The 115,343-nt window shown below is 38.1% G+C and carries 96 protein-coding genes, 3 tRNA genes, 1 other RNA gene and 3 pseudogenes (2 of these 103 only partly in view); 33 read left to right on the top strand and 70 right to left on the bottom strand.

What is annotated here, in order from left to right; translation table 11 throughout:
• The 30 genes and pseudogenes from QE404_RS01380 to QE404_RS01235 form a co-directional block, all read right to left on the bottom strand.
• On the bottom strand, window positions 1–251 hold the beginning of the coding sequence (locus tag QE404_RS01380; protein WP_307445629.1) for a glycosyltransferase. The gene continues 766 nt to the left of window position 1, outside the view; only the first 251 of its 1,017 coding nucleotides appear in the window; its start codon is at window positions 249–251; its stop codon lies off the left edge, out of view.
• Window positions 244–1,230 carry a glycosyltransferase family 4 protein gene (locus QE404_RS01375; RefSeq protein ID WP_307445626.1) on the bottom strand — a complete coding sequence of 329 codons (987 nt, stop codon included), beginning with the start codon at window positions 1,228–1,230 and terminating at the stop codon, window positions 244–246. The genes QE404_RS01380 and QE404_RS01375 overlap by 8 nt, the downstream gene beginning before the upstream one ends.
• Window position 1,231: 1 nt before the next feature.
• Window positions 1,232–2,210: pseudogene (locus QE404_RS19320) on the bottom strand (EpsG family protein).
• Window positions 2,211–2,344: 134 nt separating this feature from the next.
• Window positions 2,345–3,340 (bottom strand): CgeB family protein, encoded by a 996-nt coding sequence (locus QE404_RS01365; RefSeq protein ID WP_307445621.1) that lies wholly within the window; start codon window positions 3,338–3,340, stop codon window positions 2,345–2,347.
• Between the two features lies 1 nt (window position 3,341).
• Complete coding sequence (locus tag QE404_RS01360; RefSeq protein WP_307445620.1) at window positions 3,342–4,325, bottom strand: glycosyltransferase; 984 nt, start codon at window positions 4,323–4,325, stop codon at window positions 3,342–3,344.
• Window positions 4,325–5,233, bottom strand: coding sequence for a glycosyltransferase family 2 protein (locus tag QE404_RS01355; RefSeq protein WP_307445617.1), 909 nt, complete (start codon window positions 5,231–5,233; stop codon window positions 4,325–4,327). The genes QE404_RS01360 and QE404_RS01355 overlap by 1 nt, the downstream gene beginning before the upstream one ends.
• Before the next feature lie 32 nt (window positions 5,234–5,265).
• Window positions 5,266–6,744: an oligosaccharide flippase family protein gene (locus QE404_RS01350; protein ID WP_307445614.1), complete on the bottom strand. Its 1,479-nt coding sequence runs from the start codon at window positions 6,742–6,744 to the stop codon at window positions 5,266–5,268.
• A 3-nt stretch (window positions 6,745–6,747) separates the two neighbouring features.
• Entirely contained in the window at window positions 6,748–7,668 is a 921-nt protein-coding gene (locus tag QE404_RS01345; RefSeq protein ID WP_307445613.1) for a hypothetical protein, read from the bottom strand.
• A 20-nt stretch (window positions 7,669–7,688) separates the two neighbouring features.
• Complete coding sequence (locus QE404_RS01340) at window positions 7,689–8,792, bottom strand: DegT/DnrJ/EryC1/StrS family aminotransferase (protein ID WP_307445610.1); 1,104 nt, start codon at window positions 8,790–8,792, stop codon at window positions 7,689–7,691.
• 5 nt (window positions 8,793–8,797) lie between these two features.
• The gene (locus tag QE404_RS01335) at window positions 8,798–9,283 is read right to left on the bottom strand and encodes an acyltransferase (RefSeq protein WP_307445608.1); all 486 of its coding nucleotides are present in this window, start codon (window positions 9,281–9,283) and stop codon (window positions 8,798–8,800) included.
• Complete coding sequence (locus tag QE404_RS01330) at window positions 9,276–9,494, bottom strand: WxcM-like domain-containing protein (RefSeq protein WP_307453659.1); 219 nt, start codon at window positions 9,492–9,494, stop codon at window positions 9,276–9,278. The genes QE404_RS01335 and QE404_RS01330 overlap by 8 nt, the downstream gene beginning before the upstream one ends.
• A complete protein-coding gene (locus QE404_RS01325) occupies window positions 9,457–9,693 on the bottom strand; it encodes a WxcM-like domain-containing protein (RefSeq protein WP_307453656.1) in 237 nt (78 codons plus the stop codon). The genes QE404_RS01330 and QE404_RS01325 overlap by 38 nt, the downstream gene beginning before the upstream one ends.
• Window positions 9,683–10,087 carry a sugar 3,4-ketoisomerase gene (locus QE404_RS01320; RefSeq protein WP_307445602.1) on the bottom strand — a complete coding sequence of 135 codons (405 nt, stop codon included), beginning with the start codon at window positions 10,085–10,087 and terminating at the stop codon, window positions 9,683–9,685. The genes QE404_RS01325 and QE404_RS01320 overlap by 11 nt, the downstream gene beginning before the upstream one ends.
• 1 nt (window position 10,088) lies before the next feature.
• Entirely contained in the window at window positions 10,089–11,162 is a 1,074-nt protein-coding gene (gene gmd, locus QE404_RS01315; protein ID WP_307445597.1) for a GDP-mannose 4,6-dehydratase, read from the bottom strand.
• A 60-nt stretch (window positions 11,163–11,222) separates the two neighbouring features.
• The gene (locus QE404_RS01310; RefSeq protein ID WP_307453312.1) at window positions 11,223–12,176 is read right to left on the bottom strand and encodes a GDP-L-fucose synthase family protein; all 954 of its coding nucleotides are present in this window, start codon (window positions 12,174–12,176) and stop codon (window positions 11,223–11,225) included.
• 18 nt (window positions 12,177–12,194) lie between these two features.
• Window positions 12,195–13,187, bottom strand: a complete 993-nt coding sequence (locus QE404_RS01305) for a mannose-1-phosphate guanylyltransferase (RefSeq protein ID WP_307445596.1) — start codon at window positions 13,185–13,187, stop codon at window positions 12,195–12,197.
• Between the two features lie 78 nt (window positions 13,188–13,265).
• Window positions 13,266–14,570: a nucleotide sugar dehydrogenase gene (locus QE404_RS01300; RefSeq protein WP_307445594.1), complete on the bottom strand. Its 1,305-nt coding sequence runs from the start codon at window positions 14,568–14,570 to the stop codon at window positions 13,266–13,268.
• 87 nt (window positions 14,571–14,657) lie between these two features.
• Window positions 14,658–17,024: a GumC family protein gene (locus QE404_RS01295; protein ID WP_307445591.1), complete on the bottom strand. Its 2,367-nt coding sequence runs from the start codon at window positions 17,022–17,024 to the stop codon at window positions 14,658–14,660.
• 24 nt (window positions 17,025–17,048) lie between these two features.
• Window positions 17,049–17,876 carry a polysaccharide biosynthesis/export family protein gene (locus QE404_RS01290; RefSeq protein WP_307453654.1) on the bottom strand — a complete coding sequence of 276 codons (828 nt, stop codon included), beginning with the start codon at window positions 17,874–17,876 and terminating at the stop codon, window positions 17,049–17,051.
• A gap of 216 nt (window positions 17,877–18,092) precedes the next feature.
• On the bottom strand, window positions 18,093–20,057 hold the full coding sequence (locus QE404_RS01285) for a UDP-N-acetylglucosamine 4,6-dehydratase family protein (protein WP_307445585.1): 1,965 nt from the start codon (window positions 20,055–20,057) through the stop codon (window positions 18,093–18,095).
• A gap of 208 nt (window positions 20,058–20,265) precedes the next feature.
• Window positions 20,266–20,502, bottom strand: a complete 237-nt coding sequence (locus tag QE404_RS01280) for a hypothetical protein (RefSeq protein ID WP_307445582.1) — start codon at window positions 20,500–20,502, stop codon at window positions 20,266–20,268.
• A gap of 7 nt (window positions 20,503–20,509) precedes the next feature.
• Window positions 20,510–23,875: a T9SS type A sorting domain-containing protein gene (locus QE404_RS01275; protein ID WP_307445578.1), complete on the bottom strand. Its 3,366-nt coding sequence runs from the start codon at window positions 23,873–23,875 to the stop codon at window positions 20,510–20,512.
• 145 nt (window positions 23,876–24,020) lie between these two features.
• A complete protein-coding gene (locus QE404_RS01270; RefSeq protein WP_307453310.1) occupies window positions 24,021–24,482 on the bottom strand; it encodes a regulatory protein RecX in 462 nt (153 codons plus the stop codon).
• A 62-nt stretch (window positions 24,483–24,544) separates the two neighbouring features.
• Window positions 24,545–25,810, bottom strand: a complete 1,266-nt coding sequence (gene glyA, locus QE404_RS01265) for a serine hydroxymethyltransferase (RefSeq protein ID WP_307445575.1) — start codon at window positions 25,808–25,810, stop codon at window positions 24,545–24,547.
• Window positions 25,811–25,914: 104 nt separating this feature from the next.
• Window positions 25,915–26,820 (bottom strand): NAD(P)/FAD-dependent oxidoreductase, encoded by a 906-nt coding sequence (locus QE404_RS01260; protein WP_307445573.1) that lies wholly within the window; start codon window positions 26,818–26,820, stop codon window positions 25,915–25,917.
• Between the two features lie 175 nt (window positions 26,821–26,995).
• On the bottom strand, window positions 26,996–28,525 hold the full coding sequence (locus QE404_RS01255; RefSeq protein ID WP_307445570.1) for a glycosyltransferase family 39 protein: 1,530 nt from the start codon (window positions 28,523–28,525) through the stop codon (window positions 26,996–26,998).
• A 134-nt stretch (window positions 28,526–28,659) separates the two neighbouring features.
• Window positions 28,660–29,853, bottom strand: coding sequence for an efflux RND transporter periplasmic adaptor subunit (locus QE404_RS01250; RefSeq protein ID WP_307445567.1), 1,194 nt, complete (start codon window positions 29,851–29,853; stop codon window positions 28,660–28,662).
• A gap of 38 nt (window positions 29,854–29,891) precedes the next feature.
• Window positions 29,892–31,163: an ABC transporter permease gene (locus tag QE404_RS01245; RefSeq protein WP_307445564.1), complete on the bottom strand. Its 1,272-nt coding sequence runs from the start codon at window positions 31,161–31,163 to the stop codon at window positions 29,892–29,894.
• Between the two features lie 25 nt (window positions 31,164–31,188).
• The gene (locus QE404_RS01240; protein WP_307445563.1) at window positions 31,189–32,418 is read right to left on the bottom strand and encodes an ABC transporter permease; all 1,230 of its coding nucleotides are present in this window, start codon (window positions 32,416–32,418) and stop codon (window positions 31,189–31,191) included.
• Window positions 32,419–32,499: 81 nt separating this feature from the next.
• Window positions 32,500–33,189: an ABC transporter ATP-binding protein gene (locus QE404_RS01235; RefSeq protein WP_307445560.1), complete on the bottom strand. Its 690-nt coding sequence runs from the start codon at window positions 33,187–33,189 to the stop codon at window positions 32,500–32,502.
• A gap of 421 nt (window positions 33,190–33,610) precedes the next feature.
• On the opposite strand from QE404_RS01235, the gene QE404_RS01230 reads away from it, so the two are divergent.
• Together QE404_RS01230 and QE404_RS01225 are read left to right on the top strand one after the other, a co-directional pair.
• On the top strand, window positions 33,611–34,585 hold the full coding sequence (locus QE404_RS01230; protein WP_307445558.1) for a ribonucleotide-diphosphate reductase subunit beta: 975 nt from the start codon (window positions 33,611–33,613) through the stop codon (window positions 34,583–34,585).
• Window positions 34,586–34,809: 224 nt separating this feature from the next.
• Window positions 34,810–36,477, top strand: coding sequence for a ribonucleoside-diphosphate reductase subunit alpha (locus QE404_RS01225; protein ID WP_307453308.1), 1,668 nt, complete (start codon window positions 34,810–34,812; stop codon window positions 36,475–36,477).
• 235 nt (window positions 36,478–36,712) lie between these two features.
• On the opposite strand, the gene QE404_RS01220 is transcribed toward QE404_RS01225, so the two are convergent.
• On the bottom strand, window positions 36,713–39,898 hold the full coding sequence (locus QE404_RS01220; RefSeq protein WP_307445557.1) for a TonB-dependent receptor: 3,186 nt from the start codon (window positions 39,896–39,898) through the stop codon (window positions 36,713–36,715).
• A gap of 186 nt (window positions 39,899–40,084) precedes the next feature.
• On the opposite strand from QE404_RS01220, the gene QE404_RS01215 reads away from it, so the two are divergent.
• Window positions 40,085–40,972 carry a DUF72 domain-containing protein gene (locus QE404_RS01215; RefSeq protein WP_307445555.1) on the top strand — a complete coding sequence of 296 codons (888 nt, stop codon included), beginning with the start codon at window positions 40,085–40,087 and terminating at the stop codon, window positions 40,970–40,972.
• Between the two features lie 180 nt (window positions 40,973–41,152).
• Window positions 41,153–41,377, top strand: a complete 225-nt coding sequence (locus QE404_RS01210; protein WP_307445553.1) for a hypothetical protein — start codon at window positions 41,153–41,155, stop codon at window positions 41,375–41,377.
• A gap of 88 nt (window positions 41,378–41,465) precedes the next feature.
• Here QE404_RS01210 and QE404_RS01205 read toward each other — a convergent pair whose 3' ends face one another.
• The 6 genes and pseudogenes from QE404_RS01205 to QE404_RS01180 form a co-directional block, all read right to left on the bottom strand.
• Complete coding sequence (locus tag QE404_RS01205; RefSeq protein ID WP_307453653.1) at window positions 41,466–41,984, bottom strand: hypothetical protein; 519 nt, start codon at window positions 41,982–41,984, stop codon at window positions 41,466–41,468.
• A gap of 36 nt (window positions 41,985–42,020) precedes the next feature.
• Window positions 42,021–42,668 (bottom strand): HD domain-containing protein, encoded by a 648-nt coding sequence (locus QE404_RS01200; protein WP_307445549.1) that lies wholly within the window; start codon window positions 42,666–42,668, stop codon window positions 42,021–42,023.
• Window positions 42,649–43,506, bottom strand: a complete 858-nt coding sequence (locus tag QE404_RS01195; protein ID WP_307445546.1) for an alpha/beta hydrolase family protein — start codon at window positions 43,504–43,506, stop codon at window positions 42,649–42,651. Before QE404_RS01195 ends, QE404_RS01200 begins: the two co-directional genes overlap by 20 nt.
• Window positions 43,507–43,597: 91 nt before the next feature.
• The gene (locus QE404_RS01190) at window positions 43,598–44,485 is read right to left on the bottom strand and encodes a ribokinase (RefSeq protein ID WP_307445543.1); all 888 of its coding nucleotides are present in this window, start codon (window positions 44,483–44,485) and stop codon (window positions 43,598–43,600) included.
• A 70-nt stretch (window positions 44,486–44,555) separates the two neighbouring features.
• Window positions 44,556–45,191, bottom strand: a complete 636-nt coding sequence (locus QE404_RS01185) for a DUF4241 domain-containing protein (RefSeq protein WP_307445541.1) — start codon at window positions 45,189–45,191, stop codon at window positions 44,556–44,558.
• Window positions 45,192–45,439: 248 nt separating this feature from the next.
• Window positions 45,440–48,062, bottom strand: a pseudogene (locus QE404_RS01180) (valine--tRNA ligase).
• 128 nt (window positions 48,063–48,190) lie between these two features.
• Between QE404_RS01180 and QE404_RS01175 the strand changes: the two are divergent.
• Both QE404_RS01175 and QE404_RS01170 read left to right on the top strand, forming a co-directional pair.
• A complete protein-coding gene (locus QE404_RS01175) occupies window positions 48,191–48,667 on the top strand; it encodes a DUF1573 domain-containing protein (RefSeq protein WP_307445535.1) in 477 nt (158 codons plus the stop codon).
• Window positions 48,668–48,795: 128 nt separating this feature from the next.
• Window positions 48,796–49,665, top strand: a complete 870-nt coding sequence (locus QE404_RS01170) for a polyphosphate kinase 2 family protein (protein ID WP_307445533.1) — start codon at window positions 48,796–48,798, stop codon at window positions 49,663–49,665.
• Between the two features lie 51 nt (window positions 49,666–49,716).
• Here the strand turns inward: QE404_RS01170 and rnpB are convergent.
• An RNA gene (gene rnpB, locus QE404_RS01165) (RNase P RNA component class A) lies at window positions 49,717–50,037 on the bottom strand.
• Window positions 50,038–50,216: 179 nt separating this feature from the next.
• Here rnpB and QE404_RS01160 point away from each other — a divergent pair.
• From QE404_RS01160 to QE404_RS01150, 3 genes are all read left to right on the top strand, one after another.
• Window positions 50,217–50,708 carry an RNA polymerase sigma factor gene (locus tag QE404_RS01160; RefSeq protein WP_100076810.1) on the top strand — a complete coding sequence of 164 codons (492 nt, stop codon included), beginning with the start codon at window positions 50,217–50,219 and terminating at the stop codon, window positions 50,706–50,708.
• Complete coding sequence (locus QE404_RS01155; RefSeq protein ID WP_307445530.1) at window positions 50,701–51,378, top strand: beta-carotene 15,15'-monooxygenase; 678 nt, start codon at window positions 50,701–50,703, stop codon at window positions 51,376–51,378. Before QE404_RS01160 ends, QE404_RS01155 begins: the two co-directional genes overlap by 8 nt.
• A gap of 342 nt (window positions 51,379–51,720) precedes the next feature.
• The gene (locus tag QE404_RS01150; protein ID WP_307445528.1) at window positions 51,721–53,184 is read left to right on the top strand and encodes an alpha-amylase; all 1,464 of its coding nucleotides are present in this window, start codon (window positions 51,721–51,723) and stop codon (window positions 53,182–53,184) included.
• A gap of 113 nt (window positions 53,185–53,297) precedes the next feature.
• Here the strand turns inward: QE404_RS01150 and QE404_RS01145 are convergent, their stop codons facing one another.
• Window positions 53,298–53,996, bottom strand: a complete 699-nt coding sequence (locus QE404_RS01145) for a hypothetical protein (protein WP_307445525.1) — start codon at window positions 53,994–53,996, stop codon at window positions 53,298–53,300.
• Between the two features lie 86 nt (window positions 53,997–54,082).
• On the bottom strand, window positions 54,083–55,732 hold the full coding sequence (locus QE404_RS01140) for a helix-turn-helix domain-containing protein (RefSeq protein WP_307445522.1): 1,650 nt from the start codon (window positions 55,730–55,732) through the stop codon (window positions 54,083–54,085).
• Window positions 55,733–56,098: 366 nt separating this feature from the next.
• Here QE404_RS01140 and QE404_RS01135 point away from each other — a divergent pair, with 366 nt between their 5' ends.
• The 5 genes from QE404_RS01135 to QE404_RS01115 all read left to right on the top strand — a co-directional run bounded on the left by QE404_RS01135 (window position 56,099) and on the right by QE404_RS01115 (window position 59,046).
• Entirely contained in the window at window positions 56,099–56,335 is a 237-nt protein-coding gene (locus QE404_RS01135; RefSeq protein ID WP_307445519.1) for a hypothetical protein, read from the top strand.
• 93 nt (window positions 56,336–56,428) lie between these two features.
• Complete coding sequence (locus tag QE404_RS01130; protein ID WP_307445517.1) at window positions 56,429–56,722, top strand: hypothetical protein; 294 nt, start codon at window positions 56,429–56,431, stop codon at window positions 56,720–56,722.
• 68 nt (window positions 56,723–56,790) lie between these two features.
• Window positions 56,791–57,306 carry a hypothetical protein gene (locus QE404_RS01125; protein ID WP_307445515.1) on the top strand — a complete coding sequence of 172 codons (516 nt, stop codon included), beginning with the start codon at window positions 56,791–56,793 and terminating at the stop codon, window positions 57,304–57,306.
• Window positions 57,303–58,235, top strand: coding sequence for a hypothetical protein (locus QE404_RS01120; RefSeq protein ID WP_307445513.1), 933 nt, complete (start codon window positions 57,303–57,305; stop codon window positions 58,233–58,235). The genes QE404_RS01125 and QE404_RS01120 overlap by 4 nt, the downstream gene beginning before the upstream one ends.
• Window positions 58,177–59,046, top strand: coding sequence for a GLPGLI family protein (locus tag QE404_RS01115; RefSeq protein ID WP_307445510.1), 870 nt, complete (start codon window positions 58,177–58,179; stop codon window positions 59,044–59,046). The genes QE404_RS01120 and QE404_RS01115 overlap by 59 nt, the downstream gene beginning before the upstream one ends.
• 159 nt (window positions 59,047–59,205) lie before the next feature.
• Here QE404_RS01115 and QE404_RS01110 read toward each other — a convergent pair whose 3' ends face one another.
• Genes QE404_RS01110 through QE404_RS01100 form a run of 3 tightly spaced genes read right to left on the bottom strand, consistent with a single transcriptional unit; the run spans window position 59,206 to window position 64,936 of the window.
• Window positions 59,206–60,648, bottom strand: coding sequence for an efflux transporter outer membrane subunit (locus QE404_RS01110; RefSeq protein WP_307445508.1), 1,443 nt, complete (start codon window positions 60,646–60,648; stop codon window positions 59,206–59,208).
• Window positions 60,635–63,829 carry an efflux RND transporter permease subunit gene (locus QE404_RS01105; protein ID WP_307445506.1) on the bottom strand — a complete coding sequence of 1,065 codons (3,195 nt, stop codon included), beginning with the start codon at window positions 63,827–63,829 and terminating at the stop codon, window positions 60,635–60,637. The genes QE404_RS01110 and QE404_RS01105 overlap by 14 nt, the downstream gene beginning before the upstream one ends.
• Before the next feature lie 24 nt (window positions 63,830–63,853).
• Window positions 63,854–64,936: an efflux RND transporter periplasmic adaptor subunit gene (locus QE404_RS01100; protein WP_307445505.1), complete on the bottom strand. Its 1,083-nt coding sequence runs from the start codon at window positions 64,934–64,936 to the stop codon at window positions 63,854–63,856.
• A 1,025-nt stretch (window positions 64,937–65,961) separates the two neighbouring features.
• On the opposite strand from QE404_RS01100, the gene QE404_RS01095 reads away from it, so the two are divergent.
• A complete protein-coding gene (locus QE404_RS01095; RefSeq protein ID WP_307445503.1) occupies window positions 65,962–66,333 on the top strand; it encodes a hypothetical protein in 372 nt (123 codons plus the stop codon).
• 57 nt (window positions 66,334–66,390) lie between these two features.
• Here QE404_RS01095 and QE404_RS01090 read toward each other — a convergent pair whose 3' ends face one another.
• The 9 genes from QE404_RS01090 to QE404_RS01050 all read right to left on the bottom strand — a co-directional run bounded on the left by QE404_RS01090 (window position 66,391) and on the right by QE404_RS01050 (window position 76,913).
• Window positions 66,391–66,645 carry a SemiSWEET transporter gene (locus QE404_RS01090; protein ID WP_307445501.1) on the bottom strand — a complete coding sequence of 85 codons (255 nt, stop codon included), beginning with the start codon at window positions 66,643–66,645 and terminating at the stop codon, window positions 66,391–66,393.
• A gap of 75 nt (window positions 66,646–66,720) precedes the next feature.
• A complete protein-coding gene (locus QE404_RS01085; protein WP_307445498.1) occupies window positions 66,721–67,758 on the bottom strand; it encodes an NAD(P)/FAD-dependent oxidoreductase in 1,038 nt (345 codons plus the stop codon).
• 55 nt (window positions 67,759–67,813) lie between these two features.
• Window positions 67,814–68,752 (bottom strand): type IX secretion system ring protein PorN/GldN, encoded by a 939-nt coding sequence (gene porN / locus QE404_RS01080; RefSeq protein ID WP_307445496.1) that lies wholly within the window; start codon window positions 68,750–68,752, stop codon window positions 67,814–67,816.
• A gap of 20 nt (window positions 68,753–68,772) precedes the next feature.
• Entirely contained in the window at window positions 68,773–70,362 is a 1,590-nt protein-coding gene (gene porM, locus QE404_RS01075; RefSeq protein WP_307445493.1) for a type IX secretion system motor protein PorM/GldM, read from the bottom strand.
• A 51-nt stretch (window positions 70,363–70,413) separates the two neighbouring features.
• Window positions 70,414–71,106, bottom strand: a complete 693-nt coding sequence (gene porL, locus QE404_RS01070; RefSeq protein WP_307445491.1) for a type IX secretion system motor protein PorL/GldL — start codon at window positions 71,104–71,106, stop codon at window positions 70,414–70,416.
• A gap of 67 nt (window positions 71,107–71,173) precedes the next feature.
• Complete coding sequence (porK, locus tag QE404_RS01065; RefSeq protein ID WP_307445488.1) at window positions 71,174–72,589, bottom strand: type IX secretion system lipoprotein PorK/GldK; 1,416 nt, start codon at window positions 72,587–72,589, stop codon at window positions 71,174–71,176.
• A 108-nt stretch (window positions 72,590–72,697) separates the two neighbouring features.
• Window positions 72,698–74,551 (bottom strand): glutamine--fructose-6-phosphate transaminase (isomerizing), encoded by a 1,854-nt coding sequence (gene glmS, locus QE404_RS01060; RefSeq protein WP_307445485.1) that lies wholly within the window; start codon window positions 74,549–74,551, stop codon window positions 72,698–72,700.
• 31 nt (window positions 74,552–74,582) lie between these two features.
• The gene (locus QE404_RS01055; protein ID WP_307445482.1) at window positions 74,583–76,130 is read right to left on the bottom strand and encodes a DUF4270 family protein; all 1,548 of its coding nucleotides are present in this window, start codon (window positions 76,128–76,130) and stop codon (window positions 74,583–74,585) included.
• A gap of 12 nt (window positions 76,131–76,142) precedes the next feature.
• On the bottom strand, window positions 76,143–76,913 hold the full coding sequence (locus tag QE404_RS01050; RefSeq protein WP_307445479.1) for a glycogen/starch synthase: 771 nt from the start codon (window positions 76,911–76,913) through the stop codon (window positions 76,143–76,145).
• A 169-nt stretch (window positions 76,914–77,082) separates the two neighbouring features.
• On the opposite strand from QE404_RS01050, the gene panC reads away from it, so the two are divergent.
• On the top strand, window positions 77,083–77,931 hold the full coding sequence (gene panC / locus QE404_RS01045; protein ID WP_307445476.1) for a pantoate--beta-alanine ligase: 849 nt from the start codon (window positions 77,083–77,085) through the stop codon (window positions 77,929–77,931).
• Window positions 77,932–78,021: 90 nt separating this feature from the next.
• Here the strand turns inward: panC and QE404_RS01040 are convergent.
• From QE404_RS01040 to QE404_RS01030, 3 genes are all read right to left on the bottom strand, one after another.
• Window positions 78,022–78,094: transfer RNA gene (locus QE404_RS01040), tRNA-Lys, on the bottom strand.
• Window positions 78,095–78,164: 70 nt separating this feature from the next.
• A tRNA-Leu gene (locus QE404_RS01035) sits at window positions 78,165–78,247 on the bottom strand.
• A 35-nt stretch (window positions 78,248–78,282) separates the two neighbouring features.
• Window positions 78,283–78,355, bottom strand: a tRNA-Lys gene (locus QE404_RS01030).
• A 116-nt stretch (window positions 78,356–78,471) separates the two neighbouring features.
• Here QE404_RS01030 and QE404_RS01025 point away from each other — a divergent pair.
• The gene (locus QE404_RS01025; protein ID WP_307445473.1) at window positions 78,472–78,987 is read left to right on the top strand and encodes a shikimate kinase; all 516 of its coding nucleotides are present in this window, start codon (window positions 78,472–78,474) and stop codon (window positions 78,985–78,987) included.
• A 4-nt stretch (window positions 78,988–78,991) separates the two neighbouring features.
• Here QE404_RS01025 and QE404_RS01020 read toward each other — a convergent pair whose 3' ends face one another.
• Window positions 78,992–79,429: an RNA-binding S4 domain-containing protein gene (locus QE404_RS01020; RefSeq protein WP_307445469.1), complete on the bottom strand. Its 438-nt coding sequence runs from the start codon at window positions 79,427–79,429 to the stop codon at window positions 78,992–78,994.
• A gap of 54 nt (window positions 79,430–79,483) precedes the next feature.
• Between QE404_RS01020 and QE404_RS01015 the strand changes: the two genes are divergently transcribed.
• A complete protein-coding gene (locus QE404_RS01015; RefSeq protein WP_307445468.1) occupies window positions 79,484–80,233 on the top strand; it encodes a hypothetical protein in 750 nt (249 codons plus the stop codon).
• Between the two features lie 43 nt (window positions 80,234–80,276).
• On the opposite strand, the gene QE404_RS01010 is transcribed toward QE404_RS01015, so the two are convergent.
• The 5 genes from QE404_RS01010 to QE404_RS00990 all read right to left on the bottom strand — a co-directional run bounded on the left by QE404_RS01010 (window position 80,277) and on the right by QE404_RS00990 (window position 85,625).
• Window positions 80,277–81,794: an FMN-binding glutamate synthase family protein gene (locus QE404_RS01010; RefSeq protein WP_307445465.1), complete on the bottom strand. Its 1,518-nt coding sequence runs from the start codon at window positions 81,792–81,794 to the stop codon at window positions 80,277–80,279.
• 119 nt (window positions 81,795–81,913) lie between these two features.
• Window positions 81,914–82,204, bottom strand: a complete 291-nt coding sequence (locus QE404_RS01005; RefSeq protein WP_307445463.1) for a DUF3861 domain-containing protein — start codon at window positions 82,202–82,204, stop codon at window positions 81,914–81,916.
• Between the two features lie 329 nt (window positions 82,205–82,533).
• On the bottom strand, window positions 82,534–83,880 hold the full coding sequence (gene mtaB, locus QE404_RS01000; RefSeq protein WP_307445460.1) for a tRNA (N(6)-L-threonylcarbamoyladenosine(37)-C(2))-methylthiotransferase MtaB: 1,347 nt from the start codon (window positions 83,878–83,880) through the stop codon (window positions 82,534–82,536).
• Window positions 83,881–84,007: 127 nt separating this feature from the next.
• The gene (locus QE404_RS00995) at window positions 84,008–84,610 is read right to left on the bottom strand and encodes a DUF1572 family protein (RefSeq protein WP_307445457.1); all 603 of its coding nucleotides are present in this window, start codon (window positions 84,608–84,610) and stop codon (window positions 84,008–84,010) included.
• A gap of 217 nt (window positions 84,611–84,827) precedes the next feature.
• Window positions 84,828–85,625: a hypothetical protein gene (locus tag QE404_RS00990; RefSeq protein WP_307445454.1), complete on the bottom strand. Its 798-nt coding sequence runs from the start codon at window positions 85,623–85,625 to the stop codon at window positions 84,828–84,830.
• A gap of 199 nt (window positions 85,626–85,824) precedes the next feature.
• Between QE404_RS00990 and glgP the strand changes: the two genes are divergently transcribed.
• Complete coding sequence (glgP, locus tag QE404_RS00985) at window positions 85,825–87,492, top strand: alpha-glucan family phosphorylase (RefSeq protein ID WP_307445453.1); 1,668 nt, start codon at window positions 85,825–85,827, stop codon at window positions 87,490–87,492.
• 418 nt (window positions 87,493–87,910) lie between these two features.
• The gene (locus tag QE404_RS00980; RefSeq protein WP_307445450.1) at window positions 87,911–88,213 is read left to right on the top strand and encodes a hypothetical protein; all 303 of its coding nucleotides are present in this window, start codon (window positions 87,911–87,913) and stop codon (window positions 88,211–88,213) included.
• A gap of 297 nt (window positions 88,214–88,510) precedes the next feature.
• Here the strand turns inward: QE404_RS00980 and QE404_RS00975 are convergent, their stop codons facing one another.
• Window positions 88,511–88,705, bottom strand: a complete 195-nt coding sequence (locus tag QE404_RS00975) for a DUF6496 domain-containing protein (protein ID WP_307445447.1) — start codon at window positions 88,703–88,705, stop codon at window positions 88,511–88,513.
• Window positions 88,706–88,716: 11 nt separating this feature from the next.
• Window positions 88,717–89,190, bottom strand: coding sequence for a hypothetical protein (locus QE404_RS00970; RefSeq protein WP_307445445.1), 474 nt, complete (start codon window positions 89,188–89,190; stop codon window positions 88,717–88,719).
• Window positions 89,191–89,395: 205 nt separating this feature from the next.
• Between QE404_RS00970 and QE404_RS00965 the strand changes: the two genes are divergently transcribed.
• From QE404_RS00965 to recG, 9 genes are all read left to right on the top strand, one after another.
• Window positions 89,396–90,577 carry a hypothetical protein gene (locus tag QE404_RS00965; RefSeq protein WP_307445442.1) on the top strand — a complete coding sequence of 394 codons (1,182 nt, stop codon included), beginning with the start codon at window positions 89,396–89,398 and terminating at the stop codon, window positions 90,575–90,577.
• An 11-nt stretch (window positions 90,578–90,588) separates the two neighbouring features.
• Window positions 90,589–91,977: a hypothetical protein gene (locus QE404_RS00960; RefSeq protein WP_307445440.1), complete on the top strand. Its 1,389-nt coding sequence runs from the start codon at window positions 90,589–90,591 to the stop codon at window positions 91,975–91,977.
• A gap of 87 nt (window positions 91,978–92,064) precedes the next feature.
• Entirely contained in the window at window positions 92,065–94,194 is a 2,130-nt protein-coding gene (locus QE404_RS00955) for a S9 family peptidase (RefSeq protein ID WP_307445438.1), read from the top strand.
• 197 nt (window positions 94,195–94,391) lie between these two features.
• The gene (locus QE404_RS00950; protein WP_307445436.1) at window positions 94,392–96,047 is read left to right on the top strand and encodes a peptide MFS transporter; all 1,656 of its coding nucleotides are present in this window, start codon (window positions 94,392–94,394) and stop codon (window positions 96,045–96,047) included.
• A gap of 131 nt (window positions 96,048–96,178) precedes the next feature.
• A complete protein-coding gene (locus tag QE404_RS00945) occupies window positions 96,179–97,933 on the top strand; it encodes a peptide MFS transporter (protein ID WP_307445434.1) in 1,755 nt (584 codons plus the stop codon).
• A 59-nt stretch (window positions 97,934–97,992) separates the two neighbouring features.
• A complete protein-coding gene (locus QE404_RS00940) occupies window positions 97,993–98,982 on the top strand; it encodes a PDDEXK nuclease domain-containing protein (RefSeq protein WP_307445433.1) in 990 nt (329 codons plus the stop codon).
• Between the two features lie 21 nt (window positions 98,983–99,003).
• Window positions 99,004–100,515, top strand: a complete 1,512-nt coding sequence (locus QE404_RS00935; protein WP_307445432.1) for a peptide MFS transporter — start codon at window positions 99,004–99,006, stop codon at window positions 100,513–100,515.
• Between the two features lie 43 nt (window positions 100,516–100,558).
• Window positions 100,559–101,092, top strand: coding sequence for a thioredoxin family protein (locus QE404_RS00930; protein ID WP_307445430.1), 534 nt, complete (start codon window positions 100,559–100,561; stop codon window positions 101,090–101,092).
• 73 nt (window positions 101,093–101,165) lie between these two features.
• Window positions 101,166–103,250, top strand: coding sequence for an ATP-dependent DNA helicase RecG (gene recG, locus QE404_RS00925; RefSeq protein WP_307445427.1), 2,085 nt, complete (start codon window positions 101,166–101,168; stop codon window positions 103,248–103,250).
• 508 nt (window positions 103,251–103,758) lie between these two features.
• On the opposite strand, the gene QE404_RS00920 is transcribed toward recG, so the two are convergent.
• From QE404_RS00920 to dapA, 4 genes are all read right to left on the bottom strand, one after another.
• Complete coding sequence (locus QE404_RS00920) at window positions 103,759–104,208, bottom strand: response regulator (protein ID WP_307445424.1); 450 nt, start codon at window positions 104,206–104,208, stop codon at window positions 103,759–103,761.
• Window positions 104,208–104,780, bottom strand: a complete 573-nt coding sequence (locus QE404_RS00915) for a helix-turn-helix domain-containing protein (RefSeq protein ID WP_307445421.1) — start codon at window positions 104,778–104,780, stop codon at window positions 104,208–104,210. The genes QE404_RS00920 and QE404_RS00915 overlap by 1 nt, the downstream gene beginning before the upstream one ends.
• Window positions 104,781–105,066: 286 nt before the next feature.
• Window positions 105,067–105,570 carry a GNAT family N-acetyltransferase gene (locus QE404_RS00910; protein ID WP_307445418.1) on the bottom strand — a complete coding sequence of 168 codons (504 nt, stop codon included), beginning with the start codon at window positions 105,568–105,570 and terminating at the stop codon, window positions 105,067–105,069.
• Window positions 105,571–105,652: 82 nt separating this feature from the next.
• Window positions 105,653–106,528: a 4-hydroxy-tetrahydrodipicolinate synthase gene (gene dapA, locus QE404_RS00905; RefSeq protein WP_307445415.1), complete on the bottom strand. Its 876-nt coding sequence runs from the start codon at window positions 106,526–106,528 to the stop codon at window positions 105,653–105,655.
• 107 nt (window positions 106,529–106,635) lie between these two features.
• On the opposite strand from dapA, the gene QE404_RS00900 reads away from it, so the two are divergent.
• From QE404_RS00900 to recO, 4 genes and pseudogenes are all read left to right on the top strand, one after another.
• A complete protein-coding gene (locus tag QE404_RS00900) occupies window positions 106,636–107,391 on the top strand; it encodes a 5'-nucleotidase C-terminal domain-containing protein (RefSeq protein ID WP_307445413.1) in 756 nt (251 codons plus the stop codon).
• A pseudogene (locus QE404_RS00895) lies at window positions 107,391–108,342 on the top strand (bifunctional metallophosphatase/5'-nucleotidase). The gene QE404_RS00900 and the pseudogene QE404_RS00895 overlap by 1 nt, the downstream one beginning before the upstream one ends.
• A gap of 1 nt (window position 108,343) precedes the next feature.
• On the top strand, window positions 108,344–110,611 hold the full coding sequence (gene porZ, locus QE404_RS00890; protein WP_307445407.1) for a type IX secretion system anionic LPS delivery protein PorZ: 2,268 nt from the start codon (window positions 108,344–108,346) through the stop codon (window positions 110,609–110,611).
• 3 nt (window positions 110,612–110,614) lie between these two features.
• Window positions 110,615–111,301: a DNA repair protein RecO gene (gene recO / locus QE404_RS00885; RefSeq protein WP_307445405.1), complete on the top strand. Its 687-nt coding sequence runs from the start codon at window positions 110,615–110,617 to the stop codon at window positions 111,299–111,301.
• Between the two features lie 21 nt (window positions 111,302–111,322).
• Here recO and QE404_RS00880 read toward each other — a convergent pair whose 3' ends face one another.
• The 3 genes from QE404_RS00880 to QE404_RS00870 all read right to left on the bottom strand — a co-directional run.
• Complete coding sequence (locus tag QE404_RS00880) at window positions 111,323–113,980, bottom strand: MGH1-like glycoside hydrolase domain-containing protein (protein WP_307445402.1); 2,658 nt, start codon at window positions 113,978–113,980, stop codon at window positions 111,323–111,325.
• A 252-nt stretch (window positions 113,981–114,232) separates the two neighbouring features.
• Entirely contained in the window at window positions 114,233–115,042 is an 810-nt protein-coding gene (locus tag QE404_RS00875; protein WP_307445399.1) for a glucose 1-dehydrogenase, read from the bottom strand.
• 72 nt (window positions 115,043–115,114) lie between these two features.
• A protein-coding gene (locus tag QE404_RS00870) for a GNAT family N-acetyltransferase (RefSeq protein ID WP_307445397.1) crosses the window boundary here: on the bottom strand, window positions 115,115–115,343 show its 3' portion. The gene runs 245 nt beyond the window's last position; the window shows 229 of its 474 coding nt (coding positions 246–474); its start codon lies off the right edge, out of view; it ends in the stop codon at window positions 115,115–115,117.

Genomic DNA, 115,343 nt, shown 5'->3' with positions numbered 1-115,343 from the left:
CCAAAACATAGTACGGTGGAAAAAAGTTTTCTATTTGTTGTATAAAATAGCCTCCGATTATATAATGATGCTTTTAAGAACACCAACTTATTTTCAGCTTTTATTTTAATATTTTGTCCCTCAAGCCTTTTATCCAGGAGATAGAAAACTTTTCTATCTGATTTTTCAAGCTTCTGAATTAAAAAATCCAATAGTATCTTTCCTCCGCTATCATTAATGTATAGTGCATCTATAAGAATTGACCTATCCATGTAGTACTTCTTTATATAGTTCAATGTATTGACGGGTTATTTCCTCAGGTAAAAAGCGCTTTGCATTTTCATAGCCGTTTGCTACCATTTCTTTTCTCTTTTCAAAATCATGGATCAGAATAAGGATCTTCTCTCTAATATCCTCCACACTATATGGATCAACCAAAAGAGCTGAATTACCTGAAACTGATCTCATTGGTTCCATATCAGATGTAATAACGGCACATCCATTAGACTGAGCTTCAATTATAGGCATACCAAAACCTTCGTACAATGATGGAAAGCATAAGACATCACATGTTCTGTATAACGCTACTAATTCTTCATCAGTAATAAACCCTTTAACAAACGTCAGAGATTTGTTCGTTTTGATTTTTTGATTCTGTTCTGAAGTTGTTTCCCCAACAATTAATACTTCAATGTCCAAATCTTTTACAGCTTCAAGAATACGTTCTACATTTTTATTTTGCCTAGTACCTACAATCAAAATTTTAAATTTATCGTTTTCTACCGGCTCCCGAAAAAAGGGTTCGTTGGTCAATGGATTATGGATTACCCTTATTTTAGATTTGGCCCAGGGATAATAATTTAAAATTTCCTGTTCTGTCTTTTCCGAGATAACAGTAATAAATTTAGCTTTCTTCAAAGGAAAATATAACCATATCAGTTTATACAGAAACTTTTTCAGCTTTGAACTGTAATTCCCTATTCCTACAAGATCATGAATTGTTAAAATGGTTTTATTACTGTTTAATAATAAGCAAGCCCAATGGATATCTCCGCTGATATGGTTGATATCTCCTTGATTCCGTTTAAAAAACAACATGGCTTTAAACATTTGTGATAAACCAGGATAAGGATTCATAAATGTTTTTACCTCAAACCCTTCCTTGTCAAGACAATTTTTTATTACAGAAAAAACTTTTTCTATGCTGATAGTGTCCGATATGATATGTCGATCAAAAAAATGAATTCTCATGTTAATACATATTTCTATGATAATCAGTATTGATAAATAGCCCCTTGTAAGGATCAAATAGGTCCGGATATGTTGTTATTGATTGCTTTACCATCAGAATACTGTAGATAAAAAATAAAATAGCAAGTAAGAAAGATATTCTTTTGTCTTTCACAATACAGAAGATATAAGATAACAATATAGGCTCTAAAACATTGAAATATAGACTTCCTCTACTGATCATTATGGCTAAGGTCTGAACAAACAGAAAATAAAAACATAACCCAAATAAATATCCGTTAAATATAAAATTGAATTTGGGATACTTTTCAGATATCGTTTTCCTGTAGAAGAAAAAGATAGCAAAGATGCCCAGTCTTTTTACAAAACCTATTAATGAAATATCAAAATTAACCTCTTCTGCTTGTTTAAGATATGCTGAAGTTTTAGAAGCAGTTACATCATTAAACCCTCCGAATAATGAAAATATCTTAAGAGGAAGTGGAGAAAATCCAATTATTGCACAGACTGCTATTGCAATAATGATTGTCATGTTACTAAAGGTTCTCTTAAAGAAGACGAATATAAGAAGAAGCAATGAGGTTGTATGGAACTGAAATGCAACAAAAACCAAAAACAGGTACATCAACCATTTTTTTTCATATAGATATATCAAACTTAAAAGGCCTAGCCCCATCGCAAGCAACTGTCTGCTCGAACCCCATACACCTAGAAATGATACATAGAACAGGAGTAAACTTATTAAATGAATATGGTGTAAAATAAACATAACTTTTTCTAATCAGCAAAAAGAGAATAATAGAATGAATAAGTAAAAAAAACCAATACTTGGGAACGATCAATTTTGAAATTAAAACAAGGAAAGTATATCCCTTTTCGAAGTAATCTTCAGTATTATCAAAGGGATAAATCAAGCTCTGCGAATTAAAATGAAGCAAATATGCATCCCAGTCTGTCCCGGTTTCCCAACGCAGTCCCATCTGAAAAATGCAGACAAGAATGATCAAACTTAAAAAGAATTTCTTATAAGGTATTTTGCCTTCCAGTTTTGGAGAAGAAGTTTCTAAAAGAGCAGGAAAAAAAAACAATAATATTGTAAGATAATAGAAATACATTATACTTTTTTTAATATTTCTTCAACTCTATGCTCATAAGTATGATTTTCACGGAAATGTTTACTTTGCTGTTCTGCAATTTGATACCGTTCAGCACTGTTAGCTAAAAAATACTTTATTTTATCTACAGCTTCATCAATGCTTTTGAAAGTAAATTTTTCTACATCTATTGCTGAATACTCTTCTAAGGAAGTCTTAAAATCACAAATTTGGAATCCTCCGATTCCATAAATCTCAAAGAACTTCACATTTGCTGAAGTAATTTCTGCATAATGGAAATTGTTAAATATAATTTTAGATCCAAACAGAATTTCTGCTTTTCTAGTTCCTGTAATAAATTCATTTTTGAAATTGTTTGTAATCTCTTCTCTGGGAAAACGTTTATCAGGTACGCCGAATAAACTTACGTTAATATCATTCTTTATCAATTCTGAAACCATTTTTGCACGATAAGGATACATTGTACCAAATGCTACAACATCTATATTGATCTTTTCTTCCAGTTGCTTTTTATCAATCCCAGCCGGAGGAATATGCAGCCTTGCATTCAAGGCTTCAGGTAAATAAAATGTATTCAGATTCATTTTATTTTTCATAAAATCAACCATATAATGATCTTTGGTAAAATAAGCATCATACGGTGATGCAAAAATCTGTTGGTGTTCCAAGGTGGTTAACTGGTCCGGATTAATATGAATGATCGTAGTATTCGGAAGTTCTTTCTTAATTTTTCTGATGCATTCAGGATTAATAAATCTGTAAGTTCCAATGACCAGCTCCGGTGCTTGTTCAATAATTCTAGATGCTATTGTGTTAAACATCATCTTATCATATTTCGGCAACAATTTACTAGCCCAATAATTATATCTATAAGGAATTTTAATGACATCTTTAATATCAATATGGAACACATCATGCCCTAAAAATCTGAAAGAATCAGATAAATGGTATTCCAAACTATCGAAATCTTTACTTCCTAATAATGCTATTTTCATATTATTTTATAGGTCTTAATTGGCATAATTTTTTAAAAATGTACGGACTTATATTTGCAATCTTTGATAAAAATGCCAGTTGATAAGGTCTTTTTATTTTAAATGGATATAAATTATTTTTTATCATTTCATTTTTAAATTCCTTAAAAAAAGCCGGATTATTTTGAGAAATAACAAGTCTATAATTGTACATAAGGATCTCCGAGGAGAAATCTTCAATATATGTTTCTAATAATTTACTATTTTGCTTTTCAGAAAAGTTTTGTAATTCTCTCACAACAATAATACTATCCAAACATCTTTTTACGAACTTATCACTACTTCTCATAGTAGAATTATTGTGAATAACATAATTATACGCTAGCACATTAAAAAACTTGATTCTTTTAGAAAAATATATCAGTTTAGGCGTAAAAACAATATCTTCAAAATAAATGCCTTCATGAAAGTCTAAGTTATTATCAATTAATATTTTTCTTTTAAAAATAAACGCCCAAGGCATACAAGATGTATTAAATACTTCTTTAAAAAATACTTCTCCACTATATATATCGCTGCTATTATTTTTTTTAATATCAATAGAAGGCTTTGGTAAAACTACGCCATTTTCATCTACCAATCTATGATCAAACCAGATAGCATCCAAATCATCTTTTCTAATTTCATCAAGAATAACTTTTACAATATTTTTCTCAATAAAATCATCACTATCGATGAACCATAAAAATTCTCCACGAGATTCCTTAATTGCAAGGTTTCTCGCTGCTCCTTGTCCCTTATTTTTTTGATAAAAATATGCAAGTTGAATATCTCCATTTCTTGATTTCCATGTTTGTAAAACTTCATCAGAGTTATCTGTACTACCATCATTTACAACAATAATTTCAAATTCTTTACTGTCTAAATTTTGCTCAACAATACTGTTTAAGCAATCTTCCAAAAACGCAGCACTATTGTAGACAGGGATTATATAAGATAGTAACATTAGAAATATTTATTATATAGATTTAAAGGATTCAGATAATATGTAGCAAGAAATAACAGCTTATTAATTTTAGTTCTTCGGTTCAAACCCCACTTGTCAAAATAATGAAGTTTGTAGAATTCTGTTTTCTTTAAAATTTTGATGATCAAGCTACAATTTGGATATACCTCTGCTTTATTAAATTTTTCTATTTCACAATAAAAATTAGAAAAGATTCGTTTATCATCACTTCTGGTGATTGAGGCAATATTTTCTCTGTAATATACCGTAATTACATCCGTATAGTACAATCTTATTTTATTTTTGCTCACTTTCAATGCGAAAGGGTGATCTTCAAATTTAAATTTTTCATCAAAACCTCCTACAGCTTTCCATATTGACTTCTTAAAAAAAATAGTAGGCCCATGACCGTAATTTCTTCTTAAAAGCATCTTATATTGTTTTGAAGTATCAGAACTAAAAAATTTATTATACCCTGCAAAACTGTGTTCAATGTAGTTTTTATCTATAATATTGCCCTGAAAACCCAATGCTTTAGAATAAATCACCTGAGCGGAATTATTTGCTGCTATAAATCTAATGAAGTTTTCAACACAATCGGAAGTAAGTAAGTCATCTCCCGCTATTATTTTGATCCACTCACCTCCGGCTGCATTTACTCCTCTATTGCAATTGGCTGGAATGCCTGTATTTTTATCTGTTGTAATTATTTTGGATGACACAAATGCTTCTTTGTTGACATCTAGCCATGTTCTACAATACTCCACTGTAGCATCTTTAGATCCGTCATCCGTAATAATTAACTCTAAATTTTTATAAGTCTGTTCTTTTATACTATTTAATGTATCTAATATAAACTCCAAGGAATTATATGTTATAACTACGATACTAACTAATGGATATTCCATAAAATTTATTATTAAGTTCTCTCAATATAAGACTATTTTTTCTTTCTTATTTTATTCAAAATAGCGCTTTTTAGGTCCAGTCTTTTATTTAAAAAATAATAATTAACGAGTACAGTTACAGCAAAAATTAAGCATGATAAAATATTTGCCGTAACATTATCCAGAAAATAATAAATCATAAAAACAATAAGAACAAATGTACATGAAAGTGCAAGAATTTTTATCGTTGTATTATCCAACTTATATTTATACTTAAATCTTGTGAAAAGGGTTATTATAATAAAATAAAAAAAATAAACCAGCAAAAATGCTGTTGCAAGTCCTTTCAATCCAAAAAAATAATACCCTAGAATACTAAAGATTAATTGAAGAATATTACTAAGCCCTCCTTCTAAGAACAAGTATACCTTTCTGTCATTTTTCGCAAAGGATATATATCCCATACAAAAAGATGAGACCTGAAAAAAGGATCCAATAGCTATAAATCGTATAAAACTTTCTATTACTAAAAACTCTTTGGAAAGCAATATTCTGATCATCAAAGGGGCAGTAATCATCATTAATATTAACAATGGAGTCGCAAGAAGCAGAACAACTTCCGACTGTTCATTTACAACCTTATTCATTTGAATGGCATCTGTATTTACAGAAGAAAGCCTTGGAAAATAATCTGCACTTAAGGATGCCAGAATAAAACCTACATACTGACTGCCAATACTTATGGCAGCACCATAGAATCCGATATCGGCGAGATTCCCTGTTTTACCTATATAAATATTGATAAGGTATTTTGTTAAAATGCCTAGGAAATTAGCTATAATAAGCATGATGCCCAGTTGTACCATTTCCTTTCCGTCTTTGAAGATATCTTTGATTGAAACCTGAACCTTAGATATAACAATTTTTCTTCGGAAAAACCATGAACTGATTAAGGTGGCAACAATAGTTACAATCAACGAAGGAACAATTCCGTTTTCCTTAAAAAAATAAAAAAAAGGGATTGAAAATACCAAGCTAGCCAGAGATCCTACAATTCCTGATTTAATAATCATATTTATCTTCTGAAGGCCTCGCAAAACCGTTTGATATGATTTATTGATTGCTGTAAAAAAAACAAAAAATGATAATAAAACAAAAGAATAGGTATAGTTATGATTCCCAAAGGTCCATTGGCTTAATAATGGCGAAAGTAATGCTGTAATGACTGCTCCAAGAACACCGCAAAAGATGAAAAGTCTTTCTGTAATCCTTATTTTTTTTGAAACTTTTTCTTTATCATCTTTATTTCCTGAAATTTCACGAACAGCACTTAATTCTAATCCAAGTTCAGTAAATGTAGTAATAATATTCAAGCTCGATACAAAAAGGTTATTAATTCCCATTCCTATTGGTCCCAATAACATTGCTATCGCTTTTCCTCTGATTAGAGAGATCAGTATGGTAAGTATCTGGACTCCCCCAAAAGCAAGTGTATTTTTAAAGGTATCTTTGTAACTTCTGTTATTACTCATTCTTTACCGGTCTACAAATGAGTATTTCTTAACTTCAGCTTCTGTAACGGGAAGTTCATAAAATTCTTCAAATTTTATTCTTTTACCTGATTTCCACTCCTGTAACAATTCTTCCAAGGAGAAATGCCCTGTTACAGGATTATACCCTTCCGTCTGTGTAATATTAGCATGGATGCATGGAGTAATAACCTGTTCACCACAAATACCTTTCCGGTCTTTAAAATAGATATTAAAAAGTTGCATCTGTCCCTCCATTGAATTGGGAGCTTTAAAAGAAATACTTTTTAACATATAAAGAAGTTCTTTTCTGGAATACATATATCCTGAAGTACCTAATGGAAAAGTCCAGTCAGAAAATTCCTTAATCTCACTCCAGCTGAAACTCAACCAATTGTTCTCCGATTTTTTAAATCTAGGAGTTTCAATTTTTTTTGATAGTACGGTACTGTAAAGCAAATCTTTTCCACGGGATAATGCAACGATATTTTTAAATGGATCTATTTCTGTTAAACTTTTAAAATCAATTTTTCTTGTAAAAAGCATATCATCAACAAACAAAATAACTTTATCTTCAACAGATTCTTCCAATGTACTGATGAGTTGATCCCTGAAATGTGTTTCCTTGATAAATACAACAGGCTTATCTGAATACAATTCTTTAAGGGTTTCGTAAGATTCATCATGCTCTTGCGAACTTACATAATAAAGAATTTTTACTGTTCCCGGATTAGTTACATAAGTAAAATAGCTTCTTAAAAAAGCATCTAACTGCATAGCCCTATCTTTGGAGAAGATAATAGAGAAAACCGCATTATTATCTGAAATAAAGAGATTTTCCTGAATAGTCCCATAATAATGTTTAATGAAATCTAACTGACTTTCCCGTAACATAACCATTCCTATTTTTGAAAGGATGGATTTCATTTTGTTTTTTAGAAATACTTTCATTTGTAGTAGTTTATAGTTTTTATTACAAAATCTACTTCTTCTGCAGAAATATATGGACTGAGGGGAAGGCTTAAAACTTCTTCGTGTATTTTTTCAGTAACAGGAAAATTCAGACTATTATATTCCTTATAAGCCTCCTGTTTATGTGGCGGAACAGGATAATGAATTAATGTTTGAATATTATTTGAGGACAGGTAGTTTTGAAAGTTCTCTCTATCTTCTGTCCTGATTACAAAGAGGTGCCAAACATGTTCAAGTTCATTTACAGGGTACTCAGGAAGGATTATTTTCGGATTAGTGATTTCGGAAAGGTATTTTTTTGCCACTTTCCTCCTAAGTTCATTTTCCTGATCAATATATCTAAGCTTAATATCCAGAATTCCAGCCTGAATTTCATCCAATCTTGAATTTAAGCCTTTGTAGGTATTGATGTATTTTTGATTTGATCCGTAATTGGCTAAAGCCCTAATTACATCTGCTAAATTTTCATCATTGGTTGTTATTGCACCGGCATCACCTAAAGCTCCAAGGTTTTTCCCAGGATAAAAACTGAATCCTGCTGCATCACCTAAATTTCCGCTTTTTCTTCCATTATAGTCTGCACCGATTGCCTGAGCATTATCCTCAATAATTTTCAGATCGTGTCTATTGGCTAATTTTTTTAAATCATCAGAAAAGACAATTCTGCCATATAAGTGAACAATCATTATAGCCTTTGTTTTCTCAGTAATCTTCTCTTCAATTTTGGAGATGTCAATATTATAATTATTAATATCAGGCTCAACAAATACAGGAACTAGGCCATTGTCAGAAATCGCTAAAACGGAAGCAATATAGGTATTTGCCGGAACAATAATCTCGTCCCCTTGTTTCATTATTCCCAATCCTATATACCCTCTCAATATTAATCTTAAGGCATCCAAACCGTTAGCTACTCCGATAGCCTGAGGAGAACCAATATATGCTGATAAATGTTCTTCAAAATTTTTCACTTCATTTCCTAGTAAATACCAACCGGAACGAAATACAGCCAATAATTTATCTTCAATTTCCTGCTGATGGGCAAGATTTATTTTCTGCAAATCAAGAAACTTAACCATAATTTTTATTTGTAAGTGATAACTCCATTTTTATCTATAATTCCCCTGAATCTTGCAGGGTTTCCAAACCATACCGTATTATCAGGAATATCTTTAGTAACAACACTTCCTGCTCCAATAAGGGCATTTTCGCCAATCGTATTACCTGCAACTATAGTGGAGTTAGCACCAATTGAAGCTCCTTTTTTTACGACAGTTCTCACAAAAGCTTCCGGATATTTTTTTGAACGTGGAACTAAATCATTAGTAAAGGTAACATTTGGGCCTATGAATACATTATCCTCTATTGTAATTCCATCCCAGATCTGAACCCCTGGTTTTACAGTTACATTATTACCAATTAATACATCATTTTCTACCAGAACCTGGCAGTTAATATTACAATTTTCACCTATGACCGCGCCCTTTAAAACTACACAGTATTGCCAAATCATTGTATTTGCGCCGATGTTTTCACTTTGAACATCTGATAATGGATGGATCCTAGCCATTTTTTCTGTAATTTAAAAATGTATCATAATCTCTCATATAATCTTTCTCCGAATAATTTATTGATGCGAGTACCAGACAAATACTTCCACTGGAAAAATCCTTCATTTCTCTCCAGATTCCAGGAACGATATGTAAAGCTTTGTTAGGATGATTTAGGAATACCTCACGTTGATTAATACCATCGTCCAAAATCAAATGTGAAAGATCCACTAGCTGCTACTATATATTGCTCAAGCTCATAATGAGCATGTCCGCCTCTTTCAGCTCCCATAGGAACATCATATAAATAGTATATTCTACGTATATTAAAGGGAATATTGATATTATTCTCTATAACAGTAATATTTCCGTTTGTGTCATGAACAATTGGCAGTTCAACAATATTGCAGTCATCAACATTAAATTTCATTCCTCATTTTTTTAAATTGATTAAAATCTCTTATGTAATCATTTTCACTATAAGGCTTATCAGAAACTATCAGGGCTAATGAATTTGTTGAAAAATTTTCCAGTTTTCTCCAATACATTTTAGGTACATATAAACCATAATAAGATCTGTTCAACGAAAAGCGATATTCTTTTTCACCATCATTAAGTATGACATCAAAGCTTCCGGAAAGTGCGATAATAAACTCCTGTTGTTCTTTAAAAGCATGACTTCCTCTTACTTCACCTCCCGGAACATCATAAATCCAATATGTTCGAACAATTTCGAAAGGTAATTGAGATGGATATTCAAAAAAAGACAAATTTCCTCTCTTATCCAATATTTTTGGAAGATTCATAATGGCAGGAAAATTCATATCAATTTAATTTTAGATCGTTTTCAATCATTTCCTTTATTAATGCCTTAAGATCATACTTAGGAGTCCATCCTAATTGAGTCTTAGATTTGGTAGGATCACCAATTAATAAATCTACTTCAGTTGGCCGATAGTATTCAGGGTCAACAGAAACGACTATTTTTCCAATCTCAAGCTGATATGACGGATTATTACATGCAATAACTCTTGCTATTTCTCTTTCATTTTCACCTTCGAATTCCAGTTCTACACCAACTTCCCGAAATGCCATGCGCACAAAATCTCTTACAGAAGTAGTGACTCCTGTAGCAATAACAAAGTCATCCGGCTTATCCTGTTGCAAAATTCTCCACATAGCTTCAACATAATCTTTAGCATGTCCCCAGTCACGTAATGCATTCAAATTACCTAAGTAAAGGCATTCTTGTTTACCTTTAGCAATTGCAGCCGTCGCCATAGTAATTTTACGTGTTACAAAAGTCTCTCCTCTTCTTGGTGACTCATGGTTAAATAAAATACCATTACAGGCAAACATTCCATAAGCCTCACGATAATTTTTTGTAATCCAGAAACCATAAATCTTAGCTGCACCATAGGGTGAACGCGGATAAAAAGGAGAATTTTCATCATAAAAACCTTTTTCGTTCTTATTTTCCGGTAATCCTCCGTATAATTCAGATGTAGAAGCCTGATATATTTTAGTTTTTTTCTCCAATCCTAATATACGTACAGCTTCAAGAATTCTTAAAGTACCTATACCATCTACATTAGCTACATATTCAGGTGAATCAAATGATACCTTTACATGTGACATTGCTCCTAAATTATAGATTTCATCCGGCTGTACTTCCTGGATAATTCGTATAATATTTGTAGAATCTGTCAAATCACCATAATGTAGGGTAAAATTAACATTTTGCTCATGCTGATCCTGATACAAATGATCTATTCTTTGAGTATTAAATGAAGAAGCTCTCCTTTTAATCCCATGAACTCTATACCCTTTTTCTAATAAAAGTTCTGCCAGATATGAACCATCTTGGCCAGTAACTCCTGTTATTAATGCTATTTTCATTTTTTATTTTTTGACTTGCAGATACATTTATCTGTAATTCGGAAATCACTTATATATGAATCAGTGTATTTTTACTTCTTTAAAATTGCTAATATTATCTAAAAACCACTGGTAAGTTCTAGTAATCCCTTCTTCAAGATTAGTTGTATGTTTCCAGCCTAATTCATGCATTTTAGATACATCCATCAGTTTTCTTGGAGTTCCATCTGGTTTTTCCTGATCCCAAATTATATTTCCTGTGTGGCCAACGATTTTTTGGATCATCTCAGCTAATTCTTTAATGCTTAAATCAGTTCCTGTTCCTACATTATATAAATGCTCCGGAAGAGTATTTTCCAAAGCAAAAATAACAGAGGCTGCCATATCATCTACGTACAGGAATTCTCTCATAGGCGTCCCAGAACCCCATACTGTTACAGGAGAATTGCCATTCATCTTGGCATCATGAAATTTACGGATCATAGCTGGTAAAACATGTGAGGTATTGAGATCAAAATTATCATGAGTACCATATAAGTTGGTTGGCATCAAGGATACGTAATCCTTCCCAAACTGTTTTCTAATCGCTTCACATGCTTTAACACCGGTAATCTTTGCCAATGCATACCACTCATTTGTAGGTTCAAGAGAATCTGTTAAAAGATATTCTTCCTTTAAAGGTTGTGGTGCAAGTTTCGGATAAATGCAAGATGATCCCAAAAAAATAAATTTTTCAACATCATTATTATGTGCTGCATCAATCAGATTATTTTGGATTTGCATGTTTTCCATTAAAAACTGATAAGGATACGTATTATTAGCTAAAATACCTCCTACTTTTGCCGCTGCATCAATAACCACTTCGGGCTTATTAACTTTAAAAAACTCAGCTACTGCTGCCTGGTTTCTTAAATCAAGTTCATTACTTTTTAATCCAATCAAACGGGTATATCCTTTTTCCGATAATTGCCTCCATATAGCAGATCCTACCATTCCGCGGTGTCCTGCAATATATATTTTTGACTCCTTTGAAATCATAGTTTTAAATTTAAATTATCTTAAAGTAGATTTATATTTTTCCAGTTGATTATAAATCTTTTTTACATCCTGTGATCTTTCTTTCTGAAGAATCAATATTGCATCGGGAGTATGAACTAATATAGAATCTTTAAGCCCTACAAATGCTGTAAAAATATCTGTACCAATAACCATGTTTCCATTATCGTCAACCGGATGACCCGCAGATCTTAAATAATCATACAGAGATTCAAAAGACCCCAAATCATTCCACCGGAAGTATGCAGGAACAACCTTTATTTTTTTTGATCTTTCCATTACAGCATAATCAATACTAATTGACGGAATCTGAAGAGAAGATTTTGTGTCTAAACAATAATTTTCTGATATTTGCCAGGTTTCCATACATTTCTCAAGAATTTCCGGCTGATATCTTTTCAGCTCTTCTAAGAAAATTCCCGCTTTGAAACAGAACATACCCGAATTCCATAGAAAAGTTCCTCTTTCCAAAAATTCTTGAGCCGTTTCAGTATTTGGTTTTTCCCTGAAGGATAAAACATCTTTACCTTCATATTCAATATAACCATACCCTGTTTCAGGCCTGGATGGAACAACCCCAAACGTAACTAAAAAGTCTTTTTTACCCAGTTCTACAGCTTGCTTTATAGCCTGCTCATAATCATCCTGGTTTTGTATTAAATGGTCAGAAGGTGTGATAATTAAAATATCGTCAGGATCAACTGCTAACGCAGCGAATGCGATTGCTGCAGCAGTATTTCTGGCAGCAGTCTCTGTAATAAAAGTTTTGGGAAGACAAATATCCTGTAAAAGCTGTTTACTCCACTCAATGTGATCTGTATTTCCAACAACCATAATTTCATCAACTAATTTCTGATTACGTTCAGCAGTTAACTCAAATAATGCCTTACCCGAAAATAATTTCAGAAACTGTTTGGGATGCTGTTTGCGTGAAAGAGGCCAGAGTCTGCTTCCTATGCCTCCTGATAAAATTACATTATATTTCTTCATGTCCTATTGTAGTCATCTTAAACTCTTACGATATCATCTTTACCTAGAAGGTTCTATCCTAACCTTCTAAAAACAAGATTACAGCCTTTTATGTACATTCTCTTTTGTAAGAACCCCTTTAACATCGTAAACTATTCCATTATTTTTAAGCAAAGCTTTTAAATCTAAAGTCAAAAATTCATGATGTGACACAGTAAGTATTATTACATCATATTGTTTTTTTATAGCAGAAAAGTCTTGATGAGATATTATCTCATATTCTTTTTTAACCTCAAAAGGATTGGCCCATGGGTCATATACGGTTATCTCACTACCATACTCTTTGAGATTATTAACAATATCGATCGCTTTTGAATTTCTTATATCTGGACAATTTTCCTTAAAGGTAATTCCTAAATTAAGTATGTTGGCACCTTTTACTTGAATTTCCTTATCAATCATGAGTTTAATAACCTGTGACGCAACAAAAGATCCCATAGAATCATTAAGCCTCCTGGCACTCAAAATTAATTCTGAATAATAGCCGATTTCTTGAGCTTTTTGTGCTAGATAAAATGGATCAACCCCAATGCAATGTCCACCTACTAGACCGGGCTTGAAAGGAAGAAAATTCCACTTTGTTCCTGCTGCCTCCAATACATCATGAGTATCAATATCCATTAGGGAAAAAATCTTGGCCAATTCATTCATAAAAGCAATATTGACATCCCTTTGAGAATTTTCAATAACCTTTGAAGCTTCAGCTACTTTAATGGTTGGTGCCAAATGTGTACCTGCTGTTATAACAGATTTATATAAATTATCTACAACCTGTCCAATTTCAGGAGTAGAACCTGAAGTTACTTTACGAATTTTTTCTACTGTATGCTCCTTATCACCCGGGTTAATTCTTTCAGGTGAATAGCCTGCAAAAAAATCCTCATTAAACTTCAAGCCGGAAAATTTTTCAAGTACAGGAATACATTCTTCTTCTGTTACTCCAGGATATACTGTCGATTCATAAATAACAATATCACCCTTTTTTAATACCTTACCAACTGTTTCGCTAGCGTTGTACAATGGATTAAGATCTGGTCTGTTGTGACGGTCAATAGGGGTAGGAACTGTTATTATATATATATCAGCATTTTTAATATCTACAGAATCAGATGAACAATATAGTCCCTTTAGTGCATCATATTCAAGTGGATTTTGTTTAACTATGACAGGCATTAATACGTCATCTTCAATTTCTCTTGTTGAATCATGCCCTTCATTAAGTTCACTAACTCTTTGATGATTAATATCAAAGCCAACAACAGCATATTTCGTAGCAAATAGCCTAGCTAAGGGTAAACCTACATATCCTAATCCAATTATTGCTATTTTATATTTTTTATTCATAAGCTGTTTTAACTTAAATAGGAAGTAAGCTTTACCAGTGAACTATTAGATCCAATTTAATTGACTGTTAGATAAGTGATTTTTATTTTAATCGAAAAGCTTTTTCCACCAAGGCTTAGCTTCATCAGCTGAATATCCATAACCATATTTGTTCCCGTACGCCCTGAATTTATCTTTTACATCATTAAGTACAAATACAACATTTTTTATTTTCTTATCAGCAATTTGTGCATTAGCAAATAAAACTAATTCTTTCTCTGTAAAATTTGATCTGGTAACATATACAGTGACATCAGCAACATCTGCTATGATAAAAGAATCGGTAACGAGCATCAACGGAGCTGTATCTAAAATGATATAATCATATTCAGACTTTAAACTTTCTACCAGATGCTGATATCTCCCGTTTGACAATAACTCGGTCGGATTAGGTGTAATGGCGCCGGAATAAATGACATCACAATACGGATTAAAAGTGCTAGAATGAATAATTTCAGATGTCTGAACCTGCTGATCATACATATATTCTGAAAGTCCTACTAAGCCTCTTCTATTTTCATTATATCGTTGTAATTGAGGATTTCTTATATCCGAACCTATGATGACAACTTTTTTTCGCGGTGTAGCCAATGTAAGGGCAAGATTAACTGCTGTAAACGTTTTCCCTTCACCCTTTACTGAAGAAGTAACAAAAATTACATTTCCTTTGCTATTCTTAGGCAGCATAAAATTAATATTGGTAATGAGTATTCGGAATGCTTCTGCTAATGGCGAAAGATCATTAAGCTGTATTAATTCCGAATGCCCTTTTTCTAAAGATGGTAACTCTCCTACTACAGCAGGACCCATAGAAAGTTTTTCCAAATCCTTTTTGGTCTGTAGTTTATTATTAAACAATTCTAATACATATATAATTACAAATGGAATAAGCAAACCTATCAATAAAGCACCTAAATAAATGATGCTTTTTTTAGGTGATACTGGTGTAGGATTAGTAAGAGCATCATCTACAATCCTTGCTTTCGGCGCTGCTATAGCGAGTGATATAGCCGCTTCTTCCCTTTTTTGCAATAATAATAAATATAATTGCTCTTTTATATTCTGTTGTCTTTCTATACTTCTGAAAAGTTTTTCCTGTACAGGAACCTTAGAAATCCTTCCGGAAAGCCTATTCTGTTCTGACTGAATATTTGCATTAACAATCTGAAGTGCAGATCTACTTTTTCGAAGGCTTTCGGAAATTGCAGTACGCATATTTCCTATTTGCTTGGTAATATCCTGAACTAATGGATTAGCGGTAGTAGAACTCGCTAAAAGCCTTTCACGCTCAGTAATCAACTGATTATACATGGTAATATCAGATGCCGTATTAGAGTCCGTTAATCCCACATTAAGAGGAAGCACCTGGTAAGCTCCCTGTTTATTGAGGTATCCAATCAAACTGTTTACTAACTCTAATTGAGATTCATTATCGATCTGTGTCTGCCGGATTTTAGCTGCGTTCTCCAATGATAACTCTGCTTCTGCTTTAATATCAGCAATATTGTTCTGAACTTTAAAATCTTCCTTCTGTGTTTCTACTTTTCCTAATTCTTCTCCAATCAGTTTAATTCTTTCATCAATAAAACTAGCTGTCTTTTGTGCTTCCGAATTTTTATCGAGATTTGCCTCACGGTTATAATTAACTGCTAAACGATTAAGAATATCCTGAGCTTTTTCTGGAACTTCAGAACTCATGGAAATTTTAAGTACAGTTGCTTCTTTCTGCACTAAACTTACATTAAGTTGGCTTAACAAACTTCTTGTTCTATCAATACCAGACATAAATTGCAGAATGTACTTACCCGTATCTACCGCAGATTTATTAAATAATGGATTCTTTTGAAAGATTACAATACCAAAGGGCATTGTTACGGCTTTATTAAATTCCACCTGTATATCCTTCTTAAAACTTTCAGACTTAATTGTAATATTGTTATTATTAACAATTGCTAAAACTTCTTTATTTGGATATACGGCATTACGCTTTTCACTGATAACTCTTACTACGAATGGAGCAGACTCTTTATATAGTTCAGAATCTTTCAAATTTCCCTTCGCATAAATATTGGTTTCTAACCCCAATTCTTTAACAACTGACAACATGAGTTTTTTAGATTTAAAAATCTCTATTTCATTATCAATTGAATTGGTACCCATTCCACCAATACCACCAAGCTCGGAAATTACAGACATCTCAGGCTGGCCAGAAGTAGATTTTTTAACTTCTTTTATCAATAATGTTGCCTCAGTATTATATACCGGGATAGTATACCTCAGAAGAAACCATGCAAAAATAATTGTTGCTAAAACTCCTAAAATAAACCAATACCAGCGGTATAAATAAGGTTTAATAATTTCTCTGAGATTAAAGGTGTCGTTCTGAGCCTTTTCCTGCAAATAATTGTGATCCACTATAAATAATTATGTATCTTAAATTTAATTTTTAGTCAATGCCAAGACTCCTATAACTAAAGAAGCAATGACAGAAGCCACTGAAATGTAAAGCCCTGTATTAGGATCAACTCTGGCTGCCTTTTCTCTGTTAGCATTTGGCTGAACATAGATAATATCATTTTGTTTTAGATAATAGTAAGGCGAATTAATAAATTGTGCACTGGTAAGATTTATTCTTTCTTTAGTAAACACTCCATCAACATTTCTAACCACTAAAACGTTAGTACGGACTCCATATGTTGTTAAATCCCCAGCCAATCCCAATGCACTAAGCAATGTAGCGTTTCCATCAGGGAGTACATAAGTTCCCGGTCTGGCAACTTCCCCTAATACAGAAACTCGGAAATTGATAAGCTTTGCATCTACTATAGGATCTTTTATGTACTCTCTGAGTAAGCTGGTCAATTTAGTCTTCAAAGTCTCTATATTTTCATCTTTAACACTGATTTTTCCTATTTGAGGAAATGTAATATTATAGTCAGTATCTACGCTGTAAGTAGGTCCGGAAACAGGAATTTGTTGAGGTAAATTATTTGAACTTGGCTGAGAATACTGAGTTATGGTAGATGCAGAAGAATAAACCTGATTAAATGGTTTAACAACATCCATATCTTTCGCAGAAACAGTTATGATTAATTGATCTCCAGGTTGCAAAGTTGTCCTGCTGTTTTTAATTGAATTATCTAATGCAACATTTTCAATATCCTTCATATAGTTGATTTCCTGTCTCGCTCCACAAGAAAATAACAGTATCGAAAGTGCGCATCCGCAAATAAAATTTTTCCAACTCATTTCTGATAAATTTTTCACAAAAATAGGATTATTATTTTAGAACTTAAAAAATATTTTATTATGTAATTCTACATATCTGAAGAGATCTGTAGAACTAAAAAATACTGAATTTGTAAATCGCTGCTCTTATAGCAAAAATGATACCATAGAAATAAATATTTTGTATCACCTCAACTTCTAATCGCAATAAACATGCTTTGGCAAAGTAAATTAATGTGAGTAATTAAAGTATTTTCAAATATCCTCACTAATAAGATCTTCGCTTTTCTGATGATCCAACAATTCAAATTCTGAATTATTACTTATAAATTCCGGAACAATATTTTTCAAAATCCTTACGACCTCTAATTTATTCCTTTTAACAGCTGCCTTTATGATCTGAATTACCAGCAAGTCTATATCTTCAAAACTCATATACGGATCCTTGGAAATCATTATTTTATCATGATGGGTAGGAATCGTAGTCGTGTTATTGCTTAATAGTTCCTCATAAAGTTTCTCTCCGGGGCGAAGTCCCACAAATGTAATTTTTATATCAATATCCGGAGTATATCCTGAGAGCTTGATCATACGTTTGGCAAGGTCAAGGATTTTTACAGGCTCGCCCATATCAAATACATAAATCTCAGCACCATTTCCCATAGTACCAGCCTGCAGTACCAATTCGCAGGCTTCAGGAATAGTCATAAAGTATCTGATGATATCCGGATGGGTAATAGTTACCGGTCCTCCTTTTTCAATCTGCCTTCTGAAATGTGGAATTACCGATCCATTGGAACCTAAAACATTCCCAAAGCGCGTCGTAATAAATTTGGTAATATTGCCTTCAGAATTCTGTAATGACTGTACGAAAAGCTCTGCTGCTCTTTTGGAGGCTCCCATTACATTGGTAGGATTTACAGCCTTGTCCGTAGAAACCATTACAAAACGGTTGACTTTATATTTCTTGGATAACAGCGCAACATTTTTGGTCCCTAATATATTTACAAAAACAGCTTCATGAGGATTGTCTTCTATAATAGGTACATGCTTATAAGCTGCCGCATGATATACCATTGAAAATCCATAAGTTTCAAATACTTTCTCCAGTCTGTAACTATTGGATATGTCTGCCAGAATAAATTTAAAGTCTTGCTCAGGAAATTTTTCAAGCAGTTCCAGTTCCAATTCATATAAAGGTGATTCTGCCTGATCTAATACAACAATTAAGGAAGGCGCAAACTGTGCTACCTGTCTTACAATCTCGCTGCCAATAGAGCCCGCTCCTCCTGTAACAAGAACATTTTTTTCAAAATGCCTTCTTTTTACCTCTTCATTTTCAATCTTAATAGGCTTGCGGTTAAGCAGGTCTTCAATCTGCAGTTGCCTGATTCCTCCTACCAGATCTGTATCTCTCATCTTACTTAGCGATGGAGCTTTGAGCACTTTCAGGCCTCTGTCTAAAGCAAAAGTCATCCACTCTTCCAAATCGCTTTTAGTCATGATTTCTTTTATAATAAGCACTGCATCAAACTGTTTAATCAAATGTTGATTTTTTACAATTTGTTCCTGATTATAAATTTTATGTCCTAATAACAATGCCCTATTAGAATCTGATCGGTTCGTTAGAAAGCCGGCAAGCTGATATGGATAACTTGGATTATGAACAATTGCTCTGGCCAACGATACAGAAACATCTCCTACTCCTACTACGGCAACTCTTATCTTGGAAGCGTTCCCTTTGATATCCATCAGCATATTGAAAAACTGCTTCGTGAAAATCCTGAAAAAGAACATGATCGAAACAGAAATAAAGAAATATAAAAATAAACTTGGATACAGATATAGCGATGTACCAACTGATAATTCAAAACAATAATTGATAAGCAGTAAAGTAAATAAAGTAGAACCAGAGGCTAACAATATTTTAAAGAAGTCGAAAAAAGTTGAATGCCGTATAATCCCTGCATACGTTTTAAAAACAAACATAAACAGGATATTTACTGTTATGATAATAATTCTTTTCTGAAGACTATAAGATGCAAAATTAACCCGTATATTAAGCTTTTTTAAAAAGAAATAAGCCAGAAATATGGAAAAAAATACAATTAAAACATCAATAACAATAACCAACCAGCGGGGCAGATATCTCAGTTCCGTCATCTTCAATAGATTGTCGCCCCTATACAATGCCCTAAAAGCGTCATTTAGCTTTTTCATTCAACATCAAATGGTTTATATTTGAACACAAAGGTAAACATATTATTCATTTTTACAATCGTAGTGATAAGTTATTTTGTTAGGCTGCAGGTAAAGCGATGTAACTCATTTATTTTAATTCTTATCAAAAATCTATCCGTAATTGCAATTAGTATAAAATAAAAAATCCAAAGTTCATAAACTTTGGATTTTTTTTATCTTATAATCATTATTTATTGACTGCCTTCTTTCTTTTTGCATGCAGGAGGATAGTTCCTATTCCCGCAAAAAAAAGAACCTGAATATACTGATCAATTGGCGCAGGTTGTACGGGATCTCCGGGTGTTCCGGGAACGGGATCTGCCTCTTCCTGTGAGGAATTGTCATAAACAAAAGGATTATCGGACTGCTGTGCATACGCAATACCTGAAAATGCCATTACATATATTATTATTAATTTTTTCATTTTGTCTTTATTTAATTATTTTTCTGCTGTATTCCTTACCTGCAGAAACAGCTTTTATTACATAAGTACCGTTAATATTCAATCTGAAATTCACTGTCGTTTTATTATCCTTTAGCTGAAGAACCATTCTTCCCGAAGCGTCGTATACTTCGACAGACTGAATATTTTTATCATTCCTCACTACGAATTCTTCCCCGCTTCTGTATACTTCAAATGTCTCTTTCTTTGAATCATCATGTACAGAAAGTACGTTCTGGTCTTTATAAACAATTTCAAACCGGTTTGAAACCTCTCCTGCAGAAGCTGTAAAATGATAGCTGTTGCCCTGAAGATTCGTGTAAGTATTCATTACTTTATCATGAAGGAAAACAGGCTGGCCGTTGTTGAATAATCCTTCTTTTTTGATCATGGAGATTACGAAATCACCGCTCTCAAAATGCTTGGCACCTACAGGAACTGTATCGTTTATATCGAAGTTGCCCCTACCCTGAATGATCAGATTCTGTGCATCTGCTAATGTGTAAAATGCATCCGACCCTGAAGCGATTGCTTTAGAATCATACTGATCGTATGTATTAGAAGCCTGGGAAAGGTAAGCAACCACAACCGTATTGCTAGTACCATATGAAGAAGTCAGCTGAAGCCAGAATTTTCCTTCTGCGGCATTAACCGTGGATTTGTTAAAGTAGGCACCCTGGTTTGCCACCCTCATGTCATTCGTAAAATTCAATGATGTATCGGCAGTATTGGTAGCTTTTACAATAAAGCCCTGACCAATGCTTGCTGTATTCCCTGCAGGAACACTAGTGATATTCGGTGCCGGAACCCAGGCCTGAGACGCAGGGTTGTATGCAGCATATCCTACATTTGTTGTGGTCGATCCACTTTGCGTCGTAACAGAATTGCTTGTATTATCCCAGAAATAAAATGTATTGGATATTTTACCGGAATTTGCGGTGTAAAATGCATTAAGATCAAGATTTGAAGCATATGGATTGCCAATCAAATTAAATCCATTCCCTGCAGTAGACAATGTAAATGTCTGATTCCCATTTACAGGCGTACCTGAGAATGTCAATGATGCATTAGCAGATGGAGTCTTAATGGAATACGCTTTACCTGTCACTGCAGCCGTTGAGCTTGCATTAACGAAATAGTCTGTTGCAGTATCGTATTCCGTAATAAATGCAGGTGTAGTAGATCCGTAAATGTTTGACAGGTTCTGAGATACTACCGGCGAAGACCAGAAAGCATATTTATTTAGGGCACTTGCTCCTGTTTTTAAAACATTAAAGGTTCCCGTATTGTTCAATGTGGAGCCATCTCTTTGTATAAGATTTCCTCCGTTCTCAATTGTTACATCTACGGCATTAATTGTATTTCCTGAAGTAATTTCGAGAACACCTCCATTTTTAATCGTAATATTCCTTGCAGTAAATGCTGGATTTGATGAAGTAGAGTAATTATTTGTTATGATTGCATCTGTACCTGCAGAAGGAGATCCGTTCGACCATGATCCGCTTCCATTTGCAGAGCTCCAAGTAGTCGTTGTAATCTTTTTATAAAGACTTACTTCAGGTGCTGTAGTCGCTGACGTATAGGCTTTAAATCCTGGCGTTGATAATGCTGAATTGTATTTTAGAATCCTTGAGTTATCCTGGACACTGGCAACGGTAAAGTGATCCGTATTGTATGTGATGATCCATTTTTGGGAGTTATCTGACACACTATTACCTGCAGCTAAATTTGTTGAACTACCACTGTAAGCAAGATATTTAGTATTATTCACATTTTGTATACTGTAGTTTGAACCTAAGTTAGTTATATGCCAAACTGTATTTGTGTTGGTATTTACAATTGCATTATTATTTACGGTTACAGCAGTAGTAGCATATGTACCATTGGTTACAACATTTGTGGCTATTACAGCATCATTTGCATCAGCTATTATATAATCTCCATCTGTCAAATCTGTAATAGATGTAATTTTCTGATAGATATCTCCTGTTGTTATGACAATGTTTCCTGATGCTACAGTTGGTAAGTTACCAGCAGTTGCCGAAATAACATAAGTATCTGCCGTATCAAATTTCACATCATTAAAATTTGCAATACCGTTAACGAAAGATATATTTGACAATGTTCCTGACATAACTCCTGAACCACTTGTTTTAGAAAGAGATACGGTACCAGAATATGAAGTATCTACCGTATTGGAAGGTGTACGGGCTTCAATAGAGAATGCAGGCAAACTTACAGTTGTATATCCTGAAGTTGGCATATTTACAAAAGCAATCTGCGAAGCCGGAACCAATGTTGTAAAACTACGCTCAGAACCATATACATAATTACCATTGGTATCTTTTACATATGCTTTATAATAATAGGTAGTTCCTTGTGATAAAGATGTCAGATTATAGTTATAAGAACCGGTAGATACGGTAGATCCTACTGGAATTGGCGAGCCGTAGGTTCCAGAAGTAGTGCCATATACAAATCCTTTTTCTGAAGAAGCAGGGCAAGCCCCAACAGTTGTAACATTACCGTTCATTACAGCTTCATTATATGATAATGATGTTGCTGCATTTGTAGAGACCAGAGCAGACACTGATGCAGTTCCTGTACCGGAGATGGTGTAGGTTGGACTATTACTTCCTGATGTCGAACTGCTAACGGTCAATGTCGAAGATTTGGATCCGGAAGCTGTAGGCGTAAATATTACATTAAAAGTAGCAGTGCCACCATTTGCAGTTACAGTTGTAGCTGAAAGGCCAGAAACGACAAATTGAGAATCACTGGATGCTATATTTATACCTGTAGCATCTATAGTTCCATTATTTGTAATTGTGTAGGTAACCGCTGAAGCAGCTGTGTTAGGGCAAACAGAACCGTTAGATGCTGTTCCTGAAATTGATAGATTAGGATCACTTGCCTGAGCGGATAAGTTTATTGCTCCTAGGCCAATATTACCAGTTGCTTTAGTGGTGTAAACCCATTTTATGTATTTCGCTGAGGAACTTACATTATCTGTAAAGATAGTACTACCGGAAGATAAAGTAGTAATATCTCTTATTGAAGTGTAATTAGTTCCGTCAGCAGACTGTAAGATCTGGAATTTAAAATTTCCGGATATTCCATTATTTGAAATTTTGTAACTTAAAGTAGATCCTGCACCTGTAAAATTCAATACTACAAAATCTCCAGAATCATCAAATTTCATTTTAGGAGAATTGTTGTAATCTGTACCTAACCCGGTCTGCGAAAGACCTGTAGGAAGGCCTGACCTTCCGCCATCGTATGTAAATGGTAATGTAGCCTGCCCCCAGCTCCATAGCGAGAGCAGCATCAAAGATACAAACAGTATCTTCCTCAAATAGAATAGTTTTAGTTGCATAATCGTATGTATTTCAAGGCAAAAATATTCTTTTTTTGAATCTAATTGCCTGTTAATGAAATTACGATTCTGTTAATTATACCAACTTGAGCTATTTATTATTCAATACATAATAATAATAATTTTATTCTTCTATAGAATTTATAATAGCATCATACTCAAATCCCTTTCCTATGATATGTTTTATCGTTTTAATTTTTCTTTGGTATTCATTTAAATCTATATGCTTAGCATAATAATTATCATACATTTTCTTGATCGCTACTCTATAATCCTCATCATCAATCTCATCAAAACACTTATTAATCAGTTTTTCAGGTACTTGTTTCTGTTTGAGGTTCATCCTTATTTTGTTTCTGCCCCAGTGTTTGATGTAAAACTTTCCCCTGATGTAGCTTCTTGTAAACCTTTCTTCATTAAGATAGTTTTCTTTCAGGAGGTAAAGCATGATTTCCTCTTTTGCTTCATCAATAAGTAAAAATTCCCGCATCTTCTGCTCTACTTCAGCATGGCAACGGTCCTGATACACGCAGTAGTTGACCAGTTTCTGTTTTATTTCTTCATAAGTAAAAGACTTCTTTTCCATAGATAAAAAAAGAATGGACAAAATGCCCATTCTCCGATATTTTAAAATTAATAATTTTTCTTTTAGTAGTTGAATAAAGCCTTGTCTGCCATCAATTCGTTCACTTTTTTTCTTACTAAAGAAAGAACTTCTTCATTTTTGATGTTATCCACAACCTCCGAAATCACTTCTGCAATGGTATCCATATCTTTTTCTTTAAGACCTCGGGTAGTAATAGCTGCTGTCCCCAGTCTGATTCCTGATGTGGTGAAAGGAGATTTATCATCGAAAGGAACCATATTCTTGTTGCAGGTAATGTCTGCCTGAACAAGTGCCTTTTCAGTTTCTTTACCGTTTACGCCTTTATTTCTTAGATCCACAAGCATCAGGTGATTGTCTGTTCCTCCGCTTACAATATCGAATCCTCTGTCAATCATGGCTTTTGACAATGCCTGAGCATTATCTTTTACCTGCTGTGCATAAGTGGCAAACTGAGCATCCAGAGCTTCACCGAAAGCGACAGCTTTACCTGCAATTACGTGTTCCAGAGGACCACCCTGAATTCCGGGAAATACTGAACCGTCAAGTACCTGGCTCATCATTTTGATCTCCCCTTTAGGTGTTTTGTGCCCATAAGTGTTTTCAAAATCTTTCCCCATCATGATCATTCCCCCTCTTGGACCTCTAAGTGTTTTATGAGTAGTAGTAGTAACTACATGGCAGTGCTCAAATGGAGAGTTGAGCAATCCTTTTGCAACGAGACCTGCAGGATGGGCAATATCTGCCCATAAAGTGGCGCCAATTTCATCTGCAACTTCTCTGAATTTGGCATAATCCAAATCTCTGGAATAAGCTGAGAATCCTGCGATCAGCATTTTCGGTTTTTCCCTGAGTGCTATTTCTCTCATCTGATCATAATCAATGAGACCTGTTTCTCTGTTTACACCATAAGAAACCACATCGTACTGAATACCTGAAAAATTCACTGCTGAACCGTGGGTAAGGTGTCCTCCCATAGAAAGGTCCATCCCCATTATTTTATCGCCTGGCTTTAATACCGCAAGATAAATGGCAGCATTGGCCTGGGATCCGGAATGGGGCTGTACATTGGCATACTCGATCCCGAATAGTTCTTTTGCTCTGTTAATGGCTAATGTTTCGACCTCATCTACTACTTCACATCCTCCGTAATATCTCTTTCCGGGATATCCTTCAGCATATTTGTTGGTTAGTACGCTGCCCACTGCCTTCATCACATTTTCAGAAACGAAGTTTTCTGAGGCAATCAGTTCCAATCCGTGGGTTTGTCTTTGTCTTTCCTTTTCAATCAGGTCAAAAATAATGTCCATTTACTTTTTATTTTGAATTTTTCACCCCAAATGTACGGATTTTCCGGTAAGCTTTCAGCATCATTAAAGATGATTTTTAGCGTTAATTTCCAAATATTTGTTGGTTAAAAATCTTCTTCAATGAGTTCTTTATTAACGATGGCTCCGGTCATATTCCCATGGGCAACAGCCGTAGCTACCGATCTCATCAGCGTAACACTGTCTCCACATGCAAAAATACCCTCAACACTGGTTTTATGGGCAGAGTCTATCTTCACCACCCCGTGTTCTGCCAATTCACAGGCGATAATTCCTGAAACGTCCAGGTTCTGTTCAATATTGATTTGGGCATACAGGGCTTTTAAGGGTTTTCTTTTCCCATTTTTAAAAATCAGCTCCTGAATGTAGCCGTTTTCATGGTGGATTTCTTTAATCCTGTCTTCAACAATCGTTATGTTTTTCTCCTTGAATTTCTGCTGCTGTTCCGCACTCATCTCAGAAGGTCCGTCGGTAAACAGGGTTAGTTTTTTTGTCCAATGGTGAATCATCCTTGTAAATTCATAAGCGACATCTCCCGTGGCCAAGACTCCGGTAACCTCATCCCTTACTTCGTAGCCATGGCAATACGGACAATGCAGGACTGAAATCCCCCAGCATTCTTCAAACCCGGGGATATCCGGCTTAATATCCTTTATACCTGTTGCCAGGATTATTTTTCTGGCACCAAACTTCTCTCCGTGCTTAGTTTCTACTTCAAATCTTCCCGAATCTTTTACAATTCCGGTAACCAGCCCGTCCTTGAACTGTACCGTTCCGTATTTCAATACCTGCTCTTTAGCAATGGAACTGATTTCTGCGGGTGTGCTTCCGTCATGAGTCAGAAAGTTATGGGACTGCGGAGTCTGAATATTACACGGTTTGCCGTCATCAATGATCAAAGTATTTCTCAATGATCTTCCGAGCGCCATCCCTGCGGAGAGTCCGGCGTAGCTTCCTCCTATAATGATGACATCAAAGTCTTTATCTTCCATAATGATCAATTAAATAAGTGAATGATTTACCATAACGGCAAAACCTATTCCTTTATCAGTATAATCTTATTTGACGCCAAGACAAAGACTACTTTTGTTATGGATATTTAACTGCATTCATAATGATACACATCATTCCTTCTTAACCTACTTTCGGATTTAGTCATCTGTCTACTCAGAAGTTTGTTTGCCAGGTGCTTTTAATTTCATCAATTTCATCCTGAATTCTTTTACGAACATCTATTTTTGCATTTCCGAAACTGAAAATCACAGTTCCTATCTCTCTTGCAAAAGGATTCTCAACAGTGCCGACAATACGTGAATGTTCAAAATAAGGCCCTGTTTCTTCAAGTTCATGTTCCGGCTTTTCTTTAACTCTGATTACATTTTTAAATGCTTTACTGAGGTCAAACCAATTGATGTAGTCCGCATTGAATGACACCGCTTTAATCCCTTTTTCCGTATAATAATTAATAGCCCCTGCCTCTCCGTAATTATCACATAGCACTATCGTTCTCCCGGTTTTTGAAAGGCTTGAATATTCCTGATCAACCTTTCTCGCAAGTTCTTTCCAGCCCTGCATATCGGCAAAATCCTGAGGCAAAGAATGCTCCTTTCCATCTTCCCAGCGAAGCAATCCATACTTTATGTATTTATCCTGATGAGATACGATGTATTCGGGACTTTTATCAGGAAAAGCTATGTTAGATATAGGAATAAAAACCAGTAAAGGAATCAGTATGCTGACAGGCTTTAGAAATCTGGCCCAGCCTCTCTTAAATAGGTGACTGAGAAAAACAGCGCCAAAAGCAATATATACAGGATACAATCCTATGGCATAATAGTCTTTTGCCTTGAAAAATAAATAAATGAGTATCGTAATAATGTAGCTCCAGAAGAAAACCCTGAATTTTTTAAAAGGCCTGTACCCTAATAATGCTCCTAAACCTGCAATAATCACAAAAATACTCCCAATAAAAAACAGAGCCTGAGAGTTTATAAAATCTATCCTGCTTACGTGTACCAGCTGGCGTTCAGAAAGTTCTTTCATATGGTGAATAACCGGAAAATCATTCCGGTACTGCCAGATTAGATTAGGAAAGACAATGATTAAAACCAATAGTGATGCTAAATACACATGGCGCTCCATAAAGATCTTCCTTTGCTCCGTTAACAGGAGTGCCGGGATTAATCCCAGTACTGAAAAGGCAATATTGTATTTATTTAATATTCCTATCCCAAAAACCACGGCGGCAATATACAGCCATTTTACTTTTTCAGAATTGATATATTTTATCAGGGCATAATACAGGAAGAGCCATAGAAATATCTCTAATGATGTTGGTTGAAACAGCATATTCACCCGGAGCAGGAGAGAAAATAAAATCCCTACAGAGGCCAGCACTTTTGCAAACAGGTTTCCATTCAGTTCTTCAACGGTCTTCCAGATAAGGACAATCGTCATTGCACCGAAAAGAGCAGGAAAAAATTTAACCCAAAATACGGAATTTCCCAGCATCTTGATGATCCAGGCTAACCACGAATTTACGGGAGGAACAGACAGATATCCCCAGGCAAGATGATTGGCCTGGTCCAGATGCAGGTATTCGTCTCTGTGGAGCTCATATTCAGGACTGATCAATTCATATTGAAGGACAAACTTTGCGATGATAAAAACAAAAAGAATCCAGTAATCTTTTTTCATATTGTGTCATTTAAATTAAAGATAAGACATTTTGATCCGCCCATTTATTACATGCTTATTAAACATTCGGCAAGATGGAAAAAAAGTCCCGGAACATCTGTTCCGGGACCAATCTGAATGTATAGAGTCGTTTATTATTTTTTCTTCTCCTTAAGCTCTTCCTTATCTTTATCTGAAGGGTTCCATACTTTCACCTCATCATCTTTGGACAGTCCAGAAAGAATTTCAACATTAATACCGTCACTGGCTCCCAAAGTTACATAAGCTTTCCTGAATTTACCGTCCGTCTGCTTCACTTCCACAAAAGGTTTGTCTTTTCCGTTCACCTTTTCATACTGAATAAGGGATTCATCCAGCAGAAGAGCATTTTTTCGGGACTTCAGCACAATTTCGCCGTTAGCTGAAAATCCTGCCCGGATATATTCGTTGTTTGGATTATACACATCACCTTCTACCGGGAATTTAATGGTTCCGTTATTATCTTTACCCTTAGGAGCGATCATCGTGAGTTTTCCCGGGAAAGTTTTATTCTGCAAAGCACCAATCACAATTTTCATCGGCATTCCCTGTTTCAGCTTTCCGGCCTGGGCTTCATCAATTTCTCCCTGGAAGATCAATGAATTAAGATCAGCGATGGAGCATATCGTGGTTCCGGCGTTGAAAGAGTTGGCTTCAATAACCTGACTACCTACTTTTACCGGCACTTCAAGTACGGTCCCTGATGCCTTGGAACGGATCTGGGTTGTGGCAAGCCCCTGCAGCTCAGGTGTAGCACCTGTTTTAGCAATCTGCAGCCTTTTCTGCGCTGTTACCAGTTGCTGGTTCGCATTTTTAAGGGCCTGTTGCATAGAGTACAGCTGCTGTTGTGAGTTCAGGTATTCCTGCTGGGAAATAACTCCCTGACTATATAATTTCTGCTGCATGGAAAATTGCTTCTGCATATTGCTGACATTCATTTTTGCATTGCTGATCTGAATCTGGGCAGTCTGTACATCCTGCTGGGCACTGTTTACCTCAGCAATATTAGGAACAATCCGTACCGTTGCAATCAGCTGACCTGCAGTTACCTTATCACCTTCATCTACCAGGATTTTATCAATGATACCGGCAATATTCGGTTTGATCTCGATTTCCTCCTTGGGGATAATCTTTCCGGTGGCCATTACTTTATCCTCCATATTCTGGATACTCGGCTTACGGGTAAGGAAGGCTTCCGCCTGCTTGGAATTGGATTTTACAAGATAACTTATCCCTGCAATTAATGCTACTGCCAGTAAAATTCCCAGCAATATATAAACAGCTTTTTTCCAGGTAAATTTCTTTTTCATATGTACAGTTTACTTTTTAATTAAGCGGTTAATTTTTATTATTCTGTTCTTAATGCCTCAATAGGCCTGATTTTTACGGCCCGCTGAGCAGGAATCATCCCGATGACCAAACCTAAGACTACCATGACCGCCATGGCTGCGAAAACATTGGTATAGTTAACGGTTGGGTTATAAAAAGGAAATTCGTCCTGATTCTGGGTCATTATATTTAAAATGATCAGAACGAAAATCCCGGAAATAAAGCCCAGCAAGCCTGATGACAATGTGATAACCACACTTTCCAGGAGGATCTGATTTCTTACCTCGGCAGGCTTGGCTCCCAGTGCCCTGCGGATACCTATTTCCTTGGTTCTCTCCTTTACCGTGATAAGCAGGATATTGGAGATGGCGATTACTCCGGCAAGAATGGTCAGTGTTCCTACGATGATCGTCAGCAGCTGCATACCGGAAAGGAAACCGGTCAGTTTCTTAAACTCTTTTCCCAGATTAAAACTTCCGAAAGCGTTGGTATCATCGGGCGACACCTTATTTTTTGCCTTCAGTTCACGTTTTACCCGTTCTTCCACTTCATTTACATCGGCGTTAGGCTTGCTTACAATGGCAAACATATCTATTTTGTCAGCGGCATTATACATTTTCGTGTATGTGGAAAGCGGAATAAATACGGTCTGGTCATTTTCAAAGCCGCCCCCTTTCTTAACCCTGAAAACACCGATCACATTAAAGAAAATCCCTTTGATATTGATGGATTGGCCTAATGGATTTTCCTTCTTTTTGGCATCAAAAAAATTCTTATAGACCTCTTCTCCTATCACAGCCACATTTTTATTTTCTGAAACATCAGCATCATTGATATACCTTCCGAAAATAAGCTTCTTCTCTGAAATTTTGTTTCCTACAGGATAATCACCCGTTAAAGAATAGGTGGCACTTTTCCCGTTTTTAGACATGGATTCTCCGGGCGTTCCGGTAAAACTTCCCCTGGAATTTTGGGGAGAGATATAATCAATTTCAGGAATTTTTCTCTTCAGCAGTTCCATATCCGGAAGCCGCAGGTCTACTTTCCGGCCTTTCGGAAAACCGTCATAAGGAATGGAAGTATTCTGTGCCCACAGGAATATGGAGTTTGTGGCAAATCCCGAAAACAGTTTATCAAAACCATTCTCCATCCCTTTTGCAGCACCGAGCAGGCTAACATACAGGAACATGCCCCAACCCACACCAATCATAGTAAGGAATGTACGGAGCTTATTATTCCTTAATGAATAATAAATTTCCTGCCAGGTATCTTTTTTAAATAAAATGTTCACAGTAGTGACGTATGAGTTATTATTTTTATTCTGTTCTTAATGCTTCTATCGGTTTGATCCTAGATGCTCTGTATGCCGGTACAAATCCTGCAATGAGCCCGGAAAAAATCAAAGCAATAAAGGCCATCAGGATGGTTCCCCAGCCCACTGCCGGTTCCCTGATAAAATATTCTTCCAGGCTGTTCCCGATCAGTTTCAGAGCCAGAACACCGAGCGCCACCCCAACAATTCCGGAAACAACCGTAATCACGACACTTTCCTGTACAATCAGGGCCACAATGCTCCGAGGCTTGGCTCCGATGGCTTTTCTTACTCCGATTTCCTTAGTTCTCTCCTTTACAATATACACCATGATATTGCTGATCCCAATGATCCCGGCCAGCAGCGTACCCATGCCTATAAATCCTACAATTGCAGTCAGCACCGCCATAAAGGTAAAAGTATCATTCATGTTCTTGGCATTGTTCCAAATCCGCACCCCGTTTTCATCATCAGGAGCAACATTTTTCCTTGATTTCAGGCGTTCTTTCAGTTCATCACCATATTTGATGGCCTGTTCAGGAGTGAGATGTTCGTCATACGCAATATACACGGTGTTTACTGTATCAGAACCTTTTTTCATCTGCTGCAGGGTCGTAATGGGCACTGTGATATGCCTTTCGTCCCAGTCTCCGCCATCATCAGAAAACACACCCACTACCCTGAACATCGTTCCGTTGATATTGAGTTCTTTTCCTACCGGGCTTCCGTTTTTAATGAGGTCACGCTGCACCATCCGCCCAATGACAGCCACATTCTGTTTGCGGTCTATATCCAGCGGTGATAAATAACGCCCTTCCAGGATTTTCCTGTTCTCAATCAACTGTTCCTGCGGATCGGCACCGTTCACCTGATAGGTGCCGCTTTCCTTTCCGTATTTTACCATGAGGCTGGAGGTATACCTTGGCGTTGAATAGCCGACCTTTTTCTTATCGGTATTTACCAGGAAATCGTAATCATCATTATTCATGGTTACTGTCCTGTCCGACTGAAGTCCGTTATAAGCGACCGTAGTTTTTCCGGTAAAGAAGGAGATCAGGTTCTGGGCATCTCGTGTAAATCCCTGGGTAAATGCATTCTGAAGCCCCGTTCCGATGCCGAAAAGCACAATGAAAATAAACAGTCCCAATGCCACGGTAAAGCCCGAAAGCACCGTCCGCAATACATTACTCCGGATAGAACTGAATATCTCCTGCCAACGATCTAGGTCAAACATGTTATTTATAATTTAATATTGAAAAATTGAAAGATTGAAGATTAAATTTCAACTGTTTCATGTTTCAAATTTTAAAGCTGGTTACAATACGTGTTGTACAATAAATTCATCACTTTCTATAATACCATCTTTTAAAACGACATTGCGTTTGGTTTGTGCCGCAACATCGGGTTCGTGGGTTACCACAATGATGGTTTTACCTTCATTATTGATGTCCTGAAGAAGCTTCATAATATCGTGGGTAGTTTTGGAATCCAATGCTCCGGTTGGCTCATCTGCAAGTACTACCTTAGGATCCGTGATCAGGGCGCGGGCAATGGCCACCCTTTGTTTTTGTCCACCCGAAAGCTCATTGGGCAGGTGATTAGCCCATTGTGCAAGACCTACTTTTTCAAGGTATTCCATTGCTTTCTGATTCCGTTCTTTCCGGGGAACATTCTGATAATACAGCGGAAGGGCAACATTATCCAAAGCGGTCTTATAACCAATCAGGTTGAAAGACTGGAAAATAAAACCTAGAAACCGGCTTCTGTATTCGGCAGCTTTAACTTCAGATAAATGCTCAATCGGGACATTGTCCAGTTCATAAATCCCTGAATCCTTTTCATCCAGAATACCGATGATATTCAGAAGTGTAGACTTCCCGGATCCGGAGCTCCCCATAATGGAAACAAACTCACCTTCGGAAATCGAGAGATTGATTCCTTTTAGCACATGGAGCTTGCTCTTTCCGGTGTCGTATGATTTATGTAAATCTTCGATTACTAGCATGAAGTGGTGTATCTTATTATGCTTAATAAGTAGAAGCAACCCTGGATTTGTTACAAGAACACGTTTTTATTGCAATAAATCCTTGTTTAATAAATTAACACCTGATTTACAATAAGTTAAAAAAATGTGTTTAATTAAAATTCTACTATTTAATATATTTTTATACTGCAACTCCTCCAAAAACCAATAGGGAAGGAAGTTTCAGGCAAATGTGGAAAACTTTTACGGTTAAAACTCAATGAATTAGTATTTGCCCCTTTTAAAATCAGTTCTTTTTTTAGAACTTTGTGGTTATAGACACTTAAGGATAAAGCAGGACCAGAAAAGACAATTCATTTCTGCAAGCAATGGCTAACCAGCCAGTTGAATATGTTCAGCATAATCCGGGGTGTCGTGATTATAAATTTTAAAGACGTTAAGTATGGGAGTTTTTGATAAAAGAGTAAGTTATAAACCATTTGAATACCCTGAAGTGCTTCAGTTTGTGGAGGCCATCAATAAATCCTTCTGGGTGCATTCGGAAGTGGACTTCACGGCAGATGTTCAGGATTTTCATTCACAGCTGGAACCTCATGAAAAACATGCTGTAAAAAACGCGCTTCTGGCGATTGCTCAGATTGAAGTATCCGTAAAAACCTTCTGGGGCAACCTGTACAACCATCTTCCAAAGCCTGAATTCAATGGCCTGGGAGCAACATTTGCAGAATGCGAATTCCGTCATTCGGAAGCCTATTCGCGCCTTCTGGAAGTATTGGGTTATAACGAAGAATTCCAAAACGTCATTGAAATCCCTGCGGTAAAAAAGAGGATCGATTTCCTTTCCAATGTTTTAAAACATGCGAATTCCGCTACCCCTAAAGAGTATGTTTCATCGCTTTTATTATTCAGCATCCTGATCGAAAATGTATCACTTTTCTCCCAGTTTGCCATCATCCTTTCATTTACCCGTTTCAAAGGGTATATGAAGAACGTTTCGAATATTATCGCATGGACTTCTATAGATGAACAGATTCACGCCAACGCAGGGATCTACCTCATCAACAAAATCCGTGAAGAACAGCCGGAACTATTAACTGATTCTGATATCGAAGATATTTATACCCTGGTAGATCAGTCCGTAGAACTGGAAGGTGAAATCCTGGACTGGATCTTCGAATTGGGTGAACTCAGCGTATTCTCCAGAGAAGATCTCCTGAACTTTATGAAATACCGCGTTGATGACAGTTTAAAGAAAATCAATATGGCACCACGCTATAATATTTCCCCTGAACAGTACCGTCCGATGGTATGGTTCGAGGAAGAGGTTTTCGCCAACTCTATGGATGATTTCTTTGCCAAAAGACCGGTGGACTATACCAAGCACGATAAGAGTATCACAGCGAACGATCTTTTTTAAGGACAAAATCTGGCGGAAAAAAGGCGCGAGCGAAGCGAGCGTCAAAGCAGCCTGAAAAATCAGCTTTCGGTTTCATGTATTATTTTTTACGTGGCCGACAACAAATTATCTGAGGATTCAGTTTACGGAGGTCTAATGGGGCATTCTGAAAAAGAAATTCGAAATTACTATAATATACATAATAACAATTCCTGAGTATTAAACATATTCGGGAATTGGAAAATATAACAGCTATGGAAGAACAGAACACACATATATGGTGGCTTAATGAAGAGTCTGAGCAAATGCTCAACAGAGGCTACCTCCTGAAAGGTGAAACAGTGGAAGGTGCTATCGACAGAATTACCACTGCCGCAGCCAAAAGATTATACAAACCGGAACTCCAGCCGGCGTTCAAGGAAATGATCACTAAAGGATGGATCAGTTTCTCATCTCCGGTATGGGCGAATATGGGAACCCAGAGAGGGCTGCCTATTTCGTGTTTCAATGTTCATATCCCGGACAGCATTGAAGGCATTACCCATAAGATGGGTGAGGTTATCATGCAGACTAAAATCGGAGGTGGAACTTCAGGATATTTCGGAGAATTACGTAACCGGGGTACAGCCGTAACGGATAATGGAAAATCTTCAGGAGCCGTTTCCTTTATGAAACTGTTCGATACCGCAATGGACGTAGTATCTCAGGGAGGGGTAAGAAGAGGGGCATTTGCCGCTTACCTTGACATCGACCATGGGGATATCGAAGAATTCCTTTCCATTAAAGATATCGGAAGCCCGATCCAGAACCTATTTACCGGTATCTGTGTTCCGGATTACTGGATGCAGGATATGATAGACGGGGATATGGAAAAACGTAAGGTATGGGCAAGGGTTTTAGAAAGCCGTCAGCAAAAGGGTCTTCCGTATATTTTCTTTACCGACAACGTTAACAGAAACAAACCTCAGGTATACAAAGATTTAGGCTTACCGGTAAACGCCAGTAACCTGTGTTCAGAGATCATGCTGCCATCCACAAGGGAAGAATCATTCATCTGCTGCTTATCTTCCATGAATTTAGAATTGTATGATGAATGGAAAGATACCGATGCAGTAAAACTTGCAATCTATTTCCTTGATGCCGTTTTATCCGAGTTCATAGATAAAACAGAAGGCAATTATTACCTTCAGGGTGCCAGAAACTTTGCGCTGCGCCACCGTGCGCTGGGTCTTGGCGCATTGGGGTACCACTCTTACCTTCAGAAAAACATGATTCCTTTTGAAAGTTTTGAGGCAACACAGTTCAATGCCAGAGCATTCAGGCATATTAAAGAACAGGCAGAACAGGCTTCAAGAGAACTGGCGAATATTTACGGTGAACCTGAATTGCTGAAAGGATACGGCTTGAGAAATACCACTACCATGGCCATTGCTCCTACCACTTCAAGCTCGGCTATCTTAGGACAGACTTCTCCTGGAATCGAGCCTTTTGCTTCCAATTATTATAAAGCCGGTCTTGCTAAAGGAAACTTTATGCGTAAGAATAAATACCTGGCAAAATTGCTGGAGCAAAAAGGACTGGATAATGAGGAGACCTGGAGGACTATAATGCTTAACCATGGTTCCGTACAGCACCTGAAAGAACTTTCTGAAGAAGAAAAAGCCGTTTTCAAGACATTCAAGGAAATTTCTCCTATGGAGATCATTTCTCAGGCTGCACAGAGACAGCAGTATATTGACCAGGCGCAATCCCTTAACCTTCAGATTCCTTCAACCATGCCGGTGAAAGATGTTAATTACCTGTATATTGAGGCGTGGAAAAAAGGGGTAAAAACCCTGTATTATCAAAGAAGCTCTTCCGTATCCAAGGAACTGATGGTTAATTTTGTCAGCTGTTCCAGCTGCGAAGCCTAATAAAATGTATAATTATTGATTATATCGAAAACCAGGATCTAGAATCCTGGTTTTTTTATTTATATTCAAGGAGTTAAACCTGCGAAGGTTGATAACTTCAATAAATATCAGTATACACTCATTTATGAACATGCATTCTGATCAGGGGTTTTGCGTAAGGTTAATTTAAATTCAAATAAAAAGGCTGCCAAAGAAAATGGCAACCTCGTGAAAAAATTTAAGTAAATAAAAATGATTAAAAATTATATCTTACCCCAAGCTGTGCCTGGAACCTCGAAGCGAACTGATCGATCGTGTAAGGCAGGTTAGGTGTTTTAAAGTTATAGGTTGGATCTCCGGCACCCGGCTGTCCCGTAGCAACATTACCTACTTTGGTTAATCCTACACTCGCTGTTGAGTTAAATGTATTCGGTACAAAATATACTTTCCCCCAATCTTTATTCAACAGATTAGTCAGGTTGATGATACTAAGGGAAATCTGCAAATTACTTTTGTTCTTTTGGCTCAGCCTGATCTCATCCATAATCCTGAAATCTGCCTGAATATTCCACGGAGTGAAATCCCCGTTTCGTTCCGTGAACTTCCCTCTTCTGCTGCTCAGGTATTCATTACCATTTATGAAGTTTTCATAATCAGCAACCTGCTGTGCTGTAGTCACAAGAATGTTTCCTGAGGCATCTTTGATAGGAGCAATATATTTAGCCGCTTCAGCCGCATCCTTGAAAATATAAGCCAGACCGGCTGCCTGTCCCGAATTGGCAATCGTACTGTTCACAAATCCCCAGGAAAAAGGGTTTCCGGACTGGGCATTGAAATATACATTGGCAGAAAGCCTGTTGGATTCGGAAAGATTGAGTCCGTATCCAAGATTCGCTACTACCCTGTTTTTAATGGCAAAGTTAGAGGTAGCCAATTTAGGATCATTAGGCGTCAACGACTGGTTCATCTGCCAGTTACTTTCCATGGAATTCCGGATTCCGTTGGTAATATCTTTGGCATCACCATAAGTGTAGGCGACGAAGAAATTAAATCCGAAATTATATGATTTTGATAACTGTGCCGTCAGGTTATACCGGTATCCTTCTTTGGTATTGGACAACATGTAAGCATTGGAGAAATTGCTGTTGATATTTGAGCTGTAAATAGGCATCTCATGGTTGGTATCATAGCTGTAATACGATACAACGTCTCTTTTGTTCACCTGCTGGAATTTAAGGTCATACAATACTTTTGTATAGATTCCTTCCAAAGTAAGTTTATATCCGGAAACCGTATAATCCACTCCCAGAGAGCTTCGCCATACTTTTGGCATTTTGAAATTATTATCAATAAGGTCTACCTGAACTTTGGAAGAATTCTGCCATTTAGGGAAATTAGCACTTACGAGAGGATCGCCATTTGCAGCCAGCTGAGCGGCTGTCGGGGAATTATAATCATAACTTCCGAATCCTACTCCATCGTTATAATAAGCATATCCGAGCCATGCAAATGGGATTCTGCCTACGAAGATTCCTGAACCTCCTCTCAGTACCACAGACCGGTCTTCGGTAAGGTCATAGGTAAATCCTAATCTTGGTGATAAGGTAGGCTTGTTCAGATAATTGTTGGTAAGCTGACTTAATGGCGTATAAGTATAAGTTGTCCCGTAATTAGGATCCTGTGGCGAATTATTTACCAAGCTACTTAATACAGGTTTGTTTGGAAGGTCAGTATAATCTACTCTTACCCCGGGCGTCAATCTCACCCTTCCCCAATTGATCTCATCCTGAAAGTAAAGCGACAGGAGGTTAACCTGATAATGTGCATAAGGATTGTTAAAGAGGGCATTCCGGTCTTCTCCGTTCAGAGAATAGGTTCCTCTGATCCTTGCAGGATTGGAGTTGAAGAAATCATTCAGGCTCTTATAGGAAATTCTCCCGTTCAGTGCGTTAACAAAACCATAATCTATATTGTATAACTCATTGTGTGTTCCTACAAGGAATGTATGATGTCCTGCTTTGTAAGTAAGGTTATCGGTAATTTCGAAAGTCTTCTGCTTCATATTGAATACCGTTGCTTCCCGATCATTACCCAATAAGATTGTCCCTCCGTTATAGGCGATTTCCACTTGCGGGAACATCGCATTGGAGGAAGTAGGATCCCTGTAGTCGTGGATCGAGGAATAGCCCAGTACCAGATTATTGTTCCATTTATCGTTGAAACGGCTTTTCAGCTCAAGCGTTGTGGAGGAAGCCATATTTTTCTGAACAAAATCCATACTTGAAAACCTGAAATTAGCTCCGTCACGTTCAAGATTGGAAGCCTGGGAGAATACGGTATTGTTCTTAATGGATAAAGTATGCTTGTCATTGATCTTCCAGTCCAGTTTATTGAAAAGTTTAGAGCTTTCTGAAAAATTGGAATAGGCATCATATGTTCCCGGGTCAAAGTTGTATTTGCTGCGTACGAAGTTGGAAATCTGACTGGCTACAGCATCATTCACCAATGCATTAGGGTCGTTTGCATTATAGAAAACAGGATCTGTCCTTTTCGTATATTCCATATTGGTGAACAGGAAAAGCTTATCTTTTATTACCGGCAGGCCTACCCTTCCTCCATAAATAAAATCTTCAAATGAATTCGGCATTTTTGAATTGTCACCAACCCTGTTTCTTCCGGTTATAGCTGCATTTCTTCCGTAAGCATACAACGATCCTTCAACATTGTTGCTTCCGCTTCTCGTTACGGCATTAATACTTCCGCCAAGAAAGTTTCCTAATTTTACATCATACGGCGCGATATAGACCTGAACATCCTGGATCGCATCCAGACTTATGGAATTGGAGCGGGTACTGCTTCCAGGCATTCCTGAAGTTCCCGTTTGACCTCCTAATGATGGGCTGAATCCAATCGCATCATTATTGATTGAACCGTCAATGGTTACGTTATTATAACGGAAATTGGTTCCGTTGAATGAATTGTTGGCACTCTGCGGAACAAGCTTAGTTACATCCTGAATCCCCCTGTTAATATTAGGAAGTCCTGAAATCTGTGCCTGGCTGATGCCTACACCATATTTGGCAATACTTTTCTTAGAGGTAAGTTTTACCTCATCGATCATTTTTTCTTTGTTGTTAACTTCTACAACCGGCAGATCATTATTTCCTAATGAAAGCTGTACGTTGCTGTTTGAATAAATAACCTGTGAACCGTCGGAGATCTCAATCTTATATGGTCCTCCGGGCTGCAGGTTATCAAGGCTGAACTGTCCTTTGCTGTTACTTTTGGTTTCAAAAGTACTGTTCGTAGGTATGTGCACTACTTTTACCGTCATTTCCGAAGCGGTCCCTCTTAATCTTCCGAAGATTTTAGAGCTGGTTTCCTGGGAAAAGGCAAGACTGAAAGAAAGCAGCGCAACAGCACAGATTATTCTTTTCTTCATAACTTATTTTTAGGTTCAAAATTGTATGGCAAAATTAGACGGAGTAAACAGGATTGGTGGTAACACACAGTTAACATTACGTTACATAATTTTTAATATTTCCTTAAAAAAAACTTAAAGAATAACTGTCCCATACCACAAGTCATCGAAAAAATCGCTATTTTTAGGTTTAAAATCACCCAGATTATGAAATTCGGAAAAGTAGCAGATCCTTCCCATATTGATTTTACTTTACCTCCCGACCATCCCGCTACTGAAATAGTGCTGCGCAGGAATGAAAATGGTCTTGAAAACATCTCTATAGGCTGTGCCAAATGGAACCGAACCGACCTGAAAGGATTTTACCCAAAAGGAACTAAGGATGAACTTCGTTATTATGCCACTCAGTTCAATTCTATTGAGCTTAATGCCACTTTTTACGGGATGCCTACACCGGAACAGATCCTCACATGGAAAGATAAGACACCGGAACACTTCAAATTCTTTCCAAAAATCACGAATACAATCTCACACTTCCGACGGCTCATAGATGTTACGGATGCGGTAACACAGTTTGCTACTGCCGTTGCACATTTCGAGGAGAAACTGGGGATGGTTTTCTTACAGCTTCATGATAACTTCCAGCCTAAAGATTACAATAGGCTGGAGAAATTTGTCAGAGACTGGCCCGAAGAGATCCCGGTAGCTATTGAGCTCAGAAATGCGGAATGGTTTTCGGACGAAGCGGTTTTCAATAAGACATGTGAACTATTCGAGGATCATAATATTACCAATATCATTGTAGATACGCCGGGAAGAAGAGATATGCTCCATATGCGCCTGACCACTCCCAATGCTTTTATCCGGTATGTTGCTACGGATAGTCAGCATGATTACAAAAGGCTGGATGCCTGGCTGGCCCATCTGGCTCACTGGAAGCAGCAGGGACTTCGCAACCTTTGTTTTTTCGTTCATCAGGATATCGGCAGCTTTGATTTTTTATCCGCTCATTTCATTAAAAGGATGAATGATACATGGAAAACCTCCATTCATATTCCTCAAATGGCCGCTGAAAGTACGGGTACGCTATTCTGAATAAGGACACATCTTATCATTTATTGAGTACTGAACTCCGGTCAATACAACCGAGTCAGATCCCTACATAGCGATGCAATGGCCAACCATTGCATCAGGTCTTTTATTCGTTTATTTTCACTAACTTAGCAGAATAAATAATTCACTTTTAATTTGAATTATTGCATTAAATCAAATGACATGGAAGATCATGAAATCTGCAGCATAATCATTTCTGAGAATGATTTCAGTTATGAATACACGTTCTACGAAGACGGGATAATCAGGCTCACATGCCTGAAAGAAGACGGAACAACGGAATGGATAAAAAAAGAACAGATCAGCACCAGGAACAAAGACAGACTGGTAAGACTGTGCCCGGAAGAGCAGAAAGAAAAAGTAATGCTGATCCTTAACTATCCTTAACGAACGTGAGGATTTTACTTCCTTCTCAGCAGCAAAACAAGGTTAAGGAACAACAATAAGAGGTCAAGGGTGACCCAGATCCCATATTTTACATTTTCTCATGATTGTAGGCTTCAATCTGCTTTTTCGCAGTATCTGAAAGTTTCATGCTCTGGTTAATGTAATTATGGATTTCAATCACCTGGTCGATATTTTTATTGGGCACGGAATGCTGAGAAAAATATACAAGGTTCTTTTTTCCCAAATACCCTACGATCCAGTATTCATCAGATTTATCCATTCTGAGATATTCTATCCGGTAGTATTCCGGGCGGATGGTTCCGATGTGTTTTACTTCACGGGTAGCAGCGTTTTCAGCTTCATTAATATTGATGACATAGAAATCCAGTGTCTGGGGAAGCTTATTGATGACCTGCAACGCCAATGAATTCTGTACAATTCCTACGGAACTTTTTTTAATGAACCAGTAGGTAAAAACAGAAACTGCTAAAACAACCGTTACGATACGAAACAGTTTCGCCCATTCCGCACCTTTCCCTCTTTTCAGTTTCGACAGAAACAGAGAAATAACCAGTGCCAGGAAAAGTGTAAAAATGATCAACATCATAGGACAAAGATACTGAATTAGTATTTGAACAGGTGATTAATCTACATTCCATTCCCTGTAAAACTGGTCAAGGAATTTCAGCATGAAGTTATGGCGCTCTTCCGCAATCTCTTTTCCTTTCCTAGTATTCATCATATCTTTCAGAAGCAGGAGTTTTTCATAAAAATGATTGATTGTAGTACCATCGGATTTTTTATACTCCTCCTTAGACATATCCAGTCTCGGTTTCAGGTCGGGATGATACATGAGGTTGTTCTTAAAACCTCCGAAATTAAAGGTCCTGGCTACCCCGATCGCTCCAATGGCATCAATACGGTCTGCATCCTGAACAATCTTAAGTTCTAAAGGAAGGTCTTTCGGTACGTCATTCCTGTTTTTAAAAGAAATATTCTTAATGACAAACAAAACCTGTTGGATGAGGTCTTCTGAGGCATCCTGGCTTTCAAGGAATGTACGGGAAACCTGTAAGGCAAGGTTTTCATCGCCATTGTGAAACTTAGGGTCTGCAATATCATGTAATAATGCAGACAGTTCTACCACTTCATGGTTGCAGTTTTCATCCTGAGCAATTTTTCTGGCCAGTTTCCAGACCCTTTCAATATGAAACCAGTCGTGCCCGGCTTCCGCCCCTTTAAGTTGTTCTTTTACAAATTCTGCTGTATTTTCAATCAGATTGTTTTCCATGCATCCATTCATTTAAAATAATAGCCCAAAGCTTTCTGTTATAGCTCCTGAAAAAATTGATGTGCCCTATTTTTCCTGCTTCAGATTCGGAGGTCCGTATCAGTCTGATGACCGGCCGTAGATTACTGTATGTATCATGCAACAAACTGCTTACAGCTTCATCCGTGAGCCAGTGGTCATCTTCTGCGCGGATTACAAATGTTTTTTGAGTAAGCCTTTCAGAATAATTATGTACCATTTTCAGCAGGGCACTCGTAGATTTCCGGTTCAAAATTAAGATTCTCCAGTCATAAGCGCAATTTTTCGGCAAACTTTCTCCCAATCCGAACCATTGTGCCGGAAAATATCCCATCAAAGCAGTAAAGAATGGCTGTGCGATTCCAAATCCAAGATACGCTTCTACTTTTGTCCTCCAGTTTAAATGCCCGACAAACGCATTCTGTGCCCCTACAAAAACAAATTCTTCAAACATGGCAGAATCCTCATTCATTCCAATAATCAAAGCTCCAACAGAATGTCCCAGCAAATATTTCCGGTATCCGGGAAAATAGATTTTTATATAATCTGTGATGGCTTTATAATCTTCTGTTCCCCAGGTCCTCATGGATGACCTGCATTTTTTAATATTTTCAGGCTTTGAAAGCCCGATTCCGGAATAGTCATAAGTAATGACCGTAAACCCGTGATCGGAAATGTACTGTGCAAAAGAAAAATAGACCTGCTGCTTTACGCCGGTAGCGGAATTGATCAGCAATATGCTTCCATTGCTCTGATCCGGCACGAAAATATGTGCGACAATAGAATTTTCACCTTTAGTGTTGAGAATCAGCTTTTCCATAGTTCAAATAAAAAAGTCCACTGTAAAAGTGAACATTTTCTATTTCTTTTTTTGCATCAAGGCCTTTTTTCTGTATGCAGCAAATAATGGATCACCTGAAATCTGACAACCTCGGCAATCCGTTCTGGGATCCTTTTTTACATGAAACCCTTGCCGATACTTCATTTCCGAATTTAACGCATTCTTCAATAGGATTTCCGTGACAGAGCGCGATGGCAAAGCCCGACGTAAAAGCATCGCCCATCCCCATTTTATAAATGGCTTTATTGCCGTCGTGACGGAAGTATTTCATTTCTGTCCCGTCAAAATATACTGTAGAATTCGTATCATCCCGTACAAATACTTTATTGAAGTATTTTTTGAGGATATCTTCTCTCTGCTCTTCTCCAAAAATAATATGCAGTTCACTGCTTTTTGCCACGATAAAATCAATCTGATCCAGAATTTCTTTGTTCAGAGGAACTGCCGGCGAAGCATACATGCCCACCATATTCCCATATTTTTTAGCTTTTCTGATCGTGTATTCAATGACTGAAAGCGACACCTCCAGCTGCACAAGTACAAGGTCTGAAGTCTGAAAATATTTGTCCGCCGCTTCCACATGAGCATTACTGAGGCAGTGATTGGCAGCAGGGACAACTACAATAACCGCATCACCGTCCGCCACAGTTACATAGGCTGTACCCGTAGCATCACGGTCTGTCTCATGTACAAAGCCTACATTCACATTTTCATTTACAAGATTCCTCATGATCTGCTGCCCGAGGGGATCCATACCTACGCAACCTACAAAATATACGCTTGCTCCCAATCTTGCTGTTCCTACGGCCTGGTTAGCTCCTTTCCCCCCAAAATAGCTTTCTGAACTTCGGGCCATCACTGTTTCGTTAGCTGACGGAATCTTTTCAGTTTCTAATATAAGATCTATAGAAGAACTTCCTACCACAATAACTTTGGGCTGATCTGCAGAAAATTTCATTATGCTCTACACTGTTTATGGTTATACACAAATGTATAACAAATATTATTGTTACGAGAATGTTTTTCAGTTAGCTGATCTCAATGAATTCCGTGACAATCTTTGCCGGACTGCCCTGCTCATCATACCCAATATAACTGGCATAAAAACCTTCCCCGTAGCCTGTTTCAAATGCAAAAACAGTCCCCGGATGATCTTCAGAAGGTTTCAGGAAAGCATACTGGTCTATCGCCCCATTTTCATCAAAGAAGTACTCATGAAAAAATTCTTCATAGATGCCCATAAAATCCACGCCTTTGCTACGATAAAGCCTTTGTTCAAGTTTATTGAGCTCATCCTGTGTATCAACATCCATAAAACACCCCATGCCGCTTTCTACAGGGTACCCGAATACTTCTTCGCCGGAAAGATCTGCCACATCCTGACCTTCGGTTGTGGCCATTTTCCATTCTTTCACCTCTTCTGTACTGAAAACAATTTCGGCATATGCCACACAGTTGCTTTCCTTCTCTTTATGCAGCAGGACAGAAAAGTCCCCTTTTGGAAATATTGTGGTAAAAGGTTTCATATCGCTGGTAATCACAGGATCACAGGAGACCAGCTTTCCGCTGGGAAGATAAATTTTTCCTACTTCAAAGCTCTCCAGCAAAGGGCTTTCAACAAAGTTTCTAGAAAATAATCTTTTTATGTTTTCTATGTGTTTCATATAGTATTCTTATCCAATATCAGGCTGAACAGTATTAAATGCTATTCTTTTTTCAAAAAATTATTTATTACATATAAAATCAAAGTTTTTTATGTAATAAATAGTTGTATTATTTTTCAGGCCAGCTAAAAAAACTGCAAAGAAGACATCCCTACTGTCTTCTTTGCTTATATTAATTTTCTAAAACGTTCAGCGATATACTTTAGTAGCTTTCGCAAGCTATAACTACTGCTGCCCGGTTATGTATATTAACTACGAAGGCTTTTCAGCTTTTCTTCCAGAATAGCGATTTTATCCTGTGCATCTTTCTGTTTTTTGCGTTCCGTTTCCACTACTTCGGGTTTTGCATTCGCAACAAACTTCTCATTAGAAAGCTTTTTATCAACAGAGATCAGGAATCCTTTCAGGTATTTCAGTTCTTCTTCAGTTTTGCTTTTCTCTTCCCCAAGGTCCAGGTTTTCGCTCAGAGGGATGGATACTTCCGTTGCTCCCACCAGGAATGTAAAGCTTGGCTTATCTGTCTTTGTTCCGAAATGAATTTCTGAAACATTTGCTAATTTTTTTATAACAGATTCGTTCGCAAATTCTGAAGCATTTGTATAGACATCTACAGTTTCCCTTGGTGAAATACCTTTGGTCTGACGGTAATTTCTTATCCCTGAAATTAATTCTGATGCGGTTTCGAAGTTTTTAATGATCTCTTCATCATAAGCGCCAGCCTTCTTCTGCTGTGCAATAACCAAGGCTTCATCAATACTCCTTTCCGAAATGGTTTGCCATAATTCTTCAGTTAAAAAGGGCATAAACGGATGCAGCAGCTTCATCAGCTCTTCAAAGAACTCGATTGTCTTATCATATACTTCCCTTGAAATCCCTTCACCGTAATTCGGTTTAATGGCTTCCAGGTACCATGCACAGAAATCGTCCCAAATCAGTTTATATACCAGATGTAATGCGTCAGAAATCCTGAATTTCTCAAACTGGTCTTCAATTTCAGCAATGGTTTTGTTCAGTTTATTCCCAAACCACTCAATAGCCTGGTTTTCTGCTATATTGGCTGGTTTATCTTCATGATTCCACATGTTGATCAAACGGAATGCACTCCAGATCTTCGTCATGAAATTTCTTCCCTGAAGCATCAGATCTTCATCAAAAAGAAGGTCATTTCCAGCTGCAGAACTTAGTAAAATCCCTACACGAACTCCATCTGCTCCGTATTTGTCCATCAATTCCAAAGGATCCGGTGAATTTCCTAAAGATTTTGACATCTTTCTTCTCTGCTTATCTCCTTACGATTCCTGTGAAATACACATTTTTAAACGGAACTTCCTTCCTGTATTCCAGTCCGGCCATGATCATCCTAGCTACCCAGAAGAAAATGATGTCCGGTCCGGTAACCAGATCAGAAGTCGGGTAATAATAGTTGATGTCTTTATTTTCAGGATCAAGCAAACCATCAAATACAGACATTGGCCACAACCATGATGAGAACCAGGTATCCAGAGCGTCCTGATCCTGTGTCAGCTGATCTTCTGAAAGATTATGGTTGCCTGTCTTTTCTCTTGCCAGGATTAAAGCTTCCTCTTTAGTTTCAGCAACTACGAAATCATGTTCTCCGTCACCATAGTAATACGCAGGAATCTGCTGTCCCCACCAAAGCTGGCGGGAAATATTCCAGTCGCGGATGTTCTCCATCCAGTGTTTATAGGTATTTTTAAACTTTTCAGGATAAAGCTTTACTTCATCGTCCATCACCACATCCAGGGCAGGTTTGGCAATTTCAGCCATTTTAAGGAACCACTGAACGGATACCTTAGGCTCAATCACTGCGCCAGTTCTTTCCGAAGTCCCTACTTTATTCACATAATCTTCTGACTTCAACAGAAGGTCCTTTTCTTCCAGTTCCTTTGCAATCTGTTTTCTTACATCGAATCTGTTTTTTCCGGCGTAATGTAAGCCGTAATCATTCAGATTTCCATCATCATCCAGGGCATCGATCATTTGAAGGCCATGCTTCTGCCCGATTTCATAATCATTCGTATCGTGAGCAGGCGTAATTTTCAACACCCCTGTCCCGAATTCGATATCTACATATTCATCTTCTATAATCGGAATCACCCTGTCAACGATAGGTACAATAACTTCTTTCCCTTTCAGGTGGGCGTACCGCTCGTCATTAGGATTGATACATACCGCAGTATCCCCGAAAATAGTTTCAGGACGGGTAGTTGCAACGGTAAGAAATTCATCTGAACCGATGATCTTATATTTCAGGAAATAAAGTTTCCCGTTTTGTTCTTTAAAGATAACTTCCTCATCAGAAATATTGGTTTTGGCTTCAGGATCCCAGTTGACCATCCTGTAACCTCTGTAGATCAACCCTTTATTATACAGATCTACAAAAGATTTGATTACCTGCTGAGAAAGCTTTTCCTCCATGGTGAAACGGGTTCTGTCCCAATCACACGAACATCCCAGTTTTTTCAGCTGCTCAAGGATAGTACCACCGTATTTATCGGTCCACTCCCAGGCATGTTTTAAAAACTCTTCGCGGGTAATATCAGACTTGCTGATCCCTTCCGATTTCAGTTTGGCAACCACTTTGGCTTCAGTAGCAATGGAGGCATGATCTGTTCCGGGAACCCAGCAGGCATTGAAGCCCTGCATTCTTGCCCTGCGGACCAGTACATCCTGAATGGTATTGTTAAGCATATGCCCCATGTGCAAGATCCCCGTTACGTTAGGCGGAGGGATGACCACGGTATAAGGCGGCTTATCGTTGGGTTCTGAATGGAAATATTTATTTTCCAGCCAGTAACTGTACCATTTCTGTTCTGCTTCCTGTGGATTATACTTTTCTGAAATCTGCATAAATACTGTTTCTTTAATTACAATCTGCAAAAATAGTTTAAAGAAAAAAAATTTTGAGTATGAATTAAAATAATTTTTAACTTTGTTTCTCAAAATTTATCTAACAAACATATTTAACATTCAAGAATATGAAAAAATTAATTGCAGGTATTGCACTATTCGGAACATTTGCTGTTGCATCTGCGCAAACCATCACTTTCGACAGAACTACTTTTGATTACGGTACAATTAAGCCTAGTTCTGACGGTACACGATACTTCACGGTAACGAATACCGGCGATAAGCCATTAGTGCTTTCCAACGTAAAGGCATCTTGTGGATGTACAACTCCTGAGTTCAGTACAGATCCTATCATGCCAGGAAAATCTGCTAAAATAAAAGTGGGTTACAACACCGCCATTAACGGAGGATTCAACAAAATGATTGAAGTATTCTCTAATGACCCGGCAAACAGCAGAAGCGTAATCTACATCAAAGGTACAGTAGACGCCAACGCTCCTGAACCAAAGCCACTGACTCCTGAAGAGCAGAAAAAAGCCGCTAAAGATCAGAAAGCTGCAGAAAAAGCTGCAAAAAAGGCCGCTAAAGTAGCTGCGAAAAAATAATCTTTACCAAAGAAAAAAGAAAAACCGCCTATAATAAGGCGGTTTTTTTTATTATATTTAGGTCTAGAGACGGATATGTAGGAACCTGATTTAAAGCAAATCATACAATAAATAAAAGATCAAGGCATATGGATACACAATTTTCAGATGATTTTCTGGTAAAAGACAAATTCTCAATCAGTAAAACATCTACAGAATATAAAGGGGATCTGACCAAAGAACAAGGAGTTCAGCTTCTTGCCGCAGAAAAGGAAAAATTAAGGAAACTTCAGGAAGAGCTATATGCAGACGGAAGCCAATCGCTGCTGGTTATCTTACAGGCCATGGATGCCGCGGGTAAAGACAGTCTCATTGAACATGTTTTCGGTGGCGTAAACCCACAGGGATGCCATGTGACAAGTTTTAAGACACCCAGTCCCAAGGAGTATCAGCATGATTTTCTGTGGCGCCATTATCTAGCCCTGCCAGAAAAAGGGATGATCGGAATCTTTAACCGCTCACATTACGAAAGTGTTCTGGTATGCAAAGTTCATCCTGAATATAATTTAAACGAGAAAACCTGGAAATCCGTAAAAGATTTCGACCAGAAATTCTGGAACAACCGGTATGAAAGCATCCGTAATTTTGAAAAGCACCTTGCCAGTAACGGAACGAGGATCATTAAGATCTTTCTGAACGTTTCTAAAAAAGAGCAGAAAAAAAGGTTTCTGGACAGGATCAATGAACCGAACAAAAACTGGAAGTTTTCTGCGGCAGACCTCCCTGAGCGTGCCTTATTCGGCCAGTATATGGAAGCATACGAAACAGCCATCAATGAAACCTCAAAAGACTACGCACCCTGGTATGTGATCCCCGCTGACAATAAGTGGCTGTCGCGGCTCGCTGCGGTACAGATCATTACGGAAACCCTGGAAAAGATGAACCTGAAATATCCTACACTTTCCGAAGATGCATCTGCAGAGCTTAAAGAGGCCAAAAAACAGCTTGAAAGTGAGTAAAATACATTGAATAAAAGCGGTAAGGGGAAAATGTAGGCCTGCGAAAAAGAAACCACGAGAAAATCTGTAAGCCGGATTCTGTACTTCCTGGGAAGTGCCTGTTATTTATCTGCGTTTTACATTACTGCAAAACTTGAGCTGATTACCCCTCGGCTTTCAGAGCGAGCCACTCCTATTTTCATTGCTGAAAAGAACCGATATACTTACCATTGCACCGCAAAGAGTTTACCTGGTTTCACTACAGCCGAACTGTACCTGCTTTCTGTTGCACTTGTCCTACCCTCACGGGTGACGGATGTTATCCGCTTTGCTGCTCTATGGTGTCCGGACTTTCCTACCCCTGCAAGAGGGATCAACAGGCCGATTTTCTCGTGAATGCAAAGATACGGGATAATTTGAAAATTCAGCAATGTGCTAATTTGAAAATGAGAATTAAACATATTTATACCAGCTTTTTCTGAAAATTTTCAAATTTTCAAATTAATATCTTTTCAAATTAATTAATTACTGCAATATTATTATCTTCGTACCATCATTTATTTACACCAGCCTTGGCTTCAAAAGAAAAAGAGTTTGCACAGCTTATTAAGGATAATCAGGGATTGATTATCAAGGTTTCACGGCTGTATACTAATTCTCTTGAAGATGAGGAAGATCTTTTTCAGGAAATTGTCCTGCAACTCTGGAGAAGCTATGATTCATTCAAAGGAAACTCAAAAATTTCCACCTGGATGTACCGGGTTGCCTTGAATACAGCCATCACCCTTTTCAGAAAAAAGACAAAAAGCCTGCCTACCAATGAGCTTGATATTAATCACCGGGATTTTGTAGAAGATGACGATGATAAACAGCAGCAGATCTCCCTTTTGTATACCGTTATTAAAACCCTTCCGAATGTTGAGAGGGCTATCGTTATGATGTATCTGGACGATCTGCCGTACAAAGATATTGCAGAAAACCTTGGGATTACGGAAGTGAATGCACGAGTAAAAATGAACAGATTAAAGAAAACCCTTAAAGAAAAGATGGAAAAGTATGCCTGAATTTGACTTAGACAGTTTTAAAAAGACCTGGCAAGATCAGCCGGTTCAGAAAAAATACGACAGTCAGGAGATTCTTCAGATGCTGAACAGGAAATCACGTAATTATGTGAAGTATATTTTCTGGATCAGCGTGGCAGAATTTTTATTTTTCAGTATCCTGGGATTATTTTATATTTTTCAAAATAATGAAGCCGACGGATTCCTTAATACCCTTGAAAAACTTGGGATTAAAAGAACTTCCGGCCTTGAAGAAACATTCAATACTATTTACATGACGGTAAAATGCCTCAGTCTGGCTGTCACCGCATATTTTGTATATAGGTTCTACATCAATTACCGCCTGATCCGGATTGAAGAAAACCTGAAAAAACTGATCATCAGGATCATCCAGTATAAAAAGACTGTTAATGCTTTTATCCTGACAAATATTGTGCTGATGATCTCGTTCATGTCCATCATTACAGCTATTATCTTCTATATTTTAAATTCACAGAATATCAAACTGGAAAACTCCACTCTTACAGGCCTTCTGATAGGACTTATCTTAAGTACGGCTTTATGTGTACTGATTGTCTGGGTATATTACAGGCTGGTATACGGCATCATTGTTAAAAAGCTTGATAAGAACTTAAAACAGCTTAAGGAGATTGATTCTCAGGATCAAATATAGTATTCAGGAGTAAAAAATTTCCTGATTCCGTGCTTTTACATTCCTAATTGTTACCCCAAAAAGGTTATTTTCATCCTTCCATGATCTGAATCATACATTTCAGAATTAATAAATGTTACTTTTGGTAAACACCAATCACAAAATATTAACTATGAAATTTCATCCGTGTCAGTTATACAGTATTGATAAGCCATCCTGTTTATCTCTCCACAACCGGTCCTGAAAATAATTTTATTATTATCCTATCTAATGTGATTAAATATTACTCCATGTTTTATTTATTGCTTCATTTTACATTAACCACCAAACAATACAGGAATACATTCGTTGACTTACTAAATTATGAATGGCGTAATTATTCAGTTTTTCCACTGGTACCATCCGGGAAACGTATGGAATGAGTTTTCAGAAAAAGCAGAATACCTCAAAAAGCTTGGCATTACCGCAGCCTGGCTTCCTCCTGCCATCAAATGTAATCTGGGCACAGAGAGCCGAGGCTATGATGTCTATGACCTTTATGATCTGGGAGAATTTAATCAGAAAGGCACCATTGCTACAAGATATGGAAGTAAGGAGGACTACCTAAAAGCCATTAATAAAGCCCACAAAATGGGAATTGCCGTTTATGCGGACATTGTACTGAACCACAGAATGGGCGCCGATGAGACGGAAGAAATTACCGTTCATGAAGTCAATGAAGAAGACCGTACGCGAATCATCGGTAAGCCATTTAGAGCAAAAGCTTCTACACGTTTTACATTCCCGGGCAGACAGGGGAAGTATTCGGGTTTCATTTGGGATCACCAATGCTTCAGTGGGATAGACACCCTCATCAAAAACGGACAAAAGCTTGAAGGAATTTTCAAAATTCATAATGATTTTAAAGACTGGAACCCCTCTGCAAGCCATCAGTTCGGCAATTATGATTATCTGATGGGTGCTGATGTAGAATACCGGAATCCGGAAGTAATACGGGAAACGAAGGAATGGATAAAATGGTATATAGAAACCACCCATATCGACGGCTTACGGCTTGATGCACTGAAGCATATTTCTTCCGATTTCTTAAAGGATTGGATCAACTACATTAAAACTGAAGTGAAGGACTGCTTTATTATAGGTGAGTTCTGGAAAGACGATGTGGAGAAAATATCGGAATTTTCAGAAAAGATAGGCCCTATTATTTCGTGCTTCGATGTTCCCCTGCACTATCATTTTTTTACCGCCTCCAAGGAAGGTAAAAATTATGATCTGAGAAAGATCTTTAACAATACCCTGACAGAAATTAATCCTGAGACTTCAGTCACATTTGTAGAAAACCACGATACACAAAAGTTCCAGGCCCTGGAATCGACAGTAAAAGACTGGTTCAAACCTTTAGCGTACGCCCTGATCCTGATGTCTAAAGATGGATATCCCTGTATCTTTTATCCGGATCTTTTCGGGGCAGAATATCCTGAAATTCAAGATAATAAAGAGATAAGGGTACTCATCCCTAAAATAACCATTCTTCCCATGCTGCTGGAAGCCAGGCAGAAATTTGCTTACGGAGAACAGATCAATTACTTTGACGGTCCGAACTGCATCGCGTGGGTAAGAAAGGGGGATGATCGTCATTCCGGTTGTGTCGTTATTATTTCCAGTAATGAAGAGTGCTGCAAAGAAATAGAAATGGAAAAAGAAATGGCAGGTTCTGCACTCTATGACTTTTTAGGATATAGACCGGAAACCATAGTGCTCAATGAAAACGGCAAAGCTGTTTTTCCTGTTAATCCACGCTCTGTAAGTATATGGACTTTTAAATAATTTTTTAATCTTGTGTTTTCAACTCCCGGTCAGTATTGGCCGGGAGTTGTTGGTTCTGATGGTAATCAAAACTTAAAATATGTTGAATGAATGTTTGGTGTCTCTGGTAATCATCAATTGCAGAAGGTGAGAAAATGCTGGTTGACCTGTACCCTGAATTTCGCATCCGATTTTAACCTGTTCCTGATCGTATATTCAGAAGCATGGACGTCCTCCAGTTTTCGGTCAATATATTCAGCGATTTGTACCACAGAAAATAGGAAATCTCTGTATGCGGCCATATTCACTGTCTTTCCTGAACAGGGTAGATATGCTTTCAGAAAAGGCAATACAGCCAAATGCTGACTGAAATCTATGCAGTATCCTGCGCCGTTCCTGAAGGTCACCACTTCCCTTTCGCTCAGATAATCGAGGATACACTGGCCATTATTCAGTGTTATTCTGTTCCTAAAAATATAGTCATTGACCTTATCGAGTATATGCTGCGCATATTCCATCATGGTAATGGTTTTCCACTCAAATACATGGTTCATTTTTTCTGCATGCTTTGCTTTTCCATGATCGCAACCCGTACAGAAAGAAATCCCGATCCTTTCATGATACGGAAAGAAACAGTCCTTAATTTTCACGGAAGCATCAGCCTGCAGCCGCTCAAGGGAAAAGTTATAGTACAGATAAGGGGCATACATATCTGCAAGATGTTTCAGGTAATCGGTTTCGCTGGCATTTCCTTCCTGCTCAAACCATCGTTCAAGGTTGTCATAATAAGTATTTTCAAATTCTTTATACGTCAGATAAAACGGCACTTCCATAACATTGTATTGATTTGAAGCAAAGCTATGACGGTAATGCGACAAAACTTGACGTGTTATAATTTAATTTGTGATGAAGAAAATTGTTAGTTTGAAAAATCTACCTTATCTAATTCCTGTCTTCTTTTTTTTATAAAATCTGTAGGTCTAATGCCATTAATTTCATAAAAAAGATCTGAAAAATTCTGACGGGAAGCAATACCGCATTCTTTGGCCAATGACTCAATACCATATTTCAGGTATTCTTTATTATCAAATAATAATACAGTAATATAATTGATTCTTAAATCACTAAGATACTTATTAAAATTGACCCCTTTATATTCATTAATTACATGAGAAAGATAATTTGAATTGGTCCCCAATTGATTAGCAAGTTTATTAATGGTCAATCCTCTTTTAATGAATCCTTTTTTATCTTCAAAAGATTTTAGTTTTATAAGCAATTCCTCTACTATGCTTTCATCAGGTCCTATTCTTTTTTCCACAGAGCCCCTAATGATTATTTCAGATAATTTTTTATTATTTTTTTCGGTACTTTTGTTTTGCTGTCTTAGAAGTTTGTCTTCCAAAATCAGATATCTCTTTTGAATATCTTTTCCTTTTTTGAGCTTTATTCGTAACAATATAAATAGTACTATACTCATTAGAATTAAACTTAAAATAATAAATACACTCCAAAAATTAGCATTCTGAAGTTTATTTTTTTCATCAAGTAATGTTTTTGTATCATATTCTTTATGAATTCTCGATGACAAATAGGTAAAATCCCTAGCGAGAATACTGTCAGCTTTTAGCAATTGATTGGTATAATATAACTGTCTTTCCTGATTTCCATCGCTCTTATAGTGATTAATCAAGAGCTCATAGTTTTCTCTTACCTCAGGTAAAATAAATTGATGCTTTTGAAATACTGAGTCTATCTTTTTGAATTGTAATATTGATAACTGATCATTATGAAGTTTTAAAAAGCTTTTTCCTGTGTAAAAATAATTAACGGACAACCATGCAAAATCACCAGCAGCTTTAAGAGTAGATAAAGATTTTTTCAGATAGGCAATAGATGATTGATAGTTTTTTTTTTGAAATTCTGAAATTCCTTTGCAAAGAATAAAATAACCTTTTTCCTGAATAAAATCAGAATTATCACCCACCTCCTTCAGCCCCTTTTGTATTTCCCAATCAGCAGCAGTATATTGCCCTGAATTACGGTAACAGACAATCAGCTGATGTAGACTATTCAGGTATCCTTTTTTATTATTGTAAATTTCATTTGGATGTATATTTTCTTTGATTCTGGATTCGTAATAGGCAATACATTCTTTGAATATTGATGCTGCTTCTTCATAATATCCAAGATAGCTTTTTACAACGCCTATATGATACAGATTCTGAAATTTCAGAAATTTACTGTCAGTTTTCTTCGAATACTCATAAGCAATTAAGTACTCATTCAGTGCCAATTGATACTGTTTATAATGATAGTAGTATATCACCCCTTTTTCAATATAAGCTGTAGTAATTAAATCAGCGTTTTCTGATGAGCGTGCAGCATTTATTGCACTATCTGCATAAATGAGTTTGTGATTATTTGACGGTGAATAAAAAATAGCATCTCTATATCCCTGAAGCATCTGTCCATAATTCTTTTCAGCTTTTGCAAGGGCAATATATTTTTGTATCCAAGAAATAGCTGTAGAATCATTTTCTTGCAGTGATTCATAGTTTGCTCTCATATAATAATACCGGCTGTAGCTCTTCTGAGAAAAGAAAAGTTGGAAAAATACTGCAAATAATATTAAAAATAGCCTTTTAATCAAATACAAATTAGAAATTTATTATATCCTATATTCAAAAATACATAAAATGAAACAATTTTTGTCAATTAATAATGAATTAATAATATAAATAGATATATTCTTCAACAAAACCATAAAATACTGAAAAACAACAGTATACAATAGTCCTAATTCATGAATTAAGACGTCTTAATTAATAAATATTGACATACAGTACTTTTTTTCTTAAGATTTAGCTTATAAATTCGAAATCAGAATTCTAAAAAACTAAACCTGGCCGGGATAACCTTAATATCATATATTATGAAAAAGATTATCTCAATTACATTCAAATTAACATTTATACTAATTGTAATATTTTCATTTTCTCTATTTATATCTTGCAGACAAGAAGGTGAAGAAGATATTCTGGATTTTAGAAAAGATTTCGTTAATGAATACAGAACTCAAAAACAAACAGATGAACACCAACCCGCAATCAAAGATACCATTAGACCACAAGATCCTCCAATAAAAATTGGAACACATTGGAGATTATAATAATTTATCATCTATTCATCTTGTAGTGCGCAATGCAAAGGAATAGTAATAAATAAATTACAAAATTAATATTAACATTTAAATCGAATTAAAATGAAAAAAGCAATTTTCTTAGCTGGAGGAGTGATAGCTCTTTCACTTATGTCATTCGCCAATACTACAAATGATGATATCATTGAAGTAAATGGTAATGTAATCACTGTAAAAAATACCGAAAAAATTTCTAAAGAAGATTTAGAGTTTTTGAGCAAAAACGTTGCCGGATGGACTTATTGTGACTATCAGTCGGAACAAAGTACCTGCACCACAAGAAACAGAACTTTTCCTGATCAGCCAACATCTGATACAAGTGCTAAACTTAATGATATCATTAAGAAGTATCAATAAATTATCTTCAGGATGCTCAAAAGAGCATCCTGTTATTTATTCATTATTATTAATTAAAGCAGTAGGCCATGAAAAATATTTTTTTTGAATATATTATTTTTTCTCTGATCATTTTAAAAGTTCTTATTACAGGAATTTCAACTACTGTACAGTCATTTTGCGATTTCTATAAATATGAAAATTTGATCAGTATGCATGGGAATAAGTATGAAAAAATGTTTTCCTCTTATACCGGCTTTGATACGGGCTATGGTTTTTTTGCACCCAATGTATCAAGTAATTTTATTATCATTTCTGAAAATCAGGAAAATGGCCACTCATATATTTCTACAGATTTATTAAGAAGTAAAGAAGGAAAGCTCAGATTTGCAAATTTAAATGATGTATATATAAAAAATGTCATTACCAAAGATCAGAGTATGCCCGAATTAAAAATCAACCACATATTATTAAAAAAGATCAACCAAAGTTTTAAAAAAAAATATGGAAAAAACATCATTACTTATGCCTATCTATATGATCAGCCATCTCTCAAAGAAAGTTTAAGAAATCCAAGGTTAATTAAAATAGACAGTGTAAAATGAAAAAGATTATATCTCGATATTTCAACAAAAGTTTTCAACCTAGTTTTCTTGTCTTCTTCAGAATAAGTGTGGGAGCAGTTTTAATGGTCCATTTTTTATCTGTCTGGAAAGATTTTGATCTATTATATGGCAGGGACAGCATTATTCCTGTTGAAATCCATAATGCTTTTTACAACTATGACGTATTCTCATATCATAATATAGAAATATTTTTATCATCATACGTTAAAAATCCCAGTCAGATTTTTAAGTTTGCGTATGTTTTACTGTTATTATTTATTATCATTGGCTTTTTTAGCAGGATATCTGCGTTAATATTACTTTTTATGCAAGTTTCCTTTGTCAAGACAGCATCATTATTTTTTTATGGAGCTGATTTCTTTTCAAGCATGTCTTTATTTTATATTATTATTTTTCCCTCATCGCATTATTTTTCAGTGCAGCGGAAATTCCTTCCCAAGACCCTGATTGATTTTCCTATTAGTTCTCTTTCCATAAGCAAAAGGATGATCCAAGTTCATTTATGTATTGCCTACTTCTTTTCAGGTTTTGATAAAATCCTTGGATTTAACTGGTGGAATGGTGAATCTGTTTGGAAATCACTAAATTTACCCAATTTCACACATTTTATACATATCCCAGCTTTTATTAATCAGAATTTTAACTTTGTTTATATTACAGCCGGATGGATGATTATAGCAGTTGAGATTTTATATCCAGTATTTATAAATATTAATAAAACCAGAAAAATATGGCTCACAATTACTATATTAATGCATATCGGAATTATTATCAGTTTTAATCTTTTTTTCTTTTCTGCAATAATGATTGTATGGAACTTAACTTCTTATTATTTTAATTATTATGATCATGAAAAAACTTTTACAAAGAATACTCCCAGTCTTAGCACTAACATTATTAACTCATAATATGTATTTTTCGCAATCTTATAAAATTTTTTATGAAATGCAATGGAAAAATAAAAGTGAGTCAACAAATCATCATGAATTATGCAGCCTTATTACCAATGAAAAAGGAAATTCTTATTTTCAGTCTTATGAAAATTTCAGAAGAGATTCAACCCATACCAGTATGGTAAATGAATATTTTGCCAATAAAGCTAAGGGGTTGCGGATAGGTGACGGTATTACAAATGCCAAGTTTCGCTCTTTGATTATTAAAAATATATCTCAGAATACAATCACTGTAGAAGAACGTTTTTTTACCAGTATTTTTTCTATTGCTTATCCTTCCTGTAAACAGCACTGGAAGCTTATTGATGATAAGACAAGTATAATTCTGGGGTATAAAGCTTATATGGCTTCAACGGAATTTGGAGGCAGAAAATGGATAGCTTGGTATACTAAAGAGATTCCTATAAGTGACGGTCCTTACAAATTTTATGGTTTGCCCGGACTTATATTAAAGATCACAGACTCAGATGGAGCCTATACATTTGAAATTAAGGGTATTCATAAAGAAAATAATGACTTAGAAAAAAGAAATTTCACATATGATCAACCTATGAATATCAGTCCAAAACAGTGGGATTCCTTCTGGAAAAAGTACATCAAACAACCTTCTGTTATTTTTGAAAATCTGAATACTTCCCAAACCACCTATGTCATCAATGGAAAAGATGTCAATAGTAAAGAAGTAAAAGAATCCTATAACCGTAAAGAATCGGAAATATTAAAAAATTTTGAAAGTCCTATAGAGTTAGCTCCAAGTTGTCTATAATTAATTATGATCCACAACTAATAACCATGTAACTATATTTTTGCTGCATATTTATGCCTAAAGCCCGTTGATTAATGGGCTTTTTATTATTATCATGAAAAATATCAAAAAGAGACCGCCATTCGGCGGTCTCCCTTTCAAAACATTAAAGATTTATAATCACTTCCAGCCTCCGCCTAAGCTCTTATAAATATCCACAACTGTACTCAGCTGTTTTTGTTTTGCTTCAACCAATTCCATTTTCGCGTCCAGAGCATCCCTCTGGTTCAGAAGAACCTCAAGGTAGTCGGCCCTTGAATTCCGGAACAGCTGATTAGCAATATCGATTGATTGTTCTAATGATTTAGTTTCCTGGGATTTCAACTGATAATATTGGTCAATATTCTTCACCTTTGACATCAGGTTGGCTACATCCAGGTAAGCATTCAGGATGGTCTTATCGTATTCGTACAGCGCCTGGATCTGTTTGGCATCTGCCGTTTGAAAATTAGCCTTGATCGCACTTTTGTTGATCAATGGACCAGCCAGTTCTCCGGCCAGACTTGCTGCCATAGACTCCGGCAGTTTTACCAGATAGGAAGGTTTAAAAGCTTCCAGTCCTAAAGTTGCAGAAATTTCCAACGAAGGATAAAATTCTTTTCTCGCCGCTTCTACATCAAGCTTGGCAGACTTCAATTCGAGCTCGGCCTGTTTGATATCCGGACGGTTTGCCAACAATTGGGAAGGAATCCCTGTATATACCGTTTGAGGTATTGTAGTCATAAAGCTTTCCTTCGTTCTTGCGATCGGCTGTGGAAAACGCCCGCATAATGCGTTAATTTCATTTTCCTTTTCAGTAATTTGCTGACGGATGGTGTATTCCGTGGCTTTGGATTTGGCCAGTTCGGCTTCAAACTTCTTCACAGCCAGCTCCGTAGCAGCAGCTGCCTCTTTCTGGATTTTAGAAATTTCAAGGGCCTTCTGCTGAAGTTTGATGTATTGCTGAATGATATCCAACTGATTATCCAGAGCCAGAAGTTCGTAGTAATTATCCGCCACTTCTTCAATAAGATTGGAAAGGACAAAATTCTTTCCTTCCACGGTGGAAAGGTAATGGGCTACTGCTGATTCTTTCTCTGTTCTCAGTTTTTTCCAGATATCAATTTCCCAGTCGGCGGTCAATCCGCCTTCAAAATTCATCAGCGGATCAGGCATTGCTTTACCGGGTTCTATGTCCGTAGTAGCATCACCGGCTCCCTCACTGGTATAGCGTCCGGCTTTTCTCACTCCGGCACCGCCTCCGGCAGAAACCGTTGGAGTCAGCCTTCCTTTCTTAGCCAAAACACCACTCTTTGCAATTTCAATTTCCTGTAATGTGATCAGCAGCTCCTGGTTATTTTTTAATGCAACTTCTATCAAAGCTACAAGATTAGGATCTGTGAAGAATTGCCTCCACGGTGTTGTCCCACTATTGGTATTAGCATCACTCTGATCTTCCTGATTAAAGTTCTGAGGCACATTTTCTTTTACTTCGTCTTTTACGACGGTCGCCATCGGCGCCTTGCAGCTTGCTAAAACAAGTGACAAGGCAATGGCTGCTATATATCTATTATAAATCTTCATGTTTGTCATCGTGTTGATACGGTTCTGTTTGTTCTGTTAAAGGATTTTCCTCTTCATACCTCGCCAGTTTTGATTTCTCTGCAATGGTTCCGAAGATGTAATATAAACCAGGAATGATCATCAGACCGAAAACAGTCCCGATCAGCATCCCTCCTGCTGCTGCAGTTCCGATGGTGCGGTTCCCGATAGCTCCGGGTCCTGTTGCCAGCACCAATGGAATAAGTCCTGCGATGAATGCAAATGAAGTCATCAGGATCGGACGGAAACGGATGGCCGCCCCTTCAATGGCCGCCTGGGCCACCGGAATGCCCTCTTCTGCTTTCTTCTGCACGGCAAATTCTACAATCAGTACAGCATTCTTACCCAATAGCCCGATCAGCATGACCATTGCTACCTGAGCATAGATATTGTTTTCCAGTCCCAGTAACTTCAGGCATAAGAAAGCCCCGAAAATACCTGTTGGCAAGGATAAAATAACCGGCAAAGGAAGGATAAAACTTTCATACTGCGCGGCAAGGATGAGATAAACAAACCCAAGACATACCAGGAAGATAAATATTGCTTCGTTTCCTCGATTCACCTCGTCTTTGGAGATACCGGCCCAATCGATTCCAAAACCTCTCGGAAGCGTTTTATCCGCTACTTCTTTAATCGCAGCAATTGCCTGTCCGGAGCTGTATCCTGGTGCCGGAGTTCCGCTTACCTGTGCAGAGTTATACATATTGTGCCTGGTCATTTCAGACAAACCATATACTTTTTCAAGATGCATGAAATCCGAATACGGAACCATTTCACCTTTATCATTTTTAACATATAACTTTAAAAGATCAGTAGGCAGTGCTCGGTACTGAGGCCCTGCCTGAACGATTACCTTGTAAGGCCTGTCGAACCGGATGAAACTCGTTTCATAGTTGGACCCGATTAATGTGGATAGGTTATCCATCGCATTTTCAATCGTCACTCCTTTCTGCTCTGCCAGATCATTATCGATTTTAAGCATATACTGAGGGAAACTTGCCGAGTAGAATGTAAATGCGGATCCAAGTTCCGGGCGCTTTTTCAGTTCCTTAACAAAGTCATTGCTCACCTGCTCCATTTTATGATAGTCGCCGCTCCCCGCTTTATCCAGGAGACGGAGTTCGAAACCTCCTGCTGCACCATATCCGGGAACAGAAGGCGGCTGGAAAAATTCTATATTCGCTCCCGGGATATTCTTCGCTTTTTCCTCGAGTTTTTCAATAATTTCCCCGGCAGATTCCTTACGGTCTTCCCAACTTTTAAGGTTGATCAGACAGGTTCCCGAGTTGGATCCGGTACCTTCGGACAGAATTTCGTAACCAGCCAGTGAAGAAACGGATTGCACACCATCAATATCTTCAGATTCTTTCAGCAGCTCTCTCGCAATCTGGTTCGTTCTTTCAAGAGTAGATCCCGGAGGCGTCTGTATAATGGCATAGATCATCCCCTGGTCTTCTGCAGGAATAAATCCAGAAGGGAGCGAGTTGCTCAGGAAAAATGTACAGGCGCAGAAAGCTAACAGAAGCGGAAGCGTAAAGGTTTTCTTCTTCACGGTTTTGTTGAGCATTTTCTCATACTTTCCTGCTCCCCTGGTAAATAAGTTGTTGAATTTATCCAGGAAAATAGTTATCGGAGTTCTCTTTTTAGCTTTTCCATGATTATTTTTCAGGATCAAAGCACATAAAGCCGGCGTTAAGGTTAATGCCACTACCCCTGAAAGGATAATTGCAGAAGCCATGGTAATGGAAAACTGACGGTAAAATACTCCCACCGGCCCAGACATAAATGCAATCGGAATGAATACGGATGCCATTACCAAAGTAATGGCGATAATTGCCCCGCTGATCTCGTGCATTGCTTCTTCTGTTGCTTTCAGGGGAGAGAGGTGCTTTTCTTCCATTTTGGCGTGAACAGCTTCAATGACCACAATGGCATCATCCACTACAACCCCGATGGCCATTACCAATGCAAACAAGGAGATCATATTCAGGGTAATTCCGAAAGCGGACATCACCGCAAAAGTACCAATGAGGGATACCGGAACGGCAATAGCCGGAATCAATGTCGAACGCCAGTCTCCCAGGAAGAGGAATACTACGATTGCCACTAAAATGAAAGCCTCAAAGAGTGTATGCACTACTTTTTCAATGGAAGCATCCAGGAATCTGGATACGTCATAGCTGATATCATAATGCATTCCTTTCGGAAAAGTTGTCTTCTGTAGGTCTTCCATCAAAGATTTCACGTTTTTGATAACATCACTGGCATTGGAGCCATAGGACTGTTTCACTGTGATCGCTGCGGATGGCTTTCCGTTAAGTGTAGAATAGATATCATACATAGATGAACCGAATTCGATATCAGCCACATCTTTAAGCCGGATAAATTCTCCGTTCGATTTTGCTTTAAGAATAATATTTCCGTAGTCTTTTTCATTGTTGTAACGACCAGGATATTTCAGAATATATTCAAATGACTGGGAACGTTTTCCTGAACTTTCACCGGTTTTTCCCGGAGAAGCTTCTAAACTCTGCTGGTTCAGCGCATCCATAACTTCATCAGCGGAAATGCTATAGGCAGTTAATCTGTCCGGCTTCAGCCAGATCCTCATAGCGTATTCCCTTGTTCCTAAGATATCTGCAAAACCTACCCCACTTACCCTCTTCAATTCAGACATCACATTGATATCCGCGTAATTGAACAGGAATTTCTGGTCAGCCTTAGGATCATCACTGTACAGGTTAATATACATTAGCATGTTTGGTTCCTCACGGGTAATTTTTACCCCTTCGCGGACAACCAAAGGCGGAAGTTTGTTAACGACTGAAGATACACGGTTCTGTACGTTGACGGCAGCTACGTTAGGATCTGTACCCAGGTCAAAAACGACCTGAATGGATGCTTCACCGTCATTTCCGGCATCAGAAGTCATATACTTCATTCCGGGAACTCCGTTTAACCCTCTTTCTAAAGGAATAACCACGGATTTGATCAGCAATTCGTTGTTGGCACCCGGATATTCTGCCGTAATGTTTACTTTCGGCGGAGAAATAGACGGGAATTGTGTTACAGGAAGTTTTAGCAACGATAAAACGCCCATAAATACGATAATCAAGGAGATTACGATAGACAGAACAGGTCTGCGAATGAATTTCTTAAACATAATTACTTACTTCATTAAAGAGTCCTACTCTGCTTTTAATTTCAGTGACTGAAGTACTTTTTTAGGTTCCTGGAACTTAGTCTGCACTTTCTGGTCATCTTTCACTTTCTGAACACCTTCCAATAGGAACTTATCCCCTTTTGCCAATCCGGAACCTACCACATAGAGATCCGGCAGTTCATAGGCCACCTTAATGTTTTTAGATCTTACCACTCCGTTTTGATCCACTACAAAAACATATTTCTGGTCCTGGATCTCATACGTAGCTTTCTGAGGAATCAGTAAAGCATTTTTTACGGGTAAAGTCATCCTTACTTTTCCTGTTTCCCCGTTTCTTAAAAGTTTATTTGGATTCGGAAACTTTGCTCTGAAGGCAATATTCCCGGTTTCATTATCAAATTCTCCTTCGATCGTCTGGATCTGGCCTTTTTCAGGAAGCATTTCACCGTTTGCCATAACAAGGCCAACTTCGTTGCTTCCACGGTCTGCAACATGCATCTGATAACTCAGGTATTCAGGTTCTGAGACATTGAAATACCCGTACATATTCGTATTATCCGAAAGTGAGGTAAGTAAATCACCTTCATCGATGAGACTTCCCAGTTTCAGGGGAATCCTGTTGATAATCCCTGAATAAGGAGCTTTAATATCTGTAAATGAAAGATGGATCTGGGCTAATTTAGCTTCCGCATTCGCAGCATCCAGTTTGGCTTTTGCCATTGCACGCTCATTTTTGGATACAATGTTATTGTTAGCCAGCGTACTCGCATTTTTTAATTCAATGGTAGCCTGGGCCACTTCTGCCTGGGCTTTCAGCAATTCGGCCTGATACAACTTCGGCATAATTCTGAACAGGGTCTGACCCTGTTGTACAAATTGCCCTTCGTCTACAAAGATCTTTTCAAGAAAACCTTTTTCCTGGGCACGGATTTCAATGTTTTTTACGGATTGGATCTGGGCTACATATTCTTTATCAATCACTGTATCCATCACTACCGGTGAGGTTACGGGATATACTGTAGCTTCTTCTTTTTCTTCCTTTTTTTTGTTACAGCTGAACAATAAAAGACTGCTTAGCGCAATGCCTGCGACAACTCTCTTGATCATAATTCTAGAGTTTATATAAATCGTTAATGTTTTGAAATGAAATAGAGATAAGAAAATCAACCCATGTATATTAAAGGTTGAAAAATGCTGCGCATTTCATTCTTCTGAAGAACAAAATACTGTTCTGAAATTTTTAGATTCTGATAGAACGAATCAGAATGAATCTTTTTATGATATTGGAACAAATTCCGAGGCCATGCAAAGACGGCTTCAGTTCTTTGAAGCGGAGCAGCCCTAAAAAACAAGCAAATGTAAATACGGCTGCTAAAACTGCGACAGCCTGTACATGAGATAGCTGAAAGCTGTTTTCAAGCAGTTCTAAAGAATAATTTTCACTAAGTATCTTTTGCTGAATGGAAAGTTTTTCGCAAGTCTGATTAAGTTTATTGGCTTTTTTGAGCATACAGTGAGAAACAGGTCCAACTAAAGAGTTGTCCAAAGTCCTGACATTCATTTTACTTTCTACTACGAAAAGCAAAAATAGGCCTGTCAAAAAGTAAGTGATATAGTTTCTCATATGATCCGGCAAAGGTACATCATATCCACAAAACTACTTTTGATTCTTTAAAAATGTTAAAATTGTTAACAAAATTTAACATTGCTTTAAATAACCTGAACGCACCATTTACTAAAATATCTTTGAAATACAACATATATATCATTATTAAACAAACACTTACAATATATGACAATGCTATTTTTTTGAAAATATGAACAATAAGTAAGATATGGACTTATCAAGATTTACTTAATATTTAAAAATGTTAAATAAATACATACTTAGCATTCTAAAAATTAAATATTTTTACATCAATCATCCTATTCATTACATATAATAATATAAATTTTCAAAATACGGAATATTATATAACAATTTCATTTTAACAAAATTTAAAATTTAACGCTTTATTTTAACCTTCATTAATAGAAATATTTGTAAATTTATGAAATATTAACACCAATATATATTCATTGCCAATCACTTTATTATTATGAAAACTTTTATTCAACTCATTTTTCTGAGTATGATTGCAATCTCTGCAGTCGGATGTAAACATCCCGGAAAAGAAGCTGTGGTTAATGCTCAGACAGAACAACCTTCATCCAATGACGAAATTACCAAGAATATTTTCACGGATGATCTAGGAGAGAAAATGGAGGTTATTACCAATCACACAGCAAAGACCGTTACCATCCATTTAGATGGGAAAACATATGAACTTAAGAAAAAATCCGATATGCCGGAATATTCTGCTGCAAGCACAGAATATCAATATACAGATGTTAAAGGTGAGGTAACTTTTCTTAAACGCGATATTCAGATGGTCTTATTCCATCATAAAAAAACAGTTCCTTCTGAAACACAACGAAAAAATGCCGGTATGGCGTCTTATTAAATGACAGATTGAGACCGTTGCAGGATATTTTCATCAACTTCATCCATGGAATACTAATTACTTTCTGTATATGAGATAACAGGTCAGAAGACTGATATTTACCAGGACTGCGAAGGCATTTGAAAGAATAATCGGAAGCTCATCCTTAAGGATTCCGTACCATACCCATAAAGAAACACCGGTAATCAATACCAGAAGCGTAATCCATGAGAGGTCTTCAACATTTTTCTCTTTTAACACTTTAACCAGCTGTGGAATCATTGAAGCTGAAGTAAACACACCGGCAATAATTCCTAAAACATTTTCATCCATAATTTCAAATCTCTTATTAAGATAAGAAATTTTCGCCTATTCTAAAATATTTTCAACTATACCAGCTGAAAAATATTATTTTTTAAACCTTGACAAATCGATTTCTTCCGGTAGCGGTATACCATTTTCAATAAATTCATATAAGGCTAAAGAAAAATAGCATCCGTTTAGAATTCCGCGTGCTCCTAATCCATTAAATACATACAGATTTTTATGAAGCTCATGCCTGCCGATAATCGGTCGCCTGTCTTTCACCGTAGGCCTGAACCCAAAATGGATTTCATCTACCTCAAAATCAAACGGATAAAATTCGGAAAGGCCATTTTTAAGTTGTTGCACTGCGCTTTCGTCAATCTGATGATGCATTTGTTCCCGATCATATGTTCCGCCGTAAAAATAGAGGTTTTCATCAACCGGAAAGAGGAAATGTTTCTTTTTGGCGGTAATGTCTTCTGGCAGAGGCCGGGATAATTTTACTTTGATATGATGCCCTTTGTTGGCAACAACAGGAATTTCAGAGAAAAAAGGATTGTTTTTAACACTCATACCTTCACAAAATATAATATGATTAAAACTTAAGTTTTCATAAGAAGAATCTGAAGGGTTTAATTTTTCGTAATTAAACTTGTCTTTTATCAGATAAGACCTGTCTTCAAAAAAGGAAAATAAATCGTTAAAGAATCCATTTACATTAAGCCTTGCTGACTGGTTCACTCTTCCCACACCGTATGGATTATTGACCATATCCAAAAACCTGAAATCTTTGTCTAAAAAATAAGATAATTCCTCTACATCGGATTTTCTGAGCCATAACTGCTGTTCGTTTTCATCATGAAAAATCCTGTGAATAGGAGCATTAATCAAATAATTTTTGCCTGTATATCCCTCTATCTCATTTAGGGTATGCTTAAGACAATCAATTTGCTCCTGCGCTTTCCAGAAAGTAGTGAATTTCTTAAGGACAACAGGATTGACCATACCGGCAGAAACCTGGGAAGCACTCTTATTTCCCTCCGAAAATATCCTGAATGATTTCCGATTCCTGATCAGCTGATGGGCAAAAAACAGTGCTGCATATCCATCTCCCACAATAATATAATCTACATGCTCCATAATAAAAAAAACCTGAGTAAAAGTACTCAGGTTTTATATAAATATCAAATGAATTTTAATAATTCCACATGCTGTTCTCCATTTCAAGGATCTGAGCTTTGATTCTGTCACTTTCTTCAAGCTGCTCGTCAGCGTTTTTAGGAATATAATCCTTGATTACACCATCTCCTAAGCCACTGGAAGATTTATAAATGATAGAAGAGAATCTTCTTGCATTAATGATGTCATCAAAAGATAAATCAGCGGAAGAATTTTTCCTGTTATAAACGTAGTTGTTAGCAAGAATCTCTCTCGCACTTGGATAATAGATCCAGAAAAGATCGATTAACTCATCAGCTCCTGCCAAAGGCATTCCATCAGGTCCAACCTTTCCTTGAATTGAAGGGTCTGGTCCCATTGCAGAAATTGCAAGAGGCCTATATTTCATCTGGCCATCTCTCTTATCAATAAACCACATACCCATTATTTTAAGAACTTTAACTTTATCTGTGGTAGTCTTAATATGATCAGTATACTCCTTTTTCTCTTGTTCAGTTAATTGACGACCAGAGTTCAGAATATCAATAGCAGCATCATCAACCACAACAGCCTCAAGTCTTTTCTGAATTCCTTCAGGAGATAACTTGATCGTTAAGTTTTCATCATCATAAACTTCTTTAATATTGCCACTTAAAGCTCCGTCAAGCAAAAGTTGATACAGTGATCGGGTAGGTGTAGAAAGAAGCCCGTCTGGGTTATCATAATAGAATGGTTGATTAAGCTTATCATTCATATCTATTACTTCCCAAACAAACATACTTTTTAGAATGTCCTTATCATCAACAAACCCATATTCAAGAGGTTTTACTTTATTGCTGATAAGTGTATCTCCAACTTTCCTCATAGATTCATCTCTCATCTTTCTGAACTCTTCAGGAGAAGAAGCATTCAGAATAGTCTGGGAAAAAGCAAATCCCGAAACTAATACCAAAAGACTGCTAATATATTTTTTCATAATGTAATTTAATTTTAATCTTATTGTATATTAATAACAATTGGGGATATATTTTTAATAATCTGACCGTCAAGTCCGGTAGCAGTAGCTTTAATGTCATAAATATAAACTACATCTCCTGTTCTAAGATTTCTTGTCAATCCTGCTGCTTCACCTAAAGTATTACCTGAAATTAGTAGACCTGCTCTTCCAGGTACTTTTACCATAAATCCGGTTACATTAAATGATACAGGGAAGTCGAAATCCGGTATAGCAGCTTGTACTGATTGATTAGCTACCGATGCAGCAGGCATAGACAGTACATTTTTACCTCTCATTTGTCCTTGTGGTGGAGGTACATTTTTAATTCTATACTCAAATACCTGAGAAACTGACTTTCCACTTGGATCAGATCCTGAAAGTGTGATCTTAACTGTATTACCTGTAGTAGGTTTAACAATCCACTTTCCTTGACCATTACTTCTTACAGAAGCTCCAGGTGCAGAAAGTGATAGTTTAGCATTATCAGCACCAAGGATAGACCCTGAAACAGGGTTATCAAGACCTCTGTACATTACATTCATTTTATCCGCAGATAATAATAGTCCTTTTTGAAGTTTCACTTCCTGAGGACCTGCAATAACATTATACGTGTGTGACCACTGGAAGCTCTGCGGTTTCCCTGAAGCATCGGTTAATGTAATTGTTCCTCCTACTTTATGCTCTCCAAGACCTGATCCTGAAATAGGAATAGTACCTTTTCCATTTTCCTGTCTGCTCACTCCTGAAATGTTGATCTTATTACTGTTTGAATAAGTTCCTAACATTACTGTAACATCTGCCTGCTTACCAGACTGAATATCAGTTGGACCAGATACAATCGGCTCATAGTTTGAGAATTTGATGCTTGCATCAACTTTTTCCTGTAACATCAATGCCAAAGCATCTGATTGTACGTTCCTTGCATCATTCTGGATGATTTCAAGGTTAGAAATCGCAGCGATCAGCGGCTGATGATAGAATTTGTTCTGGAACCATGTCTTCTCATTAGGTGATTTTCCTTTCGGATATTCTGCAATCAGAGATTTGTTAGCTCTTTCTACTAAATCTTTCAGTTGAGCATTATTACCAAAAGTAGCATTGATATAATTCCTTACATCATCAATTTTAGCTTTAAGGTCTAAAGCTCCCTTGGAAGGGGTATTTTCGTCTCCTTCTTTAAAGAAGTACTCCGTAGTTGCTTCATTATTATTTAGTGCAGCGAAGTTCTCGCTTACATCCACTTCTTTTCCGGCCTCGTCTTTCTCTTGGAACTCAGATTTCTTTTTAAGAAGATCTTTGATATCCTGAGCTGATTTTACCAATACATTGATTTTATCTCTTAAAACCTGATACTGCTGCCAAGGCTGAGCGTAAGTATCCGGTACCTGCAGGGCTTTTGCTTCAAGAGTTCTTTCGAAAATCCTTTCGTTCTTTCTTTCCGTTAAAGTCCTGGTCTCGTTAAGAGCTTTTGTTGAGTCATAGTATGACCTGATGATTTCTGCATCAATATTTAGGGCCATCATCGCGATGAACACCAAATACATGAGGTTGATCATCTTCTGACGAGGGGTCTGTTTTCCTTGTGCCATTCTCTTTTCTTTTGTTTTTAATTAAGTTTTATATTAGAAATGGTTTTGGAATTAAGACTTCATTGCGGTTAGCATACCACCATAAACTCTATTTAAATTATTCAAGTTAGACGTTAAACCTTGTAATTCCTGGTTAAATTTTTCTGAATGCTCAACAGACTTCTGCATATCGCTTACATATTTCTTAGCGAATTCAGCCTGTCTCTGTCCACTTTCAAGTTGCATAGCATATAATGCATTCATGCTTTCCATATGCTGGGCAGCTTTGTTCAGCTGATCATTGTATTTATGAGTAGAAGCAGAAACATCCACAGTCTGGTTGATCTGATCTACAGAATTTGAAAATTTATCGATCCCTGTTCTTAATCTTTCGAATAACTGAACATCAAGCTTGGCATCCTGAAGCATTTTGTCCAGTTTGGTAGAAAGTGAATTTTCCAATTCAGCAAACTGAGCGGCAGCATTGCTTTTAGATACGTTTGAATGCAGTGGATTTGGATTGGCATGCTTATCCAACAGTTCAGGATATACATTTTCCCAAGCATAAGACTCTTCTGATTTCGGAGGGTCAAAAGCAAAGATGATGAAAATGATAGCTTCAGTGATAAGCCCCACTGTAAGAGCCATATTACCGTTAACAGGTCCTAGAGTAATGTGGGTAATTTTAAGCCAAGCCCCAAGAATTACAATTGCAGCACCGAATGAATAAAAGAAATTCATCCAAGCATCTTTAGTCTTAAACATATAAGTCAGTTTTTTTAATGTTAAATAAAATTGTTATTGAAAAGTAATATAATGGTTTGATTGAAAATTATCTGCTAACTCTTCTTGGTTTAACAGCAGCTTCAGGGATGTCCTGTACTGTTCTGAATCCGATATAGCTTCTTGCAGAATCTTTTCTTTCCCAGTCTCTTGCCCCTGTCATCAGTGCATAGCCAACATCTTTCCAAGAACCACCTCTTACAGATCTTTTATCATCTGCTTTATCTTTAGTAGAAGGGTTAAGTGTTGAAGAGAATGCTGGTGAAGAATTATTGTAGGCAGATTCCGTCCATTCTGCAACGTTTCCAGCCATATCATACAATCCGAATCCATTTTTCTTAAATTTCTTTACCGGAGCTGTATATGTGTAAGTACCTTTTTTCTCATCTTCCATATAATTACCTCTCTTAGGCTTGAAGTTGGCTAAATAGCAACCTCTGTCATCCATTAAATAAGGACCTCCCCAAGGATAGGTAGCATTTTGCATTCCGCCTCTGGCTGCATATTCCCACTCAACTTCCGTCGGAAGACGGAATATCATTGGTCTCTGTTTTTTTCTTTTCAGACTTTCGTTATAATCTGTTTTCAACTTCGTTCTGAAATTACAGTATGCTCTTGCCTGATCCCAGGTTACACCTACTACAGGATAGTCTTTGTAAGCCTTGTGCCAGAAATACTGTTCAAATAACGGCTCATTATATGCAAAATGGAAGTCTTTTACCCAAACTGTGGTATCAGGGTAGATGGCAATGCTTTCACTTTTAAGGTAATTTACTCCTCTTTGGTTATCTGCAATAGCAACATCCATATCCCCCCATTTGTAATTGTATTTTAGTTTACTAACATCCAGAATCCTTTCATTTCCAACTCTTGATGATGCCGGTAAATACATGGATTCCAATACTTCCGCATATTCTACATCAGGATATTTATTTGTATTCCAATGCAATGGAACTTTCCAGTCCAGTTTTTTGCTTGGATCATAGCCATCTTCTCTTCCTCCCTGTCCTTCAAGATATTCCTGATATGGTGTTAAGTTTTCTTCCTTCTGTGCAAGATAGGCATAGTCTCCGATGCTTGTTCCTCTTCCTTTACCTTCACCTCCTTCTCCGGCAGCCTCAGCAAGCATGGTTCTTGCGATAGAATCTCTTACATAATTGATAAATACCCTGTATTCTGCGTTTGTGGTTTCTGCTTCATCCATAAAGAAAGAAGAAACTGTAACCGTTTTCAAAGCTGCTTTTTCAGGAGTATTTGTAGGATCCTGATCTGCAAGACCTGCTACGAATGATCCTGCAGGAATTGCCACCATACCGTAAGGTCTTTCTGCAACAAATGATTTTGTTTTTTCTCTAGGTATCAATTCTCCTTTTGTTCCCGGTTTACCTACGGAAGAAGACCCTCCACCTGAACAAGATACCGATGCTACCGACGCAGACACTAATAAAAGAAATATCCTTTTCATGTTAATTTTTATAATTAAGCCGTAAATATATAATTTTTTTAAGAAACTTTTAAGATTTTTTTTGAAATAACGGAGGAAATCTAAATTTATTTTATTTATACTTCGTTTTTATTCTACAGTTACGGATTTCGCAAGGTTTCTAGGCTGGTCTACATTTGCTCCACGGTATACTGCAATATAATAAGCTAATAGTTGAAGCGGAACAGAAGCTACGATAGGTGAGAAACATTCTGATGTTTCAGGGATCTCAATAACATAATCCGCCATAGCGCTTACCTGCTGATCACCTTTATTAACCACTGCTATCACTTTTCCTTTTCTGGCCTTGATTTCCTGGACATTGCTTACAATTTTATCGTAATGCCCTTTTTTAGGTGCGATGATAACAATAGGCATATTTTCGTCAATCAATGCAATTGGCCCGTGCTTCATTTCGGCAGCCGGATATCCTTCAGCATGGATATAAGAAATTTCTTTCAGTTTTAACGCTCCTTCTAAAGCGGCTGGATAATTATACCCTCTTCCCAGATAAAGGAAGTTAGTAGCATTAACGAAATCTTTTGCAATGGTTTTTGTGAGGTCATGGGTAGATTCCAATACTTCTTCAATTTTTTTAGGAAGTACATCCAGTTCTGCAATCAGGCTCATAAAATCAGCATTGCCCAAATTCCCGTTATGTTTACCTAGCTTTAATGCGATTAAACTGAGAATGGTCAGCTGTGCAGTAAATGCTTTGGTAGACGCTACACCAATTTCAGGACCTGCATGGGTATAGGATCCGGCATCTGTAATCCTTGCAATAGATGAATCCACTACATTACAAATCCCATAAATGAAAGCTCCTTTTTCTTTTGCCAGTTTTAAAGCGGCCATCGTATCGGCAGTTTCGCCTGACTGAGAAATGGCGATTACTACATCTTTATCCGTAATAATAGGATTTCTGTATCTGAACTCTGAAGCATATTCTACTTCAACCGGTATTCTTGCATATTCTTCAATAAGATATTCTCCGATAAGACCGGCATGCCAGGAAGTTCCGCAGGCAATGATGATTATTCTGTTGGCATTCTTGAAGCGTTCAAGGTGATCCCAGATACCAGCCATTTTTATAATACCCTCTTCTACCAGAAGCCTTCCTCTCATGGTATCATGAATAGATTTAGGCTGCTCGAAAATTTCTTTAAGCATAAAATGTTCAAAGCCCCCTTTCTCAATCTGTTCAAGACTCAGTTTTAGCTCCTGAATTTCAGGTTCAATTTTAGAATTTTCATTGATTGTCCTTATATCTACTCCATTTTCCAATGAGATGGTAGCCATATGGCCTTCTTCGAGGTAAATGGCTTCTTTTGTAAATTCTACAAAGGGAGAAGCATCCGATGCAATGAAATATTCATTATCTCCAATACCAATCGCTAAAGGAGAGCCTAAACGTCCTACAACAAGCACTCCAGGATAATCTTTGTGCATTACAGTTATAGCATATGCTCCGTATACTTCATTTAAAGCATAACGTACGGCTGTAGGGAAATCTGTTTCAGCATTCAGATCCATGAAATACTGAATAAGGTTTACCAGCACCTCAGTATCTGTTTCCGATTGAAAAGTAAACCCTTTATCATTCAGCATGATTTTAATGGTATCATAATTTTCAATGATTCCATTATGGATAATCGCTATCTTTCCATTATTGGATACATGGGGGTGAGAGTTTCTGTCACTTGGTACACCATGTGTAGCCCAACGGGTATGCCCCATACCTATACGAGCGGTTCCTTCTAACTGACTTGAAATATCTACAAGATCATCCACTTTTCCTTTCGTTTTCTGAACCTCAAATGTATTGTCTGACTTTTCAAGAACGATTCCTGCACTGTCATAGCCGCGGTATTCCAATCTTCTCAGACCATTGATCACTATATTATAAGCATCCTGAAATCCTGTATATCCTACTATTCCGCACATAATTTTATATTAATAATTAGATTTGTTTAATTTATTTTGTTCCACAAATAACTCTCAGCTGAGCTTTGTTGGGATTAGCTGTATTTGATCCTACAAACACAGCTCTGCTCACAGCGTAAGCTCTGGATGTATATGACTGGCCTGCCAGCCCTGTATTGGCAGCATTACTTAAAAATCTTCCTATATCTATCCTGAAATATTTATACTGATTGCTTGTTCCCCCCTCTACAATATCTTTTACTGATTTAGTCACAGTAAATTCATAATACGCAGGATTTTTATCCATATTGTATAATTTATAAATTCTGAAATTAGGTGCTGCTGCTAAATTGAGAGCATCAGTAGTAAAAGAGCTAGTCATTTTTCCATTACTATCTTTGTCTTTCTGAAGGAACGTCAGATTCCTTGGTTTAGCATAGCTGTTATTCCAAGAAACGGCATCTGTATAAAGTCTAATCTTAGCACTGATTATAGCTGCCTTATTATTCTGATATAATTGCTTCAAGCTATCTATTGTTTCACCTGGAATTTTAATTCCTATAGATGGGCCACCCATTCCTTGAGCAAACAACTTAGAATCTCCTGTAACCATATTTCCTAAAGAAGCAGATGAATAAGCGGTATTGGTTCTGTCATATTCATATTGACCTATATGTGCATTGCCAGAGCCCAAAACAAAAGAATAATTGGCTGAGGTTCTCGTAGTAGTTCCGTTGTCCGTCTTATCATATTTATAGTACATGATCAATTCCATAGAGTTAGGAGAGAATTTAAATAAATATCCGTCATTCTCATCAACTGCAATTCTAAGCCCTCTGAAATGTCTGATAAAATTCGAGGCATCCTGAAGTTCCGGCTGGCCTTTCTTAGCAATGATCTTATTCTGGAATAAAGTTTTGTCCAGATTGATTCTGATCCCTGGTGCAGAAGATGTAAATATGGATGAATTATCAGAATCCTTTGTAATTGTAACGGAATTTATATTACCGTCAAAAGTTTTAGAACCTATATTAGTAGTATTATAAGCAAAAACCTGATTAGACTTTACAGAATCTGAAGCTCCTTTCAGGAAGTCCAACACTTCATATACTTTGATATTCAGTGTTCTTTTTGCTTTCCCGAATTTTCTTACCGGATACGTATTCACCACTTTTTTGGCAGCAACGTTGCCGTCCGGATAAATATAGTCTTCATTAGTCGTTGTTTTCACAGAATCTGCCGCATACTGCGGCTTGATTACCAATACTACAGAATCTACCACAGCATTAGCTCCAAAATCAGGATTATAGGTAGATAACCTGAGCTGTGTAAGATAAGAGGCTCTCTGCATGCCAAATTGGTCTTCCTTAAAGGCACCAAGCACAGCTGAATCCAATTTCGCAGCATCACTCCTGATACTGTCATTATTAATGATATTGAATGCGGTGATATTATGTATTTTTTCTTTCCCTTGTGCAGCTTGGTCTAGAAACAGCTGTTCCCCCAAGGTATCTGGATCCGGTTCGCAGTTATAAAGCAATACACTTCCTAAAATCGCCATGAAAAGTACAGCGAAAGCTTTTTTAATTGTATGAGTCATTAAACTGTGTTTTTAATAAAGTTTGTTGATTGAATCGACATCCAGGTATTCTGATTTCTGAGTCGGTGTTTCGTTAAAAGCAATATCCAGGTCTCCTTCAAGGAACTCATCCCCTTTCACTACCATATCCACATAATTCATGCTTTCGATGACAAAACTCTGGATGGTAGGCTTATCTAATGCCTTGAGTCCGGAAATATTATCAAATTTCAGTTTTTCACCGATTTTCTGATCCAGTTCGGCATCTTTTTCGTTGTATAGAGAAAGTACGATTCTGGCATCTTTAAAGTAGGTATCGGATTCATAGTACGTTTTAAGATACACAGGAACAAAGGAGGACATCCATCCATTCAGATGAATCACATCCGGAACCCAGTTGAGCTTTTTAATAGTTTCTATAACCCCTCTTGCAAAGAAGATCGCTCTTTCGTCATTATCAGGAAAAGGAGTTCCTTCATCATCGAAGTAATATTGTTTCCTTTTAAAATATTCTTCATTATCGATGAAATAAACCTGAAGCCTTTCTCCCGGCAGCGATGCTACCTTAATGATTAAGGGCTGATCAAGGTCATTGATAATAATATTCATTCCTGAAAGACGGATGACTTCATGAAGCTGAAATTTTCTTTCACTTATCTGTCCAAATCTTGGCATAAAAACTCTTACATCATTGCCTTCATTGTGCATTTTAAGTGCCATTTTATTCACCACTGCAGCCATATTTGTATCTTCTTGGTACGGATACATCTCTGTAGTAATATACAGTATCTTTTGATTCGGCATAAACTCTATCTAATTTTTGTAAAAACGCTTTAATGTGCAAAATTACAAAAAAACATCCAACATAATTTTAATTAACACTTTTTTACGACAATTCATCGGCCGAGATTACGAAAAACCCATTTTGTTGTATGATATTTTTAGTATTTTTGAAATACTATTATAATATGATATGGAAGTTTTAAAAAATAAAAAGACGCTTCAGGATTTTATCGAGCGGCAGAAGGAAATGGGCAAAAGGATAGGGTTTGCTCCTACTATGGGTGCATTACATAATGGTCACCTTTCCCTATATGCAGAAGCCAGGAAGGAGAATGATCTTGTGATTTCTTCTGTTTTTGTGAATCCTACCCAATTCAATAATGCTGAAGATCTTAAAAAATACCCGAGAGATGTAAAGAAGGATATTAAAATACTGGAGGATTCCGGATTAGTAGATGCAGTTTACATTCCTGAAGTTATTGATATTTACCCCGAAAAAACAGAAAGCAAATCCTATAACTTCGGCGGGCTGGAACATGAGATGGAGGGAAAATCGAGGCCAGGACATTTTGATGGCGTAGGAACCGTTGTGGAAGAGCTGTTCAGACAGGTAAAACCTGACAACGCCTATTTCGGAGAAAAAGACTTTCAGCAGCTGGCCATCATTAAGAAGATGGTAGAAAACCAAAAACTTCCGGTAAAGATTCATGGAGTGCCTATCCTGCGTGCGGAGAATGGTCTTGCTTTAAGCTCCAGGAATCAGAGACTTGATCCGGAACGCAGAAAAGCGTCAAAAATTATTTATGAGACATTAAAAGAGGTCAATGATTGGTTCAGGGTTTTAAGCATACCCGAAATTAAAGCAAGAGTAAAGGACATTTTTGAAAACCAGCGTGGAATGGAATTGGAATATTTCCTGATTGCAGACGAGAAAACGCTTCAGGAAACAGATTTTTTCTATAAAAACAGAAATTATAGGGCATTCATTGTGGTGGTGGTAGACGGAGTAAGGCTCATTGATAATATACATCTTGACTAACATAAAAAATCAAAGGCTTCCTGAGGGAAGCCTTTGAAACACCAAATCACAAAATATTAATATGAAAAAAATTTACTTTTCAGTAAACTGTGACCCGGCTGGGATTCGAACCCAGGACCCATACATTAAAAGTGTATTGCTCTACCAGCTGAGCTACCGAGTCGGCCACAATTAATATGTTAAATATAAAATAATTTATACTTACTCAATATTAATTATTCAAATTTTTGCAGTGCCTGCGACTGGACTCGAACCAGCACATCCTTAGGAAACCACCCCCTCAAGATGGCGTGTCTACCAATTTCACCACGCAGGCAAATAAAATTACAAAATCCAGTAATTTTTTGCTTGTGACCCGGCTGGGATTCGAACCCAGGACCCATACATTAAAAGTGTATTGCTCTACCAGCTGAGCTACCGAGTCGGTCACTTTATTAATCAAGTTTTCATTAGTGTAATGTCCCTTGTTTTAAGTGGTGCAAAGATATAGCTTTTTTTTATTTCTCAAAACTTTTTTGCAAATTTGTTCAAAAAAAATTCATGATAATTTCACTTGTAGGATACATGGGAAGCGGCAAATCTCACATTTCCAAAATATTAAGCGAGAAACTGGATTTCAGGCTTATTGACCTCGATAAAGAGATTTCAAAAAGGAACAAATTAGCCGTTCCTGAAATCTTTGAAAAGAAGGGCGAAATTTACTTCAGGAAACAAGAAAGGGAAATTCTGGAAGAGATTCTGGCTACGGAAGAAAATAGTATTCTGAGCCTTGGAGGAGGCACGCCGGTATATTATAACAATATGGAAATTATCAACCATAATTCAAAAAGTATTTTCCTGAAAGCATCCGTTGCCACTTTATCCGAAAGATTGCTGAAGCAAAAGGACAAGAGACCGCTTATTGCCCGTATTGCTGATGAGGACCTGCCTGAATTTATTGCCAAACATCTCTTTGAAAGGAATGAATTCTACAGCAAATCCCAATTCAGCGTAAGTACCGATGCCAGATCGCCTGAAGATATTGTAGAGGAAATCATAGAAAAGCTCTATCATTAGAGCCTTATGCCTCGGCTTCGTCTTCTTCACCGCCTTCACCAAAAAAGTCATCCCAGTCGGTAAAATCAGATGCAATATCATTTCCTACATATTCATCCATTTCCCTACGGTCTTTTTTGGTTGGCCTCCCTTCCCCTTTTATTCTGTAATAATCCTGGGAAGCTTTTCGCAATTTCAGGAGTTCATATTGTTCCTTATCCGTTACATCCTTGATATGAAGCGGTACCAGCTTGGCCCCTATCCTGCTTTTAGGGATCTGCAATACTTTAATCTTATAATCGATCTGGTTTTTACGAACTTTGATAACATCTCCTTCTTTTACCTCTTTAGATGATTTCACTACAGAATCACCAATAGAAACCCTGTTCTTTTTGATTTCCTCAGCAGAAACTGTTCTCGTTTTATAAAAGCGAATACTCCATAAAAATTTATCTATTCTCATATTTTTTTATACTTTTGCCGTTATATTATTTGTAAAGTAATTAAAGTTTTTGAAATGAAAAAAATATTTTTATATATCCTTGCAGGATCTTTGTGTTTCTCTGCCTGTAAAAAGGATGATGAAGCCGAAACTTTTGTGGAGCCGGAAGACGTATCAGTCAGAAACTCATATGATGAGCAGGCCATCCAGAAGTTTATGGATGACAATTATCTGGACACCCAAGGAAATATAAAAGCCTTCAGCAGTACGGATGCCAGCGATGATAATTACAAGAAGCTTTCTGAGCTCAACCCCGTAAAACTTCCTTCAGGAGTAATCTACATCATCAGGGCCGGAGCACAACCTACTGCAGGAAAAACCATTGGAACCGATACAATGATCAGGACAATGATCAGAGGGAACTACTATCTTGCTACAGATACGGATGGAAATGTTGCCTTTAACAATTCTTATTCCGGAACACTGATCAATACCATTGACGGACAGGGTTCTCCAGTGACAGATCCGCTATTTTACTATGTGAAAAATATTATTTTAGAAAATGCTACTTCTGATGCGGCCAAACAGAGAAGCTATTATGAAATAGAAGGATTTCAGGAAGGACTTAAATATTTTCAGTCCTTTGACAATAAACCGGATAGCGACGGATACAACCTTCAGGGTGTAATCATCGTTCCTTCCAAAGCTGCTTTCGGCAGGGATTTGCATTATAATTATGTAGGCACATCACTTCAGAACAGATGTTTTGTGTTTAATTTCCAGCTGTACAATGCTGTTACTCCAAGACCGGCAAGTAACCAATAAAAAATAAAAAATCGCTTCAGGAATTCTGAAGCGATTTTTTTATTTAGTATTTTGCGTGCTGCCTTACACTTCCTAATACATCAGGGAAAAAGAGATCAGAAAGGTGATCAAATTCATCTCCCCTCATAAACATACTTGCATCCACTTCCTCATATGAACTTCTTCCTGCCGCAGCAATGAGTTCATTACATGTATGAAGGGTATTCTTATGGAAATGGTATACCCTTTCACTTTTATCAGTCACATCAAGCCCCTTAACGAGCATTTTATCCTGGGTAGCTACTCCTGTAGGGCATTTATTATTATTACAGCGCAATGCCTGAATGCAGCCTAATGAAAACATAAAGCCTCTCGCATTGTTACACATATCCGCTCCCATGGCAACAGCTCTTAAAATATCAAGGCTGGTTAACACTTTTCCGCTGGCGATTACTCTGAGTTTTTTCCTGACGTTGTAGCGATTGAGAATTTTGTTTACATAAATCAATGCCGGTTCCAAAGGCATTCCCACCCCATCCGAAAATTCAGGAGGAGCCGCACCTGTTCCTCCTTCAGCGCCATCAATAGTAATAAAATCCGGATAAATTTTCAAGACATTCATCTGAACGCAGATATCTTCAAACTCCCTGGTATCTCCTATACAAAGTTTGAACCCCACCGGTTTGCCTCCGGAAAGGTCTCTCAGGTGCTGTACAAACCTTAGTAAGCCAGCGGCATCGGAAAAAGCGGAATGAGCGGGAGGAGAAAGTACGGTAATCCCTGGGGTTACATGACGGATCTTAGCAATTTCCGGAGTATTTTTAACTCCCGGCAAAACACCTCCGTGGCCAGGTTTGGCTCCCTGGGATAATTTGATCTCAATCATTTTAACACTGGGAAGCGTTGAATATTTTTTAAACAGTTCCGGATTGAATTTTCCTTCATCATCCCTGCATCCGAAATATCCTGTTCCGATCTGCCAGCAGAGATCGCCTCCTTCCAGATGGTAAGGTGAAATTCCTCCTTCACCCGTATTATGATAAAAATTTCCTTTTTTGGCGCCCCGGTTCAATGCAATCTGTGCACGGTCGCTTAAAGCCCCAAAGCTCATTGCTGAAATATTTAATAAAGAAGCATGATAAGGCTGTGTACACTGCTCTCCTCCTACCCATACCCTGGGAAGCTCTTCAGAAGGCATTTTAGCATAGATGGAATGCTTAATACCTTCATATTTTCTGTGGTTCACTTCCAGTTGGGTTCCAAAAGGCACAGTATCGCCCAGATTTTTTGCCCGCCGGTATACTGCAGAACGCTGGTTCCTGGGAAAGGGTTTCCCGTCTGTCTCCCTCTCAATAAAATACTGCTGCATTTCAGGAGAAATACTTTCAAAAAAATATCTGAAATATCCCAGAACAGGAAAGTTCCTTAGAATAGCATGTTTGGTCTGGGTTACATTATACACGCCAATTGCATAAATAATAGTGAGAAAGAAAGGAATCCACCAATCTGCTCTGATTAAGAATGCAACAGCCCATGCAACGGCTACAATAACTGCTCCCCACAACAAAAATTTGTCTCTCATATCACTTGGATTTTTATTTTTTAAGATTGCTACAAATTGCCTACCACATTCTCATGATCATTAATATCAAAATAATGGTACACAGAAAAGGTATTTCATAAATCTGGCCATTTTTCGGATTACAGGCTTTTAAGTTTTTTCATAAAAGATCCGATGGCAGGTTTTAATTCTTCAAATATGGGAAGATCTTTATGGGTTATCATGACTTCCGTAAAAAGCTTGAGTCCTAAAGCAAATTCGTTGGCCGTTTGCTCATTATCGAATATATTTTTATTCCTGATCAATTCAAAAATATGAAAAAGGTCATCATGGTTTTTGAATTCGAGTGATAATGTTTTGCTGCCTGTAGATCCATCTTTCAGGGAAATCTCTTTAAGATCAAGATGGTAGGTATTGTTTCGTTTTTCCATTTATTTAACTGTCAGATTGTACTGCTAAAATCTTTTTCAGTGCTATTAAAGGTAGTCATTTTTATTCAAAACGATTTTATAAGGCTACCGAGCAATGTAAATTTTAGCTTTAAGATTGATTCCGAAGATAGTGATGGATGAAAATTATTTATTAATGAAAAACTACTAATAAATGGGTCAGAAAAGCAAGTGAACCGTAACAAATGAAATTGAATACGCGCCAATCACTCACTTACCTTACAGCAGCTTACTGAAGGTAAATAAATGGTATTACAATTACTAAGAAATTTTAATTCCGGAAAGAGAATCTGAAAACAGGTTCGATCTCGTTATATTTTTTCAAGAAAGGTTTCAAAAGAACTCATGACGGATACGGTACCATCCGCCTCTATTTTTTCCAGTTTCAGAAACTCGATCTGATTGACAGAAGAAGGATCAAAGTCTTTCTGAACCCGCACATAATTTTCCGTAAAGCCAAACATCTTACCGTCTTTGTTTTCATGCTCCCAAAGGACAGGCAAAGTTTTCCCAAGCTGGTCCTGATAGAAGGCCATTTTTTTCTTTTCAGATAAAATTCTGAGCATTTTGTTCCTTTTCTTCCTTTCAGACACAGGCACTACACCTTCCATCCCTGCAGCTTCTGTATTTTCCCTTTCAGAATAGGTAAATACATGAAGGTAGGTAATAGGCAGTTCATTCAGGAAATTATAGGTTTCCATAAAGCGTTCTTCAGTTTCCCCTGGGAAGCCTACAATCACGTCAACTCCAATAGCGGCATGAGGCATCACTTCACGGATTTTATTTACCCTGTTGCGATACAAACCGGTAAGGTAGCGGCGCTTCATTTTTTTAAGCAGGTCATCGCTTCCTGACTGCAACGGAATGTGGAAATGTGGTACAAAGCTTTTGCTTCTGGATACCAACTCGATGCTTTCATCCTTCAGAAGGTTGGGTTCGATAGATGAAATCCGTATTCTTTCTATTCCAGTCACCTGGTCAAGCTCGGAAATAAGGTCAAGAAAGGTATGCTCATGCCTTTTATTCCCGAATTCCCCTTTGCCGTAATCCCCGATATTTACACCAGTAAGAACAATTTCCTTAATATCCCTTGCAGCAATTTCCCGTGCATTATTCAGCACATTTTCGATGGTATCTGAACGTGAAATTCCTCTGGCCAATGGAATGGTACAATACGTACATTTATAGTCACATCCGTCCTGGACTTTCAGGAAAGCCCTGGTCCGGTCACCAATAGAATAACTCCCGATGAAGAAATCTGTTTCTTCAATCTCACATGAGTGTATGGTGCCATTGCTTTCAGACTTTTCCAGGTCGTCCAGATAACTGAGGATATTGAATTTTTCTTTCGCTCCTAAAACAAGGTCTACGCCGGTAATCTGTGAAATTTCTTCAGGCTTCAGTTGTGCATAGCATCCCACAATCACAACCAGTCCTTCAGGATTTGCTTTCATGGCTCTTTTCACATGAAGCTTACATTCGCGGTCTGCATTTTCAGTTACCGAACAGGTATTGATCACATATACATCTGCTTTTTCATCAAAACTTACCTTATCATATCCGGCATCCGTCAGCTGACGGGCAATAGTAGATGTTTCTGCAAAGTTTAATTTGCAGCCTAAGGTATGGTATGCGGCAGTTCTGTGAAAAGTAGACATGGATAACTCCTGATTTTTAGGGTGCAAAGATAATACTTTTAAAGTGAATAGTCTATTGATACCTTCTATGGATTATTATACAAGGCATTTATCTGTCAGTACCTTAAGCAGCTTAAGTTATTTCAGGTTAATGGTATGCTTCGTCCTGGAAATCATCCCTTACTTCGGGGCTATTCTGATAGCAGACCGGAGATGAGTTTTCAGACAACGGATCACTGGAAAATCTGCTTTTCATTTCCGTATTGAATTCCTGAGATTTATTGCGGGCTACAGAAAGCGTATTCCAGTCTTCATTCTTCAGCATCTTAGCGATATAGATGATCTGACCGATATGGTACGGATAATGTGCAAGCTGGCGCAGAACTGCATCCAAGACAGAATGTGCCTCGCTCCGTATATAAATGATCGCATGAAGATTTTCATCATTGATCTGATCCAGCGCACCAAAGAGACAATCCCAGCCTATTTCCCAAAACTCCAGAACTTCACTTTTGGTCTTAAAAGAATTGAAAAACTCTTCATCCCGCTTGCGCCAGTCTTTTTCTCCATCTTCCATTAAAAAATTGGTCCATCTGGAAAGCATGTTTCCGGCAATGTGCTTTACGATTACTGCAATCGAATTGCTTTCTTCATTATACTGCCAGAACATCTGCTCTTCCGAAAGCTGTGCTAAGGTGCGGTCTCCAAGTGATTTATAATACTGAAATCGTTTGATAAACAGGTCTTTCATAACATTTGTTTTGATCAAAGTTAAGCATTAAACCGGCTATTTATGAATTTATGCCGGTAAATCTCTCATCCCCCTAATCCTAGCCCCGATTGGAGCATTTGTCTGAGCTCATTTTCTGTTTCGGGCGGCGGCAAAGCCGCCGCCCGAAACAGAAAATGTCGAGTGCGGAAAGCGGGAAAGAACTCCTGAATCACCTGCTCTTACTAAGACCCGGAAGTTATTTGATATTCGTAAGGTTGCCGCAAAGATTTTCAAGGTGGAATATTTTATGGAACGGGCTTCGGACTTCCCTGAGCTGCTCTTTATCCCGGATAAAAGTGTACCTGGATGCCAGAGAGTTCATATCTGAGACGATCACAAGCCAGCATTCATCCACAGAAGAGTCATAATAAGGGAATTTTTCGTTTTTCTTTTCTATCAGTTCCATGATTTTCGCAGAGCATAACTCGTCGAAAAGGTTCATATTATATTCATGGGTAATGAAGACATTCCGGCGATGAAAGGATTTCCTGATGTTCCTGACATGCCCCGTAGGCCTGTTCCTACGGATACTTTTATAAATGGACAGAATAATTTCCTGCTGATCTTCGGGGTTGTGGAATTTAAGATTGGGCTGAAACTCTAAAAAATAAACACCACGATATTTCGTAGTGTTTTCCTGTTCCAATAATATTTCTGCCTGACGGAATATTTTATTAAGGCTGCTCTCCATTTTTTTCATTTCCAAATGGTTGATCACTTCCGTAAGTTCAATTCCGATTTTCTTGTCGTCCAGCGTGGCAATGAAGTCCGGGCTTTCGCAGGTAAGATCCTCAAACTGTACTCTGGGAAAATGATGCATAAACGCATTCAGCAGCAAAATTTCAGATTTTTTCCTGTACTTCTCCCTGTCATGCAGGGATGACTCATCTATAGCACGGTGGTATTTCTCTATCGGCTTCTTCTTCAGATGCCTGTTCAGGTAGTATAAACTAAGATTTTTAATTAAATCTTCATCAGAAAATGCTTTTTTCATGTGTTTATTTTTTGTGTTCCCCATGCAGGCAAAATGGTATGGTTTTAGTGCCTGATCTTTGATTACCAAAAAATTACATCCTAAAGGTAGTTAAAAAAAACATTCGATACACACTTTAAGTTTTAATTATCAAATAATTAATATAAAGTTTGTTTTTATAATTAATTACCTTTGCCAACTCAAAACAAAACTAGGTTTTATGGATTTTAAAAACTTTGAAATACCCTACAACGTCAATCCTAAATACGCTAAAAAAGTAGCTTATTTCTCTATGGAATTTGCCATCGAACAGGTATTAAAAATATATTCCGGCGGACTGGGATTCCTTGCAGGATCCCATATGAGAAGTGCTTACAACCTTAAGCAGGATCTTGTGGGCATCGGCATCTTATGGAAGTTCGGATATTACGATCAGGCAAGAAATCATGACCAGACCCTTCAGCCGGTATGGACGAAAAAAATGTACAGTTTTCTTGAAGATACCGGAATTAAATTCCAGATCGAAATCCATAGTGCCCCGGTTTGGGTGAAGGTATGGTACCTGGATCCTGAAATCTTCAATACAGCTCCGATGTTTTTCCTTTCCACAGATGTTCCTGAAAACGATCACGTTTCCAAAACCATCTGCCATAAGCTGTATGATGCCAATGAATCTACCAAATTGGCGCAGTATATCCTTTTAGGAAAAGGAGGTGCAAGGCTCCTGGATGAAATGAATCTAGAGCGGGAAATATACCATATGAATGAAGCTCATGGCCTTCCTGCGGCATTCCACCTGCTCAAAAAGTATAACGGTGACATGAACCGCGTCAGGGAAAAGCTGGTATTTACCACGCATACCCCTGAAGAGGCCGGTAATGAAAAGCACAACCTGAAACTTTGCTATGATATGTCGTATTTCTCAGGCCTAAGCATGGAAGAGGTGAAGCGGATTGAAGGGTCCGATGACGACCGTTTCAACCATTCCTTATGTGCCCTGAAAATGTCCGGAATTGCCAATGGTGTTTCAAAACTTCATGGTGAGGTTTCCAATACGTTATGGAGCAAATATCCCGGCATCTGCGAAATCACATCCATTACCAATGCACAGGATTTTAAATACTGGGCAGATAAACCATTGTATAATGCAATGGATGAAAATGACGAAACGGCATTTGACTTCCGTAAAAAACACCTGAAAAAAAGACTGTTTAAAATCGTGGCCGATCAGACCGGCAACCTGTTTGACCCGGATGTTTTCACGATTGTCTGGGCAAGGCGTTTTGCAGGCTACAAACGTGCCGACCTCCTGTTGCATGACAAGGACAGGTTTTACAGGCTTCTGAACAATCCGAAATATCCGGTTCAGATCATCTGGGCTGGAAAACCCTATCCTATGGATTATGCTGCGATTTCCACCTTCAACTCGCTGGTGGAAGAAAGCAAAAACAATAAAAACATGGCTGTGCTTACAGGATATGAACTTTCCCTGAGCAAATCGCTGAAACAGGGTTCTGACCTATGGCTTAACAATCCGAGGGTACCGAGAGAAGCTTCCGGTACTTCCGGAATGACCGCAGCTATGAACGGCTCGGTAAACCTGTCAACAGATGACGGCTGGATCCCAGAATTTGCGAAACACGGCGAAAATTCATTTGTGGTTCCTAAAGCGGATTATATGAACACCAGCATTTACGAACAGGATACCCACGACCTTAATACGCTGTATGAAATCCTCGAAAATGAAATCCTTCCGACCTATTACGATAAACCATCACAATGGAGGAAAATCCAGTATAATTCCATGGAGGATGTTAAAGACCAGTTTAACAGCGACCGAATGGCAGATGAATATTATCAGCTGATGTACAACCACCAGAATAAATAATCCCTGCCACAGTGTTTATAAAACAATCGGCGGAGCCTCTGGCTCCGCCGATTCCAATTTTGAAAGTATCGTAAATTAATATTGAAGAGGTCTCTTTAAGATTCAACTTTTTGGGAAGGTTGGTCTGGATCAGATTGACTCTGTTTTGTATTACAAGCTTAAAGAGGCTAAGATTGTTGTACAATTGTTTAATACATTATAGTATTAAAAAAAACTCCAGCCTAAGTTTAAAGGATAAGAATCCGAAAGTGGATCTTAAATATAAATCCTATAAAAATGATGGTTACAGAATACTATCATATCGAGACAAATGTAATAGGTTAAGGCTCATTTTAAAGGATAACCACTCGAAAATAATTGGCAGAATTGTATTTTGGTGTGAATATTGTGATTCTGATCTTAATTCAAATAAAAAACAATGAAGGCTTCAACTATTTTATCATTAGGAATTTTCTCCACAGTATTATTTTCATGCGCTACCGTCCACGATAAGCTCAACACAGGTATGATCGTAAGGGACTGCACGGGAACTTATCTCAGAGTTGGGGAACATCAGGACTACCTGGTCTGCAATTCCGAAGTTCTGGAATCTAAAAAAGATGGCGAAAAAGTATCCGTAGTATTTGATAATACAGATAAATGCCCCGAAAGAGACGGCAAAATCATGTGTATGATGTACCATGAAAATAAAGGAATGATAAGGGTGAAAAGTGTAAAGTAATCCTCAGATAATAATACAGACCTCATCTCCTGATGAGGTTTATTTATTATAATACCATTAACACAATTCAGATTTACCGAAGCTTTTATTGGGCAAAAATGAAATGCAATGAAAGAAAATCAGGTATTATGATTTTACCTAACTTTTTTTGTCAGGCATATCTTAAATTTCATTCAGCCATACAGTATAAAAATGGGTTATCAAAAAGACCAATATTTGCTTCGGAAAACAGCTTCAATATGAATTTCTATCATTAAATAAACAGAGGCTACCTCTTCAGGCAACCTCTGTTTTTTGTTATTTATCTTTGCTTTTGCTTTTAGGAGGCACTTTCAGCCCCTTTTCCTTGGCTTCAGAAATACCGATTGCCACGGCCTGTTTCCTGCTTGTTATCTTGTCTCCGGAGGATGATTTTAACTTTCCTTCCTTAAACTCATGCATCACTTTTTCTACTTTTTCCTGAGCTTTGTCTGAATATTTCTTAGTGCTCATGATTTTGATTTTTAAGATTTAGATATCGATACTCCTATTTCATATACCTTTGCATGCTTCAGGTATTTTGAACGTTCTCTTGAAGTTACCGATTCGAAATGATCATTCTTGATCACGATAATCGGGTCTTCTGAATTTTCTATCTCAAAATTCGCGATATATCGTTCATCCGGTGCATCCTCGCGCATTTTAGCTTTTATTTTCTGCAGTTCATCAGCATAATCGCGGAACCCCGGGTCGGAAGAGTGAATAAATTTATATTCATCACCAGCCTCTACGAAGTAATGGAGCTTTTTATCAATAAGATGAGCTTCATCCGTAATTTGTGGATTATCGTTTCCATCTTTAAAGCTTACTTCTACCAGTTTGCCATTTTTTTCCTGTGAATACCTTTCCGCATCATCAAAACTTGAAAATCCAGTGTAGATAGACTGGTCTTCAAGATCGTATTTGTTCAGCTTCTGGTCGTAGTCGTTCGTTTCCATAATTATTATTTAAGTATGTTATACAAAAGGATATTCAATTTTTTTGCCAAACGTAAGATCGGTTTCACAAAAACATTTTTCAAAGAATAGGGATTTGCATTTATTACAATTAAATAATATTTTTCAATTAATATTTAAATCATTTTACAATAAACTATTGGATAGTATTTAAAAAAAATTAAATTTGCAGACTAAATTTTTAAGCATGAAATGTAAGTCTATTTTAGCCGTTTTATTTCTATCGGGTGCTACTTTAGGGTATGCTCAGAGAATAGATTCGGAACAGGTTTCCTTCCAGCTATTAAAGGAACCCTTGAACCCTGTGGATTCGCAGAGCAGAAATTTTTCTGTAGTTGTAAATTCACCGTATAATATGACCAAAGAAGATGTCATCAAAGAAGCTAAGGAAAAATTCCAGAAGCAGGTAGATAATTACGACCAGAGCGTACAGGATGCCAAGCTGCAGCACGAAGAAAGACTCAAGGACTATGAGGCTGAGGTAAAAAAACTTACTGAAAAATACAAAACTGAATCTGAGCAGTATAATAAGATGAAGGCTGTGGAAAAAATTGCTATGAATGCCATGCCACCCGTATTGAGGCTCCCTTCCCGCCCGCAACTTAATGTTCCCCAAAAGCCGGTATACCGCGATCCTGATCTTAGAAGTGCTCTTATCGTAGATAATAAGGTCCTGGCATCCCAGGTTAATATTGACGGTTTTTCCAGAGGAGGAAATGCCATTGATATTTCCATCAATATGGAAAGGACGAACTTCCAGGATAATGCAGGAAAATCCTTTGCCAGCCAGCCCACGAAACTGGTGGTAAAGCAGAACGGAGCAGTAAAGATAGACAAGATACTTTTCTCAGATTTTGAAGAAATTGCCTCTTCCCCTACCAACGAGATCAACCTGAGCGACCACGAAAGGATGTACCTTCAGAAAGTGATGAATAAGATCAACGAAATTCTTGCTGATAACTTCGGGTATTCCAAAATTAATTCTACAGTAAAACTGGAAACGGTAAAAAACAAAGGGGAATATGATGATCTGGAAAAGGCTTCTATCTATGTGACCACAAACCTTAAGAAGTTGCAGGCCAGACCAGATTATACGCCGAACAAAGCTGCCCTCGAGAATATGGACAAAGGGATTACTTTATGGAAAGATGCCTTAAAGAAAATCAATTATGAGGATAAAAAGGCAGCTTATAACGCTAAAATTGCAGCCTACCTGTACATGAATCTTATCCGCCTGAACCTGGCACTGGGTAAAAAGCCTGAAGCTGAAAAATACCTGAATGAAATGCAGGAGCATTTGGTAGATATGAAGCTTTCCTTTGACCAGAACTATGAACTGAAAGGACTTGAACAGAAAATTTACAACTAATAAATCAATCCATGAAAAAAACATTTATCCTTTCACTGGCCTTAATGAGCGCACTTGCTTTCGGTCAGAATAAGAAATTCGTCTACGGAGATAACTTCGAATATAATTCCAAGTACGAAAAAGACATCAAGCTCGTTCTGTGTGATGACTACAATCAGTATGTATTCAGTGATATCAATGAAGATGGGTACAGCACTTATCCACATAAAAAGATCATCATCAGAAAACTGGACCAGAATGGCAACCTTATCGACACATACATTAAGGATTATGCTAATAAAACGAACGGCGTCCTGCATAATTATCTGGGATCGGCAGAAATTGGCAAAGATCAGTTTGTAGTGTTTACTGAAGAACTGGAAAACAGGAATAACAGGAAGGAAATCTTCCAGCACGTTTTCAACAGAAAAGACAACAATTTTACCACGACCAGCATTGCCAAGCTTTTCACGGAAGGAGGCATGAAGCAGGGAACCACTTATATGAGGTTTTCACAGAACGGTAAATATGCAGCCATCATCAATGACCGGTCTGTTTCTAAAAAAACAGCCAATACCATAGACAATATCGTGATCGACCTTTCCACCCTTTCTAAAAAATGGGACAAAGAAATTACTCTTGACACGGATTATATGGAAGCGGACGCAGCTGTGACGAATTCCGGAAGGATCCTGATCTTGAGAAAGTCTACGGGCTGGAAAGAATCCTCAAAACTGGTCTATGTTTCTGCTCAGGGTGAACAGGATATTCCCTTAAAGGAAAAACTGATCCTAAAAACCCTGACTCCGGTTTCTATTAATGATCAGGATTACCTGGTATCATTCGGGTATTTTACCGGTGTAAGGATCAACCAAAGCAACTTCGGGGACATGGCCTTTATCAACCTGCAAAACGGGAATATTGTCATGAGCGAATTTCCTCAATACAGATCAAATACTACGATGTCTGGAGTAGAAATCAGCGCTGTACAGGCCAATAACGGTAAAACATATCTGTTCGGATATGACATTAACAAAACAATGCCGCCATCCACACCCTCCAACCGTTTTCCTGATCCGATCATTTCCTACGGACCTGGTCAATGGTTTACGCTCAACTCAGATGGAACCGCAGTAAGCACTTCCGCAACACCATACGGAAAGATCGGCTATTTCATGAAGGATAACACAGGGTATTTCTTTGCAAATGAAGACAACCTTCAGCCGTATGCGATAGGAAATGTAGTAACCGATAAAAAGAAGGCCATCAATCTCTACAATAATTCTGAAAACGGGCAACGTTCCGGCTCTCCGGTACTGACCTCCATCAAATATATTCCGGAGTCTGACCGGGTAATCTACCTGAGAAAATCCGGGGAAGGCAAGCTTAACGTAAAAAGTGCCTACAACTGGAACCAATAATTTTCATTACAATAAAGCCGGCATCATCGCCGGCTTTTTTCTTGTAAAAATCACTATATTTGATGCTTTATGATATTAGAATTTAGAATGAAAAAAATATTCTTAACCCTTAGCCTGGCCGCTGCTTTCCATAGTTTCTCGGCACAGGAAATCACTTTAGATAAAATTTATTCAGGATATTACCGCGGAAAAGGTATTGCCGGGATTACTTCCATGAAGAATGGTGAGAACTACCTGGTGATTGAACCAACCGGAATTGCCAAATATTCTTATAAAACTTCCCAAAAAGAAGGAAATATCATTGACGGCCAGTTTGAAAGCTATGAATTCTCCGATGATGAATCCAAAATCCTTCTGCTCAAAGAGAGCCAGCCGATCTACCGCCATTCGTTTCTGGGGAAATTCGAGGTCAAAGACCTGAAATCCGGAAAGGTGACAAGCCTGAATAACGGAGATACGGTTCAGGAGCCAAGGTTCTCACCTGATGCATCCAAAGTAGCTTTTATTGCGGATAACAACCTATTTTATCAGGACCTGAATACCGGTAAAATCACTCAGATTACCGCGGACGGCAAGAAAAACTCTATCATCAACGGCCTTGCCGACTGGGTGTATGAAGAGGAGTTCGGGCATGCAAGACAGTATGAGTGGACCAAAAATTCTGATGCCATTGTTTTCGTAAAATCGGATGAAAGCCAGGTTCCGGAAATATACATTCCTATCTACGGAAAAACGCTTTATCCTACGGAAATGCGTTATAAATATCCTAAAGCGGGCGAAAATAATTCTGTCGTATCTGCACAGCTCTACCGTTTAGATACCGGAAAAACCATCCCGGTAAATCTTGGGGCATTCAAAAACTATTATATTGCCAATGTATTTCAGACCGCTAAACCCGATGAAATCGTCTTAATTACTTCCCAGAGGATCCAGAATGCTTCTGATGTACTGAAAGTGAATACCAAAACCGGAGCTGTTCAGAAACTTTTTACTGAAACGGATGAAAAATGGATTGATACCGATAATCCGACCCTTGAATTCCTGGAAGATGATTCTTTCCTGTGGGCATCCGAAAGAGATGGCAATCGCCACCTGTACTGGTATGATCAAAATGGTAAACTTAAAAAGCAGGTCACCAAAGGCAACTGGGAAATCACAGACTATTACGGTTACAATCCGAAGTCAAAGGAAATTTACGTTCAGACAACAGAAAAAGGGAGCATCAACAAGGTGGTTTCCAAAATCAATATCGAAAATGGAAAATCTCAGCTGATATCCAAACCGGACGGGAATAATTCCGCAAGTTTCAGCAAGAACTACAATTATTTTATCGAAACTTCCTCTACCGCTGCAAGCCCGTATACTTTTGTACTGAAAGACGGCAACGGAAAAGTGGTGAAAGAGCTTCAGAACAACAACGAACAGCTTCAGAAACTGAAAGCAGATAACTTTGTGGATAAAGAATTCATTACCATTCCGAATGCTGTCGGCGATCAGATGAATGCCTGGATCATGAAGCCTAAAAATTTCGATCCGAATAAAAAATATCCTTTGTTCATGTATCAGTATTCCGGGCCGGGATCCCAACAGGTGTCCAATTCATGGGATATCGGTAATACATTATGGTTCAATCACCTGATACAGAAAGGCTATATCGTGGCTTGTGTTGACGGACGCGGAACGGGATATAAAGGCGCTAAATTCAAAAAAGTCACGTACATGAATTTAGGGAAATATGAAATTGAAGACCAGATTACGGCAGCGAAGTGGTTCGGGAACCAGCCTTATATAGACAAAACAAGAATCGGAATGTTTGGCTGGAGTTTCGGCGGATACATGACCAGCCTTGCCATGACGAAAGGCGCAGACGTGTTTAAAATGGGGATCGCAGTAGCTCCGGTAACCAATTGGAGGTATTATGACTCCGTATATACCGAAAGATTCTTAAGGACTCCGCAGGAAAATCCTGACGGATATGATAAGAACTCCCCTACAGAATATGCCGGTTTACTGAAAGGAAAGTTTCTTCTTATCCACGGAACGGCAGATGATAATGTCCATTTCCAGAATTCCATGGAATTCTCTGAAGCACTGATTCAGAACAGGAAACAATTTGATTTTATGGCATATCCTGATAAAAACCATGGTATTTACGGAGGATACACACGACCTCAGCTGTATCAGAAAATGACCAACTTTATTCTGGAAAATTTATAGTATAAATAATAGAGTATTTAATCCCTTTTAAGTTTTTAAAAGGGATTTGTTTTTATTTGAACAATCCTTCAGCATTTAAAATGTTGAAGAGTTTATCCCCATAAGACCATTAATGCTGTTCATTACAATGGCCAATTCAATTTATTTTATCAATTAAAATTAAAAACCTATTTTTGAAAGATTTGAAATTTGCATCTATGAAAGCCAAACATCCTAAAGGGCTGCCGTTTCTCTTTTTTACGGAAATGTGGGAGCGTTTCGGGTATTACCTGATCCTCGGAATCTTCGTTCTGTATGTCATTGAACCTACCGGCCTGAAAGGCGGTCTGGGACTTCCTGACAAAACCGCCGACGATATTTTCGGGACCTATATTGCCCTAACCTATCTCACTCCTTTCATTGGAGGTTTTTTAGCCGACCGGGTTTTAGGATACATCAAATCTATTTACCTGGGAGGGATCCTTATGGCAGCCGGATATGTCGGGATGGGTGTCTTCAAGGATCTTACCTTATTTTATACGTCACTGGCATTGATTATTATCGGGAACGGCTTTTTCAAGCCTACTATTTCCACCCTTCTGGGAAACCTGTATTCTGAAGAGCCTTACAAAGCGAATAAGGACTCGGGGTACAACATTTTTTATATGGGGATCAATATCGGGGCCTTCATCTGTAATATTATTGCGGCGTTTATGCGGAATAAATTCGGATGGGGAGAAGCTTTCATTACCGCCGGTGTCGGGATGCTGGTCGGGCTGGTTATTTTTACGGTCGGTAGAAAACACTATATCCACGCAGCGCAGATGAAACCTGTACAGGAAGGAGATACGAAACTGTCCGAGATTCTGGTAAAAGTATTCTTGCCGGCTATTATTTTCGGGGCCGGAGGATGGTTTATTCCGGGAAATATTTTCGGCAGCGATAGTACCGATGCGTTTATTTTTGCCTGTATCCCGGTTATTTACTTTTATGCATCACTGTATTTCAAGGCAAAACCTGAAGAAAAGTCATCCATCGGTGCTCTTCTCTCAGTGTTTATGATCAGCATGTTTTTCTGGGCTGTCTTTAAACAAAACGGAACGGCTTTAACGAGATGGGCCAATTATTATACGGACAGAAGTGTGCCTGCCATTATGGAAAAACCCCTGGAAGACATCTACATGGTGGATGGAAAGAGTTATACAGACAGCGAAGTGCCAGTCTACGATGACCAATTCCAGTCTCAAAAAGATAAAGACGGAAAAAGCTTAAAGCAAACCGGAAAAGATGTGTATTTTAAAAATATTTCACCGGAACAGCGTTCAGAGCTGGAAAAAAATCCGCAAAAGAAAGTATATCTGTATAATACTGAGCTGTTTCAATCCATTAATCCGTTCTGGGTGATTGCTTTAACACCCGTCATAGTAGGATTTTGGGCATTTCTGAGAAGAAAGGGAAAAGAACCTTTAACGCCCACCAAAATTGTCTTAGGATTATTTATTTCAGCCTTGTCCTGCCTGGTGATGGTTGCTGCTGTGGCAGCCGGTGACAATGGCTCCGTCAAGGTATCTGCCTGGTGGCTCGTGGCCGGTTATGGCGCTATTACTATAGGAGAACTCTGCCTTTCACCAATGGGATTATCATTTGTATCCAAGCTTTCGCCGGCGAGGATTACTGCCTTAATGATGGGAGGTTTTTTCCTGGCGAACTCTGTAGGCAACAAGCTTTCGGGGATTCTGGCAAGTACATGGTACAGCTATGACAATAAAATGAATTACTTCCTGGTCAATTTCGGGCTGCTGATATTCGCCACATTATTAGGGTTTTCCATGCTGAAAAGGCTAAACAGGATTATGAAAGAAAAAGGGCATTAAGCCTGGACAATACAACCATTAATCAGGCTGCAGAACTCTTCTGCAGCTTTTTTTGGCAATTGTAAAATTAAACCTTGCCGACAACCCAAAAAAAACTATATTTGTCAGTCTTAACAAAAATTAACAATAAAATGGATAATACTGAAGCATTAAGTCCGAAACCGGATGAATGGGTAGAGAAAAAAGGTTCCAGACACCCGAAAGGTTTATGGGTGCTTTTCGGAACAGAAATGTGGGAGCGTTTTAATTTTTATGGAATGAGAGCTTTGTTGACGCTCTTTATGGTAAATTCCTTATTGATTAAAGAAGCGGATGCTGCAATCATTTACGGTGGATTTCTAGCTTTGTGTTATTTGACACCTCTTTTGGGTGGTTTTATTGCTGATAAATATATTGGAAACAGGAATGCAATTCTGATCGGTGGATCTTTAATGGCTATCGGACAGTTTTTACTGTTCATCAGTGCATCCAGTTTTTCGGCTGATCTAGGGAGTGCCAAGCTGATTATGTGGCTAGCCCTTTTCGTGATTATTTTCGGTAATGGGTTTTTCAAGCCGAACATTTCCTCTATGGTGGGAAGCCTATATCCTAAGCAGGAAAAATCAAAACTCGACTCTGCATTCACTATTTTCTACATGGGAATCAATATCGGTGCTTTTTTAGGCCAGTTCATCTGCCCATACGTAGGAGACGTAAAGGATGCCGCTACAGGAGTAAGAGATATCTTTGCGTTTAAATGGGGATTCCTGGCTGCTTCTATCGCAATGGTGGTAGGAACCGTGACCTTCTTTATCCTCAAGAACAAATATGTGGTAACACCTGAAGGAAGACCTATCGGAGGATTGCCGAAAAACAACACCAGTGCAGATTTTGAAGAAGGTGAAACCCAGACCGCAAAATTCTCCAATAAGTTCCTTGCATTTACCGGAGTGATCTTTGTTGTTCTGTTTTTTGTGTTCAGATACCTTTTGGTAGGAGAATTCGGTTTAAATTCTGTAGAAATGGGACAGCTGATCAAAGGAATCATTTATCCGTTCATTTATGCAGCAGGTATTTCCCTGGCTTTCCTGATCATGACTTCTGCTGAAAATAAAGTAGAAAGACATAGAATCTGGGTAATCTATATCGTATCTTTCTTTATTATTTTCTTCTGGGCAGCCTTTGAGCAGGCAGGATCATCATTAACGTTCATTGCTGATAACCAGACAGACAGAAGTATATTCGGGTGGAATATGCCCCCTTCCATGGTTCAGATCTTCAACGGGATTTTCGTAGTGATCCTGGCAGTACCTTTCAGTTTGATCTGGGATAAGTTAAGAGCCAAAGGAAAAGAGCCGGTTTCCCCTATGAAGCAGGCGATGGGTCTTGCCTTAATTGCCTTAAGTTATTTTATCATTGCGCATAATGTAAAAGATTTAGGAAATTCCGGGCTGCTGGCTATTAAATGGCTAATGCTGTTGTATTTCATCCAGACCATGGGTGAGCTTTGCTTGTCTCCAATCGGATTATCCCTGGTAGGTAAATTAGCTCCTAAAAGATTTGCATCATTATTATACGGTGTATTCTTTATTTCCAATGCAGCAGGATATGCTCTTGCGGGGTCTCTGGGTGCATTGATCCCAGCTACCGGTGATAAATTCAAAAAAGCTCAGGAGATGGGCATCAATCTACAGGATGTCCTTGATAAAAAAGTAACTCTTACTACAGAACAGGCCGCAGCTTTTGAAAAAGCACAATTGCCGTTAGAAAACCCTGTGTTTGCTGGATTTGAAATTCATAACCTTTTTGAATTCTTCATGGTATTCGTGATCCTGTGCGGTATTGCTGCCGTAATTCTGGCACTTATATCGCCGATACTTAAGAAAATGATGCATGGTGTGAACTAAGCATAAACAAATATTCTTTAAACCTCTGCAAAGTCAGAGGTTTTTTTTATTTTCGTACGATGGAAGTTTCCGAAAGCTCTTTATTTCATTCCATAAAGGATCTTATACAGCAGTCGCGCGAAAAAGTGTTTCGGATAGCGAACTCCACCCTCCTGCTTACCTACTGGCAAATCGGAAAATTAATCGTGGAAGACCAACAGAAAGGAAAAGAAAGGGCAGAATACGGAAGCTACACCCTGAAAAATCTCTCCCGGCAGCTTACCACTGAATTTGGAAAAGGATTTGATTATACTAATTTATCCAATATGCGCAAGTTTTACCAGGCGTTCCCAATTGTTGACACATTGTCTCAACAATTAAGCTGGTCACACTACAGACTGCTGTCCAGCCAGAGCGATAAAACAAAAAGAGACTATTATCTAAAGGAAGCAATAGAAAACAACTGGAATGTGAGAAACCTGAAAAGGCAGATCAATTCGCTGGCTTATGAAAGAATTCTGGAACATCGTAAAACGTCTGAAGAAACCATTCAGAATGTACTGAAAGATCCATACGTCTTTGAATTCCTGGGATTGAAACCGGACGAGAAAATTTCAGAAAAAGACCTTGAAACCGCTATTATTGACCACATCCAGAAATTCCTGCTGGAATTCGGGAGAGGCTTTGCCTTTGTAGCAAGGCAGCAGCACATTGCTACCGATACTTCAGACTTTTATATAGATCTTGTCTTTTACAATTACATACTAAAATGTTTCGTGCTCATTGATCTGAAAACGGGAGAACTTTCCCATCAGGATATCGGGCAGATCGATATGTATGTAAGAATGTACGATGACCTGAAGCGTGTTGAAGGTGATAACCCAACTCTTGGAATCCTGCTGTGTTCTGAAAAAGATGAAACCATTGTGAAGTATTCTGTGCTCAATGACAAGAACAACCTTTTTGCCAGTAAATATTTATTATACCTTCCTAAAGAGGAAGAATTAAAACAAATTATAGATCAGGACAGGATACGGTTCGAGCTGGACCGGGATCAGTCAGAAAATTAATTACATATACCCTAGTCAGACATGAACTTAACTTTAGATGAAATACGGGATTTTAAAGGAAAATACCCTACTCAGATCTGGAACCTTTTCTTTTCCGAAATGTGGGAACGCTTCTGCTTTTACGGCATGCGGGGAATGCTTGTTGTATTTATGATTTCCCAATTAGGGTTTGGTGAAGAAAAAGCCAACCTTCAGTACGGCGCAACCCAGGCTTTTGTATATGCATTCACATTTGTGGGGGGATTATTTGCAGATAAAATCCTCGGCTTCAGGAAGTCGCTTTTCTGGGGCGGGCTTCTGATGATTGCCGGAAGTATTATCCTTTCCCTGAATCCACATGATTATTTTTTCTTCGGAATTTCATTTACGATTATCGGCACCGGCTTTTTTAAGCCGAACATTTCCACTATGGTCGGGAAACTATATAGGTCCGGAGATACAAGAACTGATGCCGGTTTTACGTTGTTTTACGCAGGGATTAACCTTGGGGCGCTTCTTGGAGGGTACTTCTGCGTTGCCATTGGGCAGGGAGACGTTTTTTCTGATTATATCCCCCATGATAAAACCTGGAATATAGCATTCAGCCTTGCTGCTGTGGTGATGGTGATCAGCCTTATCAATTTTGTATTCACACAAAAAAAACTGGGCCCTATCGGGTTGCAGCCTGGACATCCATTATCAGATCAGCCTGAGAGAAAAATAAAAAAATGGCAGGAAATAGCTGTTTATATAGGAACATTGGCCATTATTCCACTCATCATGACTATGGTTTCGGTTCCTCAGTACACCAACTACTTTATGTATATTGTTGGCCCCCTAACGCTGCTCTATCTTTTATATGAAATGACCAAAGTAACGCCTGCAGAAAGAAATAAACTCATTGCCGCATTGGTCTTTATCATCTTCTCCATTATTTTCTGGGGCATTTATGAACAGAGTGGAGGCTCACTGAGTATTTTCGCAGCCAAGAACCTGAACAGGGATCTTTTCAATCTTAATCCTAACGGAGTTAATAACTCAGGAGGAGCTTTTTTTATCCTTCTGCTGGCTGTTCCTCTCGGCTTGCTGTGGATTTGGTTGGGCAAAAGGAAAATCGAACCGAATACGATTATTAAATTCGGTCTCGGCTTCCTCTTCCTGGGTCTTGGATACTATGTCATATTTGCTACCCGCTATTTTGCCAATAGCCTAGGAATTACTTCGTTAAGCATATTTACCATCGCCCTTTTCATTATTACCCTGGGTGAAATGTGCCTCTCTCCTATCGGTCTTTCCATCATGACAAAGCTTTCCACGAATAAGTTACAGGGTGTTATGATGGGAATGTGGTTCTTGGCTTCTGCTTATGGACAGTACGTTGCCGGAATCATTGGTGCCCAAATGGCAACGGCAAAGGAAGGCTCGTCAAATTATGATGCCCTGATCACCTATACCGAAGGCTATAAACAGCTGGGACTGTATTCCGTAATCGCAGGTGTCCTTCTCATTATTATTTCCCCATATGTTAGAAAATTAATGCAGGATGTAAAATAGGAATCCGCAAATAATGCTTATTTTTACTTATAATATACAAGTCATGAAGAAAATACTAAGCATTATTTGCCTCTTCTGGCTAAGCTTCAGTTTTGCCCAGGTTAAATGGATGACTATTGAAGAAGCCCTGAATGCCCAGAAACAGCATCCAAAAAAAATACTGATCGATTTCTATGCAGACTGGTGTGGCCCATGTAAAATCATGGATAAGACAACGTATGGAAATACGGTTATCACTGAGATGCTGAATGAAAATTTTTATCCGGTAAAATTTAATGCAGAGGAAAAGAGGACCGTCAATATATTTGAAAGGAAATTCTCAAACCCTGATCATACCCGTAAAAAAGGTAAAAATTCACTTCATGAATTTACTCAATATATGAATGTAGCTGCAGTACCCAGCACTGTATTTCTGGATGAAACGGGAAGTCCCATTACCCTTCTGCAGGGAGAACTTTCTGCCCGTGAACTTGAGCCTTACCTGGAACTGATATCCAAGAACCTGTACAAAAAGATACGTACCCGGCAGCAATGGGAAGAATACCAGAAAAAATTTAAATCCAAATTGAAAAATTAAAAGTTCCGTAGAAGTTTTGATCATTAGATTTTAAAGTTTACTCTATTTTCCCGAAATTAGAGGCTCATTTTTCATGACTTTAGAAACTTCCATAGAATACGTAAAAGGGATCGGCCCGGAGAGAGCGAAATTAATCAGGAGCATCCTGGGAATGACTACTGTGGAAGATCTCCTGAACTTCTATCCTATCCGTTACCTGGATAAAAGCAAAATATACAAAGTATCCCGTCTGCACGAGGCCAGCCAGGAGATTCAGCTGAAAGGCAGGATTTCCCAGGTACAGGAAATTCAGAACGGTAAGACTAAAAGGCTTTCTGCAAAATTCAGTGATGATACGGGAACCATGGACCTAGTCTGGTTCCAGTATTCCAAATGGCTCAAGGAACAGCTGCCTGTAGGCCGTGAAGTCTATATTTTCGGAAAAGTAAACTTTTTCAATGGCCAGTTTTCCATGCCCCATCCGGAGATTGAAGCCGAAGAAAAAAAGGAAAATGACAACAGGCTGAAGCCCATTTACCCCAGTTCTGAGAAACTCGTTAAAAGAGGTCTGAATCAAAGATTTTTCCAGGTAGTGCTGAAAAATATCTGCAAAGAAATCCCGGAACTTATTCAGGAAAACCTTCCCGGCTATATTACCAAAGCATTCGGTTTTCTGTCCAGGCAGCACACCTACCTTAACATCCATTTCCCGAAAGATACGGAGCACGCTGAAAAAGCAGATCACAGATTAAAATTTGAAGAGTCTTTTTTCTTCCAGCTTGGATACGGACTGAAGAAACGCCATCATAAAACGCATTCCAGAGGGAATCCTTTTCCAGTGATCGGAAAACATTTCACTGATTTTTATGACCATTGCCTCCCTTTTGATCTTACCGGAGCCCAGAAGCGGGTACTTAAGGAGATCCGGCAGGATATGAAAAAACCTGTGCAGATGAACAGGCTTCTCCAGGGGGATGTAGGTTCCGGGAAAACAATGGTAGCTTTACTCACCATGCTTATTGCCATGGATAACGGATTCCAGAGCTGCCTGATGGCACCCACTGAAACCCTTGCCCAACAGCATTACAACGGCATCAAAGATCTTTTGCAGGATACACCGGTGAATGTTCGGTTATTAACGGGTTCCACAAAGGCTTCAGAACGGAAAATCATTCATCAGGAGCTTGAAAGCGGTGAGCTTTCTATTCTGGTTGGTACCCATGCAATTCTTGAGGATAAGGTTAAATTCCACAAGCTCGGACTGGCAGTTATTGATGAACAACACCGCTTCGGGGTAGCCCAGCGCGCCAAACTGTGGGCAAAGAACAGCATTCCGCCGCATATCCTGGTGATGACGGCTACGCCTATTCCCCGAACCCTCGCTATGAGTTTCTATTCGGATCTTGACGTATCAGTCATTGACGAGATGCCGGTGGGCAGGAAACCTATTATTACCGCTCACAGACGAGAAAAAGACAGGACTTATGTGTATAATTTCTGCCGGGATGAAATCAAAAAAGGAAGGCAGGTATATTTTGTATATCCGCTGATCGAAGAATCTGAAACACTTGACTATAAAAATCTCATGGAGGGCCTGGAACACGTAATGGATGCTTTTTCAGACTATAACGTAAGCATGCTGCACGGCAGGATGAAACCTGACGAAAAAGATGCGGCCATGAACTATTTCGCTTCAGGCAAAGCTGAAATTATGGTTGCCACGACCGTAATTGAAGTGGGTGTAAACGTGCCCAATGCTTCTGTCATGGTGATTGAAAGCGCTGAAAGATTCGGGCTTTCACAGCTTCACCAGCTGCGCGGACGTGTAGGAAGGGGTGCCGAACAGAGCTACTGCATCCTGATGACCTCAGATAAACTGACAACTGAAAGCAGAACACGCATCAGGACAATGACAGAGACCAATGACGGCTTTAAGATTTCCGAAGTGGATATGCAGCTGCGTGGGCCGGGAGATATCCTGGGCACCCAGCAAAGCGGTGTGGTAGATTTTAAAAAGCTGGATCTGGTAAAGGATTCTGCTATCATCAAGACCACTAAGAAAGCTGTTGAAAAAATACTGGATAAGGATCCCCTGTTATCTCTTCCTGAGCACCAGCTTATCAAAAGTTATTATCTGAGATACTACCGGGGTAAAAACAAATGGAGTAAAATTTCATAAAAAACCGCACAAAGCATAGCTTTGTGCGACCCCCTTATAAAACTGTTATTCAGAAGAAATAATCTCGTTGAAAATTAAGCTGAAATCATTCAGATTCTATTCCCAGCAAAGATGTATATATGTTGCTATTATTTGCTTGAATTTTCTCATGATCCTAAAAACAAAATGAATTATGTTTCCGGTATGCTTATTATAAAAACTAACTGTTGTCCACTAAAGGAAGAATAATAAAATGAAACGAAAGGATTCCCTTAATAAGATAGAGTTTTCATGATTGTACCGTTTATTTAAAGATCTTCTGCGCTTAAAACCGGAAATACATATAATTCATTTTGTGACTGATATTGTAAATGTAATTTGGTGTTTTCTAATAAAGTTCCCTATCGCTTTCCTTACAAATATGGCAATAAATTAAGTTCTGTTTCTTATATGATTTTTATAATTCATTACAAAATTCTCATGCAAATACAATTATTATGTTATAACTAACATTAAATCAACCGAATTTTTAGTCCACTCGCATTATAAAAGTATCAATACTTAATGCCGAAGTATGGTATTGCCAGCTCGCGCTTACGACTTCCAGCAATAGCTTTTTCAATGCCTGATAATTGCCCGGTAATTTCATAAAGACATTGCCGCCTTTTATAAAAATTTCTTCAATCTGTTCTTCTGTAAGGCCCGGAGAATAGATAACGACAATAAGTTCGGAGAACTTGGGGTCTGATTTTATTCTGTTGAGATAATTAAGTGATTCTTTACCCGGAAGGTGATAATTCATGAAAAGCATCCCCGGTATTACAGCATCAACCGTACTTAAATATTCCATCAAAACCCTCCCGTTATCAAATTCCAGCGACCTTACCGGGATTTTTGCATCTTTACAAATATTTTTGAAAAATATTCTGTTTACTTCATCGTGATCAGTCACAATGACGCTCAGATTTTCATTATTCATTATGATATTTTATGATTCGCTGCGCTTTCTAATCTTCTTCTTTTGCTCATTATTTTCTGGAATTGCGAAGGCGTAAGCCCGGTTGTATTTTTAAACTGCGAGCTCAGGTGTGCCACACTGGAGTAATTAAGCTTACGGGCAATCTCAGTAAGATTTTGTTTACCTCTGACAATCAACTCTTTGGTATATTCAATTTTTTGCAGAATGATAAAATTTTCAATCGAGGTACAGGCGATTTCAGAAAAAAGATTGGAAAGGTAACCGTAGCTGTGGTCTAGTTTTTCTGAAAGATAAACTGATGCTTTTACAGGAATAATTTCATCTGAAAAAACCAGCTGAACAATAGCAGCCTTGATCTTCTGCACCAAGGCAATTTTCTGGTTTTCTATGACTTCAATACCATAGTCTGCAAGTTTATTCTGGAAAATCCTATGCTGGTCCTGATTTAAAGATTCGTACAGCTCTACTTCTCCAAAGCTGAGAAGCCGGTACCGGAGACCATGTTCCTTAAGCTGCTGATCCAATACCTTTCTGCAAAGTGTATTGATATCAAATTTTACGTACAGTTTCATCCTGATATAGTGTTATGGTGTGTTAAAATATGCGTAAATATAGCAATTTATGTCATTTTATCGTGAGTTAGGAAGATTTTTTTTTCTTGATCTGATAAAATAAAAACTCCTGCATTATATAACACAGGAATCAAACACTAAGGATGAAAAAATATACTGATATAAGCAAAAACTTAAATCAGTTATATGGATGTATCGTCACGTCTGTTTTGTTGCAATGCAAAGATGCATCAAACCGAAACGTCACATGTTATAGAATTACATTGTATTCTTACATAATTTTTAGTCAACCCTCGGTGAAAAACTCCATTAGGTAGTCATCCATTATATAACCATGGCCAATGTCAAAAACGCCTTCATCATAAACGGTATAGCCCTGGGATTCATAAAATGCACGTGCAGGATTGTATTTATTGACATTCAGGATAACCCTTTTATCTCCCGCTTCAATGGCATGGTCGTTCAGGAATTTAAGTGCTTTTTTACCGAAGCCTTTTCCCTTGCTTTCCGGAACCAGATAAATACGGTGCAGCTTTGTCGTTTCAGGTTCATAATGGTTTTCAAATCCTATAAATCCAAGAAATTCTTCATGATGCTCATCCATCAACAGATAATAATGGTAATTCCTGTGTTGAAGATGGGCGGAAATTTCTTTTTCGGAATACATATTTTCAAGCATGTAGCTGATCTGATCCTCAGAAAGGATGTCTGAATAAGCGCTCTTCCATGATCTGGCGGCTAAATCACGGATGAGCGGGATATGTGTTTCTGTGGCTGGTATAAATCTCATATATTTTGCTTCAATGAAAAAAAGTGAAAGACATCAGCCTTTCACTTTATGGTTTTATATTCAGTTAAACTGTAGCGAATGACTATTGAATACAGGCCATTTCAGCCTTAATTTTATCATAAAGCCCTTCGGATGCCTTTACAAGCGGAAGACGAAGGTGGTTCTTAATAATTCCTTTTTCAGTTAAAATCACTTTAACCCCGCATGGATTTCCTTCAGCAAAAATCAGCCTCGTCATATCTACCAGCTTATTGTGTATGGCATAGGCTTCCTGTATTTTCCCTTCAAATGCCAGCTGGACCATCGTGGAAAACTCTTTAGGGTAAGCCTGACCAATTACGGAAATCACACCATCACCGCCGGCTAAAGTTACCGGAAGCGTAAACTCATCGTCTCCGGATACCAGGGAGAATCCTTCAGGTTTTTTCCTTAGGATGTCAAAGTACTGCAGAATATTCGGAGCAGCCTCTTTAATCAGGAACAAATTCGGGAATTCCCGGGCAAGGCGCAAAGTAGTTTCTGCCTCAATATTCTGGCCTGTTCTCGATGGAACGTTGTAGATAATGATCTTCTTACCTGTGGAAGCCAGCACCTTGTAATGCTGGTAAAGCCCTTCCTGGTTAGGTTTATTATAGTATGGAGAAACAGACAGGACTGCTTCAAACGCGGAAAGGTCAGTTTCTTCAATCTGCTTCTTTACTTCAAGGGTATTGTTGCCTCCTATTCCCAGTACCAAAGGAAGGCGCTGGTTATTTACCTTAATGATATGATCGGTCACCTGCTTCTTTTCTTCAGCAGAAAGTGTTGCCGCCTCTGCCGTCGTTCCCAATACCACCAAATACTTAGTCCCGTTTTCTATGTTATATTCAACTAGCTTGGTAAGGCTGTCGAAGTCTACGGACAAATCTTCATTAAAGGGCGTTATCAGGGCAACACCTACTCCTTTTAAAATGCTCATCTGTTAGAATTATTTTTTTCAAATTTAATAATTTAGACCAAGAATTTATCATAAATAATCATGTTTTATTATACATATAATTATATTTGCATATACTAAAAGATCTTATGAAAAATAAATTCTTATTATTAGGAATTGCTCTGGCTTCCCTTACCTCATGCGGCACAACTGCTCTTCAGGTAGCCCAGGTGAAAACAGAGAAGAATATTTCTATTAATAAAGAGCTCAAGGACGATCAGGAATTTGTACGTGTTATTGAACCATACAAGCAAAAACTGGAGCGGGAGATGAACCAGAAAATTTCCCATACCAATGTAGACCTTACCAAGCAGGGAGATAACAGCAACCTGGGCAATCTTTTAGCAGATTACATCTTTGACAGTGCTAACCAATGGGCAAAAGCACATCTGAACAGGAATGTGGATGCTTCCGTGATCAATATTGAAGGGATCAGAACGGTGATCGGAAAAGGAGATATCATGCTGAGAAATATTTATGAAGTGATGCCGTTTGAGAATGAGTTGATTATTGTCAAAATGAAAGGTACAGATCTTCAGGGTCTTTTTGATTATTATGCCAGAACACAGATCAACAATCCCGTATCTCATTTATACATAGAAACGCTGGATAAACATCTGGTAAAAACACTGATTGACGGAAAACCTGTTAATCCGGACCAGGAATATTATATTGCTACTTCAGATTATCTGGCTTTAGGCGGAGATAATATGACGTTTTTTTCCAAAGGGGAAATGATTTCTACAGGAATCAAACAAAGGGACCTTTTCATAGAATATTTCAAAAACAACCCGGAAATTGTGCCTCCCACAGATATCCGTTTAAAATTTATGGGTAAAAAATAATGAATAGAAAAAGTTTTTTTAAAACCGTAAGTGGCGGAACCCTGGCAATGGTCCTGGCTCCGAACATCCTGATGGCGAAGGAAATGAATATCAGTTCATTGAAAGCAGCCAAAAAACTGACTATTCTCCACACCAATGACCAGCACAGCAGAATCGAGCCTTTTGATTCAAGCTATAAAAGAAATCCTAACCAGGGAGGTTTTGCCAGGCGGGCTACCCTAATCCAACAGATCAGGAATCAGGAAAACAATGTATTGTTGCTGGATTCCGGGGATATTTTCCAGGGGACACCTTACTTTAATTTCTTCGGAGGCGAACTGGAATTTAAGCTGATGTCCATGATGAAATATGATGCTTCCACGATGGGGAACCATGATTTCGACAACGGACTGGATGGCTTCCTTAAAGTATTGCCTAATGCCCAATTCCCGTTCATCTGCTCCAATTATGATTTCAAAAATACGGTTCTGGACGGAAAAACCTCTCCTTATAAGATATTTAACAAAAACGGAATTAAAGTCGGGCTTTTTGGTGTAGGCATCGAGCTTAAGGGACTTGTAGGAAAGAAACAGTATGGTGAAACCGTGTTATTCAGATCCTGTTGATGTGGCCCAGCACTATGCCAGCTTCCTGAAAAATGACCAGAAATGTGACCTGGTCATCTGCCTTTCCCATATCGGATATGACTATACGGATGAGCCGGATAAAGTGAGCGACAAAATCCTGGCGGCCCGTACAGAAAACATCGACCTTATCTTAGGCGGCCATACCCATACATTTTTGCCGGAGCCTCAGATATTCAAAAACAGACAGGGAAAAAATGTACTGGTGAACCAGGTGGGCTGGGCCGGACTTCTTTTAGGAAGAATAGATTTCTTTTTCGATCCCAATAAAAACATACAGCATATTTCCTGGAATAACCAGGCTATCGACAGCAGCATAATCGCATAATATGAAAAAACTCTCTTTAATTTCTCTTGGTATTTTAGCCTCTATCAGCCTGATGAATGCACAAACGATTTCATCTAAAAAGTGGGCGGATCTGTTTTCTTACAATAACGTACTGGTGATGAAAGAAGACAACGGCAGGATCATTGCGGCTACGGAAAACGGAATTTTTTACTATACCGCTGCTACAGGAGAAATTACAAAGCTGTCTAAAGCCAGCGGATTGCATGAAGTGAAAATTTCTGCATTCGATTATAATCCGCAAACGAAGACCGGACTTATAGGATACCAGAACGGTTCCCTGGACGTTATCACTCCGGATGGCATAACTTACGTTGTGGATATTCCTATCGCTACCGGCTATAACGGAAGTAAGAAGATCAACCATATTTCCATCAGCGGCGACAAAGCGGTGATTTCTGTGGGTTATGGTGTTTCCATTTTTGACCTGAAGAAAAAAGAGTTCGGTGATTCTGCATTTTTCCTGAATGGTGTCTATGAGGCCAGCAATGAAGCTACTATAGTGGGCAATAAGGTCTTTTCGGTTACCAATTCTGGACTGAAAAGTCATGAAATGAATGTTACATTTCCGGTGTACTCCACCTGGACAACTGAAATGACAGGCACTTTTACGCAGATCGATTCAGACCCGGTACTGAGCTTTTCATCTCCCACAACAGCATATATCTATAATAACGGCGTTTCTACGCCACTGTCACAAACTTTTACCAGTGTAAAAGATATTGTTGTAAGCAGCAACAATATTGTGGTGACGGACAAAAACAGAATCTATACTTTCAACACCAATGGAAATTATACCAGTACGGTAAGTTTTGGTGAAGAATGCAATACAGCAGCCATTATCGGAGGAAAAGCTTATGGCGGAACCGTTGTATCAGGTATTAAAGATGAAAGCAACAGCATCTATAAACCGGATGGTCCTTATTTTAATTATGCCTATAAAATCAATCTTTTCAGTGATAATCAGATGCTGGTCTCCTCGGGAGGAAGGTCTAATAGGTTTAATCCCCCTTTGGATAACCCTAAAAATCCCGGTTTCTATTATTTCAATGGCATGGAGTGGATTTATCCTTCTTACTTCACCGGCGGAAATGCTGTATTTAATGTACTGGATGCCATTGCCAACCCGGCAGATAATAGCGAGGTGTTCTTTACCAATTATGTTATTGCTAACGGACACGGAATTTACAGGATGAAGTACAATGCTTCCAAAAAAGATTTTGATTTTGTTAAGTATTATGACCTTGGATCTCCGAGTATTTATGATTACCGGCCTGTAGGCTTTACTTTTGATGACCAGAATAACCTGTTTGCCACAGTGTCTTTCGGAGCCAATACCAATGCTGTAGTTGCCCCTTATGACAGGGCGGGGGATAAGTTTCTGATCAAAGAGACAGGAGTAAGTATTGCAACACAAAAACCTCTCTTCTATGAAGGTTTATTGTGGATTCCGCTTCCGAGAACAAATAATTTCATGGCCTACGATTATAAAAATACCCCGACTAATCTTTCTGATGATGTGAGCTATGTCCTGAACCAAAGCAACGGTTTTTCCGCAAACTCCAACGGCACGGTCTCGGTAGCCATTGACAAATCCGGAGATGCATGGATTGGTACAGACAGCGGATTAAGGATCCTGCCTAATGCTGCAACGGCTATTAAAACGCCGACCAGTGCTGTAGTGGAGCCGATCGTTATTGAACAGAACGGTCTTGGCGAGGAACTCTTCAGGGATTCACAGATCCTCCAGATAGAAGTGGATGCCGGAGACCATAAATGGGTGTCTGTAGATGGCGGAGGCGTGTATTATTTATCTTCCGATGGCCAGCGGACCATTAAACATTTTACCAAAGAAAACTCTCCTTTACCCACGAACAGTGTTACCGATATCAAGGTGGACCGCAAAACCGGAAAGGTATATTTTGTTTCCTATGACGGAATTGTAACCTATCAGGGAGATGTGGCAGATGTTACCTCCAATTTCGGAAATGTACTGGTTTATCCTAACCCTGTAGTGTATTCTAATTTCAAAGGAAAAGTAACCATTAAAGGATTGGCAGAGAAAACCAATATCAGGATCACGGATGCTGCAGGTAACGTAGTGCATTCAGCAGTAGCCCGAGGCGGTTATTACGAATGGGACCTAAATAACCTGAAGGGAAAAAGAGTAGCTTCAGGAATCTATTTCGTGCTGATGACGAACGAGGACGGTTCTGACAAAGCAACAGCGAAAATTGCTGTAGTTAATTAATTGATGAATTTACAGAACGGCTTTTTACTTTCTTATATCAAATACGGCGACCATGATGCTGTACTGCATTGCTTTACAGAGGAAGAGGGCTTTCAGGCCTGCTTCCTGAAGGGTATTTATGCCAAAAAGAATAAAAAAAAGGCATTGCTGCAGCCTCTTAACAGACTAAGCTTTACGGTTAATCCAATAAAAGGCAATGGGATTTATACGGCTTCAAGGCTTGAGCTGGTCAATAATTACGACATGTATACCGATGTTAAAATCAATACCATTGTTTTCTTTGTATCGGATTTCCTGAACCAGGTTTTAAGGGAAGAACATAAAAATCCCGGTATTTTTTCCAGCATCGCCGAATTCATAGAAATATTAAGCCACCGTAATTACCAATCGCACCTGACTTTTCTCGTTAAAATCCTGAAAATACATGGTGTGGCGCCGCTGGTAACATCAGGGCAATACCTGGACCCCGAAACAGGCACATTTTCGTCCGGACTGAATCATCAGCTGTTCACTGCTGATATTTCGGAATTATGGAAAAATATTATTTCTTCTCCGCAACCGTACGATGTAAAGATTCCTGCTCCCTTAAGAAAAGACTTTTTAGACAGTATCCTGGTATATTATCATTACCATATTACTGATTTCAAAATCCCGGCTTCCCTTGAGATCATCCAACAAATTTTTGAGTAAACATTCCCAATTTACAAACTGTTATTTCGTATCCATCCCTTCCGGCATCTGGGTTTCGGATTCGGCTACCTGTTTGGAGAGTCTCGGATGGATAATTTTTGCAATAAGTCCCGTCCAGCCGGTCTGATGCGATGCTCCTACTCCACGACCGGTATCTCCGTGAAAATATTCATAGAACAATATATAATCTTTAAAATCGGGATCACTCTGAAACCTCGGGTACTGTCCATTGAAAGGTCTTTTTCCGTTTTCATCCTTTAAGAATAATGCTGAGAGGCGTTTGCTCAATGAATCAGCAATTTCATCCAGATTAGAAAACTTTCCGCTTCCCGTAGGATATTCCACCATAAAATCCGGACTGTAATAAAAGAAAAAACGCTGCAGGCTTTCTATAATCAGGAAATTAATAGGAAACCAGATCGGGCCGCGCCAGTTGCTGTTGCCCCCGAACAGGGAACTGTCACTTTCTGCCGGGGTATATTTCACCGAGTATTCTACTCCGTTGATCTGTATGGTGTAAGGATTTTCTTCATACTCTTTGGATAATGCCCGGATGCCATATTCACTCAGGAACTCAGCTGGGTTCAGCATCCTGTACAGAAGCCTTTTCAGCCGGTGGCCTCTCAGTAATGAAAGCAAATGTTTGGAATCCTGCCCTTTGACCTGCCAGTGGGAAACCAGTGATGCCAGTTCCGGTTTATTCTTCAGCACCCAGTTCATCCTTTTCTTAAAATTAGGAAGCTGTTCAATCATTTCATCATCAATCACCTCAACGGCAAACATGGGAATTAGTCCGACGATAGACCTCAATTTAAGGTACATGTGGCTTCCGTCGCTTGCAGCAATGGCATCATAGAAAAATTCATCCTCTTCATCCCAGAGACTAAAGCATTCATCTCCCATTTTATCCAGGGAATTGGCAATCGCCAGGAAATGTTCAAAGAACTTCATAGCCATTTCCTCATAAATGTTGTTGTAGAGGGCCAGTTCAAGAGCAATCCGCATCATATTCAGTGCAAACATCGCCATCCAGCTGGTACCATCGGACTGCTCAAGCTGTTCACCGTTCGGCAGGACGGCATTACGGTCGAAAACCCCTATATTATCGAGTCCAAGGAAACCACCTTCAAAAATATTGTTGCCATTATGGTCTTTCTTATTGACCCACCAGGTAAAATTCATCAGAAGCTTCTGGAAGGCACTTTCCAGAAACTGAAGATCAGGTTTACATTTAAGATGTTCATCAATTTTAAACACCCGGAATACAGCCCACGCATGCACCGGCGGATTCACATCACTGAAATCCCATTCATAGGCAGGAAGCTGGCCATTAGGATGCATGTACCATTCAAACAGGAACAGCTTCAGCTGGTGTTTTGCAAAATCAGGATCTATCAGTGAGAAACTCAGTGCATGAAAGGCGAGGTCCCATGTTGCATACCAGGGATACTCCCATTTATCCGGCATCGAAATAATATGCTCATTGTTGAGGTGCTTCCACTGGAAGTTCCTGATCTTCTCACGTGATTTCGGCGGTGGTATATCTGCAGGATCGCCTTTGAGCCATTTTTCAACATTGTAATGGTAAAACATTTTATTCCAAAGCATGCCCGCAAAGGCCTGGCGCTGAACCATACGCTCATCTTCAGAAGTAATTTCTTTCTGGAGATCAGCATAAAAGGCATCTGCCTCACTTTTCCGGAGTCCGAACAGCTCATCAAAACCGGCAAAAGGCTGCTCAAGATCCTCGGCTGAAAGCCTGAACTCAAAGACCTTGGTTTCCCCTGCCTGAAAGGTTTCTTCAATAAAAAAACTGGCCTTCGTCCCTGTATTCTGAGGATTTACGGCACCTTCATTACCATTGATAACGAAATCATTGATACCGTCCTTACAATAGGGAGTTGCATTGGAAGAACCATAAAGCCTCTGATTATTGGTTTCATTATCACAGAACAGGGTTCGGCCGGACTGTCCGGCATATATATTTTTGACGGCTATGTCTTTGTGGTCAATCTGGATATGACCTTCATTTTGCGCTTTTAAAGAGGGCTTATAATCATCATATCCCCATCTCCAGGTATTCCTGAACCATAGAGACGGCAGAATAACCAGAGGAGCCTGCTTTTCTGATTTATTTGTTACAATCAGTCTGATCAGTAGATCATCGGCATCTGCCTTGGCATATTCGATAAACAGGTCAAAATACGCATTATCATCGAAAATTCCCGTATCCAGCAGTTCATATTCCGGATCTTTCTTACCTCTTGCCGCATTGTTTGAGACCAGATCTTCGTAAGGGAATGCATTCTGTGGGTATTTATACAGCATCTTCATATAAGAATGCGTAGGGGTAGAATCGAGATAATAGAAGTATTCCTTAACGTCTTCCCCGTGATTTCCCTGCCTGTTGGAAAGACCGAAGAGACGCTCTTTTACCATCTTGTCTTTTTTATTCCAGAACCCTATGGAAAAAACGAGTTTCTGGAGGTCATCACAAATCCCGCAGATCCCTTCTTCTCCCCAACGGTACGCTTTAGCCTCGGCAATATCGTGGTTGGTATAATTCCATGCATCACCATCCGCGCTATAGTCTTCCCGTACAGTTCCCCACTGGCGGTTACTGACGTAAGGGCCCCATTTCTTCCAGGACAGATCAAGCAGTCTTTCTTTTTCAGTCATAGATGTAATTATGTATTGATATAAAAGTACAATGTATTTTTGTACTGTCTGATATATTATTTGAAGATCTGTTGATTAATCGGAGATAGATGTATTCATGTAAAAGTATAATGTATTTATGTATTCTGAGAATGCAATTACAAAATCTTCAGATATACTGAGATCGCTGCTATACTTCATTATATACTCTAAATTCGGCATTCTAAAACGATTAAACACTCCCACTCTCCCATCCTCTAACTCAACTCAAACCTATCCTCCTGTAGCAAAACTTTCATACGTCTTCATCCCTCCGTCTACAAAAATGCTGGTTCCCGTGATGTAATCTGAGAGGTCACTGGCAAGGAATACAGCCAGGTTACCAATATCTTCAGGCTGGCCAATTCTGTTGTATGGAATTAATGTAAGCAAGGATTTCAGAGCTTCCGGGGTATCCCAGGCATCGGTATTGATTGGGGTCTGGATGGCTCCGGGGCAGATGGAATTTACCCGTATCTTATTCGCGCCGTACTCCTGGGCCAGCGTCTGCATGAGCATCCTGATAGCTCCTTTACTGGAAGCATAGTTGGCATGACCTGCCCAAGGGATGACCTCATGTACAGAACTGATATGAATGATTTTTCCGCAGGCTACGGAACGTGTGGGATCAATCCCCCGGCGAAGAAATTCTTTGATTGCTTCCCTGGCACAGAGAAACTGCCCGGTAAGATTTACTCCAATCACGGCATTCCACTGATCAAGGGTCATTTCAGTAAATTTAGCATCTTTTTGGATTCCGGCATTGTTGACCAAGATGTCTACAGTTCCGAATTGTGCTACCGTGTCTTCAAACATTTTGATGACTTCTTCTTCTTTTGAAACGTCGCAACGGTAGGTAATGCCTTTGCCACCGGCATCTGTAATTTCCTTCAGGACTTTTTCAGCATCCGGCAAAGACCGCTCTGATGAATGATTAACAATAACAGTAGCTCCGGCTGCTGCCAATGATTTCGCAATTCCTGTTCCTATTCCGCTTGAAGCTCCGGTAACCACCGCTACCTGATTTTTAAGAGATATTTCCATAGTTCTTTGATTTGATACCTAAATGTACAGGAAAGTATCACGCCAAACTAGAATTTACGACTTAAAATTTTCTTAAACTTTTTTAGACAATACATCCTGCGGGCCATTTCTGCCTATCCTGGATTTACCTTCATAAGAATATCCCGTTCTTAGGTATAGCTGATAAGCGGAATGGTTTTGTTGATTAACGGCCAAAACAATTTCATTACAGTCTTTAAAATAGTTTTTTATAAAGCGGTCCAACTCCAGCATAATAGATGTTCCGATACCTTTTCCCTGCAATGATGGGTTCACAGAAAAG

Origin of the sequence: Chryseobacterium camelliae, from assembly GCF_030818575.1 — a bacterium.
GTDB classification, from domain to species: Bacteria; Bacteroidota; Bacteroidia; order Flavobacteriales; family Weeksellaceae; genus Chryseobacterium; species Chryseobacterium camelliae_A.
Note: the sequence above shows the minus strand (reverse complement) of the source record. Positions and strands in the feature narration are given on the sequence as shown.

What these genes read in the sequence shown, in the direction of transcription:
- QE404_RS00940 (WP_307445433.1), top strand. Translation starts at nt 97,993, where the DNA reads ATGGAAGTTTCCGAAAGCTCTTTATTTCATTCCATAAAGGATCTTATA.
- QE404_RS01235 (WP_307445560.1), bottom strand. Translation starts at nt 33,189, where the DNA reads ATGCTAGTAATCGAAGATTTACATAAATCATACGACACCGGAAAGAGC.
- recG (WP_307445427.1), top strand. Translation starts at nt 101,166, where the DNA reads ATGACTTTAGAAACTTCCATAGAATACGTAAAAGGGATCGGCCCGGAG.
- QE404_RS00875 (WP_307445399.1), bottom strand. Translation starts at nt 115,042, where the DNA reads ATGGAAATATCTCTTAAAAATCAGGTAGCGGTGGTTACCGGAGCTTCA.
- QE404_RS01260 (WP_307445573.1), bottom strand. Translation starts at nt 26,820, where the DNA reads ATGGAAGATAAAGACTTTGATGTCATCATTATAGGAGGAAGCTACGCC.
- QE404_RS01175 (WP_307445535.1), top strand. Translation starts at nt 48,191, where the DNA reads ATGAAAAAATTAATTGCAGGTATTGCACTATTCGGAACATTTGCTGTT.
- QE404_RS00965 (WP_307445442.1), top strand. Translation starts at nt 89,396, where the DNA reads ATGAAATGTAAGTCTATTTTAGCCGTTTTATTTCTATCGGGTGCTACT.
- QE404_RS01130 (WP_307445517.1), top strand. Translation starts at nt 56,429, where the DNA reads ATGAAAAAAGCAATTTTCTTAGCTGGAGGAGTGATAGCTCTTTCACTT.
- QE404_RS01155 (WP_307445530.1), top strand. Translation starts at nt 50,701, where the DNA reads ATGCCTGAATTTGACTTAGACAGTTTTAAAAAGACCTGGCAAGATCAG.
- QE404_RS01250 (WP_307445567.1), bottom strand. Translation starts at nt 29,853, where the DNA reads ATGAAAAAGAAATTTACCTGGAAAAAAGCTGTTTATATATTGCTGGGA.
- QE404_RS01050 (WP_307445479.1), bottom strand. Translation starts at nt 76,913, where the DNA reads ATGCCGAATCAAAAGATACTGTATATTACTACAGAGATGTATCCGTAC.
- QE404_RS00920 (WP_307445424.1), bottom strand. Translation starts at nt 104,208, where the DNA reads ATGAATAATGAAAATCTGAGCGTCATTGTGACTGATCACGATGAAGTA.
- QE404_RS01270 (WP_307453310.1), bottom strand. Translation starts at nt 24,482, where the DNA reads ATGGAAAAGAAGTCTTTTACTTATGAAGAAATAAAACAGAAACTGGTC.
- glgP (WP_307445453.1), top strand. Translation starts at nt 85,825, where the DNA reads ATGGATTTTAAAAACTTTGAAATACCCTACAACGTCAATCCTAAATAC.
- QE404_RS01320 (WP_307445602.1), bottom strand. Translation starts at nt 10,087, where the DNA reads ATGAATTTTCCTGCCATTATGAATCTTCCAAAAATATTGGATAAGAGA.
- QE404_RS01375 (WP_307445626.1), bottom strand. Translation starts at nt 1,230, where the DNA reads ATGAGAATTCATTTTTTTGATCGACATATCATATCGGACACTATCAGC.
- QE404_RS01185 (WP_307445541.1), bottom strand. Translation starts at nt 45,191, where the DNA reads ATGAAACACATAGAAAACATAAAAAGATTATTTTCTAGAAACTTTGTT.
- QE404_RS00930 (WP_307445430.1), top strand. Translation starts at nt 100,559, where the DNA reads ATGAAGAAAATACTAAGCATTATTTGCCTCTTCTGGCTAAGCTTCAGT.
- QE404_RS00935 (WP_307445432.1), top strand. Translation starts at nt 99,004, where the DNA reads ATGAACTTAACTTTAGATGAAATACGGGATTTTAAAGGAAAATACCCT.
- QE404_RS00910 (WP_307445418.1), bottom strand. Translation starts at nt 105,570, where the DNA reads ATGAGATTTATACCAGCCACAGAAACACATATCCCGCTCATCCGTGAT.
- QE404_RS01255 (WP_307445570.1), bottom strand. Translation starts at nt 28,525, where the DNA reads ATGAAAAAAGATTACTGGATTCTTTTTGTTTTTATCATCGCAAAGTTT.
- QE404_RS01055 (WP_307445482.1), bottom strand. Translation starts at nt 76,130, where the DNA reads ATGACTCATACAATTAAAAAAGCTTTCGCTGTACTTTTCATGGCGATT.
- QE404_RS00960 (WP_307445440.1), top strand. Translation starts at nt 90,589, where the DNA reads ATGAAAAAAACATTTATCCTTTCACTGGCCTTAATGAGCGCACTTGCT.
- QE404_RS00915 (WP_307445421.1), bottom strand. Translation starts at nt 104,780, where the DNA reads ATGAAACTGTACGTAAAATTTGATATCAATACACTTTGCAGAAAGGTA.
- QE404_RS00950 (WP_307445436.1), top strand. Translation starts at nt 94,392, where the DNA reads ATGAAAGCCAAACATCCTAAAGGGCTGCCGTTTCTCTTTTTTACGGAA.
- QE404_RS01015 (WP_307445468.1), top strand. Translation starts at nt 79,484, where the DNA reads ATGAAAAAAATATTTTTATATATCCTTGCAGGATCTTTGTGTTTCTCT.
- QE404_RS01365 (WP_307445621.1), bottom strand. Translation starts at nt 3,340, where the DNA reads ATGAAAATAGCATTATTAGGAAGTAAAGATTTCGATAGTTTGGAATAC.
- QE404_RS01340 (WP_307445610.1), bottom strand. Translation starts at nt 8,792, where the DNA reads ATGGTTAAGTTTCTTGATTTGCAGAAAATAAATCTTGCCCATCAGCAG.
- QE404_RS01350 (WP_307445614.1), bottom strand. Translation starts at nt 6,744, where the DNA reads ATGAGTAATAACAGAAGTTACAAAGATACCTTTAAAAATACACTTGCT.
- QE404_RS01355 (WP_307445617.1), bottom strand. Translation starts at nt 5,233, where the DNA reads ATGGAATATCCATTAGTTAGTATCGTAGTTATAACATATAATTCCTTG.
- QE404_RS00970 (WP_307445445.1), bottom strand. Translation starts at nt 89,190, where the DNA reads ATGGAAACGAACGACTACGACCAGAAGCTGAACAAATACGATCTTGAA.
- QE404_RS00975 (WP_307445447.1), bottom strand. Translation starts at nt 88,705, where the DNA reads ATGAGCACTAAGAAATATTCAGACAAAGCTCAGGAAAAAGTAGAAAAA.
- QE404_RS00955 (WP_307445438.1), top strand. Translation starts at nt 92,065, where the DNA reads ATGAAAAAAATATTCTTAACCCTTAGCCTGGCCGCTGCTTTCCATAGT.
- QE404_RS01025 (WP_307445473.1), top strand. Translation starts at nt 78,472, where the DNA reads ATGATAATTTCACTTGTAGGATACATGGGAAGCGGCAAATCTCACATT.
- QE404_RS01300 (WP_307445594.1), bottom strand. Translation starts at nt 14,570, where the DNA reads ATGAATAAAAAATATAAAATAGCAATAATTGGATTAGGATATGTAGGT.
- porZ (WP_307445407.1), top strand. Translation starts at nt 108,344, where the DNA reads ATGAAAAAACTCTCTTTAATTTCTCTTGGTATTTTAGCCTCTATCAGC.
- QE404_RS01125 (WP_307445515.1), top strand. Translation starts at nt 56,791, where the DNA reads ATGAAAAATATTTTTTTTGAATATATTATTTTTTCTCTGATCATTTTA.
- QE404_RS01090 (WP_307445501.1), bottom strand. Translation starts at nt 66,645, where the DNA reads ATGGATGAAAATGTTTTAGGAATTATTGCCGGTGTGTTTACTTCAGCT.
- QE404_RS01215 (WP_307445555.1), top strand. Translation starts at nt 40,085, where the DNA reads ATGAAATTCGGAAAAGTAGCAGATCCTTCCCATATTGATTTTACTTTA.
- QE404_RS01190 (WP_307445543.1), bottom strand. Translation starts at nt 44,485, where the DNA reads ATGAAATTTTCTGCAGATCAGCCCAAAGTTATTGTGGTAGGAAGTTCT.
- QE404_RS01280 (WP_307445582.1), bottom strand. Translation starts at nt 20,502, where the DNA reads ATGAAAAAATTAATAATAATATATGTAATGGCATTTTCAGGTATTGCG.
- panC (WP_307445476.1), top strand. Translation starts at nt 77,083, where the DNA reads ATGGAAGTTTTAAAAAATAAAAAGACGCTTCAGGATTTTATCGAGCGG.
- glyA (WP_307445575.1), bottom strand. Translation starts at nt 25,810, where the DNA reads ATGGACATTATTTTTGACCTGATTGAAAAGGAAAGACAAAGACAAACC.
- QE404_RS01095 (WP_307445503.1), top strand. Translation starts at nt 65,962, where the DNA reads ATGATTGCAATCTCTGCAGTCGGATGTAAACATCCCGGAAAAGAAGCT.
- QE404_RS00945 (WP_307445434.1), top strand. Translation starts at nt 96,179, where the DNA reads ATGGATAATACTGAAGCATTAAGTCCGAAACCGGATGAATGGGTAGAG.
- QE404_RS01240 (WP_307445563.1), bottom strand. Translation starts at nt 32,418, where the DNA reads ATGTTTGACCTAGATCGTTGGCAGGAGATATTCAGTTCTATCCGGAGT.
- dapA (WP_307445415.1), bottom strand. Translation starts at nt 106,528, where the DNA reads ATGAGCATTTTAAAAGGAGTAGGTGTTGCCCTGATAACGCCCTTTAAT.
- QE404_RS00900 (WP_307445413.1), top strand. Translation starts at nt 106,636, where the DNA reads ATGAAAAATAAATTCTTATTATTAGGAATTGCTCTGGCTTCCCTTACC.
- QE404_RS00990 (WP_307445454.1), bottom strand. Translation starts at nt 85,625, where the DNA reads ATGAAAAAAGCATTTTCTGATGAAGATTTAATTAAAAATCTTAGTTTA.
- QE404_RS01360 (WP_307445620.1), bottom strand. Translation starts at nt 4,325, where the DNA reads ATGTTACTATCTTATATAATCCCTGTCTACAATAGTGCTGCGTTTTTG.
- recO (WP_307445405.1), top strand. Translation starts at nt 110,615, where the DNA reads ATGAATTTACAGAACGGCTTTTTACTTTCTTATATCAAATACGGCGAC.
- QE404_RS01020 (WP_307445469.1), bottom strand. Translation starts at nt 79,429, where the DNA reads ATGAGAATAGATAAATTTTTATGGAGTATTCGCTTTTATAAAACGAGA.
- QE404_RS01205 (WP_307453653.1), bottom strand. Translation starts at nt 41,984, where the DNA reads ATGATGTTGATCATTTTTACACTTTTCCTGGCACTGGTTATTTCTCTG.
- QE404_RS01150 (WP_307445528.1), top strand. Translation starts at nt 51,721, where the DNA reads ATGAATGGCGTAATTATTCAGTTTTTCCACTGGTACCATCCGGGAAAC.
- QE404_RS01220 (WP_307445557.1), bottom strand. Translation starts at nt 39,898, where the DNA reads ATGAAGAAAAGAATAATCTGTGCTGTTGCGCTGCTTTCTTTCAGTCTT.
- QE404_RS01105 (WP_307445506.1), bottom strand. Translation starts at nt 63,829, where the DNA reads ATGTTTAAGAAATTCATTCGCAGACCTGTTCTGTCTATCGTAATCTCC.
- QE404_RS01200 (WP_307445549.1), bottom strand. Translation starts at nt 42,668, where the DNA reads ATGGAAAACAATCTGATTGAAAATACAGCAGAATTTGTAAAAGAACAA.
- gmd (WP_307445597.1), bottom strand. Translation starts at nt 11,162, where the DNA reads ATGAAAATAGCATTAATAACAGGAGTTACTGGCCAAGATGGTTCATAT.
- QE404_RS01285 (WP_307445585.1), bottom strand. Translation starts at nt 20,057, where the DNA reads ATGAAAAAGCTAAATGACGCTTTTAGGGCATTGTATAGGGGCGACAAT.
- QE404_RS00995 (WP_307445457.1), bottom strand. Translation starts at nt 84,610, where the DNA reads ATGAAAGACCTGTTTATCAAACGATTTCAGTATTATAAATCACTTGGA.
- porK (WP_307445488.1), bottom strand. Translation starts at nt 72,589, where the DNA reads ATGAAAAGGATATTTCTTTTATTAGTGTCTGCGTCGGTAGCATCGGTA.
- porL (WP_307445491.1), bottom strand. Translation starts at nt 71,106, where the DNA reads ATGTTTAAGACTAAAGATGCTTGGATGAATTTCTTTTATTCATTCGGT.
- QE404_RS01170 (WP_307445533.1), top strand. Translation starts at nt 48,796, where the DNA reads ATGGATACACAATTTTCAGATGATTTTCTGGTAAAAGACAAATTCTCA.
- QE404_RS01010 (WP_307445465.1), bottom strand. Translation starts at nt 81,794, where the DNA reads ATGAGAGACAAATTTTTGTTGTGGGGAGCAGTTATTGTAGCCGTTGCA.
- QE404_RS01115 (WP_307445510.1), top strand. Translation starts at nt 58,177, where the DNA reads ATGAAAAAACTTTTACAAAGAATACTCCCAGTCTTAGCACTAACATTA.
- QE404_RS01100 (WP_307445505.1), bottom strand. Translation starts at nt 64,936, where the DNA reads ATGATCAAGAGAGTTGTCGCAGGCATTGCGCTAAGCAGTCTTTTATTG.
- QE404_RS00980 (WP_307445450.1), top strand. Translation starts at nt 87,911, where the DNA reads ATGAAGGCTTCAACTATTTTATCATTAGGAATTTTCTCCACAGTATTA.
- mtaB (WP_307445460.1), bottom strand. Translation starts at nt 83,880, where the DNA reads ATGTCTACTTTTCACAGAACTGCCGCATACCATACCTTAGGCTGCAAA.
- QE404_RS01345 (WP_307445613.1), bottom strand. Translation starts at nt 7,668, where the DNA reads ATGAAATCCATCCTTTCAAAAATAGGAATGGTTATGTTACGGGAAAGT.
- QE404_RS01110 (WP_307445508.1), bottom strand. Translation starts at nt 60,648, where the DNA reads ATGAAGATTTATAATAGATATATAGCAGCCATTGCCTTGTCACTTGTT.
- QE404_RS01120 (WP_307445513.1), top strand. Translation starts at nt 57,303, where the DNA reads ATGAAAAAGATTATATCTCGATATTTCAACAAAAGTTTTCAACCTAGT.
- glmS (WP_307445485.1), bottom strand. Translation starts at nt 74,551, where the DNA reads ATGTGCGGAATAGTAGGATATACAGGATTTCAGGATGCTTATAATATA.
- QE404_RS01210 (WP_307445553.1), top strand. Translation starts at nt 41,153, where the DNA reads ATGGAAGATCATGAAATCTGCAGCATAATCATTTCTGAGAATGATTTC.
- QE404_RS01335 (WP_307445608.1), bottom strand. Translation starts at nt 9,283, where the DNA reads ATGGCTAGGATCCATCCATTATCAGATGTTCAAAGTGAAAACATCGGC.
- QE404_RS01135 (WP_307445519.1), top strand. Translation starts at nt 56,099, where the DNA reads ATGAAAAAGATTATCTCAATTACATTCAAATTAACATTTATACTAATT.
- porN (WP_307445496.1), bottom strand. Translation starts at nt 68,752, where the DNA reads ATGAAAAAATATATTAGCAGTCTTTTGGTATTAGTTTCGGGATTTGCT.
- QE404_RS00880 (WP_307445402.1), bottom strand. Translation starts at nt 113,980, where the DNA reads ATGACTGAAAAAGAAAGACTGCTTGATCTGTCCTGGAAGAAATGGGGC.
- QE404_RS01085 (WP_307445498.1), bottom strand. Translation starts at nt 67,758, where the DNA reads ATGGAGCATGTAGATTATATTATTGTGGGAGATGGATATGCAGCACTG.
- QE404_RS01195 (WP_307445546.1), bottom strand. Translation starts at nt 43,506, where the DNA reads ATGGAAAAGCTGATTCTCAACACTAAAGGTGAAAATTCTATTGTCGCA.
- QE404_RS01145 (WP_307445525.1), bottom strand. Translation starts at nt 53,996, where the DNA reads ATGGAAGTGCCGTTTTATCTGACGTATAAAGAATTTGAAAATACTTAT.
- QE404_RS01140 (WP_307445522.1), bottom strand. Translation starts at nt 55,732, where the DNA reads ATGAGAGCAAACTATGAATCACTGCAAGAAAATGATTCTACAGCTATT.
- porM (WP_307445493.1), bottom strand. Translation starts at nt 70,362, where the DNA reads ATGGCACAAGGAAAACAGACCCCTCGTCAGAAGATGATCAACCTCATG.
- QE404_RS01230 (WP_307445558.1), top strand. Translation starts at nt 33,611, where the DNA reads ATGGGAGTTTTTGATAAAAGAGTAAGTTATAAACCATTTGAATACCCT.
- QE404_RS01325 (WP_307453656.1), bottom strand. Translation starts at nt 9,693, where the DNA reads ATGAAATTTAATGTTGATGACTGCAATATTGTTGAACTGCCAATTGTT.
- QE404_RS01005 (WP_307445463.1), bottom strand. Translation starts at nt 82,204, where the DNA reads ATGGAAAAACGAAACAATACCTACCATCTTGATCTTAAAGAGATTTCC.
- QE404_RS01305 (WP_307445596.1), bottom strand. Translation starts at nt 13,187, where the DNA reads ATGAAGAAATATAATGTAATTTTATCAGGAGGCATAGGAAGCAGACTC.